The organism is Bacillus sp. AFS037270, assembly GCF_002585305.1.
Map to the genome: position 1 here is coordinate 115,344 of NZ_NUNF01000014.1, position 115,343 is coordinate 230,686.

Below are 115,343 nucleotides of genomic sequence, written 5' to 3' on the forward strand. Positions count from 1 at the left end.
GACGAAGGTGACTTTATACTTAGTTGAGATATTTAAATGTCCCAAGGTTCCTGAAACGGCTTGCCCATAACCAACATTAATCATCGTGTCGCTGGTAATTCGGTCTTGAATATAGTGGGCGGCGGCTTTTGTCAGACTATTTAACGGATTTTCGTTAGAGGCAGGAACGATATAAATATCTTGTAATTGATATTGTTGCTTGATTTGATTCTGCAAATCGATGTTAACCAATTTTTCCAGATTAATTTTAAATTGGATAATGTTATTGGCTTTCGCGATATCTAGGTATTTAATCACTTTCATTCTAGATAGATTTAAAGACTCTGCTATCTCATTTTGCGTCATTCCTTCAATGTAATATTTCCATGCGATTTTTATGATCAGGCTATTTTCATATGACATGTTCTTCACTCTCTACAGTTTATTTTTGATACAAAAGTTTTATGTTAAAACAATTGTGATACTTTTGCATGACGGTAAAACAAAAGTAAAAGCCAAATCCCACGATCACCCTTCTATATTGTAATAAGCATGTAATGAATATTTTGCCTGGTTCATATAATCTACGAGGGAATCATTCATTAGGTGTTTTGGCTTATTTTTAAAATTTGCCAACATCAGAGATATATAGAAGGTTTACTAGCTAATATATGTTTAATCGTTAATAAAATGTATGAATCCGTAATAGGCTTATTAGTAAGCGGTTACAAAAATAGTGCTAAGGTAGGGGGTTATGATGAAAGCGCCGAGGAACTTAGTGAGATTGGAGAATATCCGGAAGGCCTTTAACCGAAACATAGTTTTGGAGGGGGTTTCATTAGAACTTAATGAGTCAGAAGTAATAGCTATTATCGGCGGTAATGGAGCAGGGAAGAGTACCTTAATGAAAATCCTCACAGGGATCTACAACTCGGATGAAGGGGTTATTGAGATTGCTGGTGAAAAAGCGGATCATCTAAATCCTTCTTCGGCACATGAAAGAGGCATTTATTTAGTGCCGCAGGAACCATTGCTATTCCCAAATATGACGGTTGAACAAAACCTCACGATTGGATTTCGAAAAGATAAAAATGAAGTGAGAGAAGAATCTGCAAAGCTAATTAAAGAGTTAGGCTGGAATCTTGATTTGAATCGGTTAGCTGTTACATTGAGTATCGCTGAACAACAACAGCTTGAGATCATAAAGGGGCTTTTAAGAAAGTCAAAAGTGTTAATTCTGGATGAACCAACCTCTACGTTAACGTTTTCAGAAACAGAGTCATTATTCAAAGTGATTAAACAGTTGAAAAATGCTGGGGTTGGAATCATCTATATTACCCACCGTCTTGACGAAGTTTTTCAGATTTCCACCCATGCCGTCATATTACGGGACGGAAAAGTAACACTTAAAGGGAAAATAGAGGAGTTCACGAAAGACATGTTGATTCAAGGGCTGCTTCCAGTTGGAAATGAAAATCACTACGAAAATCAGTTTAAAAGACGAGGGTCCACTCACGAGGGAGAAGAACCAATCCTAAAAGTTGAAAACATAGTTGGCGATGGTTTTAAGAATATTAGTTTTGAAGTTTACAAGGGAGAGGTTGTGGGTCTTGCCGGGCTTGTCGGTGCCGGAAGAACAGAGATTGCGGAAGCGATTTACGGAATTAATCCGATTGAGAGCGGAAAGGTCTATCTTGATGGAAAGGACATTACAAAGTTATCCATAAATGAAACGCTTGACAGCGGGTTGGCTTATATTCCGGAAGATCGCTTTTTAAACGGTATTTTTTCGATCACTTCTGTGAGAAATAATATCACATCGCAAATTATTAAACGACACGGTTTTTTTACCAAGAAAAAATTAGAAGAACAAGTGGCCGATCAGTATATTGATCGATTAAGGATAAAGGTGAATTCCCGGGAGGATGAAATCAAATCACTTTCAGGCGGGAATCAACAGAAGGCTGTGATTGCAAGGGCGTTATCCATGAACCCTAAATTAATCATCATGGATGAACCAACAAGGGGAATTGATGCGGCTGCAAGGGGTGACATTTATTCCATCCTGACAGAATTAAAAAGCCAGGGATTTTCCATTCTGCTCATTTCCTCTGATCTAGAAGAAATCGAAAGAATTAGTGACCGCATCTATGCTGTCTATCAGGGGACCTGCGATGTTTGCCTAAACGTAGACCAAATAAATGCGGTCAATGTGATGAAGGCAGCTTTTGGAACATTTAAAGGAAGTGATAAGACACATGCCTAGGGTTAGAAAAATATTCAAACAACGGGAATTTAGAACTCTCCTATTTTTAGTCCTTCTATTTATTGTTGTGGGTTTTATCAACTCAGACTATTTATCTTTACAAAATATCGATCGATCTTTGAAAAGCAGCTTGCTTTATATTGTTCTTGCCGTCGGGATGACCTTTGTCCTGTTAACCGGGAATTTAGATATTTCAGTAGGCGGAACAATGGGTTTAAGTGCTGCTGTTTGTGGAACGATTCTTCGCGATGGAGGAAATATCCTTCTAGCTGTGATCACTGCCATACTTATTGGGGCTATCATTGGACTCATTAATGGATTTGGAGTGATCAAGTTAAAAATTTCTTCGTTTATCATGACTATAGCGATCCTTTCCATTACAAGAGTGGTTCAAGTTATTTATACGGACGGGAAATGGGTAGAGAATATACCTGCAAACTTCAAAGAGCTTTCGAATGTAGACATCTTTGGAATTAATTTATTATCTTTCATCGTTATTGTGGGGGTCATCTTCGTTCAGTTATATCTATCTAGGAGTAATAAGGGAAGGTATTACAATGCTATTGGTGATAACGCAGACGGTGCCATTTCATTAGGAATTCCTGTGAATAGATATATTGCCTATTCCTTTGTCATTTCTGGTATCTGTGCTTCTTTAGCTGGATTAATCTTTGTTAGTCAAATTGGCTTTGTCTCAACCAACGCTGGAGCAGGAATAGAGTTGACGGTGATCGCAGCCTGCGTTCTTGGGGGTGTGTCATTGATAGGCGGGATTGGAACGGTTGTTGGGGCAGCGTTGGGAGCGATTATTTTAACGTCCATCAACTCTGCTCTGGTTTATATGAAAGTACCAGCCTTTTGGAATGATACGATTTCGGGTTCTCTATTAATCATTATTGTAGTGATTGATGCCTTGCTTGCGTTTCATTCGAATAAAAAGGCAAAGAAACTAAGATTAAATGCAAGGGTTTTGTAAAAGGAGGCGTAGAACTTTTTATGTTAAATAAAATCCCTAAATGGAACCTTACTTTATTCGTCTTGATCATTGCTGAAATGATCGTTTTTGGGATAATTAATCCAAGATTTTGGAATGTCACGATCTTGTTAAATAGCTTTAACGATTTTATTGCGATTGCCATTATTGGCTTTTTTGTCACACTGGTCGTTATTACAGGAGGAATAGACATTTCAGGCGTTTCGATTATTGGGTTAACCTCCGTTGTCACAGGTCTTTTGTCGCAAGTGGTTGGAATTAATATCTGGGGCTCCGTCATTTTTGCCATTTTAATTGGTGGGTTATGCGGCCTTCTTAATGGAGTTCTTATTGCTTATGGAAGAGTTCAAGCGATGGTCATCACCCTTGGCGGCATGCTTTTATATAGCGGGATTGCTATTGTGCTGGTGGGATTTTCTGGTGTAAGTACCTATGAAGGGATTTCGGGCTTTCCTGATAGTTTTAGCAACATTGCAAATGGAGAGGTCATGGGAATCCCTCATGCTGTTATCTTATTTGTTATTATGTTTCTCATTGCTTATATTCTCCTGCACCGCACAAGGTATGGCAGATATATATACTTGACAGGAATTAATCAAAACACAGCTGATTACTCCGGAATCAATACGAAAAGAATCATTGCTAGTTCATACGTCTTGTCAGGGTTAAGTGCTGGTATTGCAGGGGTTGTATTAACTTCCTATTTAGGCAGTGCAAGAGCCGATTATGGTGCTGAGTATCTAATGCCCATTCTAACTGTTGTTGTGTTAGGAGGGACATTAATCACAGGAGGTAAAGGGGGTGTTGTAGGGACAGCGTTAGCCAGCATAATATTAGGATTTATGCAGATAGGATTACAAATGGCTGGGGTCTCTACCCAGTATATAGGATTAGCTACTGGGGTTCTACTTATCGTATCTGTCGCATTCCTGGGCATAAATCCAGAGTTCAGATTTAACATGAAAAGGATCTTAACACAAAAACAACATATTGGGGGTTAGGGACAGTGAGAAAAATAAAGTCTATTAGAATAGTAAGTATTATGGCGATTCTGACATTATTATTAGCTGCCTGCGGATCCAATGAAAGCTCTTCCGGAGACGGGGGTAAAAAGAAAGATCCTAAAGATATTCAGGTGGTTTTCATTCCAAAAATGACAGGGAATGCCTTCTTTGAGTCTGGAAATGATGGGGCACAAGAAATGGCCAAGAAGGTTGGTTTTAAAGTAAAGTACGATGGTGCCCCTGAAGGTACGGTAGCTAATCAAGTACAAATTATTAATAGTGCCGTCAATAGCGGTGCTGATGCGATTGCTATTTCTTCAGTCTCTTCTGACGGTTTGAATCAAGCATTGAAAAAGGCATTAGATGCCGGCGTTAAAGTTGTCACATGGGACTCAGATGTTGATCCTAAATATCGTTCTGTTTATGTAGACCAAGGTACACCAGATATCCTAGGAAAAATGCTTGTTGACATGGCTGCCCAGCAAATGGATAAACCTGATGAGGCTAAGAAAATTGCCTGGTTCTATTCCAGCCCGACAGTTCCAGACCAAAACTCATGGGTTAAAGCTGCAAACCAATATATTAAAGAAAAATATCCAAAATGGGAAGTTGTTACGACTCAATACGGTGATGCAAATGAACAAAAATCATTACAAGTGGGAGAAAGTATTTTAAGTTCTTATCCTGATATTGATGCGGTTATTTGCCCAGACTCAACCGCTCTTCCGGCAATGGCACAAGCGGCTGAAAATAAAGGATTAAAAGCGGATGATGTCATTATTACAGGATTTGCTTCTCCCAATTCAATGAGACAGTTTATTGAAAACGGTACTATTAACAACCATGGTTTATGGGATGTAAAAGATCAAGGTGCCCTTGCCGTATACGTCGCTTATTGGTTAGCACAAGGAAAGGAACTAAAAGTTGGAGACTCTTTGGATGTTCCTGATATGGGTTCCGTTAAAGTAGAGCCGAACACCATCCAAGGCTACGATTATACAGCAGATGATTCAGGAATTATTGTGTTGCCGGAACGGATTGTATTTACGAAAGACAATACGAAAGACTACGATTTTTAAGAGTTAAATAGAGTACTTGTTATAAAGGAGTGAGAGAAATGGCTGATACACAGGGCAACAAAAATGCAAAGGATTTTTCTGAGAGTATCCCGTTCGCGAACAATGGGAATTACCATGTAAAAGGTGCAAACAATTATGATTGGGGAATGAAGGATCGGTTATCGAGAATTTTTAACCCGGACACTGGCAAAACCGTCATGTTAGCGTTTGATCATGGTTATTTCATGGGACCGACTTCAGGGCTAGAAAGATTAGATCTGCTTATTCCTAGATTAGCAAATTTTGCCGATTGTTTAATGGGTACTAGAGGGGCTATTCGAAGCAGTGTCCCGCCGACTTTTAATAAAGCGATAGCCTTACGAGCTTCCTCTGGTTCCAGTGTTCTCCAAGATGACCTGAGTCATGAATCCATGGTCGTTGATATGGAGGATGCTATTAAGATGAATGCAAGTGCGATTGCGATTCAAACCTTTATTGGCTCTAATGGACAGAAGGAAACCATTGAAGAGTTAAACCGAGCTGTTAACCTTGGCTCAAGATATTCCATTCCCACACTAGGTGTCGTAGCCGTTGGTAAACAAATGGAGCGCACCACTAACTTCTTCTTGTTAGCCACAAGAATGCTGGCCGAATTTGGTGCACAAATTGTAAAAACCTATTATTGTGAGGACTTTGAAAAAGTTGCCTCAGCTTGCCCAGTTCCATTGGTCGTTGCAGGCGGGAAGAAACTACCAGAAAAAGATGCCCTCACACTAGCCTACAACTCTATTCAAGGTGGAGCAGCTGGAGTGGATATGGGAAGGAATATATTCCAATCTGAATACCCCGAAGAAATGATTCAAGCAGTTCGTAAGGTTGTTCATGAAGGGTTTACTGATAAAGAGGCTTTTGAGTTTTACCAACATCTCATAAACTAGAATCATAGGGACGGTTCTGGTGCTTTTTTTAGGTAGTATCAACTAACTAATCTTATAATAAAAGTATGTTATTATGTAAAGCTTCTACTTTTGAGTAGGAGCTTTTCCTTTATATATGGTGCCTGTCACCGCTTCCTGATTCTATTAATGAAGTAGCAGTAAATGGTTATGACCCATCATTCTCCAAAAACAACAAAAAAAAAGACGACAAAATATTGTCGCCCCCTAACATTGTCTTTCGATATCTTTTAATTCTTGAAGAAAGTCTTCTCGTACCCAGTAATATGTTTTGGTTTGTTTAAATGCTTTAATACATTCTTTTAACTGTTTATTCTCTTCCATTGAGGTTGCCAATGTTTCTGACGACAAGTTATTAGGAACTCTGTTCAGTAATCTTTTTAAATTTTCATGTGTTACCGGATCCAGTTTAGAAAAAGTAACTTCTAAAGCAATTTCCATGAATGTCTTAAACCTACAGGGGCTTGGAATGACTATACATGTCTGCATGAAATCTCCTCCTTCTAATGCTTTGTTCTAGCATAACAGGAAGTGGACAAGAAGTTTGTTCTTTTATGGTAAAAAACATAAATGATTTTGTCGTATTAGAGCAGTCTCTCTTTGAATCATTCTGAAATTTTTCCAATAAATTAGAATCGGAAACAACATTAGTTTATGCGGCAGCAATACTTTCTGTCATATTAGAGGATGGGTGCCCACCTCTTGAATTAACAGGAATCTGGTTTTTAAAGTAGTTTTCTTCAAACACAATCAAAATATGGCCAATTTTAGGCAGTTAAAGACTACATATTTTTTATGAGAAACAACTGTCCTATTATTTTCAAAGTTTCGACCTGAAGTATTTTCGAGGATTTCAACTACGACCGAGTTCTCTCCTTTAAGAATAATACCTAGAGGGAATGAAATAATAAAAGTAATAAGCAGTAAAAGAGGTTGATTACTTTGTTAAATAAAATAGTATTATGGACTATATTAATTGCTCCATGGTTCACATTATTTTTAGTTGAGAAGGAAAATATAAAACGCTTTATGCCTGCAGCGATGTGTGCATCCTATTTAATGATCATTTATAACGTGGTCGCCAATAATCAAAAACATTGGGTAATTAATGAGACGCTTATTCCGTGGTTAAAACCCTTATTTGTTTCTGGTGTATTTGGTGCTTTTCCAGTAATAACTTTATGGGTTTTTCATTATACTTACGGAAAGTTTTGGAAATATCTTGTTACTAACATTATCATAGATTTCTTATTTGCTGTTTTTCCTATACATTATTTGTTTCAAGAAGTATTAGGAATCTATGAGCTAGTTAACATTACTATATGGGGGCGTTTTATCCTATTTGTCTTTTTTTCTATAGTTATTTATGGTTATTATAAGTGGCAAGAGGATATGTTCCATTCAAAACCTAAAAGAACGTAATACATATTCCGATTTGGGTGACGTTAGTGAAGTAACAGTTATATTTAAGTACCTTGGTTTAATCTATAAAAAAGTACATATCATAATCTTTAAAGGTGATATAATGAAAAACTCATTAATTATTTTATATAGCTTTGCTAATTGTACCTAGTATTTTCAAAAGAAGTCCCTAAACCATCGGACTAAACGTTATTTGGCACCTTTTTAGGTGCCTTTATTATTTGCCCTTAAAATTAGAATAAGTTAGTTTAATGGATAAAGATTTGGCTAAACAGTATTAATATTTAGCCTAATTTTTGGGGCTACTAGAAACAACATGAATATGATGAAATTGGACAATTCTTGTAGAATATTAGGTTTTAAAAACGTGATTTCCTCGGCATTTTTCTTCCATTCATTTTGAGGAAAATCCTTAGATAGCAGTCACTTTACTGGATTTAATTAAACGTTTGATTACTTTTAACATATAGGAAAATTAGTCGAAAAAATGTCGCATCATAGAGATTGATTGTGTTAGCGATATTTGACAATTTATTTAGGATCTATTTCAACAATTTTTTTAAGATTGCATTTGCAAAGAAGCAAAAGGGACGCTTAGGAAGACAGGAAGCAAGAATATTCAATTATTTAAAGTTGGCCGGAAAGGTACGAACCAACTTTCCCTTCTGTCGGTTGCCTTTTACAAAGCCCTTCCCCGTAGAGAAGGGCTAAGGTATTATTTTAAATTTTTTCGTCCTTGTTCATATTTCTTTTCATGCAAATGATCTACATAATCATCTGAAATTTCACCTAAATGAAGTAAATCCTCTCCGTTGTCCACAACATCCAATGATTTAAAATACTGTTGAGGGATCGTAAAGTCAATCAGAAGTTCCCCTGATGTACTATAGATACTGCCGGATAAATTGCCTTTTGGAGGTTCCTCCATTTTTAATAAATCGTTTAACGTTACAGCTTGTCCGTTCACCTTAAAGTTCATTTTAATTTCATACAAGGCAATGGTTTGCTCCAAAATTTGAACCATTTCATTTAGGTCTTCGTCGCTTAATTGACTAGGATCTTCTACATTGAGGAATTTTTCCCAAAGGGTATCGTTTGTTGCAATTTGGTCAAGTTGATCTTTATTTTTTTCTTCTACATCAGCTAAATAGTTGAATAATTTTTCCGCTTCCGCTTCCGTAATGCCAAATTCCCCTAATGCATTTTCGACCTCTGCCATATACTCATCGTTATTTACATAAAATTCAAGGGATGCATCCAAATCCTCTATAAATTTATAGTCATTCACGTTATCACCAAAATGGTCCATCAAATCATCAAATTCTTTCTCGGTCAGGCCATATTTAGTTAATAACTCCTGAAAATTTTGCGAGGTAATGGGAGTTCCCATGACATCTTTAAGTTCTTCCACAGTGTTAAAATCATCTAATGGAATTTCATAGTAGGAAAGGTAGTGGAGTAACTCTTGTTTCGTCCATCCGATCTCCGCTAAATATTGGTTCAATTCGGTTTCTGGTGGAGCAGCATTCGCTGAAGGAACATTTAATAGGAATGGCAGCGTGAGCATGAGCACTAATAAAACCCTAATACGGACCATTGGTACCCTCCTTTAATTTGGTGCATTTATAATTTACCCTGATGAGGAGTACTTAGAAATAGAAACATACGTAATTCTTTTGGAAGCCTCTCCAAGATTACACAGAAATGAGGCAGATGAAAGGAAAGTATCCATTGGACGATATTCTTCCCAAAGTTCATTTTCATAAAAACGAAGGTAATGTGAAATCCTATTCACACTGGAACAAAATGGGGGAGGATTCAATGAGGGACATTCAAGAAAAAGGTCTATTTTGGCGTTGGGGAATAAGGATGTATAGATTACGCTGGGTAGTAACCATTTTTTGGGTATTGTTATTTGTAGTTTCCGCATTCTTTGTTCCAAAACTACCTGATCGACTGAAGGATAGTGGATTAACTGCAAAGGGGAGCGAATCGGACCACGGATTTTCATTAATGAAAAAGGAACTTGGGACATCTCTGTCTACCATTACTGTGGTTTATACAAGTCGTGATATAGACCTAACTAGCGTACAAGCGAAGAAGGACATACTGAAATCATTAGATCAATTGAAAAAACAAAATTATGTTGAAAACATTCATTTCAATGTCACACCTCGTTTAAAAGAGGATAAGGGAATCCAGTCTATTGTTGTTGAACTAAAATTAAAGAATCAAGAGGCGCTCAACCATTTTCGAGAGATAAAGGGTCTGATGGGGAAACCCAAAGGCATGAAGACCTTTGTAGATGGAGAAATTGCTACCATTCATGAAGTACAGCAGGCGACAAAACAAGACATGGCCCATTCAGAAAAGATTGGCCTTCCGATTGCCTTACTTGTTCTATTATTTATTTTTGGGACTGTTTGGGCAGCAATTCTACCTCTGTTAGTTGGTATAATGAGTGTTTCTCTAACACTTGGAATTACTTATCATCTTACTGAATTTTACTCGCTTTCGAATTTTCTCCCAAATATAGTGATGATGCTAGGTCTTGCGATCGGAGTTGATTATGCCCTTTTTCTTGTCAGTCGTTTTCGAGAGGAATTAAAAAGACAGCAATCAGTAGAGGAAGCCGTAGCTATGGCTACACAAACAGCCGGACAATCTGTTTTCTTTTCTGGATTTGCTGTGTTAATAGGTATGTTTGGCATGCTTTTTATAAAACTCCCTATTATTTACTCGCTATGTTTGGGTGGGGTGCTTGTGGTCTTTTCAGCCATGATCCTATCAAGCACGCTTTTGCCTTCTTTATTAGGCATTCTTGGCCATCGTATCAACTCTCTTAAGGTATTTGCACGTACTCAAAAGAGAATGGAAAACTCCATCATATGGGAGAGAATCGCACTTTCTGTCATGAAACGGCCAGCCGTCCTAGCCATCGTGATCAGTACCTTGTTAATATCACTTATGCTCCCTATTGTTCGTATGAAGGTCGGGGTTCCAACGGCGGAAGTATTGCCCCCATCATATGAATCAAGGAGAGGGGCGGAATTGTTAAAAGAAAATTATGACGTACGGAAATCAAACCCGATTTTTATTATTGTGAAGACAAAAGAAAATGTCACAGAAGTATCATCCATTCGAAGTATTAAGAAATATGAGGATAAGATTCACCGATTACCTGGTGTGCTTTCGGTTCAAAGTTTTATCGATGTCCTTGGAAATCGTACACCAGAAGAAACCTTTCAACTTCTTAAGTTAAAGGGAACACATGACCGAATGATAAATGAAAGTTTATTGAGCGGGAATTTTGCATTGCTTACAGTTGTACCACTGTCAAAACCAAATTCGGCAGAAGCTGCCAATCTTGTTCACCAGGTAAGAAATGTATCAGCCGATAACTTGGGAACGTATGTTACTGGGCAAACCGCTTTGCTTGTGGATATGATGGACCGAATAAATTCAGGGTTACCGTTGTTGATGATGTTTATTATCTCCGTGACTTATGTAATATTGTTGTATGCCTTCAGATCGGTGCTAATCCCGCTTAAGGCTGTTATGATGAACGTCTTAAGCCTTGGAGCAAGTCTAGGAATCGTTGTCATTGTGTTTCAGTATGGATGGCTAACGGGTTTTCTAAATATAACCTCCACTGGCTATGTTAGTATCATTATGCCTGTAACGATCTTTTGCATTGTGTTTGGGATTTCGATGGATTATGAAGTTTTTTTAATATCAAGAATTAAGGAAGAATACGATAGGTCAGGTGATAATGAAAAAAGTACCGCTACTGGGCTTCAGAAAACGGGTCGTCTTATCAGTAGTGCTGCATTAATTTTACTAGTTGTTGTGGGTTCGTTCATTTTTACCAATATTGAAATTACAAAAGCACTAGGTGTTGGTTTATTTTGCGCCATATTCATTGATGCTACCTTAATCAGAATTATCGTAGTCCCCGCATTAATGAAACTGCTCGGCCCTGCCAACTGGTGGGCCCCCAGATGGATTGTAGGAAAGTAGGAGCATGGGGACGGTTCTTATGCTTCTTTTTACTGATTACTATTCTCCAGTTTCATTACTGCTTCATTTGGTCGGGCAGATTTGCATCGATTGGACTACCAGATCTAACTTCGACTACTAGTGCCTACCTGCCGTTATCCGCTACAGCAGTCAAAAGAGAGATTTACGAAGCATACGTGGGAAGTGAAGATTATGACCGCTTCGTCATGTTAATACTTTTGGTGGTAATCCAGCTTACAGAGGATTATTTTTACTTTATTGTGAAGTGTTTAAAGGAAAGTATTCTAAACTTGAATTAACTCAATGTTTAATTTCGCTTTACTTTTTGCAATATTTTGATAAGATAGCAAAAAGGTGGTGATATGTATGTCTATAAATGTAATTGAACTCCTTGGTGCACCGTATGAAAGCTTGGTTGATGCACAGGTTGATAAGAGTCCAAGTGAAGTGGTGGTAACCGAAACCGGGGAGACGTTTTATATCGTAGAACGTGAGGTTTATGATACCCAGTTAGTGTCACACGGATATAAAATCGTAGTAGAAGAAGGAGAGTAAACCTCTCCTTTTTTTATGGGTAGCCGTTAATGAAAGCCTTTGAAGATAATAGAAAGTTAAGGGGAGATGCTCGCAGGGAGTCCCCTGATCGAGCAATACTATGCCCAGTAAGAACCCCAGTATTTCATCTCTTTTATTATGGTATGTAGGGATTGTCCTTTTTCAGTAAGTGAATATTCAACTGTTACCGGTACTGTGGCGTGAACAGTCCGAATTAAAACGCCATTGGATTCTAAATGTCTTAGTGTATCGGTTAAGGCCTTTGGACTTACTTTTGAAATAGCTTTTTGTAATTCTCCAAACCGTTTTGTCCCTTCGAATAACTCTCTTAATACGAGAAAAGACCACTTTCCCCCAATCACACTAAGTGCTTTTTCAATGGAACATTCAATCTCTAAGGGTGTCGTTTCCTTTACTTCGCTCATAGACTACCTCTTTCTAATTTATAGAAACTATAAATTTTATAGTAATTACTATAGAGGTTAGTATATCAAAAAAATTTCAGTGGTTGTTGTTTAAATAAAGAAAACGTATACTTTTTTTGTAAACGTTTTTATCGTACATATTGGAAGAGAGGGAGATGAACCAAATGAAATACCGTAAGCTTGGAAAAACAGATTTAAATGTTTCTGTTGTAGGAATCGGTACTTGGCAATATGGCGGCGAGTGGGGAAAAGATTTCACACAAAAAGAAGTCGATGAAATCTTAGACAAGGCAAAGGAAATGGGAATTAATTTGATTGATACAGCCGAATGTTACGGTAATCACCTTTCTGAAAAATTTATCGGCAGTTACTTGAAAAATCAAAAAAGGGAGGATTGGATCGTCGCAACAAAATTCGGCCATCATTTCCACGAATCCTTTACCCGTACAAATCATTGGTCTGCTGGGGAAGTTGTTAAGCAGTTAGACGATTCTTTAAGAGCTCTTCAAACAGACTATGTAGACATATATCAATTTCATTCCGGCGGTGATGACGTATTTCGTAATGAAGAATTATGGACCGTTTTGGACAAGCAGATTGAGGCAGGGAAAATCCGTCATCTAGGAATTTCAATCGGTTCAAACGAGAATATCTACCAAACGGACTTAGCAACAGAAGTAAATTCCAGTGTGATTCAGGTTGTGTATAACCGGTTAGACCGTAAACCAGAGGAACAAGTTTTTCCTTCATGTGAACGGCAAAATCTTGGGGTCCTGGCACGGGTTCCATTAGCAAGCGGTTATTTAAGCGGCAAATATAAGCCAGGTGTAGTATTTGATAAAAATGATGTTCGGAATAACCATTTACAAAGTGAAGTTTTAAAACAGCTTAAACTAGTTGAAGAAATTCAACGAAATGAAGTCCCAGAAGGAGTTAATATGGCTCAATGGGCACTTGCATGGTGTTTAAAGCATCCAGCTGTTACGAGTGTAATCCCAGGATGTAAAAATGTAGAACAAGTTGAATTAAATGCACTGGCTGCAGACTTGGAATTGGTATCAGATAAGCATCCGCAAGCTGTGGAAGTTTAATAGGAAAAAAGCTATTAAATTGGAAGCCTGTTCATCAGTGGAGAAATTATGTAGAGTTATAATTTTTTATAAATGATAAAGGAGGAGAGAGGTATGACAAAAAATTTATTAAGTACTACTACGTTAAATAATGGTGTAAAAATGCCTTGGCTGGGATTCGGTGTTTTCAAAGTACAAGAAGGAGAGGAAGTAGTTAATTCAGTAAAGACTGCCCTTCGAGTCGGGTATAGAAGCATTGATACTGCTGCTATTTATCAAAATGAAGAGGGAGTAGGTAAAGCTATAGCTGAATCGAACGTACCTCGTGAAGAGTTATTTGTTACAACTAAGGTCTGGAACGGCGATCAAGGCTATGAATCTACCTTGGCGGCTTTTGAAACAAGTTTGAACAAATTAGGTTTAGACTATTTAGACCTTTATTTAATTCACTGGCCAGTACCTACTAAGGGATTATATGTTGAGACATGGAAAGCACTTGAGAAGCTTTATAAGGATGGGCGCGTCCGTGCCATTGGAGTAAGTAATTTTAATGTTAACCATCTCGAAGAACTTCTTGCAAACTGTGAAATTAAACCGATGGTCAACCAAGTGGAATACCATCCAGTCTTTAATCAAAAGGAATTACATGATTTTTGTAAAAAGAATGAAATCCAGCTTGAAGCATGGTCCCCTCTTATGCAAGGCAGTCTTCTTAGCGACCCAGTTTTAGTTGAGATTGCAAACAAGTACAATAAGTCTACTGCCCAAGTGATACTACGCTGGGATATCCAAACAGGAGTAGTGACTATTCCAAAATCAATCAAACCGCATCGTATTGCTGAAAATGCGGATATCTTTGATTTTGAACTTACACAAGAAGATTTAAATCAAATAAGCACTCTTAATCAGAATAAGCGTCAATTCGGTGACCCTGAAGTGGTGGGAAGAGATTAATAGGAGGGAACTCTAAGTGGAACAGAAAGTAGTCGTCATAACAGGTGCAACAAGAGGAATCGGCCGTAACACTGCTTTATTTTTTGCTGAAAAGGGATTTTCCGTGGTTGGAACTGGCAGGGATTCCGAAAAATTAAAAGAAGTTCGAACAGAGCTTGAGAAATTTTCTCCAGATCATTCGATGTTCTCTATGGATGTCACAAAGCAAGCGGAGGTTCAACAAGTAGTAGAAAATGTATTGGGAAAATATGGACGAATTGATGTTTGGATTAATAATGCCGGTGCGTTCATGGCTATAGGTCCTACTTGGGAAGTGAAACAAGAAGATTGGATTAATGATGTCTCTACGAACCTTTTTGGAACTTTTCACTGTGTCCAAGCGGTAGTTCCTGTCATGTTAAACCAAGGTTTTGGAAGTATTATTAATCTAGTTGGCGGCGGAACGACTGGTACATTTAAATATGGTAATGGCTATGGGACCTCCAAAACAGCGATTGCCAGATTAACAGAAAACCTAGTGGAAGAATTAGCGGAAACTCCGGTCAAAGTATTTGCATTAGATCCAGGCTTAAACGATACAGACATGACACGTTACCAGCGATATACAGGAGTAGGACAAAAGTATTTAACTGGAATCGAGTCACTATTCGAGCAAAACATAGATGTACCGCCGCATCAGGCACCACAGTTTGCCTTTTTATTGGCGGCAGGGGAACTAGATGAGTATGTCGGTCGAGTCGTGTCCGTTTATGATGATTTAGAGCAATTAAAAACAGTTGCTGCTAACGCAAGTGATTCCGACTTCTATAAACTGCGGTTAAAGAAATAAGTTCAAGTATTATATGAAAGAATACGCAGATCAATCTTTGATACAGAAGATATGGTCTGCGTTTTTCCGTAAAATGGGTGCCTGTCATGCCCCGAATGCAAAGACAGTTGTGCGAAAGCAAAAGAATTTTCCGGGAAATTGTCTTTTTTTCTGTAAAATGTCTAAATGTGCTCGACAATTACTTTTACTAAATAGAAGGACAATTGGAGAAACAGGAAGTTTAATAAATTAGTTTAGTGATGTTCGATAATTATTGATTGATTAGAACATTAAAGGACTACATATTTTTTATGAGAAACAACTGTCTTATTATTTTCAAAGTTTCGACCTGAAGTATTTTCGAGGATTTCAACTATGACCGAGTTCTCTCCGACCTTCTCCACCTTACCTTTAATTCCATTCATTGATACAATATTGTCTCCAACCATTGCTTTTTTCAAATACATGTAAACCACTCCTTACACCCATTAATTGGTGGATTTATAAAGAAATATTGATTAATAGGCATTTTACATAGAAAAAGGCGATGTGTCATAGAAATTGTAAGAGTATCTTCCAAAGATATGGAGCCTTTCTCATTTTTTTTAGTAAGTAGAAGAGGAATGTCAATGAGCATTTTTTAAAGGTATACTAGGTGTCTATGTACATATGTCATCTAAGTTGGGGAGACAACCATTGACATATTTTTTAGAGGATAGAAGTAAGTAATTCAGGATTAGAGCGTAGTGAAGGCGTTTTTAATTAAACGTTTGTGTAATGTAGAAAAAGTGGGAATTTAATTGGATTGTGTAAGTTAAAGAGAAGACAATCCGAATTTGTGGAAAGATGAGTTTTCGTATACGGGTTTCTCTTTTCGAACTCGACAATCTTTTTTATACTTTGCAGTGGAAAACTGAATAGACAAACACTTGAAGCCATTTTAATCAAACGATTGAATAGTATAGCACATAGGGAATCTAGTCGTAGGGATGTCGTTTCTTGTAAATTAGGTTTAGAACGCAAGCAATCTGCCAATTTTCAAGCATGATTCAACAAGTTTTTTTTATTGGGCAGGATTTCGCTTATTAAAATACTCTAAAAAGAAAACCAATACAGCATGTTAAGATTTTATTAAGAATAAAAGGCTATTATTAAGACAAGCTTTTTCAACCCCCTTTTTTTATAATATTATTGGATGCCCTCAAGGATTGTTTTCGAACAGTCTTGAGGGCTATTTTTTTGAGTGAACATTATTCCCGTGCTACCATCTGGAGAAATTCGCTTCTAAACTCATGCTTCTTCTTCTAATGCTATGGCCTCGTGCAGCCTTACCTGCTGCCCGAGCTCTCGCTAATTTAGCCATATTTTTTCTCCTTCCTAATGCCTTGTTTGTTTTAGCAGGGATTTATTTTATTGCTGTCTAATAAAATAATAGGGTCGATTTTTTTATTCTTTTTAACTGGAATGTTTGATGCTGGAATCAATACCTGATCTCCAACGACACATTTCACAGCAAAACAAATGATTTATCAAGGGAGGTTTTTATATATGGAGATAACAAATCCGAAGCAAAGGATAAAGATTGATGAGTCATATATTAGCTATCAAAGATGTTCTGAGGTGAAAGATGATTTTATCTATAAAGCTTTTCAAGATGGTTTTTCAGACTATATCATAAAGTTTGAGTTTGCAAAAGAGGATTTTATTCATCGCTTTTTTGGACCAGAGGGAAATGAAAAAGAGATTTCCTTCATTGCCTTTTATGAAGAAGAACCTGTAGGTCTAATTCTTGGCGGTATTAAAGACTATGAAAGTATTAAAACCATGCGGTGTGGAGCGTTAGCGATCAACCCTGGCTTTAGAGGAACTGGCATCAGTCAAAAGCTTTTTGAGATACACAAAGAAGAAGCCATTAAGCAAGGATGCAAGCAGCTTTTCCTTGAGGTCATTGTTGGGAATGACCGGGCGATCAATTTTTATAAAAGTCTGGGTTATGAAAAGATCTACGATATCGTTTATTATACAAATAGTGATTTAGCCCAACTGAAAAATGCTTCAAGGAACGTGGAGAATGAGATCAACGAGATCGATTTTTCTGCATTCAAAAAGTGTATTCAGAGATGGACATACCATATTAATTGGCAGAATGATATCGACTTTTTAGCCAAGAGCTCCAATAACACCTATTATGCTGCCTATCAAAACAGTGATTTAATTGGTTGTCTTTCAATTAATCAAAATGGAAATATTAGCTTTTTAATGGTGGATAAGCAAGAGCGGGGAAAAGGGCTTGGAACATTGTTATTACAAACAGCCTGTAATAATCTTCATTTATCAAAAATGTCTACCGGTTTTCCAAATAATAGTTTACTCGAAGGATTTTTCAAAAAGCAAGGATTTAAAAAAGGGCAACTTGCCCAGTATGAAATGTATTTGCCTATTTGAGGAAAGCATGGGGACGGTTCTTTCTTAATTATTTTTGTATTGCCATAATATAATAGCTGTCATATGAAAAAGTATTTCTTTCTATGGATTGTTTGGTTTGGCGATTAAACAATTCCACATAAGAAATACTTTTTCATTTTTTTTTACCTTTTTGGTCGGAGGGAGATCTTAATGAGCCAGCTCGTTAGCGATTTCATTCTTGTCATGCTCCCTTTAACATGATTGAGCATTTCCTAATTCAATAAGGTTTCATTCGGTCGTGCAGATTTTGGATCGATTGGACCACCAGATCTAACTTCGACTCAATCCGGTAAGCAGATAGTGGGTGACCACAATGGAGGATCCTACTTCGCTAATAAGTGGTATGGATTTGTCCAAGAGTGTTCACTCCTTTCACCTAAAGGCATGGTTGCGAAGCAGAAGAACCGTCCCCGTGCTTCCACAGTGTTCTTTTATTGACTTGGATAAATATGGACACTAAAATGTAACAGATAACACACTTATAGGAGTGTGAAAATAGATATCAGAGGGAAGTGGAATCCGAAATGAAGCAATATAATACCCGTGCCATCATGTCATCGCTGCTTATCTGCGGTTTCGTTGGCATGTTCAGTGAGACGGCTCTCAACATTGCGATTAGTAATTTAATGGTCGTGTTTCAAATATCGGCAGCTACCGCACAGTGGTTGACCACCGGGTTCCTTCTTACTCTCGGCATTTTGATGCCGATGACTGGGTTGCTCCTGCAATGGTTTACGACGAGGCAATTGTTTATCGGTTCGCTGGCGAGCTCGATTGCAGGCACATTGGTTGCGGCGCTTGCGGTCAATTTCGAAATGCTTATGGTCGCTCGTGTTCTTCAGGCGGCCGGCATGGGCCTATTGATTCCGCTCATGTTCAATACGATCCTCGTTGTATATCCACCGGAGAAGCGCGGGGCGGCGATGGGATTCGTCGGACTTGTGATTATGTTCGCACCAGCGATTGGTCCGACCGTTGCAGGTCTTCTAATTGAATATTTAACATGGCACTACATCTTCTGGCTCTCTCTGCCGTTTTTAGTGATAGGGCTGTTGGTAGGGATGAAGTATTTGGAAAATGTTACTGAAGTCACGAAACCTCGAATCGATCTACTTTCGGTCGTATTATCAACGATCGGCTTCGGAGGTGTGGTCTTTGGCTTTAGCAAGGCGGGCGAAGGGGTTGATGGCTGGTCCAACCCAGCTGTTATCTATCCCATCGTCATCGGGCTGGCGGCACTTGTACTGTTCACTCTCCGGCAGGTGTTTATGCATGAGCCGATGATGGATCTTGGTGTCTTTAGGTATCCAATGTATATCGTGGGACTGCTTATGGTACTTTCTTGTATGATGATTATCTTGTCAAGCATGATTATTCTGCCCATGTTCCTTCAAAACGGAATGAAACTTTCGGCATTTACGGCTGGACTGATGCTGTTGCCGGGCAGTGCGCTAAACGGCATTCTATCGCCGCGTATGGGGAGTTTGTTCGACAAATATGGGCCGAAGTGGCTTGTTATTTCCGGCCTCGTCGTCGTCGCGATCATGTTATGGCTTCTCTCCAGTATATCGCCTTCATCTTCGATTGCATTTATCGTCGCTTTGCATATCGGACTAATGGTCGGGATTTCTATGGTCTGGATGCCGGCTCAGACGAACGGCCTGAACCAGCTGCCGCCGGAGCTTTACCCACACGGTACGGCAGTCATGAACACGCTGCAACAGGTTGCGGGTGCGATCGGAACAACGATTGCGATCATCATTCTAACGAGCGGTATGGAGAAGTATATGCACGCATCCCCTGCTCCAACCAAACCGGCCGAGATGGCTAACGCCATGACGTTCGGCTCACAGAACGTGTTCTTGTTTGCATTGATTGTAACGCTGATCAGTCTGGTCATTGCGTTTTTTATCCGCCGGGTCATCGTCCATCATGCGGCGATGAATTCTCTGCATTAATAGTGGCACGGGGACGGTTCTCATGCTTCGGAAGCGTGAGAACCGTCCCTGTGCTTCCTTTTTACTTTGATTGGAAATAATCAAGTAATCCTAGGTAGATTCCTTCGGCAACGTTATTACGGAAATGAGGACTTTCAACGATGGAGTCATCTTGTTGATTGGATAGGAAGCCGAGTTCTATTAGAGTAGCTGGTTGTTTGTTGTTTCGGAGAACACCCAGGTTGTTGAATCTTGTTCCAAGGTTAGTTAATTTTGTTTCTTTGGCCACCTGATTTATGATAGCTGTGGCTAATTGGTTACTGGATTTTTGATAGAAAAAATCAGTTATGCCATTAACCAATGGGTCGTTGGACCAATTGTAATGAAAACTTATAAACGCATCTGCGTGGTTTTGGTTGGAGACATTCGCGCGTTGCTCTAAGGGGATATACATATCGTTAGTTCGCGTCAAAATGACTTGGGCCCCTGCAGCTTCAAGTTTTTGTTTAACCACTTCCACTGTTGGCAAGTTCAATGATTTTTCAGGTGTGCCTGCAATACTTGTTGTTCCCTTATCCTTCCCTCCATGTCCTGGATCGAGCACAATGGTTTTTCCTTTCAAGGATTCCTGACTATTTGGCATAATCCCGGTTTGATTGGATGGGGTATTCATGGGAGCATCTGAAGCCTTGGCTATATTTGCTTCTGTTGTATTACCTGTATTCTTTTTCGCTGTTTGGGCTGCGGATTGTGTGTGATGGTTGCTAGGTGTATCTTTAGCGATGTAATGTTCGTTCACCCACCCGCTCAAACCAGAAGGAGAGACAATTTTGGCCCATCCAGCTTGTTCCGAGTGGATGGTTATTTTTGTGCCCGCTTTTAAATAACCTACGACACTACTAGAGACACTTGGACGTTCCCGGACGTTTAACGAAAAGGTTTCTATGGTCCCGCTGATTTCTTCAGTCGAAGTTATGTAGGCGTCATACACCCAGCCAGTTTGGTTGTTTATTAGTTTAATTTGATCCCAATCATTCCGTTTTTGTAGGATTTCAAATGTATCTCCTTGATGAATGCGGCTAATTATCTTACTTGAAATATCGGCAGATTCCCGGACATTAAGCGTAGGTACAGTGACCGTGACCCGAGAAGTAGCATTATCTGCATTAGCTGTCTGCTGATTATTCAAGAAGGGGACTGTAATGACACTAAGGATCGTCAGAAATTTAATTAGGCCATTGTTCCGTAATTTAGATGATAGCATTTTAGCAACCTCCCTGTTTTTTAAACTCTAAAACTAGCATTGACAGATTTTGATAAAATAATAATCCAATTTTTAAGAAAATTAGGAAAGCAGAGGGACGGTTCTCATNNATGAGAACCGTCCCTCTGCTCCCCCGAGCTTTCTCTGAAAAATAAAAAATTTCTATATTCTAGGAAACCGGAAACTTACTATAAATATATGTGATGGATATTATAGGGAGTGAGAGGATGAAACTGAAGTGGACAATGGCAATTGCGCTGATTATTTTAATTGCAGCAGGATGCAGCGGTGTACAGGAAAAAAAGCCTGTTTCAGAACAACCAAAAGCAACCGCAGACAATGAACCGGAAAAAAACGGAGGCGAACCGGAGAAGCCTGCCGATGAAACAGAAAAACCTAACTCTCAACCGGGGAAAACTACTGGTCACCAAGTAAAACCTAACAATCAACCGGAAACCACCGATCAAGCGATTAAAATTCATGATGAGTCCATTGTGAAGGACGACCCCATTATCAATATTATTTACCCGCAACTTGATGGCATGAAAGACAAAATAGCACAAGCGAAAATTAATGATCTTTTGAAGAAAAAAGCGAACGCAGTTGACGAGAGTCAAATGACGAATGAAGATCCAAGTGCGCCGTCATCGTTCCATTCCAAATACAAAATCAGCTTTCAGAATGACCACCTTATCAGTTTTGTATATGATCAATATTTTTATCATAGCGGGGCTGCACATGGCATGCCGTCGCGGGTTCCAATCCTGGTTGACTTGGATAATGGCAGGATGGTTGAGCCTAATGAATTGTTTACTGGTTCACCGCAAACACAACAAATCATTAGCGAACTTGTCCTAAAACAAGACGTTTTGCATACGCTTGAAGCGATGGGGGAGTTTAAACAAATTAGTTCTGATGATTTAAAACAGGTTTATTTAACGAAGGATGGCTTAATGATATATTTTCCACCTTATGAATATGCCTCTTTCGCTGAAGGTACGCTTCAGTATCATCTTTCTTTTTCGGATATTCAAAGTGTATTAAACGCAGCATTTTTCAAAAGTCATGGGATTAATATTTTACAACCCAATAATTCCACAACCATTTATATTTCTGAAGGCTATTATTTTGCTGTCCCAAAAGAATGGATGAATCGTCTGAGATTTGAAAGAGCCGAATACTCGGAGAAGAATAACTGGTTATCTGAAATCAATGTATATTTTAATTCTGCTGATTACCCCTTATTGTTTAGCTTCCATATGTATGAAAAACAAACTTGGACCTCATTAAACTCTGGAGCGGAAGTTAAACTTGCTGAAGACAGTGATATTATTTATTCGTATTCCGTTGCACAAACCCCGCAGAATAATTTACAAGCTAATGATTTCATAAAGAATGTTGCTCCCGAAATTATGAAAACATTTCAAATTGATTATTAAAATCAGAAGCGTGGGGACGGTTCTCGTGCTTCCTTTTTACTGATTGCACATCTGCTAATTCATTACGGCTTCATTCGGTCGGGCAGATTTTGTATCGATTGGACCACTAGATCTAACTTTGATTCAATACGGTAAAGCAGATAAAGGGTCACCACGATGGGGAATCCTACTTCACTAATGAGTGGTATGATTTGTTCCACAATTCTTCACTCCTTTCTCCTAAAGGTATGGTTCCGGAGCAGAAGAACCGTCCCCGCGCTTCCCGTGCTTCCAAAAAGGCCGGGTTCAAAAGAATCCGGCCTCGCTGTTGTTATGCTAGTTCATAGTCGGTTACATTTCGGTCGATGATTCTTGCGCCTTTTGCAGAGGCAAGTTTGCCGCTGCCTGTAGTAAATATGTTAGCTGCAATAATCTGTGCCATGGAGAGTTTTACTACTTCTTCATTCACTGGCTCCTTTGGGTTGTCGACTGTTATTTTAGCAGTTTTCCCAAACTCGGTGTCAAATTGCAATTCTAATGTTTTGGCCATTTATTTTCACCTCCCATCATTGGATTTTTGTAGAACATTAACCGATAATTTCAGAGCTGTCATTACGTTCCACTTTGTTTAAGTCGCCGTTGCATAATACTGAAATCGCTTGAGCTGCTTGGAACAGCTGATCGGCCGTTGCCGCTTTCGTTACATTGCTAAACGTTTTAGACTTCAAAATTGGATTTCCTTCGTTATCGATGCCCGCTTGAAATACCAACCGAAGCTTTGTCGTTTCTAGTAATCCTTGTGCCATTTTCGATCACCTCCTTTCGACTTTTATATATAGTTTGAGAGTCTAAAAGGACAGGTAGGTCGAAAATGTTTTTTACTCGTTTGTTAATAGGGGGCTTGTTTGCTTGAGGAAGAACTACGTAAAAAAGGCTGTGCTAAGGTTAGCACAGCCTAGGATTTTTCTTCTCCAAGCCTTCTAAAGTTGTATGAATTTTTGTTGATAAAATAAATTAATTGCTGGGCCATAAGAAAAGACTCCTTAACGGAGCCTTTCCCAGTGCAAACCCATTGATTAATAGAAGGATGCACCAACAATAATAAGAAGAATGAACAATACAACGATTAATACGAAAGTGCTGCCGCCGTATCCATAACCGCCGTAACCAAAACCTCCATAGCCCCAGCCCATAATTTTCACCACCGATCCATTCAGATATTCAGTTTACACTTTAGTATATTTTTTATCGCTGTTATGGTTTGGACCATTATCATTAGTTAGGACAAAATCAGGGATTTACCTAAATATAAAAACGTCTGTTTAGCAGACGTTTTCGGAGGAAGAAACAAAGTGTGCTCGTGATTTGGTTTTGGTATAGTAATAGCATGTTGAAGAATGATAACTGAATGGATAATTGCTGAGTTAAATAAAAAAAATAAGGCTTAACCTTCTGGGTTATTTAGATAAACAGCTCATACTCTAGAGTGTAGCCAGCCGGAACCATATTCAAGTCCATAGACTTACACCTTAAATTGGAAAAGTCTGCATCAAAAAAGCCCTTTTTAGAGGGCCTTTTTAGTTTCTTCTTAGAAACAGACTACTGCTCCTACGATAATCAGCAAGATGAATAATACAACGATTAAAGCAAAACCGCCATATCCAAAGCCGCCGTATCCATAGCCGCCACAACCACCAAAGCCACCATATCCAAACATAGATAAAACCTCCCTTATAGACTTATTCCCTATACTGTATGATATAAGAATAAGAATGGAAGGGCTCTTTCACTAATTTTAATTAGGACATTCCATTAGCCTAATATTAACGGTATTTTTTCTATAAACAAAAAAACATCCAACGTCGTCTTGGTAAAAGGGAGGGCTCCATAAAGCTCATTATAAATTGTATGCCAACCTAAACTTACTAAATAAACGAAAACCAATATAGGTTCCTAAAGTATTTAGAATAACATCGTTACTATCCGTCCATCGATTAGGCATTGTTAATTGGATGCACTCAATCATGATCGATAAAGATAATCCAAGCAAAGTGACAATCTGCATACTATCAATTTTATAAAACTTCAATGGTAAAACAAGACCAAAAGGAAGAAATAATAGAATATTCCCCCCAACATTAATAAAAAAGCCGGGAGATAATGGATTTCCTAAAGATTTGAACGGTATTAAGTTGAAACCTCCTTTACCCATCCCTATGCCTAAGGATGAGTTTGGTAACATAGTATAGCGGAATATAAAAATTAGTGAAAAAATAAATAGTAGATTAATTAGGGTCTTTTTTTTATCGGAACTCCTGCTGAATCTTTTATAGGACTATCCTGACATGTTAGAAGTATTTGTCTTCCTTAGTGCACTAAAAAATGGTTTGATAGGGGGGATGATAAGGATATATGTAAAGGTAGAAAACATTTTTTGATTATTTATGTAAAATATGACGAAATATGAAATAGGCGATCATCCATAGAGGGATGGATAAAATGATACCCCATAAGCATCCAACACCAAATTTCCTTCCATCATCATTCTCTTTCATAGTGTTCACTCCATTGTGTGCAAGCTAATTAGTTAAACATTAAAGAATACGAAGAATTATTTTTACCCAGCCAAATAATGCAAGCCATAATGGGACACTAAGAGATGCTCCCCAGATTAAACCTACGAATAGATTCCCTTGCTTTTCCATAAAGTTCACCTCGATAGACAGTAATCAATCTCCTATTTGTTTATTCAAATAATGTATATGAACATGAGGATGCTAATATTTTTGAAATTAAAAAAGTGATTTTAGGAGAGTGGTTGCTTAACCACAGACATAATATTTATTATTCCCTTAATGGAAGGAAATTAATCTAATGTATGGTGGTAATTTGGAGATTGAAACTGTTGTTAAGGGCAGTATGTTTTTTAATATAAAAGATTGATAATCTGTAGCCGAGAGGGATAGATTGGGAAGTAAAACTAGAGAAGGGAGACCGCTTTGGTATTACAATTGATCAAGTCATTCTTCTCGAACAGAGACGGAAATAGAGGGGCCTCGGTTTAGAGGATTAATACAAAAAACTCCTTTCACTTAAATGAAGGGAGTTTTTAATGTTATTCGTGGTTTGTGAATAATATTACTATTTTTTATATGTTAAGAATTATTATTTAAACAGCTGTTACCTTTATTTCTTCATCAATATCCTTTTGAATAGTCTGGTTATCCCCAATTAAGGTAATTTCACTAAACGGTTGCTCTTCCCCCACTTTAACATTAGCTTCAATTACCGTTCCCATACCAATAATGGCTCGGTTAATCACCGCATTTTCACCGATAATGGCATTGGGCAAAATAACGGAATCTTTAATAACAGCTCCGTTGCCTACGGTAACTCCATTAAAAAGAACTGAGTTTTCTACCTTTCCAAACACCTTACAGCCTTCACTTACCAAAGATTGGTGTGCACTAGCTTTTCCGTCCAAATAGGTTGGCGGCTGGGAAGTTTCATGAGTATAAATAGACCAGTCTTCATTTTGTAAGATGGGATTGCTTTTAAAGGAAAGTAAATCCATATTCGCTTCCCAAAGACTTTGAATGGTTCCGACGTCCTTCCAATAGCCTTTGAAACAATAGGCCTGTAATTTTCGATTATCATTTATCATCGCAGGGATAATGTCCTTACCAAAATCCTTAGACGAGAGTGGATTTTTTTCTTCATTTTCTAAATATTTTTTTAACAGTTCCCATTTAAAAATGTAAATCCCCATAGAGGCCAGGTTTGATTTAGGACTTTCTGGTTTTTCTTCAAAATCTAATATTTCTTTTGATTCGGGATTAATATTCATAATGCCAAATCTACTCGCTTCATTCCATGGTACGTTTATGACAGAAATGGTGGCGTCTGCTGATGTTTTTATATGCTGCTCTAGCATTTTACTGTAATCCATCTTATAAATGTGATCTCCAGAAATAATGAGAACGTGCTCTGGATTGTAATGTTCAATATATCTTAGGTTTTGATAAATAGCGTGTGCGGTGCCTTCATACCATCTTTCACCTGACTCACATTGATAAGGCGGAAGAATGGTAACGCCCCCACTTTTTCGATTTAAGTCCCAGTGCTTTCCATCACCGATGTAATTTTGAAGAGTGTGAGGTTGATACTGTGTTAAAACACCAACAGTATCAATACCAGAATTACTACAATTGCTTAAAGTAAAATCAATGATTCGATATTTTCCACCAAATGGAACAGCAGGCTTTGCTATATATTTGGTCAATTCTTTTAATCGAGAACCTCTTCCCCCAGCTAATAGCATAGCAATACATTGTTTTTTAGTCATAGTTGCCTCCATGTTAAAGGATATATGTATTTAACTTAGTTATAATCGATCATCTTCCCATAACTTGTAATATAACTCTTCAGCTTCTTGCTCATCTTCTTCATTTATGGTAAAAGTGTCTTTCAACTTTATTGTATCTAATAGACTCTGCATCAAATTTAAGCCCCTTCCATGTTGTAAGTTTGTTGCAATCTGTTTTTCATTGTAGCAAACGAGGTAATAAGACAAAATCAAATAATTCCGACTTTTACAAACATAAATCGACATAATTTAAGTAATCTGATGTGTAACCTATAAATTATTTAAAATTAATAATAGAACCTTCACTTTTTCTGTCGAATTATAAGGGAAAAAATCTGAAAATTATAAAAACCATGTATACACGGTTTTTATAGAAAATTTATTTACTATATTTTTACAATCGAAGCTATTCGCGCAGGGAGTCTGGGACACTTATTTTAGCAAAAGGTAAAAAGGAAATTGATTCTATCCTTTACGAAAGAATTATAGTATCCTAATATCTGGGCATGATTTTAGGTGAATTTTAATATAAAAGAGTTGATAATTGGAGGTGAACAGAATGGATTGGAAAATAAAACATTCTACTAAGCAAAGGGTAGACCGGTTTGGAATTACGGTTGATGAGGTTATTCTTCCTAACGGGGACGAAAAGACTTTTTCTTATTTAGACTTTGCAAAGGGAGTTTGCATTCTTCCTATAACCAATGATCATAAAGTAATTTGTCTAAGACAATATCGTCATGCGATTAATATTTGGCAATGGGAACTGCCTGCCGGAATGATTGATAAAGAAGATGAATTACCAATTGAAGTAGCCAAAAGGGAACTAGAGGAAGAGACAGGTCATGTTGCCGAGCATTGGCTTGAATTAGGCAGCTTTTATCCTTCTCCTGGCTCAACGACAGAGGAAATATTCTTGTTTGCGGCAGCGGGCTTAACACCGACAGAGCAAAAGCTAGAGAATAGCGAGACACTTGAATTGCATTATCTAACAATGGAAGAGTTGAAAGATTTGGTCCTTCAAGATGAGTTTAAGCATGGAGCAGGTCTTGCCGCTATTTTAAGATATAAGTTTACGACGGATGAACAGTAATGAGGAGGACTATTTTTGGAACCATTATTTTTAAAACCCGTTTTTAAGGAAAGAATTTGGGGCGGGACAGCTTTACAGAAAGAATTCGGCTATGAGATCCCTAGCGAAAACACAGGGGAGTGCTGGGCAATTTCAGCTCACCCTAATGGACCTTCTATGATCGAAAATGGTCCCTATAAGGGGATGACTCTAGACAAGTTGTGGAGTGAGCATTCTGAGCTCTTTGGAAATCCACAGGAAAAGGTATTTCCTTTATTAACAAAGATTTTGGATGCCAACATGGATTTATCCGTCCAAGTGCATCCCGATGACTCTTATGCGATGGTTCATGAAAATGGTGAATTAGGTAAGACGGAATGCTGGTATATCATTGACTGTAAAGAAGATGCCGATATGATTTTCGGTCATAATGCGCAAACGAAAGAAGAATTACAGGAGCAAATTCAACAGGGCGAGTGGAATGACTTGCTTCGTCGCGTGAAAATTAAACCAGGGGACTTTTTCTATGTTCCAAGTGGGACCATTCATGCCTTATGTGAAGGAACTCTTGTATTAGAAACGCAGCAGAGCTCGGATACAACCTACCGGGTGTACGACTATGATCGCCGGGATGCAGAAGGAAACTTAAGGGATCTTCATCTAGAGAAAGCAATGGAGGTTACTACTGTTCCGCATCAAGATGCTGTAAGGACGAAAATGGTTCAGGAGAAAGGTAATACTAGGATTACTACATATGTGGAATCTGAGTTCTTCTCCGTTTATAAATGGGAAGTTGGCGGCAAGTCTAGTTTTTCATTTAATGATCGATATTTGCTTTTTAGTGTGATTAATGGAGACGGAACCCTTTCTCATAATAGAATAAGTTATGGATTGAAGAAGGGCACCCATTTTATTATTCCTGTTGGATTTGGAGATTTTGATGTAGTCGGTAATTGTGAGATGATTGTGTCACATACTTAATCTGATGAAAATGTAAAAGAGTAAGGATCCATCATTTGGGTCCTTACTCATTTTTAGATAATATGTATTTAACACAAATTTCGACTAATTAACAAAGTGAATAAGAAGTTTCATCCAACCGAAAAACGCCATCCATAACGGTATACTTAAAGACGTGCCCCAAAATAATCCCACTAATAGATTCCCTTGTTTTTCCATGTAAATCCACTCCTAGTAATAGTTGTAGATAACCATTATGTTTTTAAAATTGTGTTTTATTAAATATAAATGAAAACGTTTACAATATCAATAGGAGAAATTACAGAATTTTAAAGATGTTTTTGTGGGATTAATGGGCTATATGTTGGATTTTATCGAATTGAATAGAAGATTAAATAAAGGTAAAATCTTAGATAGATTGATTTAAAGTAGGTGTATTAAATGAATAATAGGCAGAAAGAACTACTTAGAATCCTACTAGTACACAAAGATGAGGTATGGCACATAAAGGATCTGTCAGAAAGGCTCGATTGTGCGGAAAAAACGGTACGTAACGATTTAGATCGGTTGGAGGAGTTTTTGCTAGATTATCCAAGTGCAAGGTTAATTCGTAAGCCTGGTTTTGGGATATCCATTGAGAGTGATGAAGGAGTGCGCTCCACTATACTGCGTAGTTTACTTTCTACCGAACCTAAAACAAATGAGGAACGGCTGTTTGAAATTGCGTTTCAGCTTTTATCGAGTAGCCATGCCATTACCTTACAGTATTTTGCGGATCGTTACTATGTCCCAAAGGCGGCGATAAAAAAGGATATAGAAATGATAACCCAATGGCTTAAGCGTTATGGACTTGAACTCGTCTCAAAGCCGCGGGTTGGAAATATGATTGAAGGGCTAGAGTTACATAAACGAAATGCCTTAGCGCATTTATCTGAGCTTATTTCCCCTTTTGCCCAAGACAAAAATGTGGTGTTGGATTTATTTTTACCTTATGAGATATCGATTGTAAGAAAAGCACTTGAGGATATGCAGGAAAGGTTTTCTATTGCTATCACAGATGGATCGTTAGACAGCTTGTTGGTTCACGCCCTGATTATGGTCAAAAGGACCCGGCAGCGTTCGCCTGTATTTGTACAGGATTCGGAAAAGAAAATCGCCGGTGAACGCCTAGAATATCAATATACCGGTTGGTTTTTTGATATTTTAGAATCTGCCTTTGGGATCACCTTTCCGGAAGAGGAGCGGGTTTATTTTACTTGGCACCTAATTAGCAGCAAGCGAACGGAAGAAGGAATGGATCAACTGTTAAAAGTGGATGAAGCTCTAACCAATCTTGTAATTGCTCTCATCCGGAAAATGGGGAAACTGACCCTCGTTCCATACGAGGCGGATCCTATTTTACTCAATGGTCTTACGGTCCATATGCATTCTGTCATTAATCGAATAAAATTTGGCTTTCCCATCACCAACCCGCTGCTTTCGAATATTAAAAAAATGTACCCCTATATGTTCCATATGGTGATGATTACTCTTGAGGATATGAAGAAAATTTTTCAAATCGAGATCCCTGAGGATGAGGCAGCCTATATTGTTCTTCATTTTCAGGCCTCGGTGGAAAGGATAGAGAAGAAACGGGACATAAAGAAAAAAGCACTAATCGTTTGTCATATGGGAATTGGCATGTCTCATTTGTTGGAGGCAAAAATTGAACAGCAGTACCAAGATATTGATATTTTAGCCTGTATCGGAAAAAACGAAGTGAATAATTATGTAAAGGATGACCAAGTAGATTTTATTATTTCTACGGTCCCGCTTGAAAAAATAAACACGGCGCATATCGTGCTCTCACCGCTTTTCGGCCATGAGGATAAGAAAAAATTAAGCCAATTTGTGGAGGGTCTGAAGGAGAAGAAGGACAAACTTCTTGAGCCAAACATTTTCGCAACCTTTTTGGAAGAAGAGCTTATATTTTTTGATGTGGAGAAAGAACACCGATATCTGGTAGTTGAAATGCTTGCTGCTGCTCTTTTTCAAAAAGGTTATGTCAGTAATGAATATATTCATAGTGCGGTCAATCGAGAGAGGAACTCTGCGACTGCCATCGGCGGGGGTATTGCCATTCCGCACGGGAATCCGTCATGGGTATATAAGTCTGCTATAGCTTCAGCCATCCTGAAGGAACGGCTTGAGTGGGGAAATGAACGGGTGTCACTCGTCTTTATGCTAGCTATCGCGAAGGAAAATCAAAGTGAGATTCGAGGGATTATTGGAAAGATTGCCTCTTTAAGTGAGACGCCTCTGGTTGTTCATGCGTTAACGGCAGCAAGAGATTATCAGGAAATTTTAACTATTATTGGGAATAATGAATGAGCGGATGGAAGGTCCACTCATTTTTCTATGGCTTTATTAATTTTATTTTACCGGAGCCTGTGGTAAAAAGTTAAAAAATTAACTGGACAAGAAGGGTTTAATATATAGGTAAGCGATTACTTGCTATCTGAATAGTGGGAGGAATTAGGATGGGGAAAATATTAGCTATTACTGCTTGTCCAGTTGGTATTGCTCATACGTATATGGCCGCTGAGAATTTACAAAAAGCCGGCCTCGCGTTGGGTGTAGATATAAAGGTCGAAACACAAGGTTCCATTGGTATCGAAAATGCGTTAACGGACCAAGAGATTGCCGAAGCAGATGGGATTATTATTGCAGCAGATAAAGAGGTTCCAAAGGACCGTTTTGTTGGGAAAAAACTGATTGTTACCGGTGTTCAGGATGGTATCCGTAAACCGGAAGAATTAATTAAGCGGATTCAAAACGGTGATGCTCCGGTTTATAAGGCGGAAGCAGGAGCTGTTAGTGGGGCTGAAAAGAGTAGCTCAAAGGAAAATCCGATTTATAAGCATTTAATGAATGGCGTTTCGTATATGGTTCCATTCATTGTGGTCGGGGGATTATTGATTGCTATTGCGTTAACACTTGGCGGTGAGCAAACACCAGGTGGAATTAAAATTCCGGATGGATCCTTTTGGAAACACATTGAGAGCCTGGGTGCTACTTCCTTTATGTTCATGGTGCCAATCTTGGCTGGTTTTATTGCCGTAAGTATTGCCGACCGGCCAGGACTCGTACCAGGTATGATTGGCGGTTATATTGCAGCCAATGGTAGTTTTTATGGAAGTACGGCAGGTGCTGGATTTATCGGGGGGATTATTGCCGGTTTCTTAGCTGGTTATGTGGCTCTTGCGATTAAGAAAATTAAAGTCCCAAAAGCCGTTCAGCCAGTAATGCCGATTATCTTTATACCAATTCTATCAAGTGTGATTGTAGGATTATTATTTATTTTTGTTATTGGTCATCCAGTGGCAAGTGTGTTTACCGCTTTAACTAGCTGGCTTGCTGGAATGCAGGGCGGAAGCTCTATTCTTTTAGCGATGATTCTTGGTGCGATGATTGCTGTTGATATGGGTGGTCCATTTAATAAAGTAGCTTTCCTATTTGGTTCAGCCATGATAGGGGAAGGAAACTATGAAATTATGGGTCCAATTGCGGCAGCGATTTGTATTCCGCCAATTGGCCTTGGACTTGCTACTTTCATTAACAAGCGTAAATTTAGTCAAACGGAAAGAGATGCGGGTAAGGCATCGTTCACGATGGGATTATTCGGGATAACGGAAGGGGCGATTCCATTTGCTGCCCAAGATCCATTGCGTGTGATTCCGAGTATTGTTGTTGGTTCAATGGTTGGTTCTGTGATTGCGATGCTTGCTGGTGTGGGTGATAGAGTTGCACATGGTGGTCCGATTGTGGCGGTATTAGGTGCGGTTGATAATGTAGTTATGTTCTTTGTGGCGGTTATTATTGGTATTATTGTTACGGCATTTATGGTTATTGCTTTGAAGAAGAATGTGGAAGGTCCTGTACCGGTTGCAGCAGGTGTTGGCCCGGTTTCTGTGGCAAGTGCGACTGCGACTCATACAAAGGTAGAAACTGCTGTTAATACGGATATTAATAAATTAACGGATATAACCGATCTAGAACTAATTGATATCGATTTAGAAGGAACGACACGTGATGAAGTGATTGATGAACTGGTTGCTAAGTTTGATACTGAAGGTATTTTAAGTTCGAAACTGTCATTTAAACAAGCGATTTTAAATCGTGAAGGGGAGAGCTCTACTGGGCTTGGCATGAATATTGCGATTCCTCATGGAAAATCAAGTGCAGTGAAGCGTCCAGCAGTTGCATTTGGGATTAAGCGTGACGGGGTTGATTGGAAGAGCTTAGATGGTACGGATGCGAAGCTAATCTTTATGATCGCTGTACCAGAGAAAGCAGCAGGGGATGCCCATCTAAAGATATTGCAAATGTTATCACGGAAGTTAATGGATGACAGTTTCAGAGAGCAATTATTAGCGGTTACTTCTAAAGAAGAGGCATATAAGTTATTAGAAACTATTAAGTAATAGAAGGAAAATAGCTAATACTAAGGACTCTTATGGCCTTGGTATTAGCTATTTTTATTTTGAAATCTAAACCGCCATGGAGTTTTCTCTAATAAGAGGAATCCTAAGTAAGTTCCATATATATGGAGTATTACATCGTCAATATCCGTCCATCTATCTGGCTATAATAGATGCAATGAGCTCATGGTTTGAACTATTTCCCGACAAATATTTCATGATAAATAAAGATAAATCCAGTGTTGGTGCATGTTAGGTTCACTTTTAAACAAACGTTTATGTAATGTTGAAAAAGAAGAGAAATCATAGATTCATGTTGTATATAGAGAAACAAAGCAAATCTTGATGCAAAGTCAGTTAATAATCTATTGCTTTCTTATGTCGTTACCGACAATTTTCTTTCATACTAACTCAAAAAATCCATACAGAACATTGATTTCAGCGGTTTTAAACAAACGTTTAGTTAGTATCTCTTATATGGAATGATGTCGAAACCTTGCTGAATGATGGAGAATCTCTGTGCTTCTCCCGCCATGAAGATTGTCGAGTAAAAGACGCCCATGATTATCCAGTAGATTATTTTTCCAATAAAAAACACCAATTCTTTGATCGAATTGGTGTTTTTGCCGTAATCGAATGAATCTTATTTCTGCATAACAAATTAAACTGAATTTTTAAAAATAAAAAAATATTCAAAAAAATAACTTGATTTTTAAATCAGCCAGAATTATAGTGAGTGTAAGAAACAAAGTTTCACCAAAACGAAATTCAAGAAACTTAGTTTCTCGAGTGAAATCCCTTTGCACTTTTAATCTAATTCGTTAAAAGTCTAAAAAACCCTTTTAAAACAATTAAATTTCATCGGCTAGGAAATTCCGTTACCGATTAAAGAAGGAGGAGAGCAAATCATCTATCAATGATGTGTATGAATCCCAGGCAACGTAATCAGTAAAAGGTAAGCGTATACAGGTAAGGTCAACTTTATTTTATAAAAGGAGATGTTTTTCTAAATGTTGATAACCATGAAAGAATTACTTACAGTTGCAAAGGAAAATAAATTTGCCGTAGGAGCTTTCAATGTCGCCGATAGTTCCTTTTTACGAGCAGTGGTCGAAGAGGCCGAAAGTTTAAATTCTCCTGCTATCATTGCCATTCATCCATCAGAATTAGAGTTCTTAACAGATGAGTTCTTCTCTTATGTCAGACATCGCATTTATGCAAGTCCTGTTCCATTCGTCATTCATCTGGACCATGGCGGTTCGATTGAAGAAATTCTGAGAGCGATCCGCTGCGGTTTTACATCGGTCATGATTGACGGATCCTTGCTTCCATATGAGGAAAACGTGGCCTTAACGAAGAAAGCAACCGAAATAGCCCATGCAGTTGGGATCTCGATCGAAGGGGAATTAGGAACAATCGGCAGCACGGGGAACTCCGTGGAAGGCGGCGTGACTAAGGTTACCTATACAGATCCTGCGGAAGCAAAAGATTTCGTTGAACGTACAGGGGTTGATACACTTGCTGTCGCGATTGGAACAGCACATGGTATTTATCCCAAAAATATTAAGCCGGAATTGCAAATGGATATTTTGAAAGAAATCAATGAGCTTGTAGACATTCCACTCGTTCTACATGGCGGATCTTCTAACCCAGACAGCGAAATTGCTCAATCCGTCCAGTTAGGCGTAAGTAAAATAAACATTTCTAGTGATATGAAATACGCTTATTTTACAAAGGCTCGCGAGATTTTAAGCACAACTGAATACTGGGATCCAAATGTGATTTACCCAGACTGCATTAAAGAAGCACGTAAAGTGATTAATTATAAAATGCACCTCTTTAACTCAGTAGGAAAAGCCAATCTATATGAACAAAAAACCACACCCAAACAAGAAGAAAAAGTCTTAACTGGTGGTTTATATAAATAAAAGCGCATTTCCTTTTACCTACAACACGACCTACTCCTTCTAAACTATTCTTCTAAGATTCTTCACCTACTAGACTACCATCAAAAATCTATTGTAAAGGAAAGGGATTCTTGATATGTCTTTTCCACAATTAAAAGATTACAAAGCTATTGTCACCAACATGCTAGCGGAGGCCGGGATTGTTTTGACGGAAGCAGAGCAAAGGGCGATTGAAGTTGCTGACTTTGGTCTAAACGATCTTGAGGTATCAGGGTTACAGTTAATTACCTATATCAATAATGACCGCTATTGTGCAAAGGAATTGGTGCTGTTTCCTCATCAGACCTGCCCAGAGCATCGGCATCCGCCTCGTGCAGACGGAGATCCGGGGAAACTCGAAACCTTCCGCTGCAGAAAAGGGACCGTTTATCTATATGTGGAAGGAGAGGCCACCGCTAATCCGATAGCCGAACCTCCAGCTCAGGACCGACAATACTATACTGTCCTTCATGAAGTTGTTTTACAGGAAGGCGAGCAGTACACGATTCCTGAAAACACGAAACATTGGTTTCAGGCAGGGGAGCAAGGAGCTATTGTTTCTGAGTTTTCCTCCAATAGTGATGATCCATCAGATATTTTTACAGATCCGCGAATCGTTCGCGTACAAGATTAACTATGTGTGAGGGAGAAGGTAACCTTCTCCTTCTCATTAAATGTAATTTTTTTAAAAATGATTTCATTGTTATGAAAGCGTATTCATCTAATCTTTCAAACTTTCTTTTAAAAATAGAATCAATACTTTAAATGGGGGAAAAGTCATGAAACTGAAAAAGTTTTACATTCTTTTGTTGGTATGTATGATGATTGCGTTGTCTGCATGTTCATCCGATCAGTCATCCACAAAGACGGATGGAAAAGATAGTAATAGTAATGTTACCACGATTAACTTTGCTGCTATTAAAACATTTGGTGTGGATTCTTGGAAAGAACTGATTAACAAATTTGAACAGCAGAACCCTACTATTAAAGTAAAGCTAACACAGATGCCTGCTCCAGCGAAAAGCACTGAAATTCATCAGTATCTTGTAACTTCCTTACAGTCCGGTCAAAGCGATATTGATGTTTTTACTGGAGACGTTGTCTGGGTTCCAGAGTTTGCAGCTGCTGGATGGACAGAGCCAATGGATCAATATGTGAACAAAGACGAGTATTATCCAGGGGTTATTGATGCTCTAACCTATAACGGAAAATTATCCGCCATGCCATGGTATGTGGATGGAGGAATGCTTTATTATCGTAAGGATTTATTAGAGAAATATAATAAGCCAGTGCCGAAAACGTGGGATGAAATGCTTGCGACGGCAAAGGAAATTCAAAGCAAAGAAAATAATCCAAAACTTCAACAGTTTGTATGGCAAGGAAAACAGGCTGAAGTACTTGTTTGTGACTTTGTAGAATTCCTAGGCAGCGCCGGTGGTTCAATCTTAAACACTCAAGGAAAATCCAATGCTGATTCACCAGAATTCTTAAAAACGCTTAAATTTATGAAAAAGTTAACGGATGATAAAATTTCTCCAAAATCAGTGTTAACGTTTGACGAAGAACCAAGCAGAACGGTGTTTACGGATGGGAATGCGATTTTCCACCGTAACTGGTCCTATGTTTGGAGCGTTGCGCAAGATCCAAAACAATCTAAAGTGGTCGATAAAGTGGGTGTAGCTCCGCTACCATCCTTCGATGGCAATAACAGTTCCTCTACAATGGGTGGTTATCAGTTCATGGTGGCAAAGAATTCTAAGAAGAAAGATGCAGCGATTAAATTTGCGCAATTCTTATCCAGCAAAGAAAGCCAGTTATACTTTGCAAGCGAGCTTGCCTTCAGCCCAACAAGACCTAGCGTGTTAGAGGACAAAGGTTTACAACAGAAAAATCCATTCTTAACTGGTTTGGATAAAGTGTTCCAAGGTACAACGGCTCGTCCTGTAAGTCCGGACTATCCTAAATTGTCATTAGTCCTTCAATCCAATATCTCAGGTGTCCTCTCTAATAGTATCAAGGCAGATGATGCTGCTAAACAAATAGATACTGAATTGAAAAAAATTACGAAACAATAAATACCTTGGAGGCACAAACTAAGTCATTCGTTTGTGCCTTCAAGTATATGAGGTGAGTGAACCATGGAAAAACAAGTCATCAGCAGCACCCCTGCCAATCTATTAGTTGTGGAGAAACCGAAGACGAAGAGGAAGTTCAATAAGCCCATGATGATTGGGTATCTGTTCTTACTGCCATCGCTATTGATTCTGTGTGTGGTAGGGATTTATCCATTGATACAAACCCTTTATTTAAGCTTTTTTGATGTTTCCTTAACGAAACAGGGATCACATTTTATTGGATTAGAAAATTATAAGAATCTATTTAGTGATATTTGGTTTAAAGTGGCTTATAAAAATACGTGGATTTTTACTGCAATTTCGGTTTTGATGGAAACCCTCCTAGGTCTCGTTATTGCCTTAGTCCTGAATAAGAAATTTAAAGGAAGGGGCTGGGTTAGAGCGTGTGTGTTAATTCCATGGGCGATTCCAACGGTCGTTTCTGCTAGGATGTGGGAGTGGATCTTCAATGCCGAATATGGAATTTTAAATTTTTTATTAGTAAAAACAGGAATCATTGATAGCAATGTCAATTGGCTTGGTGAAACGTCTACTGCGATGTTTGCTGCTATTTTCTCTGATGTGTGGAAAACGACGCCATTCATGGCGCTAATTATATTAGCTGGATTACAAGGGATTTCTTCGAGTCTTTATGAAGCAGCGGATATTGATGGAGCCAATAAGTGGAGACAGTTCTCTTATATCACGTTCCCATTGCTGATTCCTTCTATTATGATTGCCGTGCTATTGAGAGCACTAGATGCCTTCCGTGTCTTTGACTTGATCTTTGTTTTAACAGGAGGCGGTCCGGCTAATTCAACCGAGGTTCTTTCTTCTTATGCCTATAAGACCACATTCTCGGCAGGAGAAGTTAGCTCTGGTGCGGCGATGTCATCCCTAATGGCTGTCTCTGTGTTTGTTTTAGCGATCGTCTTGCTGTTCTTGATGAATAAAGCTTCTGAAAAAATAGAGGGAGGAAAGTAAAATGACTAATACAATTAAACGTTCTCCCGTTTATATCCTTGCCCTTGGAATCATCGTGTTTCAACTGGCACCATTTTTATGGCAGGTGATTACATCATTAAAATTAGATAAAGATCTATCATCTCTGCCGCCAATCTTTCCGAATAAAATAACTTGGCTGCACTATCAAAATATATTTCAAAATACACATTTCTATAAATATATTTTCAATAGTGCGGTGGTCGCAGTCAGTGTGACATTACTTTGCTTATTCCTTGGCAGTCTGGCGGCTTATTCATTAGCTAGGCTGCCGATTAAAGGGAAAGGCCTTATTTTACTATTATTTCTGTCCACTTCGATGTTTCCGCAAATTGCGGTCATTACGCCTCTTTACAATTTAATTAAAGGAATTGGGTTGTATAACACCTATTTTGGGTTGATTTTATCGTATATGCTGTTTGGTCTTCCGTTGAGTGTATTGCTTTTGTACGGTTTCTTTCGGAATATTCCTTATGAAATTGAAGAGGCCGCATATATGGATGGGTGTGGTTACTTCCGTACGTATTGGCAGGTTTGTTTACCGTTAATGGCCCCGGGCCTTGTGACAGCGGGATTATTAGTGTTTATCGCATCGTGGAATGAGTTCCTTTTTGCAATTACCTTTACGAATAGCATTGAAGCCCAGACCATTCCGGTCGGGATTGCGATGATGCCGCAAATGTTCTTCGTCCCATGGGGAGATACAGCTGCCACTTCCATCCTTGTCACGCTGCCATTAATTTTACTGGTCTTAATTTTTGAGAAAAAACTTACACAAGGAATTATGGGGGGAGCGGTAAAAGGATGAAAACAATCGCATGCGGGTTTACAGCCAATATTGATTTATTAGGAAAAATTACGCCAGAGTTTTATGAAGAGATAAAGTGTGGTGCATCGGGGACACCCAAAGCCTTTATTGACTCGTGGCAGGATTTTTGTACGGCTCTTGATTGGAATATTAGGAGAGGAAGCGGTGGGGAGTACATCGTTGCCGACAATTCTATTCTGAAAAAGTTAGAGGCTAAACTGAATTGGCACAGGGCGATCGGTGGGACGGGCTTGCAGGCGGGGTGTGCCGCCAGTCGTGCCGGTTATCGTTCATTGGTGAATATTCCGATTCAGTCAGAGGAACTGGAAAGTATCATTTCAGGCGTGGAGGAGTTGGTCCTGTTGTCGGACCAGGAGGGGGATGTGCCGAAGCACTATATTTTAGAATATGAGATTGGCGGCTGCTTCAACCGGATTATCTTCCGGAGACAAGATGAATTTACGGCCAATTTGATTGCCAATAAGTTTTTGAGAGAGCTTTCTCAGAATGATGTTCGTTGGCTGTTGTTATCGGGATATAATTCTTTTGATAGCAGTGCGGAGATTGATTTGTTTTTAAAGAATAACCTGAGAGTTTTAGAATCTCTTGGGAGTAAGAGGCCGAGGGTTCACCTGGAGCTGGCAGCAATCTGGTCTTTAGATGAACAGTGGAGGATTATTAATACGCTGGGGCAGCATGTGGATAGTCTTGGTGTGAATGAGGATGAATACCAAGAGTTATTAGGAATGAAGGATTCACTATTGAGTTTGGACAATGAGGAACTCTTGGATGTAATGGAAATGGCATGTAACCATCTGGGTGTGTCCAATTTTATCTTGCATACGAAGCAATTTTCGCTAGTGCAATCGGAAAAATATGATACTAGTATTTGGGGGAAAGCATTAGCAAATGGTAATAAGTTTGCTTTTTCACGGGCAGTGAAGGGGACGATTTGTGACCAAGCGACCATCGATCATTTAACGGCCGGTTGTGAATTCCATCCAAGAGGGGAAGAGCTGCGGAAGTTGACTCAAAATCGAAGGGATATAACCGTTATTCCTGCGTATGTTGGCGAGATTACCAGTACCATTGGGTTAGGGGATACTTTTACCGCTGGATTATTAGTAGAAGCTCCTGTGGAATTCGTTCCCAACAGGAAAATTTCGTTAGGCTAAACGTTGGAAAAATGGCATAATTAATATAAAAAGGATGGTTGGGATTATGACTTCCGTAAAGGAAAATAATTTATTAAATACAGTGAATAGCTTATATCCAACCTTACATGATGCCGAGAAAAAAGTGGCGGAATATGTCATCAAAGAGTATTTTAATGTGATAGATATGAGTGTAGCTGAGTTGTCTGAACAATGTAATGTAAGCGAAGCCACCATCGTAAGATTCTGTAAACGGATTGGTTTGAAGGGCTTCCACCATTTTAAAATAACTCTAGCTAGAGAAATTAATAATCCTGAGAAGACTACCCATTCACCGACGATTCACTTGGATAATCTAGCGGAATCTATAAACAATATTTTTGCGTATAAGATAGATGAGCTGAAACAAACGGCGTCCTTTTTGGATCCGAAGGAATTGCAAAAGTGTCTTGATGTAATCAGTGCGAGCAGTCTCGTTCACTTTGTGGCAGCAGGAAATTCGATTCCCGCAGCGCTAGATGGGGCATATAAATTTAATCAAATTGGGATTCGCTCGATTGTGAATAACACCCCCGAGATGCAGGTTTCAGTTGCTCATTCCTTGACAGAAAATGATGTGGTGATTGGTATTTCGAATTCTGGAAACTCTAAATTATTGCTTGAAATCTTTGAGATAGCGAAGAAGAGAAAGGCCACCACCATTTGTATTACAAACCATATGAAATCTCCGCTTTCGCAGATGGCAGACATCATATTAACCAATATTTCAAATGAGAAATTATTTTTTAAAGAATTTAGTTTTACGATTTTGCCAGCGATTGCTGTCATTGATACGTTGTTTCTATTATTAACGAAAAAGAATTTTGATCGTTCGATTCAATCGATTAGTGATCGGGAGCAGGCATTGTCAGATTATAAGTATTAATAGAAGGGAATTGGATATTATGCGATTACAAGGAAAGAAAGTTATTAGCTTAGTACATCATGAGTTTGAAGATTTAGAGCTTTGGTATCCGATTTTACGTCTACGAGAAGAGGGCGCAGTGGTCCATCTTGCAGGGGAGAAGGCCCATGAAAAATATATAGGGAAATATGGTGTGCCGGCGGAATCGGATTTCTCCTATAACGATGTGAAAGCAGCGGATTATGATGCGATCTTAGTGCCAGGAGGATGGGCGCCAGATAAGATTCGGCGCTTTCCTGAAGTTCTTTCGCTCATTCAGGAGATGGATGCGAGCGAGAAGCCAATCGGACAGATTTGTCATGCAGGCTGGGTGCTAGTTTCTGCTAAGATCTTGAAGGGGAAAAAGGTTACGAGTACACCTGGTATCAGGGATGATATGGAGAATGCCGGTGCGACTTGGTATGATGAGCCTGTTGTTACTGATGGACACTTGGTTTCAAGTCGGCGTCCACCAGATCTGCCTGATTATTTACGGGAATTCATTCATGTATTAGAACGAAAATAATTATTTTGGAAGCGCGGAAGCGCGGGGACGTTTCTCGTGCTTCTTTTTTGTATGAATGGAGCTTATTGAGTGTTAGGCTCCTCTAGTTATTTTTTACATAATGGGGGAATGGCGATGTTAGGTGCAATTGAAGCTGGGGGAACCAAGTTTGTTTGTGCTGTGGGGGAGAAGGATGGTTCTATTAGAGAACGTGTGGAAATCCCGACCACGGTTCCGTCGGAAACTATTGTAAAAGTGGTTGAGTTTTTTAAGAGGTTTGAGTTAGATGCGATTGGGATTGGATCGTTCGGTCCGATTGATGTGAATCCTCAGAGTTCAACATACGGTTATATCACTTCGACTCCCAAAGAAGGGTGGAGAGATTTTCCGTTTGTGCAGAATATGAAGGAATCCTTCGACGTCCCTATTGGCTTTAATACGGATGTGAATGCTGCTGCATTGGCAGAGGTAAAGTTAGGAGCCGCAAAGGGGCTGGAAAGTTGTTTATATATTACGGTTGGAACCGGAATTGGGGCTGGGGCGGTGGTTCAGGGGACGCTCTTACAAGGGCTTTCTCATCCGGAGATGGGGCATATTCTTGTGAATCGTCATGCTAGTGATTCCTATCAGGGGAAATGTCCTTACCATCAAGCTTGTTTAGAGGGCCTTGCGGCGGGACCGGCGATTGAAGAACGCTGGGGTGAGAAAGGCATCGACCTCGTAGGGCGTGCGGAGGTGTGGGAATTAGAGGGATACTACTTAGCGCAGGCTCTCATGTCCTATATCTTAATTCTTTCACCGCAAAGGATTGTGATGGGCGGTGGGGTGATGCACCAACAGCAAGTATTTTCTTCTATTTATAAATACCTTCCGGAATTGATGAATAACTATGTTTCATTACCTGATTTGAAGGATTATATCGTAACCCCAGGATTGGGGGCTAACGCAGGGATCACCGGAGCGATCTTGCTTGGTGAGATGGTATTGGGGTGAAGGGAGTTTGGGGACAGTTTGGAATCATTGAAGAAGTCTACTTTTTTTGTATTTGTTTTGTCCTCAATTATTTTACACGCAAAAAGGCACAACTGGCGTTAAGGAGCTGGTTGTGCCTTTGATGTTTTCATTAATGTTAATATTATTAGATAGAGTTTGTACTTCAATTGAAATGAGGAGTTGTTTATTAATGAAACTGATTTCATGGAACTGCCAAACTACTGTCGAAATTTGAATAAAAGTAATCATTGAAATTGTAAGCGCTTACTATTAAAATTAATATGGGGTGATGACGTGAGTGGTCATCGTTGTATTAAGGCGTAGGCGGGGCCAGTACAATGACAAGCTAAAATAGAGTGACAATTATGCGGTGATTTTATATAGAGATAAAAATAAAGGGGAGAGGGAATTTGAATAATAGTAAGATCTGTTTTAGTGATTTTATTGAGGAAGATCGATTTGGACTGAATGAATATTTAACGTGTTTATTTGATCAAATACGAGAATTCTGCCCGAAAAGAAATATAACCGAATTGCAAGTTGAAAACCTAAATACTTATTAGATTTTCTAAAATCAGACGGGCGTAATCAATATAGGAAGATTACGCCTTTTATCTTGTCTATTTATGTTAGCAATATACTATGTTGCTAATCGAAAAAAGCTACTCTAGGCTATCACAAATCTGTGAGCTCCTAGGGTAGCTTATTAAAATTTATATGATTACTGGAAATTAACAGCGATATCTTTTACTTGGTCTTGACTAATAACGATTTGGTAATTGTTTGCTTTTAGAATATCATCGTAAAGTTTCTTACCTTCACCACGAATTTGTTGATAAACTAACTGTGTCTTTGGATCAAAGTTTTTTGCAGAAAGTCCAAGGCTCAACATATCTGAGGTTGACATATTAGTTGCTAGAATAAATTGAGGGATGGTTTTAACTAGGTCTGGCAACTTTGTAATATTGCTTGGGCTTAGGGCTGTTTTGGCAATACCTTTTAAAGCTTCTTCTTGTAATTGTTGACGGCCGTATTCCCCATTTTTAAGTGAGTAACGCTCATGTACAACCTCGGTTACCATTTTTCCATCGAAAGAATAGGTACCCGCACTGATTAATTTGTTCTTATTTTCTGCATACCAAGGGTGTGTTAATTTCACATCAAATGGTACATCCATCTCAATACCGCCTAAGGCATTAACCATCGATTGGAAGCCTGAGTAGTTAGTTTCCACATAATAATTAATTGGAACACCCATAAATTGACTAACAGCTGTTACAGCAGCTTCCACCCCTTTTTGGGGACCTTGTGTTGCTTGCTTGATATATTGAACACTTGTTAGCTTTGTATAACCATACCCATCTAAATGTACACGGGTATCTCGGGGAATACTTACTGCTTGGTATTTATTCTTATTTAAATCGACATGGATGAGTATCATAGAATCAGTATGACCTATTTTTTGACCTTTTCTTTGATCGGAACCAATCAAAAGTACGTTAAATACAGGTGTTTTAACCTCGACCTTTTCCTCTGCGGTAGACGAATTAGATGAACTAGAAGCCTTTTTAGCACCAACAACTGGCACTGTAGAAAAATGATTTTTGGGTTGTAATTGATAGTATTCATAACCTAATGCAGCAATCCCCAATACAAAAATGCTTAGGACGCTAAAGCCTACGATTTTCCACTTTCTTTTACTGTTATTCTTCATATCTTCCTCCAGAAAAATTAGGGTCAATCTATTATAACTGGTAAAACTCACTATTTGTTGAATTCAACAGTATTTTGTAAAAAATTTGTAGATTCTAATTTTTAAAAGAGTCATTGTGTACCGATTTCGTTCTTCTCATGCCTTCGAAGCACAAATGTAAACTAAAACCATTAATCATTTATCATCCCATATTATTAGAGTAGGACAGGGATTAAAAGTGCCAGGCAATCCGTTACTCCACCCCAGCACCAGCTCCTGAAATTTAAATCGACATATTCTAATGAAAGGTAAATTTTAACTAATTTTGGTAAGCTCATTACCTTTATTGATTGGAACTAATTGTAGTTGTATAAGCAAACAAGGGTTCTGGAATGAGCTGCCAAGTGGTGGGTAGGCAGTTTCTTGCGTATGGGAGCAGGTTAATGAACGAAGAACTTTTAAAAAATTTCATAACCAGAATTATTTTTACTAAAATTTGGAATATAATTGATACTTTTTTACTTAATTAGCTTAAATATAGTGCTTTTTATTTAATAGCAATACAATTTTTGGTATATTTAATGGTAAATTAAACCTAATGAGAGGGGTCACCATGAAATTAAAATCTATTATTTGTTTCTTTCGTAAAAGACATAAGTATAACTATTACACCGGCACCTGTATTAGGTGTGGGAAAAGAAGCAAAAGAGCAATAACCCAATAATTTGTATTAAAACAAGTTAGGAGAGTGGATTTCCCCCTCCTTTTTTGTTTACCAAAGGTCCCACTCAAACAGAAACATGGGAACGGTTCTCTTGCGTGGAAAACATGAGAGCCCACCCAATGCTTCTTCTGGATGGGCTTTCTTTTTATATTCTTAATAAAAAACAATAATGTTTCTTATATAGTTTGATATATTGTATAATGAGTAATATTACCTATTTTAAAAAGGGGGGGTTATCAAGCAACGGGTTCATTCAGATTGAATCAAAAGTCACATGTCTAGTGAATTTTAGGGAGGTCAAAGGGGAGAGACACAATTTTTTTGGGGTGAAAAAGAAAGGTTTACACTTTCTTTTTAAATTAAGAGTGATTTTTACATTAAATTTAAAATAACATGTTGGTATAACGGATGGGAAGAAATCGATTGTTTTTCTTTTTTTATAGAAAAAAGGGGTGTTAGCCACAATGGGAAAGATAACCGAAAAGGAGAAAAAAGATAAGGGTATGGGGAAAATGAAAAACCGTAAAAAAATATGGAAGAAGTTAGCGGTTAGTGTCATTGTCACATTTTCCTTTTCATGCTTGCTTCATACAAGCAAGTCTTATGCAGAAGGGAATTACTCACTTACAATCATGCATGTAAATGATTCACATCATAACATTGCACAGTTTCCAAAGTTAACCACTGCTGTAACCCAGACGAGGGCTCAATATCCAAATGCCCTGCTCCTTCATGCGGGCGATGTCTTTTCTGATAACATCTACCCTGACCCATATGAGGGAAAAGAGGATTTGTGGTTTATGGATTACCTCAACTTCGATGCCATGACGATAGGAAATTGGGATTTTGACCAGGGCACTGGGATTCTCGCTGATTTTATAAAAGGGACGAATTTTCCCGTGCTCAACGCGAATCTCGATATGTCACAGGACACAAGCCTATTCCCATTGTATAATGATAGCTTTATCACCAGTGGGACAGCAGGTCAGATTACCCCGGGAATCGTCAAAACTGTGAATGGGGAAAAAATCGGAATCTTTGGCCTGCTTGCTAATCCAGCAAATACATCCAAACCTTATCCTACTTCCCTTGTATACCAGCCTTACCTCCCGATCGCACAAGCTGCAGTAGATGGGTTTAAACAGCAGGGAATCAATAAAATAATCTGCCTTTCCCACCTTGGTTACTCATCAGACCAATACCTAGCGGTCAAAGTAAAAGGAATTGACATCATTGTGGGAGGACATTCGCATACAGTATTAAGCACTCCCACTGTAATTACGAATACAGATCCGACGGTTATTGTCCAAACAGGAGCATTTCTAAAGTACATGGGTCTAGTAAATATCACGTTCGATTCAAATGGTGTGGTACAGTCTGAGAACGGACAGTTGTTGACGCTTAATAATTATTCGCCTGACCCAACCGCCCAGGCAGCACTAGACCAAATGAACAAAGGAATAATACTTGCTCCAGGAACAATACCTACACCAACACCTGTAAAAACTGGTTGGATTGTTGAAGATGGTTATAGTTACTATTATGATGCGAATGGCGTAATGTTAAAAGGTTGGCAAACGATTGATGGAAACAAATATTACTTTGGGTCTGATTCTGGAATCATGAAAACTGGCTGGTACACGATTTCTGGATCACGCTATTATTTCGGTATTGATGGCATCATGAGAACAGGATGGCAAACCATTAACAGTAAACAGTATTACCTTGGAACGGACGGTGTCATGCGGACTGGCGCAGTAACCATTGATGGTGTTACGTATACATTTGATTCCAACGGTGTCCTGTTGTATTCCTCAAGCCAAAACGGATGGGTTAAAGTGAATGGACAAACCTTCTATTTCGTGAATGGTGCAAAACAGACTGGATGGCAAACCATTTCAGGCAGCAAATATTACTTCGGCACAGACGGTGTGATGAGAACAGGATGGCAGACCATTGATGGGAATACTTACTACTTTGGTTCTACTACTGGAATTATGAAAACCGGCACCTACACGATAGATGGGGTAACCTACCACTTTAATGCTGATGGTGTTCTGATATCATAAAAAGTAAAATAACTATTAAGTGAAATAAATGGTATATAGATATGAATACCATGGAATTTATAATAGTAAAACAATCTGGTTAAATAGACGTCACCTAATCGGTTGGCGTTTTTTTGGGATTTAAACATTCAAGTATTCGCTAGATTACAAGTATTATTTTGTGACTATGCTTTAGGGCAAGCCAAACACCCTAATTGTATCCGATGTTTACGACCTGATAAGGAATTAATAAACGACCAAGGGGAAATTATTAGACCACCTGGGGCTCCGAACCAATTTAAGCTCGGCATTGGGAATGATTCTAGAGGTAATGTTACCGCCCAATTTAGCTATACAACAATGTTTATGTAACCGCTTTTCAACTTAAACAGCTAGGCTGGGTATTGCTCTCTATTAAAATCCTGAAGGGGAATAAGGTTACGAGCACACCTGGTATCAGGGATGATATGGAGAATGCCGGGGGTGTTTGGTATGATGAGCCTGTTAACCGATGGACACCTTGTTTCGAGCCGGCGTCCACCTGATCTGCCTGACTATCTAAGGGAATTTATTCATGTATTAGAACGCAAGTAGTTATATTGGGAGCCTAACCAAGGTTAGGCTCCTCTTGACATTAATGGGTGTTAAAATAAAAAGACTCCAGAGGAGCTGGAGCCTTTTCCTGTATAAGCGATCTTAATTAATAGAAGGATGCACCAACAATAATAAGAAGAATGAACAATACAACAATTAATACGAAAGTGCTGCCGCCATAACCATAACCACCGTAGCCATATCCGCCGCAAAACCAGCCCATTATTTTCACCACCAATCAAAACAGATTCTTTAGAGTACACTTTAGTATATTTTTTTAAGACGTAATGGTTTGGACAATTATCATTAACTAGGACAAAATCAGGGATTTGCCTAAATGTAAGAAACGCCTGCTAAGCAGGCGTTCTTGAAAGGAGGAAACAAAATGTTTGGATGATTTGGTGTTTGGTGTAGTAATAGCATATGTAGAGGAATTAAAATGGAATGGACAAGTGCTGAGTTAAATTAAAAATAAAAAAGGCTTAACCTCGTTGGTTATTTATATTTACGCTGCATACTCTAGAGTGTAGCCAGCCAAAACCATATTCAAGTCCGTAGACATTTACCTCAAAATGCGAATAGCATGCACTAAAAAAAGCCCTTGCATATAGGGCTTTTTAGGTTCTTATTAGAAACAGATTACTGCTCCTACGATAATTAGTAAGATAAATAATACGACGATTAAAGCAAAACAACCATATCCAAAACCGCCGTAGCCATAGCCGCCACAACCACCATAACCACCATAACCAAACATTTATAAAACCTCCCTTATAGACTTATTCCCTATACTGTATGTTATAAGAATAAGAATGGAAGGGCGCTTTCCCTAATTATTTAAAGGACAGTTCATTAGCCTAATGGGAGGCGTATTAGAAAATAAGAAAACCACCCGACTCTGTCACAAGTTAAAGGTGGTTCTTAAAAAATCTACACCAACAACCATCACCCTGAGGTGGAGGTTAGGGTAGATATTCATTCTATACAAAGATATTCAGCTTTAAAGTGTAGTTTTTGGATACCCAATGGCTATATGCTGTCACCCAAACAAGTGTATTTTTTAACCCCTTATAAAAAGAGATGTTGAAATCCTAATCATACGTTTTAACTGTTGGAGCAATATAATGGTAAAAGCGATCAAGTAGTTGATCTGGATTTTCTTCTATCAAAACCATCGAACGGAATTTTTCTTGTAGGAATTTTTGTTCAATCATGTGATCAAACAAGCTAATCAATGGGTCATAATAGTGCTGAATATTGAGCAGACCGCATGGTTTTTGATGCAATCCAATCTGACCCCATGTGAATACCTCAAAAAATTCCTCTAATGTTCCGGTCCCTCCTGGCAAAACCACAAATCCATCCGATAACTCAGCCATTTTTGCTTTTCGTTCATGCATCGTATCAACAGTAAACAGTTCCGTTAACCCTTTATGAGAGATTTCCCGCTCGACCAGCACTTTAGGGATAACTCCGATGACTTGCCCGCCTTCCTGTAAGACCGTATCTGCGACTGCCCCCATCAAGCCATTGCTAGAACCACCGTAAACTAACGTAATGCTGTGTTTCGCTAGTTCTTTTCCTAATTGAATCGCGCCTAATTTATAGGATTCCGAAGCACCGAGGCTTGACCCGCAATAAACCGCTAATCGTTTCATGAACCTGCCTCCTTTTGTTTTTAGTCTATGTATGTTTCTTGGAAACTAGAATGATACAAATATTGGGAAATAGAGTGTTCAATCGGACTATTCAAGCTGAATCAACCTTATTGGCTCATAACAACTTGATGATATGCAAACAACGTCTATTAAGTGAAAAATTAGGGAGCATGAGAACCGTCCCGGTGCTTCTCCCATTAACTTCTCTGAAAGAAGTAATAGGTGGGCGCTTAGTAACTCATGCGTAAGTCCCCCTCTTTATACTTTTTTCCACAGTTAAAATATAATTGGTTTAAATTAAAAACACTGTCGATATCAGGGATATTAGCAAAAATATTTTTGGAAGCATGGGGACGGTTCTCCTGCTTCATCAAGTAGGTGCAAAACACGAACATTAACTAGTAATTTTGCATTAATGTTCATATTTTTGTTGAATATCTATTGATGGTTTGTTATGCTAGTAAAGTAATAATCGGAAAATTTCATTACTCGTATATACTCGGAAATATGGTCTGAGTGTCTCTACCTGGTTCCCAATGAAAGAACTAGACTACGAGTTAAAGTATTGGCAATTCATCGGCTTTTTAGCTGCTGCCATCTTATTTTTAGCAAAGGGTTATTTTTGCTAAATCTTTATACTTTGACTTTGTAGGTCTAGAAGGTAGGAGGGTTCTACTATTCTAGGCCTTTTTCTATGGGGGAAATCTACGAGTATGTCAAACAACTAGAGAAAAGGGGATTATTTATGAAAAAGGGATTTCTAAACAAGAACATCTTATTTGGAGCGATTGTCGTCTTGTTATTAACAATGCTTGCAGGCCGCAATTCTTCATTATTTAAAGAAACAAAGGTAGAAGGTGCGGGGAGACCTATTCTTATTGAAGGTCCAATGCCAATTGAAGCCGAGAAATTTGCGCAGAGACTAGAAAAAGTAAAAGTAGAAAAGTCGGGAACTTTCGTGTTCTATAAAGGGAAATTAGACGGTTATCCTGTAATTGTGGCAAAAACAGGCAAAGGAATGGAAAACACTGCAGCTGCTACAACGCTGGCAATTGAAAAATATAACCCAATTGCCATTATCAATCAAGGAACATCCGGAGGACATGATCCGTCTTTAAACGTATTTGATATTGTGTTAGGAAAAAGAGTCACCAACATCGGTTCATTAAAAACGGAAACGAAAAATGCAGGCGAGGGAATGGACCCTAGTCAATGGATTCCGATGGATTTAATGGCTTCTGAAGGAAGCGGGAATGATGCCAATGCCAATAAGGTCCGTTACTATGAGGGAGATAAAGATCTGCTTGCAGCAGCTGAGGCGGTAAAGGGTCAGTACACGAAAGGTAAGGTTGTCGAAGGTACGATTGGGTCAGCAGACTTCTGGAACAATGAAGTGGATCGAATTAACTGGATCCATACGAATTACGGTACATCAGTAGAAGAAATGGAAGGTGCTGCGGCCGCACAAATTGCAGATGCCTATAATGTAGCATTTTTAGGTATTAGAATTCTGTCCAATAATAAAACAAATGGCGGAGCATATAACCCTAATACAGCGGCAGCAAACCAGGAGTATGTTTATGAAGTCGTGAAACAATATATCACAACTATAAAGAAATAAGGGGGGCTTGGCCCCATGCCCATCAAGGTAAGAAATTTCTTGTTCTCCAAAATGTAAAAAATGAGCTGAATTCTCATAAATTACTGTAGAGATATAAATTTTCATTTTGTGATTACTTCAAAATATCAGCTTGATGGGTAGGGAATTCAGCCAACATTATGTTAAAACAGGTCACTTGATGGTAATAAAATACCACTAAGTGGCCTGTTTATTTTTTTCCTACTCATATTCCCCCAGGGATTAAATGGATGCCCTCGATTTCAACTTGAACTTCCACACCCAGCCGAGTCATTAAATTCGTCTGCTGGAATTAACTATCCATAGCTGATTCGATTGTCCTCCATAAATCAAAGCATTTCTGATATGGATCATAATTAACTCACCCAAATTTAAAGAATGATCTATATTTGATCTTTTATAAATTTAATCCAAATCTCTTTAATTCAATGAAAATACTTTCCAATCGTTTTCCTTTTTCCGTTAACGTATATTCCACACGAGGGGGAACCTCTGGAAATACCTTTCTTGTCAATATCTCATGATCTTCTAGTTCCTTAAGACGGAGTGAAAGTGTTTTTGGGCTAATTCCATTCATTGATTTCAATAGGTCGCTGAATCGCATCGTTCCTTCAATAAGCAGATCACGAATAATTAAAAAGGTCCATTTAGTCCCAATCACGTCAAGCGTTTTAGCAATGGGGCAAGGCTCACCTGGTGTGCCTTTGGTCAGCACGACCGGCTCAATAACACTCATCTGAAAGATCCTCCCTAAAATTTTTTGGCTAATTTACCTTATCATATCACAATAGTATATTTTCGGAAACTTTATGAATTAAATATCACTACTTCCATAAATGAATTTACTACATATATAATATCGATGAACCTATTATTCCATCCCTATATTGTGGAGGTGATCAAAATTAGTGCGAGAAATCAACGAAACAAACTGCCGTTAGCGCTCATTGCTCTCTTAAGCTGTTCCTGATTTACAGTGTACTATTGAGGATTTAGTGGTAACCGCTGACAAGGTAACAGCTCGTCTCTCATTCAACGGGACATACAAAGGTGAGTTTATGGGAAAAACGCCAACAGGAAAGCCTGTTCATTTCTTTGCCATTGATATTTGGCATATCAGGAATGGAATAGTCGTTGAGGATTGGCACTTAGAGGATAATCTTACATTAATGCAACAGCTGGGAGTAGTATCTGAAAATTGAACACCTAAGGGTTTTTAAAGAGACTACAGAATTAAAGGAGCTAGAAAAAAGATGAAAAATATACTTATTATTAACGGTCATCAGAAATATAGTTCAGCAGAGGGGAATTTGAACCAAACATTGATGGACAAGATGGTCAGTTTGTTAAGTGAAAAGAACAATATAAAAACAACAATTATTCAAAACGGATATAAAATCGAAGAAGAACAACAAAAATTTTTATGGGCTGATATTGTTATTTATCAAACACCTATCTATTGGTTTAGTGTTCCAGGCTTACTGAAGACGTATATGGATGAAGTTTATGCTTATGGTTTATTTTTTAAGGGTGCTGATCAGTATGGAAGAGGCGGTTTATTGATCGAAAAGAAATATATGTTTTCGACTACCTGGAATGCTCCTGAAAAAGCATTTAACGATCCAAGTCAATTTTTTGAAGGGAGCAGCCTAGAAGATGCATTAAGCCATTTACATCGTATACAGAAATTCCTCGGAATGAAACCTTTAAAGAGTTTCACTTGCTATGATGTAATCAAAAATCCGAAGGTTGAAAAGTTTGTATCCGAACTTGATATACATCTGAAAGAGGTATTGAATCTTTAATCTATTAAGTAAAATCATGTGGAGGTAAAAACATGTTAAAAGATAAAAAAGTTGTAATTATCGGTGGAAGCTCTGGGATTGGTTTGGAATCAGCTAAACAGGTTATAGCCCAAGGTGCAGAAGTAATCATTGCCAGCCGTTCCGAAGATAAATTACGGAATGCAAAAGAGCAGCTAGGAGATAGTGCTACGGCTTTTACGCTAGATACAACACAAGAACAGCAAGTTCAGACTTTCTTTGAAAAAGTCGGCCAGTTCGATCATCTTGTGGTGAGCGCGGCAGAAACATCCGGCGGGTCATTCCTCCAAACGGATACAGCCCAAGCCCGACAACTGTTTGAAAACAAATTTTGGGGACAATATTATGCAGCGAAATACGGTGCTCCGAAAATTTTACCAAACGGCTCAATTATTTTTTTCTCTGGGGTTGTAGCCTACAAATCGATGGTTGGTTCGTCAATTCTAGGTGCAGTCAATGCAGCCGTTTCGAATCTAGGAAAGACCTTGGCATTAGAACTTGCTCCGATCCGAGTGAACATCGTTTCACCCGGTATAATTGATACACCTTCCCGCAGTAAAATGCCAGAAGAAACTCGTAATCATTTCTATGCAACGGTTGAAAACATACTGCCTGTGAAACGAATAGGAAGAGCTGAAGATGTTGCACAAAGTGTGCTATACTTGCTTCAAAATAGTTTCGTGACTGGAACCGTTCTTCATGTAGAAGGCGGTCACATTTTAGCTTAAGCCAGCAGCTGAGGAAAAATCATATCCCATAAACAAGAAAAACGCTATTCTTTTTGTAGAACTATACGAAAGGATGGTGTTTTTTTATGAATCTATTCGCTGAGTTCCTGTTTTTTCTTGGTAAGTAATAGCTGCCTCATTTGAAACATGGTGGAAGAACAAAGTAGGATGGCATTTAGTTGACCATAGAGATGACATTCTAATCGTTCTTTTTTTTTTCTTTACAATGATCGATTTCAAAGAAGGATTTCCATGTTTTAAAAAGTAATTCGATTTGCCATCGTAATGAGTAAAGATCGTGAACGTGTTCCGTTGGAGTTTTCTCTAGGTCATTTTTTAACTGTCAAAGTGAATCATTGGGGAAGCATGGGGACGGTTCTTTTGCTTCGGAAGCGTCAGAAACGTCCCCACGCTTCCACTAAAAATATTGTTGCAAGCGTTTTATCATTGTGCTACCATGAATTTAATTTATGAAATAGGAATGTTACCTAACGGGCATAACCTAGACCAATACATTTCATGTATTGGTTTAGGTTATTTTTTTTTCTATTTTTATAAAATAACAAATAGGAAGGATGCGAAGGATGAAAAAAAGGTCGTTGATATTTTGTACTTTGTTATTATGTAGTGTGTTTTTTGAAACTGGATTTTCTAATCAAAATCAGGATAGGGAAAGTAAGGAAAAGAATAAAAGTGAAAGTACTGAAGAAAACCAAAAGAATCAAGCTTCTAAAGCCAGAACCGTCATTACTACCGACGGCGAAGTGGATGATATGAACTCCATGATTCGAGCACTTTTATATTCAAATGAGATGGACATCAAGGGAATTGTACTTACGAGCTCAGTGTATCATTATGCGGGAGATGGAGAAAGCGGTATCAACCCTTATAGATGGACAGGGACCGGCTGGTTAACGAATATGTTGAATGCCTATGGTGAAGCCTATCCTAATTTGACCAAGCAGGCGAAGGGGTTTCCAACACCTGATTATCTTCGCAGTGTGACGAAGATTGGGAATATTTCCGCTCCGGGTGAGATGGAAAAAGTAACGGAAGGGTCCGAATTTTTAAAGAATCTATTTCTAGATAAAGATGATTCAGATTTATATGTTCAGACATGGGGAGGCACAAATACGACAGCTAGGGCATTAAAATCGATCCAAGAAGAATACGAACATACCGCTCAATGGGCGGATATTAAGAAAAGGGTCAGTGATAAATTGGTTCTCTATATTATCCTGGATCAGGATGACAGTTATAAATCGTATATCGCGAAGAACTGGCCGGATATAAGAATTATCAATGACCAATCGAATTTTTGGCATTTCGCTTATGCGTGGAAGTACCATACGGACCAAGTGAACAGTAAGTTGCAGGGTGCTTGGAATTATGAAAATATCCAACACGGACATGGAACCTTGATGGATTTATATGCCTTAATGGGAGACGGTAAAATGATCCCAGGTGAATTAGCGGAGGAACAACGAGGAAGTGAAGAATATTTGAAAAACAATCCTCAATACAGCCGATATGACTTTATATCGGAAGGCGATTCGCCATCGTTCTTTTATCTAATCGACAATGGATTAAGGAGTTTGGAAAATCCATCTTATGGAGGATGGGGCGGCCGGTTTGGCGCGGTAAATAATAAACTATACCGTAATACCGTTCTAGATTTTGATGTCTATACAAACCGGTATGAAGCGGAATATTCCTTAATGCGCTGGTTTGACGATATCCAAAATGATTTTGCTGCTCGAGCGGATTGGGTAACAGCATCGAAATATAAAGACGCAAACCATAACCCTAGCCTTAAAGTAAAAGAAGGCTTAGACTTAAAGGTTAAAAGGGGAGAAAAAATAACCCTTCATGCAAAAGGCAAAGATCCGGATGGAGACCAATTGACCTATAGATGGTGGAGATACTTTGAAGCCGATACCTACCAAGATTCAAAGGTTCCTCAGGAGGAAACAAAGCAGGAATTGGCAGGAGACCTTCAGCTTGGACTTCACCGAGATTTGGCAGAGGGTGAAGTAACAGACAGTATTCCTTTGAAAGGCAGTAATACAGATACCGTTACCTTTACGGTTCCAAAAGATGCGAAATCCGGGGATACGATTCATATTATTGCAGAAGTACAGGATGACGGAGCGCATGAACTAAAACATTACCAACGTGTTATTTTAACAGTTGAATAAAAATCCTTTATTGTAAAAGTAGTGATGTTCTTTCCTAAGTCTATAAAGATTGAAAAATCCCTACTATTTATTAATTCGTAAATCCAAAAAGTAACTCACGCACTAGCTTTGGTTTGGCTGGCTGGGTTACTTTTTATTATTTATATGATGTAGTTTGCAAGTCTGTTTACGTAGTGATAGTGTCTTTAAGGGCATTTCCTAGTAATTAAGCTAGCCCGCATTCTTCTCCTGCTTTTTTTTAGATAGATCGCTAATGGGTGCCAGAGTGATTGTCAGCAAGATAAAGTGATTAAAGGATGTCCTAAAATATATTGATAAGAGCCCTTCGTTTCGAGAAGGGCTCTTATCTTAGTTATGCTATATTCTTATGTTCCAACAGTTTAAATCTTGTTGAAACCGAGTAAATCTAAACAGTAATCGGATTTTCTGCTACTACATAGTCTAATAAATCTGTCACCGATTGTCTAAGGCCATGGTTGAATTTAGTTTTAAGTGAAGAAATACTAATTTTTCATGGGACAGGATTGATAAAATTTTTCAGGTAATTAAAGGACAGCTCTCGACATTTCTTTCATACAGCTGGAGAGAGGAATTCAGATTTGGCGGGAATTATCTCATTTTTAAACAAATGTTTGATTAATGGCGAATCATTGGGGAAACCCGAGAATGAAGTAAGTTTAATCGAAAACAATAGAATTTTCCGGGAAATTAAGTTTTTGTCTGTGATATACGCTAACTTTTATCGACAATCTTTTTTCCTGTTTTATAAGCGAAGACCATGCGCGACGAACCTTTCGGCTGTTTTAATTAAACGTTTGAGTAGTTTAGTATATAGGGGGAAATGGTCGAAACATTGTCGTTCGTGAAAAGCAGGAGGCGTTATTCGTTGTAAGTATCTGATTGCAGCCTAATGATACATTTGTTTTTCAACTATCTAATAATGCCAAAAGGTTCCCATATCTAATCCTTTAGCGGTGAATTCTACCACTCGTATATGAACCGTTTTCTATGGAAATATCGATACGATGATATCACTTTAATAAAATGGTAAAATGGTGAAAATATCATTTGGGAGGTTATATATGAGCGTCGAGGAGATTATGGAGAAGCTGGCTGAGATGGGTTCAGAGCAAACAAAAAAAACGTTTTTGAATCACGGGGCGAGTGGCAGTTTTTTTGGAGTTAAGGTTGGAGATTTAAAAAAGCTCGTCAAGCATGTCAAAAAGAACCAGGAACTGGCTTTGGCTTTATATGAAACAGGAAACTCTGACGCTATGTATTTAGCAGGACTGTCTGTTAACCCGAAATTGATGACAAAGGAAATTCTTCAGAATTGGGTTAAAAAAGCAAACTGGTATTTGCTTGCTGAATATACAGTTGCAGGTGTTGCCGCAGAAAGTCCGCATGCTATGGAACTTGTGAGTGAATGGATAGAGTCAGATGAAGAAATGATTGCCGTTGCTGGATGGAGCACTTATTCAAACTATCTATCGATTACTCCTGATGAAAAGCTGGATTTAGAGGAAATCCGAGCTTTGCTCTTAAGGGCTGAGGCAACGATTCATCAAGAAAAAAACCGGGTTCGTTATGTGATGAACGGATTTGTGATTAGTGTAGGGGCCTATGTGACCGCATTACATGATGAAGCGATAAGAGTTGCTGAAACCATTGGCAAGGTTCATGTCAACATGGGCAAAACTGCGTGTAAAGTTCCTCTCGCTGTTCCCTATATTAAAAAAATAGAAGAACGTAATAAAATTGGTGTGAAACGGAAGACTTGTATCTGTTAAGGTGGGAGCAAGGGGACGGTTCTCATGCTTCCGAAGCATGAGAACCGTCCCCTTGCTTACCCCTGCTCATTTTTCAACTTTATTGTGTTGATAGCCGTTATGGGTGGCATAGACTTCATACCACTGGTAATTGGGGGATTTGAACCAAGCGTAATGTGGTAAATAAACCAAATAACTAATATTACCTTCTGCGTCATGGATGGATTTGAAAACTTTCGCCATTTCGAATCCAAACGTTTGATCCATGTAACCGATTATCCCCTCTCTGACAGTATTTTTTGCCTCTTCTTTTTCTTTCTTATAAAGCCCCATCAGTCCATCGATGAAAAGACTCAACAAGATCAAAGTAATAGCGATTAAAACAAAAATCAGCAATTTGAACAAAATAACCCCTCCTTTATTGTCATGAATTCATTCTGATTGTAAATCCATTCATTTAAGAGAGGTGTGATAAAACTAACAAGAATTTCCCTAAAATGTTAGAAGTTTGTGACAATATTGGAAGCATGGGGACGTTTCTCTTGCTTCTTTTTGCTACTAGATAGAAAGGACCAGAATATTTCTCGACAATTTTTTGACCCATGATGATGTGTCAATCCAGGATTTGTACTGTTTGAGATTTGTTTTAAACAAACGTTTGAGTAATGTTGAAAAGATGCGAAATTCTTAGATTCTTGTCAGAATGATATAAATTTGGTGAAAGTAGGTTGTAATCAGCTTCATATTTGAAAGAGTGTCGACGATCTTCTATGTATTCACTTTAAGAGAATGCTTGTAGGACAATAATTAGAGCAGTTTTAACCAATCGTTTGATTAGTTTAACATATATGGAATTTAGGTCGAGGGTTGTCGTTTCGTTGAGATTTTTTTTCAAAAATAGGTTATTAGATTTAAAGATAAACTGTTATTATGGGATATAAAGGAAATTGCAAGATGGTTTTTTGGGGGGGTTCTATGAAGTTTGTTTTGATATTTGGACCGCAAGCAGTTGGTAAAATGACAGTGGGGCATGAATTAGAAAAAAGAACCGATTTGAAACTATTTCATAATCACATGACCATTGAATTAGTTACTCCCTTTTTTGAATACGGCACGAAAGAGGGAAACCGGTTAGTAAGCTTATTTCGTCAAGAAATTTTTGAGGCAGTGGCTAAAAGTGATTTGTACGGATTAATATTTACTTTTGTTTGGGCGTTTGATCTTCAAGCCGATTGGGATTATGTCGATCATATTTCCGAAATATTTGAATCTAGTGGTGGAACAGTGTACTTTGTTGAACTTGAGGCAGATTTGAAAGAACGAATTGAGCGGAATAAAAGCCCGCACCGGCTTGAACATAAGCCGACAAAGAGAAATTTGGAGTGGTCTGAGGCAAATTTGAAGAAATCAATGAAAAAGTATCGGTTAAATTCGTTAGATGGAGAAATCAAGAAGAAGAATTACTTGAAAATAAATAATACTAATTTGAGTGCAGAAGAAGTGGCGAAGATGATTAAAGATAGATTTCAATTATAATGACAAAGGGACGGGACTACTGAAAAAGTCTACTTTTTTTATCCTGCTCGTATACTAAATTCAATTATTCTTGGATAATCTATAGATTTTTTTCAATGATATGCTAATTTGGTACGATCAGTTGCAGATTTAAAGAGGATAGTATGCTTGCTATCCTCTTTAAATTTGCCGCTAATACATTAATTTTGCTTGCGTGGACATGCACGGTTCTCATGCTTCCTATGAGTAATTTAGTCCCAATCGGTTGAATGAATACGCTTTATTAAAGGTTTACAACATTCTGACCTGCATTCTTGTTTACTAATGCACGTCGCCGTTCGAGTTCTACATCCATTGCCGCTCGTTTATCATCAAGTTTATAGAAAAACATCGTCATTCCAATCAGTATACAAATGGCCATTGGGACCCAGATAAAGCTGATTTCAATATAGTTTAAAGCGGTTGCAGTTTGTTTTGCATTTGGAACATAACCGCCTAATTTCAGGATAACCCCTACAAGTGCACTTCCAAGGCCCAAGCTTACTTTTACAAAAAATCCTTGGAAAGCGGCAATCATCCCAGCAATACTTCGATTGTTTTTGTACTCTGAATAATCAATAACATCTGGCTGAATCGCAAAGGTGGTCCCGAAGATGCCATAAATCCCAAGCCCGGTAATCGCCAAACCGGTAATCAGTAAGACAGGTGAGGTCTTTCCAAAATAAATCACAAAATCTCCAACCATATATATGACCGTACTTAAAAGTAATACATTTTTCTTCGGCATTTTCTTTTGAAGCCAAGGTAAAAGCAGCAGCATGGGCAGACCAGAGAGAATACCGAATAGTCCTACAAACGTCAGCCAATCCGTACGGCCAAGATTATACGTGAAATAGTAAATCACGGTTGTATTTCTAATGACAAAAAGACCAAAATAGAGAAAGTTCAAGATAAAGAAAATAACGGCAGGGCCAGTCAGCCCTTTAAAATCCTGTTTAAAAGAGGATTTCCCAGGTTGGACGGTCGGCGGAACCACCTCTTTTGTATTCATGAAGGTAAATACAAATACGAATATCGCGGCGATACCATAAACGGTCATTGTAATGAAATAACCTTTTTGGTTATCTCCTTGACCGAAGAAATTAACCATCGGCGTGGTGATTGACATAACTAAAGCGGTTCCAATTAACGCGCAAATCATTCGAGTAGATACTAACCAGTTTCGTTCGTGGTTATCTGAGGTTAACCTTGGTACAATCGTATTTAATGGGATATTGACCACCGTATAAGCGATGTTCAACAAACAATATGTGATATACGCCCATAGAATTTTTCCTGCCAAACTGAAATCAGGAACAATAAAGGTCATGATGGTAAAGACAGCAAACGGTATCGCTCCGATTATGAAATAGGGTCTTCCTTGCCCCCATTTAGTACGAGTCCGGTCAACTAATAATCCCATACCGGTATCGGCAAATGCATCAATGATTTTGGTTACTAGCATTAAAGTACCGGCAACGGTTGCGGTGATTCCAAAGACATCTGTATAAAAAAACAGCAGGTAAGACGCCATTGTACTAAATACGAGGTTGCAGGCGAAGTCGCCCGCCCCGTATCCAATTCTTTTTTTCCATATATTCATTTCTATCACATATCCTTTTTTTTAAATTGGTAAAGCATATGCTCAAATCATGTTGTAGAAAGACTTGTCAATGTTTTCATATCAGACTTTAAATTTTGATAGATAGATTTATAAACCTGGTAATAGTCATTATATTTCCGATGATTCTCTTTAATAGGCATAATCTTCTGATCTAGAACCTGCCATTTCTTCACATCCTCATAGGAGAGAAGACCAGTACCAATTCCCGCTAGCATGACATCTCCCATATTCGCTTCTACATCATGAAGGGGACAAACTACTGGATAGCCTGTGACATCGGCAAAGATTTGTCTCCATAATTTTGACTTGGTGACCCCACCGGCCAGCAGGATATATTCACCGGGATTTTCTCCGGTAGCTTCCATCGCATCTCGTAGAGAAAAGGCAACCGCTTCCAGAAAGGCGCGATAAATATGGGCTTTTGTATGTGCCAGTGAAAGTCCCACGATGGTACCTTTTGCATCGGAATCCCAAATAGGACTTCTTTCTCCCATAAAGTAAGGAAGGACAATCAAACCTTCGCTTCCGACCGGAATGTTAGCGGCCTGTTCATTTAACACATCATAGGCATTTTTCCCGCCGGCTTTTTCTATCTCCAATTCATATTGACACATCGTTTGACGGAACCATTTCACAATCGCTCCAGCTGTAGCACCGCCAGCAAAATAATAGGATAGTCTTTTAGCATCATATAAATACGGCCAAACAATCAGATTTTTTCCTTTCACTGGTTGATCGGAAATTAAGGCTGCGCACATCGAAGTGCCAATTGCCGCTGCATAAATTCCAGATTCAAATACACCGAGGCCGATATTGGCCGCACCGCAGTCAATACCACTTGCGATTACAGGCATTCCTTCAGAAAGTCCCAACTCCGCTGCAGTTTCTTTAGTCAAACCACCCACAATATCGGTTGATTCCACGATTTTTTCTGGCATCATCGAGAGAGGAATTCCCATCGCATCCATCATTTCTTTTGACCAGGTTCGGTTATTCATATCAAAAATTCCGCCGATATTTCCTGCAGAGGAATAGTCAATCGCAATTTCTCCGGTTAGTTTATAAATGACATAATCATTTGGCGGTAAAAAGAGCTTCGTTTTCATCCAATTTTCTGGTTCATGATTTTTCATCCATAACATTTTGGTATAGCCATAATAGGGGTCGGCTCCATTATGGGTAACTTCGAGAAGTTTTTCTTCGCCAACATGATCTAGGACCCACTTTGTTTCCGCTTCTGCTCTTCGGTCCATCCAAATCATACACGGTCTAATGGGTTCCATTTTTGCATCCAATGGAATACCGGAGCCCCCATAAAGCCCGCTAATAGCGATACCACGTATCTTCTCCGCGGGAACTCCTGACTTATGTACCGCGTTTTTAATCGATGTTTTCGTTGCATCAAGCCATACATCTGGCCATTGCTCTGCCCATAAAGGCCTTGGAGTCAATACATCGTATTCCTGTAAATCTTGAGCAAACAGATTGCCATCTGTGTCCATTAGGATGGTTTTGGTACCGGATGTTCCGATATCTGTACCGAGTAAGTAATTCATAGATAGTCCTCCTAAAGAATCTATTAATCTTTTTAAATGCAAGTGAAAGCTCCATCGATGACAAAGTCAGATCCTGTCGTAAAGCTGCTAGTGTCTCCTGCTAGATAAACACAAATGGACTGAAGTTCTTCTGGTGTGCCCATACGGTGAAGCGGTGCCATTTCATTCCACTGTTCGATCAATGGCTGTAAGTTTGGCGAATTTAAGGTGAGTTCTGTTCCAATATATCCTGGACTGATACAATTGACGCGCACATTTCTTGTTGCCCATTCCACTGCGAGCGATTTGGTCAACTGGATGACTCCTGCTTTAGAGGCATTGTACGAGCACTGTGGCTGCGGCACATTCACAATATGTCCTGACATCGAAGCGGTATTTATAATGGAACCGCCGCCTTGTTTTAACATGACTTTTCCAGCTGCTTGGGCCGTTAGAAATACACCGGTAAGATTAATATCAATGACTTTTTTCCACTGTTCAAAGGTCATTTCCTCTGCTGGTACGTTCATGCAGATTCCTGCATTACAGAAGGCAACATCTAAACGTCCAAATACTTCTAGAATGGTTTCAATCATAGCATCAACATCTGATGGGTTAGTGACATCTGCTTTGATTGCAATTGACTTAATTCTATTATTTTCCTCAAGTTCCTTCGCTGTCTTTGTGGCTTCCTCGATATCCAAGTCCACAATTGCTATATCTGCTCCTGCTTCAGCGAAAGCAGTTGCAACGCTTTTACCAATACCCCTTGCACCACCTGTTACAAAAATTTTCTTTCCGTCCAGTCTCATTTTTTCAATAATCCCCATTTTTCCCATTCCCTTTTAGTTAATTTATTTTGTAAAACACTTTTATAAAATACATTTACATAATAAAACTATTTTCCACGATAGTCAATAATTATAAAATTTAAAATTGGCAGACACCTTTTGACAAAGCTGTGATTGTATCCGCTCTTATGATATATTTATAAGAGTTAAAGTAAATGTTTTTATAAAATTAGTTTATAAAATGGGGTATTTTCCATGGATAATAGCATCACGTTTAAGGATATAAAAAAAGGCAATTACTCATCGATCTACCATCTCATTTATCAAAATGAGAAGCTTTCAAAACAAGAAATTGCCAATCAGCTTCATTTGAGTTTACCGACGGTCACCCAGAACCTCGTTCGTTTGGAAAAAGAAAATTTGATTGAGAAGAGCGGGCAGTTTGAATCTTCGGTGGGAAGGCGTGCAGCTGCTTATTCCATTTGCCCTCGGGCTATGATTAGCATTGGGGTAGAGATTCAGAAGAGGACCGTACAGATTCTGGCCATTGATTTGCGTGGGCATGCCTTTCAGCAAGAGAGACTGGCGATGGAGTATTCTAATGAAGATCGTTATTACAAAGAGTTAAGCCAAGCTGTACAGTCTTTCATCTCGTCTCTCGATGTGAGAGAAGAGCAGGTTCTTGGGATTGGTTTTGCTGTCCAAGGATTAACGTCGAATGACGGAAAGAAAATCACTTATGGAAAAATATTGATCTCTACAGGATTAGATATTGAGGTTTTTTCACAGTATCTCCCTTATCCTTGTATGTTTTTACATGATGCCAAGTGTGCCGCTACAACAGAGCTGTGGGTAAGAAATGATATTGGAGATGCTGTCTATCTCTCGATTGGGCCGCACCTTGGGGGTGCTATTATCATAGATGGTCAAATTTATATGGGAAAAGAAGGACATAGTGGAACGGTCGAACATATGACGATTCATCCTGATGGTCCTGCTTGTTACTGTGGGAAGAAGGGATGTATGGAAACGTATAGCTCTGTTAATGCGCTTCTAGAAGAAGATGAATCATTAGATTTTTTCTTCGAGCAGGTACGATCAAGAATTCCTTCTTATGTGAAGAGGTGGAATTCCTTTTTAGAATATTTAGCTCGTTCCATCAACAATATCCATCTTGTTCTTAACAGAGAATTTATTCTAGGAGGACATATTTCTTCATACTTAAAGGAAGAAGATATTGAAATTCTTCATGAAAAAGTAAATGAAAAAACGGCATTTCCAAGTAATGAACCCTTTATTCATATTAGCCGTTCACCGGCAAATGGAGTACCGATGGGGGCTGCCATTCCATTTATTCAATCATTTTTGAATAACATTTAATTGGAAGCAAGGGGACGGGAGTGCATAAGTAAAAAAAATATATAAAATGACACTAAAAAAGGAGGGTTAAATTTATAACCTTCCTTTTCGATTTTTTGTCGTATTAACACATAAAGTGGTAGAAGTTTAAACATTCTCTTGTACGCTCTGATACCCTTTTAGTTTGATTTTGTCGTATAATTGCGGCTTTGGAAGTAATAAATCCTAATACGATTCTCCTTTTGAAATAACATTTATATAGGCACTCATTTTGGTAAAGGTAATATACTCTTCATAAATTATTTCCAAATCAAAAACTCAAATCATAGTCCTGCCAGTATCGAAGAGATTTTACAAAAAGTCCTTTTAAAACCAAGAAAAAAGGCGTTTCGAACTGTTTACAGTTCAAACACCTTTTCGTGTAACTTTTGTGATTTTGCACCTTTTAACCGCCCGTTAAGGCGGTTCTCATGCTTCTTTTTTGATGATAAATTTGAAAATCCCTTTTATTTCAGGTTTGTCGGAACTGTCACACTCATCCGGTATTATCGAGATTTATAAATAGTAGGTTTGAATAAAGACATTAGAATGTGACAGTCCGGACAATTTAAGAGTCAATTAAGACAAAAATCTAAGCTAATTCAGACTCTAAAAGAACCAGATATCCCATACCAAAGGGAAGGATGAACTACATGAAAAAAGTGATAATAGATATAATTCGAACGAAAAACAGTTCACAGTATGCTTTAGAAGGCGGGACGTCCTTTTTTAATCGTAAAATTATCGGCCAGCAATGCCCAGTTGGATGGGTATGGATAGCCTAATGCCCAGTAACTAATTCCACGGAGGTTAAATTCTTTTGCCAAGTCGAACTTCGCTTGTGCACTCCGGGCATCCTCAAACCAAACCTCATGGCTACGGCCTTGTTCATCCGTGTATCGGAAAAATGGTGATTGTGTGGTGGTATCATATTGAATCGCTGCTCCGTATTTGACGGCACGAGCAATCGCTTCTTGGGTACTAAACGTTTCGGCTTCTTGTCCTTGTACATGAGGGAGAAGCCAATCACGAGCGTAAATTTGGAAGCCTAAAAATATTTTTTCTGCCGGCATTACGGACCTTGCGTATTCCACGACGCGTCTCATTTGGTTAATAGGTGAAATCGCCTGTGGCGGCCCGAGGCGGTATCCCCATTCATACGTCATCAACACTACAAAGTCAGCAATTCTACCATGTGCTTCATAGTCATGGGCTTCGTACAATAAACCTGCTTGTGTAGCGCTGGCTTTTGGAGCCAAGGCTGTAGATACAAAATATCCCTTAGGATGCAGGCGATCCACTGCCAGTTGGAGGAAAGTGTTGTAATTCTCACGATCCGCTGGTAATACATTTTCAAAATCGATGTTTGCGCCCTTATATCCCTTTTGGTCCATAATTTGAAGCATATTTGTCAGGACTTTTTCGCGTAAATTTGGGGTGGATAACAGAGTATGTGCAACATTGGAGCCGGCAGCTGATGAGGTGAAATTCGTAATCGACATCATCGGCACCACATTTTTTGCTAAGGCTGCTTGAATGGTTAACTCATCATGGGCTGGATTAAGATCACCATTTTCATTGATCAAGTAAGCAAACGGACTTATATAGGTTAGATAGGGGGCCAGCTCATTTACTGTGTCGGCGGCCGCTTGGTCAGGTTGATACGTATAGGCATTTACTTCAATCGTCGGTTTGTGTGTGGGAATTCTTAACGGAGTTCCCTGATAAATGAGGTTTGGATTTTGAATCTGATTTTCATTAATTAATTGTTGAACGGTTACCCCATAACGATTCGCTATTTGCCAAAGGGTTTCGCCGGCTTGAGTGACGTGAATCCTTGGAGGGATGATTAACTTTGTGCCTGGATATAAGAGAGAGGGATTGGTGAGTTGATTGGCTTGGATGATGGAGTTAATCGATACTCCATACTGCTGTGAAATGGACCATAACGTTTCTCCGTATTTAACTATGTGTGAAGTACCAGGGACAGGGATGACTAACGACTGGCCAATAACCAGCTGATTTGGGTTTTGTAGTCCATTTATTTGAACAATTCCATTCATATTGACATTGTACCGATTCGCAATTTGCCAAAGTGTTTCCCCGCTGCTGACAACATGGATGACCACGGGCCTCTCCTCCTGCTTTTTATCAATAATGTAGTATATGCAGGGGAGCAAGGGGACGGTTCTCATGCTTCCGAAGCATGAGAACTGTCCCTGTGCTTCCCACTCTATGGTAGTGACATGCTTGACGGGGTGTGCCGGGCCGCTCCATTATTTGGTCCGCTTACATCAATATTCTTAATAACAATGATTTGTTTCTGATCATTTTCGTGTGTTGCAACTACTTTTAGTTTGCCATTAAACTCTCTGTCCTCCCCCTTTAATACTGACAGAATTCTTTCCTACGACTCTAATCGAGAAACAATAAATATTCACTTTTTAATTTACGGGTCGATGCTTCTAATATGAGGGATCGCTTTGTTTTCTTCAATTAATGGACATCGTAGTGGAAGAATATTGAAATGGGAATAATGGAACTATAATTGTATTGGGCACGAGGAGCACCACATAGGTCGATTAATGCTCTATGCAAGCATGAAAGGTATTGAGCCGCCATTTTATTTTATAAAGATTTGAGTGTCTAAATAGGTAAAACTGAAGCGATGCTTGAATTGGCATCGCATTTTTTTCGAAAGAAAGTGGGGGGAAAGCTTTTATGGATTCATTGGAAAGAAAAAAGAAAATAGACCGTGAAAAATTCACAGTTAAAAATATAGTTAGAAGAGCTTTATTTATTACAATAGGTTCAACCATTATGGCTTACGGGTTAGAAGCCATATTAATTCCCAATCATATGATAGACGGGGGAGTAACAGGCTTGTCCATGATATTGAGTCATGTGACAACAATCAACCTTAGCATATTTCTAATCATTTTAAACTTACCTTTCTTTTTCTTAGGGTATAAGCAAATTGGCGGCACCTTTGCTCTTAGTATGTTGTATGGAATTATCGCTCTTTCTGTGGCTACTTCTTTCATGCATCATGTAAGTCCGATTGTCCATGATAGGCTGCTAGCGGTTGTTTTTGGAGGGGTGGCATTAGGATTCGGGGTAGGTTTAACCTTAAGGAATGGTGGAGTTTTAGATGGTACAGAAACATTAGCGATTTTAATTGAGAAGAGGGCACCATTTTCTGTTGGTGAAATCATTATGTTTATTAATGTGATTATCTTCTCCGTTGCCGCCTTGGTGTTCGGATTAGAAAATGCTTTATTTTCGATGCTTACTTATTATATTGCCTTTAAAACCATTGATATTGTAGAAAAAGGTTTGGAGGAAATGAAATCGGTGTATATCATAAGTGATCATAATACTGAGATTGCGGAGGCTATTACAGAGCGTTTGGGTCGGGGCATAACTTATTTACATGGAGAAGGTTCTTATTGTGGTATAGATAGACGTGTTATTTTATGTGTTTTTACAAGGTTAGAGGAAACAAAGTTGAAAGATATTATTAGAGCGTTAGATCCTCAAGCATTTATCATTACTACGGATGTATCTTCCGTTCATGGTGGTCGATTTAAGAAAAAAGACATTCATTAATACAATGTCTGTGATGTCACGCGTGCGTTTCTACTAAAAGTGGAGACGTTTTTTCTTTGACCGTGTAAGTTTAAATATCCTATCTCATAGTATGGTGGAGGTTTTTTGTTATTGAGGGTATGAATCGGGTTAGTTTAACAAATTAAGGGCAAGGTAATGGTGAATTTAGGTTATATTAGATATAATATATTGCTCAAAAATAGATAGAAATGGTGAAACATGAACATTATAAAACAACAAAAAAAGAACGCACTAAAGCCAGCCCAAATGATTGTCATTTATTATCTGATAGCTGTGGTTGTTTCAACCATCTTATTAATGCTGCCGATCACACAACAGCCGAATGCTAAATTGTCGTTTATTGATGCCTTATTTACGGCTGTAAGTGCCGTTAGTGTTACAGGGTTATCGACCATTGCGATTAATGAGGTTCTTAGTGTTCCGGGAACATTTATTTTTGCTCTCATTTTGCAATTTGGCGGCATCGGAATTATGTTTCTTGGAACCACTATTTGGCTTTTAATTGGAAGACGGATAGGAATCAGAGAAAGAATGCTCATTATGACGGATCAGAATCTCCCGACCTTTTCTGGAATCGTTAAACTTGTTCGAAATATTCTTATGCTATTTATTATCATTGAACTTGTAGCGGCTATTATTTTTGGAACCTACTTTTTAAAATACTTTCCTACTTGGCAAGAAGCTTTTTTACAAGGTTTCTTTGCCTCTGTTAGTGCGGCAACGAATGCTGGATTTGATATTACGGGAGAATCGTTAATACCCTTTGCCAACGATTATTTTGTGTTAGTAATGACAATGGTGTTGTTAATCATAGGAGCGATTGGTTTCCCTGTGCTTATGGAGGTTATCCAGTTCTTTAAACATAAAGAGAAAATACCCTATAGGTTTTCCTTATTTACGAAAATAACCACGCTAACCTTTTTGGTTTTAATCGTGATAGGTACTATTTTGATCTATCTATGTGAATATAATCATTTTTTTGCCGATAAAACCTGGCATGAATCTTTTTTCTATTCGCTTTTTTATTCGGTGTCTTCTAGGAATGGCGGGCTTAATACGATGGATATTAATGAGTATTCCACTCCTACTCTTCTGATTTTAAGCATTCTTATGTTTATCGGGACCTCTCCAAGTAGTGCTGGAGGAGGAATAAGAACGACATCTTTTGCGATAATGTTATTAAGTATCTATTATTTTGCTAACGGAAATACGACCATAAAAGTTTTTAAGAGAGAGCTTGTCATGGAGGATGTAATCAAGTCCTATATCGTCATTGCAACTGCGATGATGCTCTGTTGTGTTAGTACGATTATTCTTACGATCTTGGAACCGACTTTTTCTTTAATGGAAATTATATTTGAAGTGTCTTCTGCTTTCGGGACGGTCGGATTTTCCATGGGAATCACTGCGGAATTAAGTACGATGGGTAAAATTATTATAATGATTTTAATGTTCATTGGGAGAATTGGTATTTTTGCATTTTTATTAATAATAGGGGGTAAACCCATTAAAACTAATTATCAATACCCAAAAGAGCGAATCATTATTGGCTAATTTAAATAAGTTTTTTCAGAGTTTGTTGCAGTTCAACATTAATAAAAGCCTATCCATTAATGAGTGGATAGGCTATTTATATCTTGTCTGCAAACTTCTCCGGTAGGTAATTCTTTTTAATTATCCCTTAAATGTAGGATATTCATCTGACTCTCGAATTTTTGAAGCCGTTTTTTCAGCAAAATCCTCCAAAATGGAACCTTGCATAAATATGATTAAGGTATATATTGTTGCGTGATTTTCGTTATCACTCCATTTTTTATTTCGATATGATAAGGAATCTGATGGTGCTTATCTTGCTGTTTCAAAAAGGTTATAAACTGACTTCTAGTTACTTTTTCATTCCATTTGATAGAGTATAAATTTCGTGTCTGTAGAACATATTGGGCATTTTCTGAAATTGTAAAGGTGCGTATCCTCGGATTCACATTCCGAATCCAGTATCCATCCGGTGCATGATCCATTTCTTTACTGCAATTACAGTCCTTTAAAAATTCTCTATCAGCAGCCTTGCCGAAATACCATTGTATATAATCAAATTTCCCCACCCATTTACCATGTTCGTAATTAAAGGAAGTAATATAGGTGGGTGCTTTTTCTGTTACTGACTGTTTTGAAACCTTAGTTGTTGCGGATGCTTTTGAAATCGTTGAGGGCAATAATATCAAAGTAAAAATCATTAGTACAGAAAAGAATAGTTTAATTGATCTTTGTATTTTCATGCGTAATTCCCCCTCTTTAATACTTGTCTACACTTAAAATATAATTGGTCTGCCTTAAAAACGGTGTCGATATAGGAGATACTAGTAAAATATTTTTTGCTTTAGATAATAGTTACCCACTTTGAAGAGAAATCAATCCTAAGATTCAAGGGGACGGTTCTCATGCTTCGAAAGAAGCATGAGAACCGTCCCCTTGCTCATATATTTATTGAGGAGGGGGGAAGCATCATGAAGAATAGCAAACTCATTATAAGCGGCTTGATTTTGGTTGTGGTTATTGTGCTTTTTATTTTTTCGGGTACTACGGTGGCATCTGGTCATAGAGGGGTTCTTTTACAATTAGGGGCAGTTAAGCCAACAATCTTAACGGAGGGCTTTCATTTTAAGATTCCGTTCATTCAAAATGTGGAACAGGTTGAGGTACGAGTCCAAAAGGAAGAAAGTTCTCAGACTGCTGCTTCAAAGGACTTACAAATGGTCACAGCAAATGTGGCGGTAAACTTTTCGGTTGATCCTGGTGCCGTAAATAAGCTATACCAAGAAATCGGTCCTGATTATCGTGCTCGCATCGTGGATCCTGCGATTGCTGAATCATTAAAAGCGGTTACAGCTCAATATACCGCTGAAGAGTTAATATCAAAACGCCCGGAAGTATCTGCTAAAGTGAAAGATATGCTGGCCAAGAAATTAACCAAGTATTATATGATCCTTGAGGATATTAATATTAAAGAATTTGCCTTCAGTGAGGAGTTTAATAAAGCGATTGAATTGAAACAAACGGCCGAACAAAATGCGTTGAAGGCACAAAGGGATTTGGAAAGAATCAAGATTGAAGCGCAGCAGCAAATAACCCAAGCGGGTGCTGAAGCAGAGGCATTAAGATTGAAAAAGCAGGAAGTCACACCGGAGCTAATTCAATTAAAACAAATTGAGGTGCAAGAAAAGGCGTTGGAAAAGTGGGATGGACGTCTTCCAAGTGTCACTGGAGGAGCTACCCCGTTTATAGATTTGAGCGGGACTGCTGCTGAGAAGAAATAAAATGAAAAGGGAAGGTCTCATGATTATGCAGCGTGAGACCTTCCCTTTGATTTTCTTTTAACTGGTGATATTCATTTATAGTCAATAAAAAAAGATTAGTAAACTTATGTTTTAGTTAGTATAAGCCCCGCCTACGCTTTATACCATGATGTCCACATTTCCCATCCAACCCAGTATAATTATACAAAAAAATGTTTATATATTCAATATTTATATATAATCCAATTTATTCCTTTTTAAGGTTATAGGGATAGTAAATCCCCAAAGTACAGATTGTTACAAGTCCGCCTAAGATAGACCATCCTATGTACTAAAATAAGCCACCATCGAACTAAAACAGGATAATTGTATCGTGAAATTACAGGAACGAGGGGACGGTTCTCGTGCTTCCGAAGCATGAGAACCGTCCCTTTGCACCCCTTTGCACCCCTTTCTCCCCAATTTCCACACGTCCATACGACTATCCGAATATACTGTCTAACGAGATTTTCGTATGGAGGGAAAAGATGATATGATGAAACGCCAATGGGTTAGGAGTGTTGTTTTAACCGCCATTTTTCTTTTTCCTTTACTTCTTATATTTTTCAACCAGAAAACGAATCAAGTGCAGCTCCATTCGCCGCAAATGGTCTCAGATGTTTCTACCACACAAGTTGTAAAATCCCAAGAGGATTCAACCGAAAAAAGCGAACAAGCCAAAGATGAATCCAAGCAAGGAGAGCGGCCTTCAAATAAACCAACCGATAAAGGTAATAAAGCCCAAGAAAAACCAGCGCAAAAAGAAAAGCATACTATTGTTTGGGGAGTAGATACCGCTTCTAATGTTAACCAAGCATTTCTTCAGTGTATAAAGGATAATTATGGAGAACCAAGTGTGTTTGGACGATACTTGGAGACCAAGGGAGATGTATCGATGGGGTTGACCAAAGAAGAAGTCGATTTACTCCATCAGCAGGGCATCAAGATCTTACCGATTTTTAATAATTTTACAGAAGCTGTCGGTTATGACAAGGGGATAGCCGAGGCCAAAGAGGCAATTGCCAACGCACAAAAACTAGGAATACCTAAGGGAGTCGCAATCTTTGCTGATATAGAACCCACTTATCCAGTTGATGAAGCGTTTATTAAGGGGTGGGTGGACACGTTAGCTAATTCACCTTATAAGCCAGGGATATATGGTGTTTTCACCCCAGATAGTAAGCTGTCTGCTGCTTATCAATCTGCTGCTTCAAATCATAAAAATGTTCAAGACCAAACCGTCCTTTGGAGTAGTAACCCAGATCCTGGTGTCACAGCGAAGAACAAGGCACCTGCCTTTCAGCCTGGTGCTCCAAAGAATATGAATATCTCAATCTGGCAGTACGGAATTGATGGGGAGGCTTGTAATATAGACACGAACCTCATTCAGTCTACTGTACTGAATAAATTATGGTAGGATAAGATATTAAAAAAATGATGATATACGCTGCTCCTGTATATCATCATTTTTTTATTTGTGGGTATACTAAAAAATAGTGTCCTAGGTATTTGTTTTAAAAAAAAGTAAAGCTTGAGGCGCATCAAATTTACCTCAAGCGTTTTTTGTACATTTATTACTATCTTATGCTGGAACTCTTAGGGGACTGTGGGAAATAGCGAACCATTATAAAATCTATTAAACTATAAACTTACCCACTCCACCTTATATTTCTTACGGTAGTTTCCAAGCTACATTATAGTCATCGTATCCACCATAGTACTGCCAAATTTCTGCCTTTTCGTTTGTTCCAGGGAAAGTGAGCCAATCTGAATTGCTCGTTGTGAAATCGGAAGGGATGTCACTAGGGTAATAAGCAACCCAATAAGCGCCCGGAGTGCTTGGTGAAAAGTTTCCCATCGTGAGTTCCCAGTTCCATGGAGACGAATAGGTACCTGGTTTTACACCTTGTCCATATTGATTTAGATAATTAACAAATGCGTTATAAATCGATTGATTATTTGCATAGTCATAGTCATTCATACCGGTTAAAGCCGATTCTACATCAATAAAGATAACAGGTCTAACTTTCGAACCATATACAATCTTCATAGCTTCGTAGGCTTCTAGTGCTAGTTTTGCCTGCTGCTCTCCCCACTCACTTGCAGACATTCCTATTGGCGCCATTTGTATACCAGATAAAAACCAATAACCGTAAACATAGCTAGCATTCTGTGCCCTTGCACTACTAAAATAAATTGCACTGCCTGTACTTGCATCAAATTGCACAGTGCTTCCATAACCTAACTTCCCTAGATAAAAATCTTCCCCTTCAGGATTTGCTGATGAAGCGGAATCCGATCCGAACAAATATCCCGTTGTAGTATCAGTTTCAGTTTCAGTTTCAGTTTTAGTTTCAGTTTCAGTTTTAGTTTCAGTCATTTCTGCCGATGGGGTATTCGAAAAGATGGCTGAGTTTTGGGAAGCATTCATTTTTGCGGTTTCACTAGCATGTATACTTGCTTGTGATTTCACAATTTTGCCCGCTTCCTTCTGTGGAATCTCAGCTTTTACTTCTGCTTTAGGCTGAACAGGGACCTCCGGCTTTGCAGGAGCGGCCTTTTCGCTGGAAACTATATTTTGGGAACTGTTTGCTTGAATAGCCTTAACAGGTTCCACTTTTGTGTTATTTTGGGAACTATTTGCCTGATCGACTTTAACAGGTTCCACCATTCCTTTATTTTGGGAACTATTTGCCTGATCAGCTTTAACAGGTTTCACATTTTCCTTATTTTGGGAACTGTTTGCCTGAACAACTTTAACAGGTTCCACTTTTGCTTTATCAAGTCCAGCCGCTGCTGTAAAATGGCCTCCTGAAAAAAGCCCAAAAGATAATACTGTCGTTGCTACGAAAGATTTTACAAGTTTCTTTGTGTTAAGGTAATTTTTCATTCCAATTTTGCTCCTTTTAATTATCGTTACATGTGGCTAAATAAGCAGTGAACGTTAAGAAAAAAGGAGCTGCTTTTGGTGGTGGTGAAGGTGGAGCATTGATCCATTGATTACGGTACTTAGCCTGTTGAGAAGTATAGATGTGGCTAATGTTCAAACCAAAATTTTCATCCCAGTCAAACTGATTGGTAATAAAGCTTATCGTGCCTGCCCCCGGGCTGAACTGCTCATTTGATTGCCCTCCAGAGGATTGCATTCTTTGTGGAGGGTTATTCATGATTTCAACTTCTCCTGGATTCTTCCTATTATTAGATGGAGTCTTGTTTTCTTCATCCATTAATGGTTTATGCACCAAGGTTAGGGAATGACTCGTCTTTATTAATATTGAGGATTCAGCCTCTTCTGTATAATTTTCTGACTTAGCATTTAAACCTGGAGTCTGGAGGTTGGTTTCCACCTCAGAATTTCTTTCATTTGAGGAGAGTGACTTAGGAGCCGCCGGAATCTTGTTCGTGACAGCATTTAGCTTTGCTCGTCCTGATTGTCCTGTTTTTCCTGCAACTTCTACCTTTGCAACAGGGTTTGCTGTTTTTTCTGCAACTTCCACCTTTGCAACGGGGTTTGCAGTTTGTCCTGTATCTTTCACTTTTGCAGCAACTACTGCCGGCTTACCAACATTTATATTCTTTTCTGAAGAAGGCACTGCCCTTTCAATACTCCTGTTGGTCTTGTTTGGTGACTTTTGAACAGGTTTTGTTGGTACGGTTTGATGGGTTCTAGGATTCGTCTCTGGTTTTTGAACCACTCCGCCTTGACTTTTATGTACGTTTTCAGGTGTAACGGAAACTGCTTTATCCGAAGCCATTGGAGTTTCAATTTTCTCCAAAACGAGAGTATGTACTTCAGAGTTTTGAGGTACCGGTTGACCGGCGGCTTCGTTTTTCTCTGCAAATACGTTATTTGGCAAGAAAGCGGCCGCCCCTAAAAATACACCCATTAAAATAAAATGCCGGATGTGCATTATTTCACCTCCTTTCAAAAACAGAGAATCATCACTTCCATGGACAGCATTCGACATTGTTTTTAAATTTTTGTCGGTTGTGCATTCCTTTAACAAATAAAGAGTTCTTTTAACCTAAGGTGGATCTATAATGCCTGAGTCGAATTTCCTTGAACAAGGGGGACTCATAGGCTATGAAACTTTTTATTTATCAAAATATAAAAAGCCGAATTTCAGATTTGAGAATCGACTCTAAAAAATTTAAGTTAATTCACCTATTTAATTTTTCACTCTTGAGGTAAAAGAGGACAAGCAGCTGTTTTAAGTCGGAGGGAAAACTCGTCATGTCAGAAATTTGGCGAAGATTGATAGGTTTCTAGTGTAATAAAAAGTGATAGAATGGAGTTGCAACTGAATATCGTGAGGGTGACTGGTTTGTGATCTTCTTTTCCAATAAGGAAAGGAGGTGATATCCTGGAGTATTTTCTTGAAATTCTAAAAGAGATTCTCAAAGGAATTTTGCGAGAAGTAATCGCATATTTCTTTCGGAAAAACGTTCTAGAAAACAAGAAAACCACCCTGCGCCGTCGGAAGCAAAAGGGTGGTCTTCATAAATAATGTACACAAACAACCATCACCCTGACGGTAGAGGTTGCAGTGAGAAGTGTTAGCCGCACTTCTCTTTTTTATTATATATTCATTATATACAATTATATTCTGCATTAAAAGTGGAAGATAAGATGCTCAGGCACCTACAGTGAATTTCTAATTTTTTTAATGCAGAGGAATTGGCCAAACACAAGTTCAGAACTAGGTTATCATGTCCGAATAAGGTGTGCCTTAGGACAAGCCAAGTGAAGAACGAGCGAGCCATGTCTGAATGGGACGTATCTTCGGACAAGCCAGGTGAAGAACGATCGAGAGCTGTCTGAATCAAGGGTGCCTTCGGACAAGCCAAGTGAAGAAACAGTGAACGTTGTCCGAATCAAGGTCGTCTTCGGACAAGCCAAGTGAAGAAACAGCGAATACTGTCTGAATCAAGGTCGTCTTCGGACAAGCCAAGGGAAGAAACAGCGAATACTGTCCGAATCAAGGTCGTCTTCGGACAAGCCAAGTGAAGAAACAGCGAACGTTGTCCGAATCAAGGTCGTCTTCGGACAAGCCAAGTGAAGAAACAGCGAATGCTGTCTGAATCAAGGTCTCCTTCAGACAACCCAAGTCTAGAACCTGCAACTCCTGTCCGAGCCAGGCCCCCATTCGGACAATCCAAGGAAAAAACTAGCAAGTTCAGTCCGAAATAGCCTATCCCTGCTCCCTGCTTACACAACAAAAACCACACATTCCACGTGAATACCTTCAAGCGTTGTCTGAATAGAAATCCCGGAAAAATTTTTAAGCGAATAAAGTCTCAAAAAATTTCCCTCTTTATTCTCAAACTATCATTCATCTCCTTGTCCTCTTAAGCAGGAAGGTTGTACTATAGTATTTGTTGTTACAGAGGGGAGATTCATAAATGAGCAAAAGAAAATGGTGGATTCTTGCGGCCATTCTTTGGATGGCCGTCATATTTACTTTTACACAGGTCCCGTATTCTACTGGAAGTAGTACTTCAAGTGCGCTCGAGAAGCTATTTGCAGCGTTGCATATAAACTTGGATCAATCTGCTATAGATTTCCTAAATTTTATTGCGAGAAAAGCTACACACATTACGGTATTTGGCATCCTGGCATTCTTATTTTTTAAGTCGCTTGAAATCTACCGATTCGCTTATGTCCTATCATGGATTTTAACGGTTATTTATGCGATGAGCGATGAATATCATCAATCCTTTATGCCAGGGAGGACCGCGTCTATAAAGGATGTCTTTTTGTTTGATTCTGTCGGTGCCTTTCTTGTCCTACTGCTGACGTTTCTAATTGTTAGGAATAGTAAGCAGAAAAACACAAAAGTTGGATAATTTTCTGCCGGGAAATCCAACTAATTTCAAATAGTTAAAAGTATTAACCAAACGTTCCTTTAGAAATCATTATCTGAAGAAATGTTAAGCGGGGAGTTCAAAAGGCTCCCTGCTTTATTCTGGCCTTGTTGTGAGTTCCTCCGTCAGATTATTCAATGTTTAAAAAGTGCTATTGGTAATAATTGATAAAATGGATAGTGAATAACTTATTGTCGGCAATAGACTTTTATAGTAAGTTTTTTATAGTATCATATAAATAAGTTTTTGAAATCGATTGCAACTCGGTTAAACTCAAATTCATATGGAAAATAAGGGGGTTCTATGAAGTCTCTTTTTCGTCTTATCTGTTTTATCATCGTTATTTTACTAACTGCGTGTGATGGTCATCAGTTAGATTCAGTACCAGCTGAGAAAGAAAAGGTTCAACTTGAGTTTTTATCACCAAAATTTGAAACAGAGAGAGTTTTTAACGAACTCATTCAGGAATTTGAACAACAACACCCTTCCATTGAAATTAATCAGTTAGTGGTACCTGGGGGAATGACGGTATTAAAAACGAGAATCGCGAGAGGGGATAGTCCGGATATTTTTATAACCTATCCCATTGAACAAGATTACCTGATTAGAGCAGAAAAGGGTTATTTATTAGATTTGACCCAAGAAGACTTCATTCAAAATATTGATCCCAATATACAAAATCGCTATCTAGTAAATGGAAAAATGTATGGAGCAGCCTTAACTCAGAATGCGGTAGGAGTAATATACAATAAGGATCAATTTAACGAATATCACCTGTCTATCCCTAAAACATGGGACGAATTTATTGCGGTAATGGAAAAATTAAAGGCCGCAGGTAAAACCCCCTTGTTGATGCCCAATAAAGATGCCAACAAAACGAGTGTTTTCAATTTAAATCTCGTAGCTAACGAAATTAACAACAACTATTGGAGACAAGATTCTTTTTCTTTATCGAAGGATCAGGCATGGCGGGAAATTTCAGAAAAGACTGTCAAAGTGCTTTCCTATATACAACCAAATTCCTTTCAAGATGATTATTTTGCTGTGAATCAAAGATTTGCCAATGGAGAGGGAACGATGTATGTGATGGGGACATGGGCTTTACCAGAAATAGAAAAGTACAATCCTCCCTTTCATTATGGAATTTTCCCGTTTCCCGCAACCAACCAACCGGAACAAAATAAAGTATTAGGCGGGGTCGATATCGGACTTGCTATCTCATCTGATACCAAACATCCAAAGGAAGCAAAGGAATTTTTAGCATTTTTAACAAAAAAAGAGGTGGCTCAAAGACTCTCGGATTATGAGGGATCCATTAGCACCGTTAAGGGCGTAAGGGTCAATAAAGAGCAATTAAAATTGCTGAATCAAAAAATCTTGGAGGGTAAGACAGTGAATTGGCCGAACCATTATTGGTCCGGAGGTACGGCAGCAGAATCGGACTTTCGAAAATATTCATCCCAATTCTACTATGATAAGGACATCGATACCTTTCTTATCAATCTCGAAAACATGTTTAATCATTATAAGCATTCAAAATAGAAGAAAGGTGTCTGCATGCTAAGATTTCAACAAAAAATGATACTCGCCTTTTTACTTTTTATCTTATTGCCTATTATTATATTGGGATTTGTCTCTTACAAAATATCATCGACCACACTTCAGCAAAAAATCAGCAGTCAGACGGTTCAAACATTGAAGGCTGTTGACCGAAATGTAATGGCTTCGGTTTCTGAGGTAGATGCATTCTCAGATTATGTCATTTCATCAGGTGAGATTCAGTCATATTTAAGTACAAACGATCAAACTTCTATGATTGATTTTTATAATAAGCAGCAGGCGGTCGCAGGAATGATGCTGGGAAACTCTCAAATTGCTGATTTTATTTTATATAGAGAAAGCGGGGGAGCTACCCATTTGAGAGATACCCAGATTCCTTCCTTTGAAAAATTTCGATCAAGCCCTTTTTACCAGCAAGTCCTTAAAGAAAAGGGTAGACCCGTGTGGTTATCCCCTTCAGAAGATCAGGCATTTACACAGGACAACCGATTTTCCTTTACTTTAGGAAGAGTGGTAAAGGATATCGATACGCTTAATAACTTGGGATATGTCATCTTAGACGTCAACATGAACTTGTTTGACTCGATTTTCAAGGATGTACAAGAAGGTACAGCCTATGGGATGTTAGTCAATCAAAATGGCAGAATCGTCTATTCATTAAATCGAGAGCTGATTGGCAAACCCTTTACTATTAATCATTTTTCCGACATTCAATCAAAGAAAAGCGGATATTTGATTGATAAGTGGAATGGGGAGAAAAGTTTAATTACGTATATGCCTTCGAGCTTCCACACGGGTTCGAGCTCTTCTTCCCTCATGATGATTTCGATTAAACCATGGAAGGAAATTTCTAACGACATTACTCATATTAGAAATATGACCCTATTAATTGTCGGCTTAGCTTTAATCATTGCAGGTCTTTTTAACCTGTTTTATTTAAAACGTATTTCTCTTTTCATTCAAGAGCTATTAAAAGACATGAAGCTAGCCGAAAAAGGAACGCTAAGCATTCGGATGAGGCGTTATAAAATAAAGGAATTAGAGAACATTGCGATTGGGTTCAATAACATGATTGCACGTATCCAAAGGTTATTAAAAGAAGTGGAAACGGAACAGGAGCGAAAGCGGGAGGCGCAATTCAAGGTATTGCAGCAGCAAATTAATCCTCACTTCTTATACAATACGCTCGAATCGATTAATGCCCTTGCATCCTTAAATGGTCAAAAGGATATAAGTAAAATGACGATTAACCTTGGTAAATTATTGCGTATCAGTATCAATGGCGGGTACGAAGTGAAGGTTAAAGATGAGATTCGGCATGTGATGAGCTACTTAGAAATTCAAAAGGTCAGATATGATAACCGTTTTTCATATGAAGTGGAGATTGAAAAAGCACTGGAATACCAGCCTGTCTTAAAACTGATTCTTCAACCGTTAGTGGAGAATATCTTAATCCATGCATTTGATCAGGATCACACAGGTCTAATCAAAATTAGCGGGAAAATTAGGAATGGACATGGCCAATTTTTCATCGAGGATAATGGCAAGGGGATGGAACATAACGTATTGCTAAAATTAAATCGGTTAGAAGAAGAGCGTCCTAAACATGGGGGACATGGTATTCGCAATGTTCAGGAACGATTAGATCTTTATTACGGTAAAAAATATGGATTAATGATTTGTTCAAGTGAAAATAAAGGTACAACGATTAGAATCTCATTCCCAATTCAAGGTGATAAACATGTATAAAGTATTAATAGCTGATGATGAGCCCTTGATTTTAAAAAACCTGACACAAATTATCGATTGGCCGGCACTGAATTGTACCGTTGCCGGTACTGCCCAAAATGGCCATGAGGCAATACAAGTTTTAGAAAAAGAACGGTTCGATCTCGTCTTAACAGATATCTCGATGCCTGGAATGACAGGAATTGATTTATTAAGGCAAATCCAAAAGATACCCTATAAGCCCATCACCCTATTAATTAGTGGATATGATGATTTTGAGTATGCTAGAGAAGGACTCAAAAATAACGCCTTCGACTATATCCTAAAACCTATCGACTATGATGAATTACAAGAATGCATTGAGCGTGCCATTGCCGAATTAAATCAACAAAAACTTAATGAACATGAATATGAAAAGTTCTTCATCTATGAATGGATTACAACAGAAAAAACAGACTTAGAAGTGCCGAATAAATACCAGCCTTATATCGCACTAGCTGTGAAATCCTATGAAAAAAACGTAGAGGCCGTCGTTCAACAAATACATGAGAACCTTTATGTGTACAGGATGTCGGATGAAGAGATCATTATTGTATTAACAGGGCCTGATGATCCGATAAAAGAATTTGCTGCTGATTTAGCCCAGCAAATCATCAATAAGGCTTCACAAAAGTGTGTTGTTTCCATTGGTGAACACGTTAATTGTTTATATGATGTAAAAAAGTCTGTTACCCATGCGAGGGAACTGCTTAAGTTTGATGCCTTTACAAAAAGTGCCATCATTACAGACGAATTGATTAAACAGGAGCACAAACCGAAACAATCGGCAGCGGACTTAATGGATGACGCCATCTCGTATATAAAGAATCATTTTGAGCAAGATTTAGGAATTGAGCAGGTGGCAGAACAGGTTGGCCTGAGTGTCAGCTATTTTAGCCATCTTTTTAAACAAAGAACAGGGGTTACCTTTCTCGAATACTTGACCAATGTAAGAGTTGATTATGCCTGCCTGCTATTGGAGAATCTAGAATTAAAGACATATGAAATTGCTCTAAAAGTGGGCTATACCGATCAACGGTATTTCAGTCAGGTTTTTAAAAAGAAAATGAAGAAAACACCAAGTGAATATCGAAAAATGGTCAAATAACCTCTCATATTTTGAGAGGCTTTTTTTTGGATATAGTAAGAATTTAAACATTGATAAGAGGAATACCACGTTTTGAAAGCGGTTCATTTCCATTATTCTTAATACATGAAAACGCTTTATAGCAAAAAAACAAGACAGAGGGGGAAATTTAGGTGAAAAAGTTTTTAGCACTTAGTATGGCTGTTGTTTTGTTACTTGGAATCTTAAGCGCTTGCGGAAGTAAGGAAAGTTCTTCGTCAGAGAGCGACGGTGGAGTCGTCAAATTAACCTTATGGCATCCAAAGGGAGACACATCTGATGCCTACAAAGAAATTATTAAGGAATTCAATCAGAAATATAAAGGGAAAATTGAAGCAGAAATGACCTTTATCCCAAGGGGTAATAAATATGCCTATGAAGATAAGGTTTCTGCTGCAGCAACAAGTAATACACTGCCTGATTTAGTGGCAATGGATGGTCCGAATGTCGCGAACTACGCTGATTCCGGAATTATCCAACCAATTGACGGTCTTGTTGAAAATCAAGATGATTTTGTCAAGTCGATCATTACACAAGGAACTTATAATGGAAAGTTATATACGGTTGGAGCTACTGAATCAACGGTTGCCCTGTTTTATAACAAAAAAATGTTAGCCGATGCGGGCATTCAACCTCCAACCAAGCTGGAAGATGCCTGGACATGGGATCAATTCTATGAAGCTGCTAAAAAGTTAACGAACAAAAAGAAGGGGATTTATGGAGTAAACTGGACACTCGATTACGGTGAATGGATTATTTACTTCTCTGGCCCAACGGTTTGGAGTAATGGCGGCAGCTTTATCGCTAAAGATGGTTCAAAAGCAGAAGGTTATGTAAATGGTCCAAAAGCAGTGGAGGCATTGAAATATCTCCAAAAGTTTACGAAAGAGGGTCTAGTGAACTTACAGCCTAAACCAACTGAATTTGAAGAAGGAAAGGCTGCGATGATGTTAATGGGTTCTTGGGAATGGAGAAAGTTACAAGATTATCCTAATACAGAATGGGGAATCACCTACTATCCAAAGAGTAACAGTGGCGAGCAAGTATCACCATCAGGCGACTGGAACTGGGGAATCTCCAAGGATACAAAGCATAAGAAAGAAGCTGCAACACTTCTAAACTTCATTTTGAATAAAGACAATGTGATTAAACTAGCTAAGGCTGATAATAAACCGGCGGCACGTATGTCTTCATTTGAAGCAATGACCGAATGGAATGAAGCACCGCTTAACATTCTAAAAGATCAAGTGTTAAAGACAGCTCATCCTAGACCTGTAACTACGGCTTACCCTGTATTGTCAACCAAGTACGGTCAGGCTGTCCAAAACATCTTCCTAGGCGGAAATGTTAAGGAAGAATTAGATAAGGTAGCGAAAGAAGTCGATAAGGAAATTGGACGAAAAAAATAAAAACTAGATAAAGGGCAATCAATTGATTGCCTTTTTTCTGAGATAAGAATAAACGATTTGACTTTGAGAATTGTCTAGCTCCAGCGCCTAGCCCCTCGATGGTCTACAGCCAATCCGTCCAAAAGGTTAAAAAGCAACCTTTCGGCCGGCTCGTCTTATGCTTGTCGGGGCTGACCAAGGCGCTTGCGCTTTTCTTACTACAACAAGGTGGTGTGAAAAATGGAAACAATCGTTAGAAAAGGTGAAAGTCAGGTCAAGTACAAACGTAAAAGTCACATGACGTACGAGCGTCAGCAAAAAGTGCTAGGAGTGTTGTTTTCTCTTCCCGCTTTAGTATTGTTGTTTACATTTTTGATCTTGCCAGTCGCTCTAGCATTTGTTTATAGCTTTATGAATTACAATATGTTAAACCCCGATGAAAAGGTGTTTACTGGTTTAGATAACTATGTAAGACTCTTCAAAGATGCCATCTTTTTCACGGCATTAAAAAATACGTTATATTTTACGGCTCTTGTTGTCCCGCTTCAATGTGGGGTTGCCCTTTTTCTAGCCATTCTCGTTAATAAAAAGGTAAAGGTGGCTTCCTTAGGACGGGTATTCTTCTTCAGTCCGGTTGTCACCTCCATGGTGGTCGTCGCGATTTTATGGACCTTTTTATACAACGTGGATAATGGACTCATCAATCATACCTTGAACTTTTTTGGAATCAAAAACCAGCCGTTTTTGTTAAGTCCTAACCAGGCGATGAACAGCATTATCTTTATGTCGATCTGGCAGGCTGCCGGATTTCAAATGATGATTTTCCTCGCGGGGTTAAAGGATGTGCCTGAGGAATTATATGAAGCAGCAGAAATCGACGGGGCCAATGTATGGCAGAAATTTAGAAATGTTACCTTGCCGTCTATCCAACATGTCACCGGCTTTGTCTTGATCATCACAACGATTCAAGCGTTTCGCTTATTCATCCAGCCATATGTTATGACTAACGGCGGACCTAGCGATTCAACTAAAACACTTGTCTTTATGCTTTATGAAAACGGGTTCCAGTTCCGGGATGTTGGTTATTCATCTGCGATTGCCGTTGTCTTTTTCCTAGTGGTTCTTATTACATCTATGGTTCTTAAAAAACTATTAAAACAATAAAGGGGTGGACTACTGATGACAAACCTTACGAAAAAAAGAATGGGGAAAATAGGGATTACGATAAGCATCCTTGTACTTGGGTTTTTGTTTATCTCGCCGCTCCTTTGGATGATTATCGCATCGATCAAACCTGAAACCTTAATTTTTAAAGATATGGGCTTTGAAGCGTTTATTCCTAAACAAATGACGTTTGATAACTATGCAAAAATTCTTTTCTCCGATAATATTAATTTCTTTCATTACATGGGTAATAGTTTATTTACAGTTGGTATGATTGTGCTATTTGGTACCATTGTCAATTCAATTTGTGCCTATGCTCTCGTGAAATTGAAGTTCCCTGGCAGTGACTATGTATTACTTATCATCATTGCTTTGTATGTCGTTCCGTTTGAGAGTGTCTTAATTCCCCTCTATATTGTCGTCAATAAATTTGGGTGGATTAATCAATATCCGGCACTGATTGTTCCGTTTATCGCCAGCGCCTTTAATATCTTTTTGTTCAGGCAGTTTTTCATGGGCTTTCCAAAAGAATTGGAAGAAGCGGCCCAAATTGATGGGGCTTCCCCATGGCAGACTTTTATTAAGATTGTTGTTCCTAACTCGAAACCCGTCTTTGCGACAGCTGCTATTTTAACCTTTGTCACCCATTGGAGTGACTTTATGTGGCCGCTGATTGTGGCAACTGACCAGTCGATTCAGACAGTACAAATAGGGATTCAATATTTGTTCACCGATAACAACATTCAATATGGTCAGATCATGGCTGCCCTTACGTTAACAACCATTCCGGTCATTTTGATTTTCTTATTTTTCCAACGTTATTATGTCCAAGGAATTACGTCTAGTGGGGTGAAAGGTTAATGAAAGAGGAAAATGGCAAGTGCGAAGTTGTATCCTTAGGGGAATTACTGATTGATTTAATTCCCCATCATGATTATACCGCCGATGCCCCCTCCTATGAAGCAAAGGTCGGCGGTGCGCCGATTAATGTATTGTCAGGATTAGCCAAGTGGGGACATACGACCGCTTATATTTCAAAGGTAGGGAACGATGCTTTTGGCGGCTATCTGAGGAAACAAGTAAAAGGCGCAAATATCAATGTTGATTATGTGCTGACTGAAAGATCAGCCCCAACAACAGTAGCGATTGTATCTTTGGATGAAGAAAAGAATCGGACCTTCGATTTTATCCGTAATCCCGGGGCAGACCAGCTTTTAACAAAGGATGAGATTCATTTGGGTCTAATTCGAGAGGCTGAGGTCTTTCATTTTGGTTCTTTGTCCTTAACCCATCATCCGTCGAGAGAAGCGACATTGGCAGCATTGAAATATGCCAAAGAGAACCATAAAACCATTAGCTATGATCCAAACTATCGACCGTTATTATGGGAGAATCAAGATGAGGCAAAACGGTGGATGGTCGAAGGATTAAAGTGGGCGGATATCGTCAAGATTTCGGATGAGGAAGTACAATTTATTACGAATGAAGAAGATGCCTTGATGGCTTCTCAAGTACTGGCAGAAACCCACAATATTCCGTTGTTGGTTATGACAAAAGGGAAAGAAGGTGCGTTGGTCGTTTGTAACGGACACGTCCTTGAAGAAGATGGACATACGGTACATCCTGTGGATACGACAGGGGCTGGGGATTGCTTTATGGCATCGGTGCTGCATCAGTTTTTAGTTAAAAATAAATCAATTCATGAATTAACGGAACAGGATTTAGCGGATATGCTGCAATTTGCAAATCGTGCAGCCGCTTATTCGACTACGGTAAAGGGCGGGTTCAGTGTTGTACCTCCTTTGGATGAATTAGAAAAAATAATTAGAGGTGTTCAACATGTATGATGAGCAATATCGGCCCCAGCTTCACTTCAGCCCAAAAGAAAATTGGATGAATGATCCGAATGGATTGGTGTATTACAAGGGAGAGTACCATCTCTTTTATCAATATCATCCGCACAGTATGGTATGGGGGCCCATGCATTGGGGGCATGCCGTAAGTAAAGATTTGCTGCATTGGGAGGAGCTGCCGATTGCACTCTATCCAGATGAGTTAGGGCAGATTTTTTCAGGCAGTGCGGTCGTTGACACGCAGAACACAAGCGGCTTAAAGACGTCGGATGAGGATGTGATGGTCGCGATTTTCACCCATCATGGTGAGGATAATGAAAAGCAAAGTATTGCCTATTCCAATGATAGGGGGATAACTTGGGTTAAGTATGCAGGGAACCCGGTTATTCCAAATCCGGGACAAAAGGATTTCCGTGATCCGAAAGTATTTTGGCATGAAGAGTCAGAAAAATGGGTGATGTCGCTTGCGAGCGGTGATTGTATTCGATTTTATGGCTCACCCAATCTGATTGATTGGGAGCTTCTATCGGCGTTCGGAAGTGAATACGGAGCGCATGGTGGAGTTTGGGAGTGCCCGGATTTAATTCAATTGCCGGTTGAAGGGGAAGACCAAAAGAAATGGGTATTGATTGTCAGTATTAATCCAGGCGGGCCGAATGGTGGTTCTGTTGTCCAGTATTTTGTTGGGGAATTTGATGGTGTGGAGTTTATTTGTGATGATCGTCCGGAAGTTGTGAAATGGGCGGATTATGGACGTGATTTTTATGCTGCCGTAACATGGAGTAATTTTCCTAATCCGATCTGGATTGGCTGGATGAGTAACAGGCAATATGCCAATCAAGTTCCATCTAAGCCGTTTAGGAGTGCGATGTCGATACCAAGGAAGTTGGGACTGCGCCGGGTTGATGGGGAGTTCACCTTGGTTCAATCCCCTATTGATCTTTCTTCATTATTTAAGAAAGTGGTACTGTCAAATGAAACGATCACTTTAAGGTCTAGTGAGACATATCAAGTTGAATTGGATAACCGTCAATTATTTGTGAAAGCAAATGTGATGAAGAGTACGGCTTCCGAGTTTTTGATCACTTTTAGAGGAGAGCAGGAACGGCTGGAGATTGTCTTTGATCAAAAGAGAAAAGAAGTGCGGATCGACCGTAGGGATAGTGGTCAGGTATCCTTTACTGAGCTTTTTGCCAGCATTGACCGGATGCCATTGGCAAGATTGAATGATTTTACCTTGATACTCGATAAAACCTCCATTGAGCTGTTTGTCAATCAGGGTAATCGTGTAATGACAGAGTTATTCTTTCCATTAGAGTCCGAATTTACCTTAGACTTCAGGGCTTTGGATGGGGAAGTTATTTTAGAAAATGTTGAGTTACGTCATCTTGAATCTACTTGGAAATAAGAAAGGGTGTTAACCATGAATCCTTGGGAAGGAAAGACCTCTATATTCTTGAAAACTGTTACGAACATCGTCATCCTAAATTTCTTATGGGTGATTTGTTCGATGCCCGTATTGACAATTGGACCTTCCACTGCCGCGATGTATGGAGTAATTAGAAAGTGGCATTTGTATAAGGATGAAAGCGTCATTCGGAGCTTTATCCATGAATATCGGTTATTTTTTAAACAAGGATTTCTGGTGGGCACTCTATGGCTATTCCTTGGGATGCTGCTTTTAGTAGATGTTTACTTTTTCTTGCAGGTGCCTGGCACCGTAAAAGTGGTACTGATTGTGGTAACAGTGACAACGTTTATTCTTTATATGTTGACTAGTGCTATGTTGTTTCCGATTATGGTTCATTATCAGACAAAAGGACTTGAACTGATTAAACAGGCGTTTACGTTTTCTATTATTGATGGGAAGACAACTTTTGCCATTATCCTGATGTGGATTGGGGCAGGTATGGTACTTTTTTATGCGCCATTAATGGTTCTTGTTATTGTTGTTCCTGTTTCGATGATCTCATTCCGGTTTTCGATGATGGCGTTTGATAAAGTTGGGAAGCTGCCAATGATACAATCGAGGTATATTCCTTTCACTACGGGATCTGATCCACGTTCTAGTTAATATTAGAGTGGCGGGGAGATTTGGTTGAAGACATTCTTTGCTAAACAAAAAGAACCCATTCTAATTAACATTTAGAATGGGTTCCACTATTTAATCAGTAAGGGTTCTGTGAACTCTTTAAATCATATTAATTGTTTAATTTGCCCATTGTTTCAACACTTGCTCTTTTCCAATCCTGTGAATTTCTTCTTGTGTCAGGTTTTTATCAGCTATAACATTAGTTTGATATAATTTTCCCTTGAAGGGTACATAGATGGTATACATGCACATGATGTTTGTTCTCCTTTTAGATAGTTAATATTTTTTCATAGATTGTTTACCCATATATTCATTTCCTAATCCTCTTAATAAGGATTATATTAACGCGATTCGATTAAACCATATCGTCCGTCTCTACGTTTATAGACGACATTGGTGCGATTTGTATCAGCATCGGTGAATACATAGAAGCTATGACCAATCAGATCCATTTGAAGAATCGCTTCTTCACTGTCCATAGGTTTAAGGTCAAATTGCTTCGTTCGAACCACTTCCAACTGGTCTTCTGTATCCTCTTCATTTATATTGGTTGCGAAGGCGGCGCCAATTCCAGTCTTCTCACGATATTTACGATTGACTTTTGTTTTATATTTACGGATTTGACGTTCCAGCTTATCCAGGATTAAATCAATGGCAGCGTACATATCCATATGGGTTTCCTCTGCCCGTAGGACAAGGTGCGGCTGTGATATCGTCACTTCTACCTTCGATGTTTTATCAGGATTAATCTTTAGATTTACATTTACGGTTGCAGCTTCCTTCTTGATTAAGTGGCGTTCTAGCTTTGATACTTTCTTTTCAACATATTCCCTTATTGCAAAAGTTACCTCAATGTTCTCTCCACGGATGTTAAATTTCATTTGTGAATTCCTCCTAATTATTTATCAATTAATCGTTAGATGAAATATAAGACATTAATGTTTCTTTAACCATGTCTGTATTGTGCACGACTAACCTGAATGTTTCCTTAACTTTTAATAGGAATAGGATGCAATTTTAAAAAACACGAGGACTACTTGTAATGCAAGGAATGGAGAAGCAATGTGTGGAAATCAAACAATAGTTTTGTGCTAACATAAATATAATTAAGAAGGTAAAACATAGCAGATAGATTGATTAATTTAAAGTAGGTCACGGCAGAATCGGAAATCGAAAATACTCTTAAAATTGGAGGGAATTCATATGAGGGAATTAAACGGAGTGGACTGCGCAACAAAGCTTAATAATAGATTACTAGCTGGCCTCAAATCCAATGGTATTCAGTATGTAGCACGCTACCTCGGAAACAGTTGGAAATCAATGGACAAACCAGAGGCAGACGCCATTTTAGATGCCGGGTTAAAGATCGTAAGTATATGGGAAACCAATCCGACGAACGCAGCTTATTTTACAAAGGACAAAGGGATCTCTGATGCAAAAGAAGCATCTTCTTATGCAAACACAATTGAACAAACAGAAGGAAGCGCCATTTACTTGGCTGTTGATTATGATGCTCAACCATCTGACATGGCCTCCATTTTAAACTATTTTTCGGGTGTGCGAGACGGAATGGACAAAAGTTATAAAGTGGGAGTATATGGTTCCTATTCTGTGCTCCAAACGCTTTTTCGTTACCATGCCGTGGATTTTTATTGGCAGACAACTTCATGGTCTCGTGGCAATGTAGCTGATTTTATCCATATTCTTCAATATCAGCATAATACAACACTAGCAGGTATCCAAGTTGATTATAATGAATTTTCGAATAGTGCTGGATCGTGGAGCAGAATTGTCTCGCCTGCAGGTCCGCCCCAGCCTGCTATAACCACCTATACTGTTCAACCAGGTGATACATTAAGCGGAATTGCTGCGAGATTTAATACAACGGTTGATGAGTTGGTAAAATTAAATAAAATCGAAAATCCTAACATCATTTATGCAGGTCAGATTTTGCGCCTTTCTATTGAAAAATCACCAGGTCCTGCTTTTTACATCATAAAAGCGGGAGATACTTTGTCTCAAATAGCATTGGTTTTCGAAACAACAATGGCCCAGCTGCAAACTTGGAATGGTATTCGTGTCCCGAATGTTATCCGGGCTGGTCAAAAAATACGTGTGAAATAATCCCGCGATTCTCGACATTTCTTTTAAACGTTGGAAAGTGAAATACACTATTGATGCGGCTCATCTCATTTTTAAACAATCGTTTGGTTAGTGGTGAATAATCGGAAAAAGAAGAGAACCATGTCAGTCCAAACGAATAAAGGAGAATTTTCCGGGAAATTAAGTTTTTCCCTGTGAAATATTCGACAAAATTTTTTAATAGTTTATAAGAGGAATTCTTGAAGAACGACCATTTTGGCTTTTTTAACCAAACGTTTGATTAGTAAAGCCTATAGGGATTATGGTCGAATATATGTCGTTTTAAAGCAAAAAATGGGCTAATTCTTTATTTGATTATCACGTTCCTATCAGAGTCTGTGACAGTTGTTTTTAAATGGCACCAACGCGGAATACTAGATTTCTAATCTTTGGGCTTCAGGGGTTAGCCCTATGTAGAATTTCTAAGAAAAACACTGAAAACATGAGAAAACAACATAAGATACACGCTTACACTAGAAATGTTCCCGTTTTCCATGCCTTTGTCAAATTAAACCATTATGTACGATAATAAATATATAAATTATTGAAGGTGGTAATAAAATGATAAAAGCAATGGAAAACTTTATAAATACTTACGGAAAGTACCTGTCAGCATCGGCATTTGCTTTAAAACCATGTACTAAAAGTGAACTACAATATGTGGTTGAATTGTTTAGAAACGACTCTCAAAGATAAAGATGAGAATCGTTTTTTTTTGCATTAAATATGGAAGTATGGGGAGGGTTCTTTTTATTCATAGTGGAAGCACGAGAACCGTCCCCATGCTCCCCTTTACTCATTCTTTATGAGTTAAGTGTCACCTTATCAAAAATCGTCTATCGAAAACGGCTGCTGAATGAAAATATTTCTGTTGTATAGAGACAAAGGATACCGAGCTATTTCGGTATCCTTTGTTTCATTCAAAGAACTGCTTGGGTTTACATATATTTACTTTTATAATGAAATTAAGGAGTAATAAAAATTAAAAAATGTTCAAATCTCTTACCGTCATATGTAAAAACAGACGACCTTACAAAGACGAAAGCCTATCGACATTTGCTTCTGATGATGAACTTTATCATATTTAAATGCTAAACTGAAGAATTAACAACAAATGGTGTCATTATGATTATTAATAAGATCGAGTAGGTGGAAAAATGATTAGAGATTTATATTCATTTTTAGATGAGTATTTTGAAGGGCTGACATTAGCACCTCCACTATTTTATTCGTGGAGCAATAGTATTAGGTTTGAAATCTCCAATCCCTTGTTCCCCAACGATTCAAAGGAAAGTTGGGATCAAACTTTTCAACGTTCGATTTCGCTATTCAGAAAGGTATTTGAAGAGAGAGATGTTAATCTTTTAGTTACTGACGTTCTTACTACGAGTGATAACCACTTTTTGCGAAGGAAACCTCTAAATGTTTATAAAAAGTATATTAAAGATAAAAATAAATTGAACCAATTACAATATCAGTATTTTTTCAAGGATGAAGAAGACCGGACGGTAATTCATCGATTTGTCCTTCCTTGTAAAAGGGACGAGATAAGATATGTCCAGCTTTTAAAAGGCATCTGTTATGAAGACTTTGCTCACCCATCCACTATCTTAAAAAATAATCAGGAGAGTGGTTATGAAATATATTTTATTAATCTCACTAAAAAGATCATTTTTCACTTGTATGACGATCGAGGATGCGATGTTTTAGCTTCTAATAAAGAGATGATACGTTACCTGTATGAAGAATTAAACTCTTGGATATTAGATTATGACAGAAAAAAAATAGATACTTTGTTTAAATAAAAAATTACATTCTACGGGGATTTCCGTAAAATTTAATTTCTTTGGCAGCTTTCTGTTGTTTTATCGGATTAGAATAGGCTATATCATTACATTTTTTGGGGTGAATGCACTTTTGGAGGAGAATTTTTTAAAAAATAATATGGGTATTAATAATTGGTGGAATTATATCATTTCTTTTTTTCTACTGCTGACCATTTTAATATTAAGTGATCATTTAGCTACGAAAGTATACAAGTGGTATGTAGAGCGCGACGGGAGTGCCGCTAGTTTTTATAGTCCTGATTTAAACCAAGCTTTTTCAATGAATCCCTATATTAACTATTCTTTTCTTCAACTTTACAATGTTCTTTGTTTGATTGGTATTGCGTTGGTTATGCTGCTGATTCATAGGAGAAGTGTGCTTACCTTGATTACACCAAATAAAAAGGTGAATTGGAGGAAAATTGGTTGGGGCTTTTTAATACTATTGTTACCAATGTGTGTAACAACATTTTTTGACTATTTACTTTTCCCAAGTGATTACGAGTTAAACAGACTCAACACGGAAGTCTTTTTAAAGGTATTAGGATTATTAATTATCTTTTTACCTATTCAAACATTGATGGAAGAGTTCTTTTTAAGAAGTTACCTGATGCAGTTGATTGGTACAAAGGTTAGTAACAAAATTGTACTCTCTATTATTGTCGGTCTTATTAATGGAGGATTGCTTATTTATGTCGATCCTTACCTCATGGATTTGGAACCTGTCTATACAGGATTAAGTTATATCGTTATAGGAATCCTTTTATCGTACATAACGGCTAAAACCAATAGTTTGGAGATAGCAATAGGTGCTAAATTTGTCTATTACTTATATATTAGTGTTCTCTCAATGCTGGGTTTTACCCGTTATCAGTTCTTCCCTAATTACTACTCTTTATCGAGTCTTTATACAAAGATGTATCTTGTTTGGATCATTTTTTCGTATGGCATACTAACATTTGTAACTCTAAAACTGTTCCAGGATAAAAAGCAGTCACTCTATTAAAAATCGTCTATATAGATTAGATTTTACAAATATACACACTGGAACTATCCGAACAAAGACTTTTGCTGATGCGTTTAAAAAAGCATAGGTTATCTCACCAAATGAATGAAAATAATTAATTAGCCACAATACTTTTAAAAAACCAAACAAAGTAGAAGTCAAGTAGGTAAAAGATAAGTGTTCTTAAACTGCCAATTTGGGTGCAAGAATTATCCGACTCAATTAAAGCTTCTGCTTCTCTTGTAGCAACAAAGAGCGGACAATTGAGTTGGGGGATCGATTTAGCAATGCCAACATTCGCTTTAATTTTGTTAATTGGTGTTGCTGGATTAGGGGTATTTTTGATAGTTAGAAAGAAATAATTAACCTGATATTATAAATCTATTCAACTAGAGGGTGATATGGTGAAATTGCATCTAATAGGTATGGATACAAGAATAGAGATAGAAGTGATTTGTAGAAGCCATCCTGACTATACCGATTATTGGGATGGTAATTGGATTACTTCAAAAATAAACATAGATATACCAGGATATAAAGCTCAATTCAACGCAGATTTAAGAACAGATGAGTTAAGTGATTTTGCTAATGAGCTGACATTAATGGATAAAAAGTTGAAAGGGAAGGCTATTCTTTTCAATTTAGATGGTTATTTGGAACTTGAATGTAAGATCAACAAACAGGGTGTAATATTTTGGACAGTTGAAACATGCTATCCAGCAGGAATTGGGGCAGTCTTAAAATTTGATTTCTGTTCAGATCAATCCTACTTAAAAGGAATAGTTAGGGAAATAGAAACAATCCTTTCTGTCTTTCCTGTACTCGGAAACCCTAATTCGTAATAAAATGGCTAAAGTTTTTAGTGAATTGGATTTGTTAGATATAACAAATATCATCATTAGGTAAATGTAAGAGCAAAAGAATATAAAAGGAGGGCGGCAGAAATAGGAAAGATACCTGATAAAACTTTAAAAAAGATAGAAGAGGACATTAAAAATGGGGATTTAGGAAAAGCGAGAGATAGGCTACATGGATTAATTTCCACTTATCCGGATGAATTAGAGCTTCGTAGAAAATTAGGAGATATTTATTCTGCTTTAAAATATCCTACAATGGCCGGTCGGTATTGGTACCTAGAAGAGGATAAGACACCGGAAATGGAAAAAGCGTGTGCGGTGTTCGAAAAATCTGAGGGAAATAATCCATATAGAATATCAAGGGCTTTAAAATTTAAAGGAAATCCTGAAATTATACAAAAATTGCAATTAGATCCAGGATACTCTCCTATTAAGGAAAAAGTAAAAGAAAGATTACTTGAAGAGCCTGCTGATACATTTGGTGATAGGTTAGTCACCATCGGATGCTTCTCTATTTTTATACTAATCGTTTGCTTTATATTAATTGGTATTTACGCAGTTTTTAGATGGATATTTTAATAAACTTCCAAATCCTCTTAGGCGTTGTACTTCAAATATCAAGGATCTGTGCCAATTTATATAATCAGTGAATGGAGCGAAAGGAATGCAGACTACAATTGAGGGTATTGACGACCGAGATTGGAAAAATAAAGCAGTTAGGGTAGACAATCGAGGCTATTGACGACTGTGATTGGAAAAATAGAGCAGTTAGAGTAGACAATTGAGGCTATTGACGACCGTGATTGGATAAACAGAACAGTTTGGGTAGTCAATGGGGTATTGGCTACCCATATATGATTAAATCGACAACATCAAAAATTAGGGATTAACTAGTTTCGAAATGCTCTATAATTCACAAATTATTTTTTTCCTTCAACTCTAAATAAACAGCAGCCATATCTAGCTTTGCTTTACCATTTTCTTTGGCTGAGCGATAAGTAGCATTTGCGACTTCAGCTAGAGGCAATTCGGTTTCCAAACGATCGGCCTCCGCTTTAATTAAGCCTAAATCTTTGGACATTAGCTCCAACATAAAGGCAGAAGGGAATTCCTCTTTGCGGTACATCTCTTTTTTTCCTTGGAATAGAGGGGTGTTCATACCTGATTGAGAAATCATTTCCATTACTTTCTCTTTATCTAGTCCTGATTTCTCCGCAAATAATATTGTTTCTCCGATCCCTTGTCCGATTATACCAAGTAATAAGTTAATCGCTAATTTTGCAGAACTGCCTTTTTTATTAGAGCCAAAATGAATCGTTTCTTTCCCTAATATTTTAAAATAAGGCTGGCATGTTTCAATCGCCTTTTCATCGCCGCCAACAAGAATTACTAATTGCCCTGTTTTAGCTGCTCCTACTGAACCAGATACTGGGGCATCTATGTATATGCCGCCTCTTTCTGCTACCAAATTCGCAAATGAATAGGAATCTTCAGGTGAAATTGTACTCATGTCGACGACTATTTTACCTGGTTTTGCAGCTTCTAAGATTCCGTTTTCTTGAGTTAATACCGCTTTTACAGCACTAGCGTCTGATAACATGATAAAGATAATATCGGATTGTTCCACTATTTCTTGAGGTGAATGTAGTTTAGTGGCTCCAGATTCTACTAAAGTGGCTGCCTTTTCTGGGGAGCGATTATATACATTCACCTTGTATCCTGCGTTTAAGAGATTCTTTGCCATCGGTTCGCCCATATGACCTAATCCAATCCATCCTAATGTGTGCATTTTTCTATTCCTCCTGTCTCATTGATTAAGATGATAGACCGCCATCTTCGAGAGAGTGCGGTTCGTCTGAGTCTCTGTTAGATATAAATGTTTAGGGACGTTTATGTTGTGCTGCTGCCTGAGCTAGTCCGTCAATCCAGTCTTGGTGGCCGTTAATCATTGGGTTTGGCTTCGCTGCGGCCATCTCTTTTGCTGCTTTTCCATTTTGTGTTTCCTGAGTGAGATGTGTAGTGAACGTGAATGCACTTCCTTTCTTTTTATACGAAATTAGTTTGTTATATACTACAAAAGTTATTACAACACCGTCAACCATTGCCCGCTTTGTTCAGAATCATGGGGACGGTTCTCCTGCTTCCGAAGCAAGAAAACCGTCCCTGTGATTCCAAATGAAAAACGAAGAAAAACAGCGAAATAGTGAGAAAACATTATGAAATGTACGCTTACATTGGAAATGTACCCGTTTTTATGAGGAATGTTTCCGTTTTCCGGAGCTTTTCCAAAATACACCATTCTGTATGATAATCAATATATAAATTATGGAAGGTGGTAATAAAATGAAAAGAGCAATGGAAAACTTTATGAATGTTTATGGAAAATACATGGCAGCATCCGCTTTCGCTTTAAAACCATGCAGTAAAAGTGAACTACAATATGTGGTTGAATTATTTAAAAACGACTCTCAAAGATAAAGATGAGAATCGTTTTTTTTTTTTGCACTAATATGGAAGTATGGGGAGAGTTCTCGCTATTCAAAATGGAAGCACGAGAACCGTCCCCATGCTCCCATCTATCCAATAAAGTACGCCAACTCTCGATTGAGTTTATCTCGTTCATCCCAGAATAGTCCGTGTCCGCTGTTTTGAAATGGCACTAGTTTGGAATTTCTGATTCCTTGTTTTTGTGCTTCAGCTAACGGGAAGAGGCAAACTTGGTCATGGACACCATGGAGAATGAGTGTCGGAACGTGAATCTGTGCTAAATCATAAAATAGTTTTTCTTCGTTTAACCACGTGTTTGCAATAGCCGCAGTCGACCAGCTTGCAGCCTGCAGTCCTAATTGAAAAAACCAATCTGAGAATGCTTGGGTGGCATGCTGGAAGAAAAATGTGTCTCCAAATCCTCGCAGCATGTTGGGCCGATCATTATAGGTTCCCTTAATGATATTGAGTACATCTTCTCTTTTTAGGCCATGTGGAAAGTAGGGACGTTGGATCAAACTTGGTGCTGCCGCGGCCATTAGGGCGAGCTTGGAAACCCCATAACCGCCGTGACGGGCCATATATCTGATGGCAATCGCTCCACCGGTGGAGTGTCCTGCCAGCGTGATATTTTGTAAATGTAGTGCTTCGATAACAGCCCTCAAATCATCCGCAAGTCTGTCGTAATCATATCCTCCCCAAGGTCTATCTGATTTCCCGAATCCTCTTTGATCCCAGCCAATACAACGATAGCCCATTTTTGGCAGTTGGTTAAACTGATATTCAAACAACTGATAGTTTCCCGGCCAGCCATGAAGGAACAAAATGGCCTTGTCGCTCCCAGGATTAACGTCTTCTACATAAATGGACACGTTTGCTTCCACTTGAATATAGTAGCCCATACAGCTTCCTCCATAAGTTGAGTATTCTTTTAGACTATATTCTTGGTCATCAAGGAAATGAACAAAAACGTTTCAAGTATTTTACAAGCTTAATGAAAGACGCATTATGTCACGTATGAATAGTAAAGCATATAAGTAAAATTGTTGAAAAACTTTTGTTATTTTAGAAAAAGAAGTATCTAACATCTAAGGAAATAATATGGTAAAATAAGCCTATTAAATAAGGGCCCAATAAAAAAATTGGTATCTAGAAATAATGGGGGATAATATAGTTGAATATGATAAAGGAAGAGTGGAGACATATTTTCAGTCATCCCAAAACTGGATTAACATTGTTAGCCATTCTTTTTGTACCGTTGATTTATAGCAGCATTTTTTTATCCGCTTTTAGAAATCCTTACTCAAAAACAGGGGACCTGCCAATTGCTGTAGTCAATCAAGATGTAGGATCAACATTTGCTGGACAGGATTTGCAGCTGGGAAAAGACTTGGTTCATGATTTAAAGCAGAACCACTCGTTTAAATGGACATTTACCAATCATAAAGAAGCGTTAAAGGGATTAAGAAGTGAAGATTTTTACATGGTAGTCGAAATCCCCAAAGATTTCTCTCAAAAAGGATCTACATTGTTAGATCAACATCCTAGCAAAATGGGGTTGGAATATTATACGAACCCGGGAAAAAACTATACTGCATCAAAGATTGTTACCTCTGGAATTAGTAAAATTAATGAGAAGATATCCAATTCCATCACCAAACAATACGCCATCACATTATTTCACCGTTTAAATCAAGTCGCTAATAATGTACAAGAAGCAACAGACGGAGCGAATAAACTTGACCAGGCGGCTAATAAAATGACAAATGCCACTGAAACGCTACAAGACTATTCGCAGCGTTTAGCGGCTGGTGCTGCCCTTTTTAAAGGCGGAACACAAAGGGTATACAATGAGACCCAACAATTTCAAACAGAAATAAATCAACTTTCTAACGGGATGCAAAAACTAAATGGCGGCATGGATCAATTAGAAAATGGCTTGGGTGTCTTAAACCAGACCGGTGAAAAGCTTGCTAATGGTTCTAAAGAACTGGAACAAGGAACGAATGAACTCAAAGTTAGTTTACAGCAGTCCTATCAGGAGACAATTGGGTTTCAAGATAAAATGGCCCCACTATGGAGCGCGTTGGCTAATTTGAAGGAAAGACGGTCCGAATTGATGAGCCAATTGAACTCCTTAAAACAAATTCTTGAGGGCCAAAACGAATTAATTAGTGAACAAAAAGAGCTAATTACGAAAAGTAAAACTCTTTCAGAACAAGAAAAACAACAATTACTTTCAAACCTAGATCAAATCTTGTCTCCTTCCACAGTGGATTTAGAGCAAAAAATCACGGATTTCGAGTCTATGATTCTAGTTGTTTTGCAAGGCTCTCAGAATGTGCAGAGTCAACTTGATCAATTTGCAAAGGGACAACAATCCATGTATGAAGGCGCTCAACAATTAGCAGATGGGCAGCAGACCTTTCGAACAAGTCTAGTGACTTTTAACAAAATGATAGCGGGAGTACAAAGTGGTGCTGACCAATTAACCGATGGAACAAGCACCGCCTCTGATAGCATTTTAAAAATAGGCAATGCAAGTAATCTATATGTACAGGGGATTAAGAAACTTAACGATAGCGCCAATCAGTTAAGTGACGGCTCTCAAAAACTAGCAGATGGATCCGCATCTGTGTATAAGGGGGCTTCCACTTTATCTGATGGAACGGGTCAATTACTTTCTTCGTTACATCTAGGTGCAGACCAAACGAATGAACTGAATTTGAATGATAAAAACTTCGATATGTTTTCGAATCCAACAAGGTTGGAATCTCACACAATCAGTGAAGTCAATGACTATGGAGCTGGGATAATTCCTTATATATTAGCAATCGGCTTGATGGCGAGTGCCTTATTTTTCGCTTCCACCTATCAACTTAAGAAAACAACACTAGAACCATTATCAGGGGTTTCTTGGTTTGTCAGTAAGCATAGTGTCGTGATAATAGTTGGGCTGGTTCAATCTATTCTAGCTGTAACTATACTTATCCAGGGGATGGGCTTAGAAGTTAAACATGTGTTGGGGTTATATCTATTTACCATTCTAGCGAGTCTTACTTTCCTATCTTTAGGGCAAATGCTCTGTACCCTTTTAGGAAAAATAGGACAGATACTTGGATTCATTTTACTTCTATTGCAGATTGTCGGCAGCTCAGGGACATTTCCAATAGCTCTGGTGCCCCCATTTTATCAACATATTAATCCATACCTCCCCATGACGTATGCTATAAGGGGATTTAGGGATCTTATCTCAATCGGAAATGATCTCCATGATATATGGTACCAAGCACTAATGTTAGCTATTTTTGGATTAATCTTTAATGCGGGCACTTTATTATTTTTTCTCTTTCAATTTAAACTTAAGAAAAGCATACCAGTTGTTTAAGCGAATCTATGAAAAAACCCAATGTCTCTTTATACAGAGATACTGGGTTTTTTTATATTCTATTGAAAGTCATGGCTAGTTGCATCAGTTAAAGAAACCCTTGATATTTATGCCTTTTTCCGAAAGATGTCCCATTATACTGGTTTTTAATCCAATCAAACAGCACTACTTGGCATATGTATAAAAGGCGGGTTTTTAAGAAGAAAGACTTAAAACTTATTTTGGGACAGGAGGTTAAAAATGAAAAATAACCAAATGGATAACACAAAATCATCAAGTGGGAAAACGACAATAAAGTCCTCCAATCTTTTCTTCGATTCAAGGAAAAGTGTGTTTTTTAAGCGGGATGCAGATAATATTATCTTTCAAGTTACCTCATCACAGTTACCAGTGTTGAGGAATATTGGGTTGGATAACATTTTTCTAAGCAGGGGTCACATTTTAGAACCACATTGGCATCCAAATGCGGCTGAGCTGGATTATGTCGTTAGTGGGGAAGCGATTATCTCTGTTCTTGATCCTTTCACACCACAATTGCTTACTTATCGTGTGAAACCGGGAGACGTTGTTTTTATCCCAATCAACTGGTGGCATTGGATCATATCCATTACGGAAGAAGCCCATATTGTTGCGATATATGACAATGAAAAACGTGAAAATATCTTTGGCTCCGACATCCTTCGAAAAACTCCTCCAGAGGTCTTCCAGTTGGCTTATGGTGTAAATGCGGAAAAGTTAGCAAAAGTATTGGCGCCAATTAAAGAGACAGTCGTAATCGGGCCGAAAAATGATGCACCGTTAGATGACTTGATTAGGGAAATGTTTACACCAATGAATAGAAGAAGGCAAGGAATGCGGTGGGGCTCTCCGACTTCACCAGAACTATTTTTTGATGTGAGTGATAATGTGGGCTTTCGAAGGGATCCTCAGAATGTTCTTTACGAAGTTACCTCGGCTCAAATCCCGGAGATGCAGGATTTAGCTTTAGGGGACCTCTTTCTAAGCCGGGCTCATATTCGCGAGCCACACTGGCATCCAAATTCGGATGAACTTGATTTCATTATTTCAGGAGAAGTAATCATTTCGATTCTTAATCCGTCGACCTTAGAGTTGCAAACTTATCATGTTAAGCCTGGTCAGGTTACATTCCTGCCAAAGGGATGGTGGCATTGGATTACTTGTGTTACCGAGGAAGCACATCTTTTAGTAGCCTTTAATGATGGTCAAATCCAATCGATTGAGGGTTCAGACGTATTAAGATTAACACCGCCAGATGTTTTTGAACTCGCCTATGATGTTAATGCAAGAAAATTAGACAGAGTATTATCCCCGATAGATGAAACAGTTGTCATTGGACCTCCTGAGTCTGACGATTCTAACTGAAATCGAAACATGGGGACGGTTCTCTTGCTTCCGAAGCAGAGGAACCGTCCCTATGCTCATGAATTCTTATATAACTTAATCGCAATTAAGCCACTAAACCCACATTTTTTGCGAGTTTATTTTTGTTTGATGAATTCTAGTTAGATAGAACTGTTAATTTGAAATTTTTTCAAAATAATTAAAGACTTTTTTCCTATTTATTAGTAAAATAGGAGGAAAAAGGAGATGAAAAAGTGTGAAAGCTTTAAAAACGTTATTTAGCAGTTTAGTAGTTTTTTGTTTGTTTATCATTGTCCCATCTATTGCATTCGGTCAAACTAATAGTGAGCCGGCCAAGTCAGTAGGTAAAACAAATAGTCAACCTGCCAAGTCAATAGGTAAAACTATCATTAAAACTACTCCACCAAGTTCGCTTATAAAATCAAAAATAAAAGGTCAATCCTATACGGACGCGGGTGATTACCAATTTGTGACCGATGGGCAATACGTAGATCTTTTGTCTGACAGTTACTACACCTACCATGATATTTACTTTGGAACTGTATCAAACTATTCAAGTGATAAGATGGATATTCAAGTCGTTGATTCTAGTGATTATGCCTATTACAAAGATACTATTACCACTATTGAATTTTATAAAAACATTGGCAGTACCTTGTCATTTGCCGGATATACCCAGTTTGACACAAGTGGATATTATAATACTAATCTACATTCATATGTTGCAAAAGCGGATTATAGCAATCAACAGTATATCTATATAAGACTGGGTCTTTCTGACTCTATATATGATACATATTATTCTGATACAACACTTTTTAAAGTGAAAAACCCTTACTATGTTGCGCCGGTAGTTGATACGACTCCGCCTGCCAAGCCATACGTCCGTGCAATTAGTGATAAGGATACAACGGTGTCTGGGACAGCAGAAGCAAATTCAACAGTATATGGGAAATTAGGAACAACCACGATTGGCTCGGGTAAGGCTGATTCATCAGGAAACTATAGTTTTACTATTTCAACCCAAAGAGCAGGAACGACCCTGACATTTTATGCCCAGGATGCCGCTGGAAACAATAGCGGAACCGTGTCTGTAAAAGTGTCGGATAAAACAGCGCCAGCAAAACCTACTGTTTATTCAGTCGGGGATAACCAGACCATTGTCAATGGCAAGACGGAAGCAAATGCAAAAGTTACTATCAAACTCGGCAGTACTGTCCTAGGGCAGGGAACAGCAAGCAGTACAGGAGATTTTATTATTAAACTCTCTGCAGCACAAAGAGCGGATACAACCATAACCATCTATGCGACCGACTTAGCAGGTAACCAGAGCTTAGGAACCAGTTTGAAGGTGTTGGACAAAACTCCACCTGCCACTCCGACTGTTAATAAAGTGACCTATCTATCAAAAAATGTAACAGGTACAGGTGAGAAAGGTTCAACGATTTATATTTATAAAGGGACTACATTGATTGGAAAAGCGACTGTAGATAGCTATGGAAAATATTCTGCGACAATCAGTCTTCAGTTAAAAGGGTCTAAGTTAGAGGTTATTTCTATGGATAAGGCCTATAATCAAAGCAAGTCCGTATATGTAACTGTCTATTAAAATGTGTATGCAAATTCCTATCACGTTGCCATGGTGTGGAGATTTGAGAAGTGATCGTTTAAAAGGAAATGTTCTGTAAGCAAAGAACCTGAAGCACACAGCTGCTTCAGGTTTTTATCATTTTGGACAGCTTTACAGTCAAAACAAGATGTCCAAACAATTATAGTTTAACCGTTAAAAAGCCAACTTCCTCGCTAACAGGAATTGGCTTTTTTCAATATAAACACATATTTTATCTTTTTAACTTCTGTTAAGACTTAATTAAGGTTGGAGTATCATAATGCAGACATGGACTTAAAGAAAGCATCTAAAAATTGAAAGGAGTCCTTCAAATGCAAAAAAAGAAATTTACCTCTTGGGGCGTTAGCTTTGCGAGTCTTGCTCTCGTCGCAGGAATGATGTCATATATGGGAATTAAAAAAGATACAACAACCAATACAACTGCAGTCGCGACAACACAAAATTCAACACAATCATCTCAAAGTGGCAGTACCGAAGATTCATCGATCACCTACGAGGTCCCAAGTCAATCTACTGATACCACTGGATCTACAAATACCAGCGGGACTACAGACACAAGTGGAACTGGGCAGTCAGATAATCAATCTGTTTCACAAGACAATTCGTTTCCAAGTCAACATGGAGGCTTTGATACTACAACCGGGGGAACCTGATGAAGTATAAGTATCATTTCAATGATTACGATAGTGCATTTGATACTACTACAGGAGGAGCCTTAACATGTATAAGTATAACTTCAATTCAATGAGTACAATGGTACAAATATTGATAAGTAAAGAATTGTTTGCAAATGATCTCATGCCCGTTTATAAATTATTCGCATCTGTCGAAGACACCTGCAGCCGGTTCAAAAAAGATAGTGAATTATCCAGATTAAATCAGCAGCTAGAAAAAGAAGTCGAGGTATCGGATCAATTTTTTAGCATTTTAAAAGAAGCACTTAGATTTTACGAAGAAACAAATGGGGTGTTCAACCCAGGTATATTGTCAGCGATTGAAAACAGCGGCTATACAAAATCAATTGAGTTTATCAAAGGGCGGGAGTTAGCGGCTCCCTCCCCTACAGCTCCAGTGTTTACGAAATTCAGACCTTATCAATTAGATGAGGATAGACAAACGGTGGTTTTGCACACTGGTATTGATTTAGGTGGAATCGCAAAGGGCTGGGTGGTTGATCGTGCAGCTGATATCTTATCGCGTTATGGATTTGGTTTTGTTAATGTGGGCGGAGATATTCGGATTTTTGGAAGTCTGCTACGGCCCTTAAATATTGGTATTGAAGATCCCTTTGACCCATCAAAAATGCTCTCTTCCATTCAGGTATCCGATGGGGCTGTAGCTACTTCTACTTCGATGAAAAGAAGGTGGAAGGTGAGCGGAAAAAGTAAGCATCACCTTATTGATGCCACAACAGGCGAGCCATCTGCGAGCACCATTATTTCTTCTACTGTAACGGCGCCAACGGCTGTAGAAGCGGATGTATTAGCAAAAGTGGTACTTTTATTAGGAGAAGAGCGCGGGAAGGCCTTGCTTTCTGTCAAAAAAAATCCAGCGGTTATCATAAATGAAGCTAAAGAAATTTGGAGAGGTGGCGAATAACATGGAGTCTTTAGAATGGTACGCAATCCGGGCGACTGGGGTTGTGGCTTATCTATTATTATATTTGGCGGCATTAACAGGACTATATTCTGCGGTACAGAAGAAACGGAAAAAGAAAGTGAATAATCTCCTGCATTTTCATGAGGTAGTGTCAGATTGGTCATTGATTATGACTGTCGGTCACTTAGGAATTTTATTGATTGATGCTTACATGAAATTTAGTTGGTCTGATATACTGATTCCATTTAGCGGCAGCTATGAAACCATTTCTATGGGATTAGGATCTATCGGCTTTTATTTCTTAATTTTAACGATTGTCACTTCGAAGTTCCGTAAGAAAATTGGTTATCAGAGATGGAAAAAGCTGCATGCTCTTAACCCTATTCTGTATATTTTAGTAACAGCACACGGGTTAATGAGTGGTACGGACTTCCAAGGGACAGTTTTGGCTGTTGTTAATATTGTGCCAGTTGTTCTTATGCTCGGAATGTTTCCTTCTGATAAGAAGAAGCTAACCGAAGGAAATGGGGCAATTTAGAAATGGGTTGGAGGTTTCTCCAAGCCATTTTTTTATGCTGTTTTTGGGTTGAGTGATTATTTTTAAGAAGACATGCTTCGCTTCGTACTTTTGCTAAAAATAACGATTATATTTCTAATCGTTTAAACGCTCTCAATATGAATAATACTAATAGGTAGAGAGACTAGTTTGGAAGGAGGGAGACGTCATGTTGCATACAACGGTATCATATTTAAGAATGGTGCTTCCCTTTATCTATATAATTTGCACTTGGCGGTTTGCTGATTGGAGAAATTGGAGGAAATACTATCCCACCATCCTTTTCATTATAAGTGTTGATTTTTTTATTTCCGTCCTTATGTACGAATACCCATTATGGACTTTTCGTGGTTCGTTAATAGTACCTAACCATACTATTGCGGAATTTATCTTAACATTTATCACCTTCCCCAGCCTGACCTTACTGTATTTATCCTTATACCCGTATCATTCCCATTGGCCTAAGCAAGTTTTATATATTGGCATCTGGTTTATTTTTGAGGTGATGATGGAGTACCTGTTTAGGAGTGCAAATCTTATCTCCTATACTCATGGTTGGAATTATGGCTGGTCTTGCGTGGTTTGGCTATTTCTGTTTATTGGACTGCGCCTCCACTATACGAGGCCGCTTTGGGCATGGGTCCTTTGCTTTGTATGTTCTGCGTTTTTAATCCTATACTTTCAGATTCCAGTTACGAAGTTTAGATGATTTAAGTAAGTCAATACTACAACAAATATGTAAGTATCGGAGAAGATGTAGACTCTCGAAGATTCGCTCCTCTCATGGTCGAGCAGGGAAGAGGAAAAATCATTAACATTTCGATGAATTACGAAACAATGAAACGAAAAGGATTCGTCCCATATGGTCCATCACGTGCTGCTACCGAGTCTCTGTCCTATATTATGGCGGAAGACCTAATAGAGTTTGGTGGTTCGGTAAATATGCTCCTTCCTGGAGGTGCCACGGTACTGGTATGATACCTGATGAAGTGAAAAAGCAACTAGAAGGGATTTTCCAACTTCTGAAACCAGAAATCATGGGAAAGCCTATAGTTTCTTGCCTCTGAGCAATCTGATGGAATAACAGGATCACTCCTGCTTGCCCATCAAGCAATAAAAGAGAAATACAAGCATTAGAATGTACAGCTGGAGGTAATCAGATGCTGCCATTATTTTTAAAACCTGTTTTAAAAGAAAGAATTTGGGGCGGAACAGCCTTGCAAAAAGAATTCGGATATGCAATCCCATCGGAAAATACTGGAGAGTGCTGGGCAATCTCTGCTCATCCAAATGGTCCATCTGTAATTGAAAATGGGCCGTATGTTGGTAAGACCTTGGACGCTCTTTGGCGCGAACAGCCTGAGCTTTTTGGAAATCCAAGAGAAGAGGTGTTTCCGCTTTTGACGAAAATTTTGGATGCAAACATGGATTTATCCGTGCAGGTTCATCCAGATGATTCCTATGCGAAAGTACATGAAAACGGTGATCTGGGCAAAACTGAGTGCTGGTATATCATCGACTGTAAAGAAGACTCCGATATGATTTTCGGTCACAACGCTAAAACAAAGGAAGAATTAATCGAGCAAATTAACGAAGGAAAATGGAGCGAGCTCCTGCGCAGGGTTAAAATCAAGCCGGGCGACTTTTTCTATGTGCCAAGCGGAACCATCCACGCTTTGTGTGAGGGCACCCTTGTCCTAGAAACGCAGCAAAGCTCTGACACAACCTACCGGGTCTATGATTATGACCGCAGAGATGATGAGGGGAATTTGCGAGAGCTTCATTTAGAAAAAGCGATTGATGTAACAACTGTGCCGCATCAAGATGCCGGGGTTGCTCCTTGTGTTGAGGAACAAGAACATGCACGGGTTACAACATTTGTAAAATCAGATTTTTTCTCGGTGTATAAATGGGAGGTTAGCGGAAAAACGTCATTTGCATTCCCTGATCAATATTTGCTCTTTAGTGTGATTAAGGGGAATGGCGCCCTTAAATGCAACGGAGAGCGGTATCCATTGGAAAGAGGGATGCATTTCATTCTTCCATTCGGATTAGGCGATTTTGCCATCGACGGGAATTGTGAATTGATCGTTTCGCATACTTGATAAATGGGACATTGGAAAATAATAAAGCGTAAAGATTCTCGTGAGAAGGGTCTTTACGCTTTTTTTACTTAATTAAAGAGGTTTGTAACCGTTTCCTAAACGATAAGGAAATTTATTAATTTTTATTTTGGCTTTAAACTAGTTAAAATTCAAAGTGTAGAAGATAACGTTATCTGGTGAAAGGGTTTCCACAGTGAAACCGCTTGATTAGAAAAAATTAAATTTGATGGAAGGTGAAGTGTTGGAAATCAAATCATTGATTGATGAAGACTTGATTGAGTTAAACTTGGTTGCTGCAACCCAGAAAGAAGTGATTTCTCAATTAACTTCATTGTTAGCAAAACAAGGAAGAATTGATTCAGAGTCTGTATTTTTCCAAGGTGTACTTGAAAGAGAAGAAGAATTTACGACTGGTTTTGGCAATGGATTTGCTATCCCGCATTGTAAAAGCGATACCGTTAAAACAGCAAGTATCATTATCGGGAAAACTGCAAATGAAATTGACTGGAATTCCTTAGATGATAAACCTGTAACTTTTATTATCATGCTGGCTATACCAGCAACAGAAGGCGGCACGACTCATCTGCAAATTTTAGCAGCATTGTCAGGCAAATTAATGGACGATGAGTTCCGCGATCAGCTGATGAATGCAACGCAGCCAAAACAAATTTTAGAATTAATAGATGAATTAGTTACTCAAAAAACAAACTAAGAAAAGGTGGATATAATCATGAAAATTATCGCAATTACAGCTTGCCCAGCAGGAGTAGCACATACAAATATGGCCGCAGCGGCTTTAGAAATGACAGCAAAAAAGATGGGGCATCAAATTAAAGTTGAAAAACAAGGTGCAATGGGAATTGAAAATTCGATTTCAGCGAAAGAAGTTGCAGATGCGAATGTACTTATTTTAGCTGTTGATACAGCGATTGCAAAAGTAGATCGTTTTAATGAAATTCCAACACTAAAGGTTCCGGTTGCGGAAGCAGTTAAAAACCCGCAGGGACTTATTAATAAAGCTCTTGAGCTAGTAAAATAAAAAGGGGGAGAATTCGACAATGAAAAAGTTCCTTGAAGAAGCTAAAACACATTTAATGACTGGTGTTTCCTATATGCTGCCGTTTGTTGTTGCGGGAGGTCTGCTTCTAACAATTGGTTTACTTTTAGGCGGCGGCGAACAAGAAGCAGGTTTTGCTAAACAAACCGTTAAAGCTGGGGTATTGATTTTCTCCTTAATGGTTCCCGTAATGGCAGGCTATATGGCTTATTCTATCGCAGACCGTCCGGGTATTGCTCCAGGTATGGTTGGTGGATTGATTGCTCATGAAATCGGCGCAGGATTTTTGGGTGGTATTGTTGCAGGTTTCCTTGCAGGTTATATTGTTAATTTTATTAAAAAGCTTCCTATGCACTCATATATTGCTGCACTAAAACCAATTATTGTTATTCCGTTATTAGGTGTTGGAGCTGTTTCCTTATTAATGTATATCATTGGTCAGCCAATCGCGTTAGCGTCTAAAGGTTTAGAAGGCTGGTTATCATCGATGAGCGGTGGAAATCTAGCGTTACTTGGATTGATTATTGGCGCGATGATGGCGTTTGATATGGGAGGCCCTATTAATAAAGTAGCGTTTGCCTTCTGTGTTGGTATGTTAAATCAAGGAGTTTACGGTCCAATGGCAGCATGCTGGATTGGAATTATGACACCACCAATTGGACTTGCTCTTGCTACAAGACTTGCTCCCAAGAAATTTACAGCCGGTGAAAGACAAAGTGCTCTTCCTTCAACCATCATGGGAGCGACAGGGATTACAGAAGGTGCAATTCCATTTGCCGTAAGTGACCCACTTCGCGTTATTCCATCCATTGTTGTTGGTTCAGCAGTAGGCGGCGCCTTAGCTATGGCACTTGGTGCAGCAGCTCCAGTACCATCTGGCGGTGTACTAGTCATTCCGTTCTTTGTTAAACCATTTATGTTCGTCCTTGCTTTTGCAGCAGGAATCGTTACAACGGCATTAATGACAGTTCTTTTAAAAAAGAAAGTCGAAGAAGAAGTAGCCTATACTCAAGAAGTGGCTTAAAAAGAATAGCTTGAATTTCATTGAGGGGACTTTTAAAGGACCCTCATCTTCTTTATCGCTAAAAAAATTATGGTTCTGGAGGCTTTTACTATGAATTTTCATGTCATCTCCCATACACATTGGGACAGAGAGTGGCACCAAACCTACCAACAATATCGTGTAAACTTAATCCGTTTTATGGATGAATTAATTGAGCTTTTAGAAACAAGTCCTGCCTACTCTTCCTTTTTATTAGATGGACAAACGATCGTATTAGAGGATTATTTAGAAATTAAACCGAAGAATCGGGACAGAATTAGGAAGCTTGTTGAGGAAGGGCGGATCATTATCGGACCTTGGTACATCCAGCCTGACGAGTTTATGCCAAGCGGAGAATCGCTTGTCCGGAATTTATTAATCGGCCAGCAGGTTGGAAATGAATTTGGTCCATCGATGCAGATTGGGTATTTACCGGATTCATTTGGACAGGCTGCTCAGATTCCCCAAGTGTTAAAGGGATTTGGGATTGATCATGCCTTGTTTTGGCGCGGGATTACAAATGAAGAAACAGAAAAAACGGATTTCTGGTGGGTGGGTCCCGATGGATCAAAAGTACTAACAACCCATCTTCCATTAGGCTATGGAAATGGCCGCATGCTTTCAACAGATTTAGAGCAGAATGTTAAAATCATCGAAGAAAATCACTCAAGCTTAAAAGATATGACGACCACACCTAATATGTTATTGATGTGTGGTTTCGATCAAAGAAGTGCCAATAAAGATCTGCCTGAAATTATGGATGAGCTAAATAAATATTATGCTGAACACGGAAGTGAGTTCCAGGTTAGACTAAGCCGCCTGCAGGACTATTTTGAAGGGATTTCGCAAGAATCAGAAAAACTCGAGCACCTTTCTGGTGAGTTTCGAAAGGGCAAAAATATGCGCGTCCATGTAAGTATCGCCTCAACGCGCTTAGATTTGAAAAAGAAAAACTTCGAAGTCCAAAATTTATATGAAAAATATGTGGAGCCTGTGAACTCCCTTTCCTTCCTAGCGGGGCACCATTATGACAATGATGTTATCAATAAAGGCTGGAAATACATGATGCAAAATCATGCCCATGATTCCATTTGTAATGTTTGTACAGATGACACTCATCATGAAATGAATATGAGATATGAATTCGCCAAGCAAATTGGCGAGTCTGTACAGAAAACAGCCACCTCTGAATTGCTTGGCAACATAAAGTTCGATGAGAACAAGGGAATGCCTATAGTGGTCGTGAATACACTTGGCCAAAAAAGAAAAAATATCGCAGAAGCAACATTACATGTAACTTTTAAAGAATTTATCCTAGTTGACTCAAATGGAAATGAGGTCCATTATCAAGTTGTTGAAACGAAAGAAGAAAATTTAAATGATAAACAAATTGAAATAGGTGTAAAAAATGCCGATCAGTTTGTTTTTACTACTAAAATTAAATTTGCCGCTGAAGTAGATGGCTTTGGATTCAGCACGTATTACGTAAAAGAACAAGCTCCAATGGCTCATACATTTGCCGATGTGTATCAGAATGGAGCCTTCGAAAATGAGTTTATCGCAGTGAACATCGAAAAAAATGGTTCATTAACAATAAAAGAACAAAAAACCGGTGCGATTTTTAAAGGGCTAAATGTGTTTGAAGAAGGCGGAAATGCCGGTGATGAATATGATTTCTCACCACCTCGGGAAGACGTCATTATTACGACAAGAGACGCGGCTCCAGAAATATCGGTTGTTCATAACGGACCTATTTTTGCAACGGTTAAGATCGCGTATCAAATGGAATTTCCTGTCGATACAGATGTAAACAGCCGTTCAAAAGAAAAGAAAGCTTCAACGATCGAGACTTATGTGATGGTGAATCGTTATGAAGATCGGGTCGATGTGAAAACAGTGATTGATAATACGGTTAAAAACCACCGAATTCGCGCCTTATTTGATACAGGAATGACAACGAAAACCCATATCGCTGACCAACCATTTGGCACGATTCGCCGTGATAACTATCTAGAGCAGGTTGAATACTGGGAGCAGGAAAATTGGGAGGAAAAATATTACCCAATTTATCCGCAGCAGAAATTTGTGGATGTTTCTGATGATCAAAAAGGTATTTCTATTCTTAATAAAGGCTTGCCGCAATACGAGATCCTGAATGGTGAAAAACCAACAATTGCTCTTACGCTGCTTGCTGGAACCGATTATATGGGGAAACAGGATTTAGTGGATCGTCCTGGAAGACGTTCAGGTTTACATGTAGCCACTCCGGATAGTCTTTTATTAGGTAAGCATGAAATGGAATATTCCATTATTGCGCACCAAGGTAATGAAATTAAGGCAGGTACTGGGGTTAAAGCCAGCGAATTTACTACACCGTTTATGACGGTCCCTCTTTCTGTTAAGAGGGAAAGAGGTTCTCTAAGCGACAACTGTACGTTTATTCGTGTTGAAGGTACTGAAGTGGCTATTAGTGCTGTGAAAAAATGTGAAAATGATAATAGTCTTTTAGTAAGAATTTATAATACAACTAACCAGCCAATTGATTCTGCAAAGCTAGAAATCAATCAAGAGCTTTTCAAAACTATTAAACTAGTTAATTTGAATGAAGTTCCGATCACTGAGCAGGATGAGCGTATCCTTTTCACTGCTAATGAAATTCACTTAAAGGATATTCGTCCGAACGAAGTCTTAAGCTTTACATTATCTTAGAATGAAAGGAGATACCCAAGAATTAGAGTGATAAGGTCAACTCTTTTTGAGGGTATCTCTTTTTAATAACGGAGGGATTTTAAAATGTGTGATAATTTAGTTGTCCTGCCAGATTCCACAAGTCAAACTCGGATGCTTGTAGCGAAAAATAGCGATCGACCAGCTTATGAAAGTCAGCCGCTCGTGTATAATAAAAAGCAAACCTATGAACATGGGGAGAATGTAAATTTAGCTTACTTGAATATACCCCAAATTAAAGAAACCTATTTAACAATTGGTTCTTCTCCGTTTTGGTGCTGGGGCTATGAGCAGGGCATCAATGAACACGGCGTCGCCATCGGAAACGAGGCTATTTTTACAAAGGATTTGAAAGACAGTGCGGCAAATCCTGAAAAACAAAAAGGGATTTTAGGGATGGAGCTTGTCCGGCTTGGCCTTGAGAGAGGGAAAACAGCGAAAGAAGCTTTAGAAGTTATTGCAAAGTTAATTGAAGAGTATGGTCAATGGGGCAGTGCCGTTGTAGGCGAAGAGAAGCCTTACAATAATTCGTTTATCATCGCTGATTCAAAGGAAGCATGGGTTCTTGAAACAGTGGACCATCATTGGGCGGCAAAGAAAATTCAAAAAAAATACCATTCGATCTCGAACGAAATAAGTATTCGCAATGACTGGGATTTAAATAGTGAGGGCTTTATGGAAAAGGCGATTCGATCTGGCTGGGCTGACCGAGCAGAGGATTTTGATGCTGCCCATGCTTATATGGACTTTACAAATGCGCTGCAGGTCTCGCATATTCGTGTACAGCGTACGAAGCAATTGCTTCATGAGAAAGCGGGGGAGATTGATGTCCCTTGGCTGAAACGAATCTTACGGGATCATTATGAAGATACATTTTTAGAAGCCCCATTTTTTAATGCGGCACTGCCGGATTTTCAAACCATTTGTATGCACTCCTCCCCTGCGAATTTTACTTGGGGAATTACCGCTTCTTCGACGGTTTTTGAACTTCCAGCGGATGAATGGCATTTTCCGGTGATTTGGTGGTCGCCTGCAACCCCGTGTACAGGTCTTTATCTGCCGATTTTCATGTGTGAACAGGAGTTTCCAGTGGTTCTTTCTCAGGCGGGAACGGTGAGGGTGAAAACAGCTGATCCGACCAAATCAGAGCAGGATCAATCGGCAAAAGATTCATATTGGTGGATGTTCCGGGATTTGCTTGATGAATTAAAAGGCGATGAAAATGGAAAATTATTTACTAAGAATAAGGAAATTGTTAGAAAAACTTTTGACCTTTTAGAGCAAAAATGGTTGAAGTTAATTCGTGATACTGAAGAAGAGGCGGCTGTCCTGAATAAGGCTGGTAAACAAAAGGAAGCCATTGCCCTCGTTACGTCCTTTTCATATGAATGTTTAAAAGAAGCTTTAGAAGCTATTGGAAAAATTCGAACGCAAATAAAAACAGCCGTTTTGTCATAAAAAGTTCTTACTTGGTTAGCAGGGGTGTAAGATATGATTGTTTTAAACAGCCGTCTTAAGTCATTGATCAAAGAAATTCTATCACAGAAGGAGCCTGTGACAAGTGAATACCTAGCAAAAGTACTAGGTGTCACTTCCCGGACAATTAGAAATGATGTGAAAACATTAAATCTTGAACTCAAAAAAATTGGTGTCCAAATCGAAGCGAATAGAGGTGTTGGCTATTTTATTGATCAGACCCTTGGACAGCCGGTTACTGAAATAATCGAAGAGCTTTTTATGCTTCAGGAAGAGGAACAAGGCAACGCCCCTGTACTGCCAGAGGAACGAGTACTGTATATTTTAAAAAGCATTATTACGGCGGAGGATTTCATTGCAACGGAACAGCTTGCCAATGATTTATTTGTGAGTAAATCCACCGTTGATAACGACTTAAAGCAAGTAGAGAAACTTTTAGAAAAATATGACTTAACCTTGTATAAAAAGCAAAACTATGGAATCAAATTGATCGGAAACGAAATGAATATTCGCTTTTGCTTGTCTGAAAGCTTGGTGAATTTGAGAAATGAACAAGCCCAGCTTGAAAATGAGATTATCTCAGATGTAAATGTGGAAGTCATTAAGACGATTACCATGAAACATATTGAAGAGTTGCCCTTTCGTATGGCTGAACTTCCGCTCAATAATTTAGTGATGCACATTGCGATTGCCATCCAGAGAATTAAAAAGGGTAAAAATATTGAGGTCGGTACGATTGAGCTCGATCAAATTGAAACGCAAGCGGAATCCGTGGTAGCCAATAGAATGGTCACGTCCCTTGAAGAAACATTTTCAATAAAAATCCCTGCAGGTGAAGTGGCGTATATCGCGATTCATTTGCTTGGAGCCAAACATTTTGAAGATAAGAATTTACAAGAGGTCGATTTTGCTGAGATGGTAGGGGAGAGCCACTATCAATTAGTGGTTGATATTCTTTCGGAAATTAATAGGGTTTACCACATCGATTTGCGGGAGGATCGAGAGCTCATTTATGGCTTAGGGCTTCATTTGCGGTCTGCCATGAACCGTTTAAAATATCGAATGAACCTAAGGAATCCCATGTTAAAGGAAATCAAAAATCATTATCCGTTTTCTTTTGAGTTAGGGATTCTTGCCTCTGAAATCATCCAGAAAAACAGCCATCTTATTGTAAATGAGGACGAAATCGGTTATATCGCGATTCATCTGGAAGCTGCTGTTGAGCGGATGAAGAATAAAAAACGGCGTGAAGTGAGACGAGTAGCCATCGTCTGTGCTTCCGGATTAGGCACGGCTAAGTTATTAGCAGCTAGTATCGAGAGTAAGTTTCCTGGGATTGATATTGTGGGGACCTATCCGTCCTATTCTATTAAGAATATCAAAAAAGAGGCCGCCGATTTAATCTTAAGTACCATCCCTGTTAAAGAAGAAGGCCCGATTCCGATCCTTCATATCAACACGATGTTAACGGAACAAGATGTTGAAAGGGTTAAAGAACACATTTCAAGCAAGTATCTAAATGAAGATAAGAATAAATCATTAAAAAAGCTGCAAAATCTCTTTAATGAGGATTTGTTTTTCACCGAGATT

102 protein-coding genes, 5 pseudogenes and 1 riboswitch (2 of these 108 cut by a window edge) are annotated in these 115,343 nt (G+C 38.6%); of the genes and pseudogenes, 74 read left to right on the plus strand and 33 right to left on the minus strand.

All coding sequences use genetic code 11. The annotated features are described in order from the left end of the window. Positions 1–402, minus strand: partial view of a sugar-binding transcriptional regulator gene (locus COD92_RS07225; RefSeq protein ID WP_098996049.1) — the beginning only. The gene continues 519 nt to the left of window position 1, outside the view; the window shows 402 of its 921 coding nt (coding positions 1–402); it begins with the start codon at positions 400–402; its stop codon lies off the left edge, out of view. Positions 403–736: 334 nt separating this feature from the next. Between COD92_RS07225 and COD92_RS07230 the strand changes: the two genes are divergently transcribed. The 5 genes from COD92_RS07230 to lsrF are packed head-to-tail and all read left to right on the plus strand — an operon-like array spanning position 737 to position 6,239. Continuing rightward, positions 737–2,245 carry a sugar ABC transporter ATP-binding protein gene (locus tag COD92_RS07230; protein ID WP_218014458.1) on the plus strand — a complete coding sequence of 503 codons (1,509 nt, stop codon included), beginning with the start codon at positions 737–739 and terminating at the stop codon, positions 2,243–2,245. After that, complete coding sequence (locus COD92_RS07235; protein WP_098996051.1) at positions 2,238–3,221, plus strand: ABC transporter permease; 984 nt, start codon at positions 2,238–2,240, stop codon at positions 3,219–3,221. Before COD92_RS07230 ends, COD92_RS07235 begins: the two co-directional genes overlap by 8 nt. A gap of 20 nt (positions 3,222–3,241) precedes the next feature. Then, the gene (locus COD92_RS07240; RefSeq protein WP_098996052.1) at positions 3,242–4,240 is read left to right on the plus strand and encodes an ABC transporter permease; all 999 of its coding nucleotides are present in this window, start codon (positions 3,242–3,244) and stop codon (positions 4,238–4,240) included. A gap of 14 nt (positions 4,241–4,254) precedes the next feature. Further along, on the plus strand, positions 4,255–5,322 hold the full coding sequence (lsrB, locus tag COD92_RS07245; protein WP_141561086.1) for an autoinducer 2 ABC transporter substrate-binding protein LsrB: 1,068 nt from the start codon (positions 4,255–4,257) through the stop codon (positions 5,320–5,322). Between the two features lie 38 nt (positions 5,323–5,360). Further along, positions 5,361–6,239 carry a 3-hydroxy-5-phosphonooxypentane-2,4-dione thiolase gene (gene lsrF, locus COD92_RS07250; RefSeq protein ID WP_098996053.1) on the plus strand — a complete coding sequence of 293 codons (879 nt, stop codon included), beginning with the start codon at positions 5,361–5,363 and terminating at the stop codon, positions 6,237–6,239. A gap of 225 nt (positions 6,240–6,464) precedes the next feature. Here the strand turns inward: lsrF and COD92_RS07255 are convergent, their stop codons facing one another. Both COD92_RS07255 and COD92_RS07260 read right to left on the minus strand, forming a co-directional pair. Beyond that, positions 6,465–6,746, minus strand: a complete 282-nt coding sequence (locus COD92_RS07255) for a hypothetical protein (RefSeq protein ID WP_098996054.1) — start codon at positions 6,744–6,746, stop codon at positions 6,465–6,467. 261 nt (positions 6,747–7,007) lie between these two features. Then, positions 7,008–7,181 (minus strand): DUF2187 family protein, encoded by a 174-nt coding sequence (locus tag COD92_RS07260; protein ID WP_098996178.1) that lies wholly within the window; start codon positions 7,179–7,181, stop codon positions 7,008–7,010. 18 nt (positions 7,182–7,199) lie between these two features. On the opposite strand from COD92_RS07260, the gene COD92_RS07265 reads away from it, so the two are divergent. Next, positions 7,200–7,679 (plus strand): hypothetical protein, encoded by a 480-nt coding sequence (locus COD92_RS07265; RefSeq protein ID WP_098996055.1) that lies wholly within the window; start codon positions 7,200–7,202, stop codon positions 7,677–7,679. A gap of 715 nt (positions 7,680–8,394) precedes the next feature. Here the strand turns inward: COD92_RS07265 and COD92_RS07270 are convergent. Beyond that, entirely contained in the window at positions 8,395–9,276 is an 882-nt protein-coding gene (locus COD92_RS07270) for a processed acidic surface protein (protein ID WP_098996056.1), read from the minus strand. A 224-nt stretch (positions 9,277–9,500) separates the two neighbouring features. Here COD92_RS07270 and COD92_RS07275 point away from each other — a divergent pair, with 224 nt between their 5' ends. The 3 genes and pseudogenes from COD92_RS07275 to COD92_RS07280 all read left to right on the plus strand — a co-directional run bounded on the left by COD92_RS07275 (position 9,501) and on the right by COD92_RS07280 (position 12,254). Then, complete coding sequence (locus COD92_RS07275; RefSeq protein ID WP_176550403.1) at positions 9,501–11,699, plus strand: MMPL family transporter; 2,199 nt, start codon at positions 9,501–9,503, stop codon at positions 11,697–11,699. Between the two features lie 116 nt (positions 11,700–11,815). Then, positions 11,816–11,979, plus strand: a pseudogene (locus COD92_RS32695) (aspartate aminotransferase family protein); the annotation flags it as partial. Between the two features lie 86 nt (positions 11,980–12,065). Then, positions 12,066–12,254: a hypothetical protein gene (locus tag COD92_RS07280; RefSeq protein ID WP_098996058.1), complete on the plus strand. Its 189-nt coding sequence runs from the start codon at positions 12,066–12,068 to the stop codon at positions 12,252–12,254. A gap of 98 nt (positions 12,255–12,352) precedes the next feature. Here the strand turns inward: COD92_RS07280 and COD92_RS07285 are convergent, their stop codons facing one another. Then, a complete protein-coding gene (locus COD92_RS07285; RefSeq protein WP_098532587.1) occupies positions 12,353–12,679 on the minus strand; it encodes a winged helix-turn-helix transcriptional regulator in 327 nt (108 codons plus the stop codon). Between the two features lie 164 nt (positions 12,680–12,843). On the opposite strand from COD92_RS07285, the gene COD92_RS07290 reads away from it, so the two are divergent. The 3 genes from COD92_RS07290 to COD92_RS07300 all read left to right on the plus strand — a co-directional run bounded on the left by COD92_RS07290 (position 12,844) and on the right by COD92_RS07300 (position 15,532). After that, a complete protein-coding gene (locus COD92_RS07290) occupies positions 12,844–13,770 on the plus strand; it encodes an aldo/keto reductase (RefSeq protein ID WP_098996059.1) in 927 nt (308 codons plus the stop codon). Positions 13,771–13,863: 93 nt separating this feature from the next. Beyond that, positions 13,864–14,703, plus strand: a complete 840-nt coding sequence (locus COD92_RS07295) for an aldo/keto reductase (RefSeq protein WP_098996060.1) — start codon at positions 13,864–13,866, stop codon at positions 14,701–14,703. Between the two features lie 16 nt (positions 14,704–14,719). Then, on the plus strand, positions 14,720–15,532 hold the full coding sequence (locus tag COD92_RS07300; RefSeq protein WP_098996061.1) for an SDR family oxidoreductase: 813 nt from the start codon (positions 14,720–14,722) through the stop codon (positions 15,530–15,532). A gap of 269 nt (positions 15,533–15,801) precedes the next feature. On the opposite strand, the gene COD92_RS07305 is transcribed toward COD92_RS07300, so the two are convergent. Next, entirely contained in the window at positions 15,802–15,978 is a 177-nt protein-coding gene (locus COD92_RS07305) for a DUF2187 family protein (RefSeq protein WP_098532591.1), read from the minus strand. Positions 15,979–17,059: 1,081 nt separating this feature from the next. On the opposite strand from COD92_RS07305, the gene COD92_RS07310 reads away from it, so the two are divergent. Both COD92_RS07310 and COD92_RS07315 read left to right on the plus strand, forming a co-directional pair. Then, positions 17,060–17,956, plus strand: coding sequence for a GNAT family N-acetyltransferase (locus COD92_RS07310; protein WP_098996062.1), 897 nt, complete (start codon positions 17,060–17,062; stop codon positions 17,954–17,956). Between the two features lie 545 nt (positions 17,957–18,501). Continuing rightward, positions 18,502–19,935, plus strand: a complete 1,434-nt coding sequence (locus tag COD92_RS07315) for an MDR family MFS transporter (protein ID WP_098996063.1) — start codon at positions 18,502–18,504, stop codon at positions 19,933–19,935. Positions 19,936–19,996: 61 nt separating this feature from the next. Here COD92_RS07315 and COD92_RS07320 read toward each other — a convergent pair whose 3' ends face one another. Further along, entirely contained in the window at positions 19,997–21,178 is a 1,182-nt protein-coding gene (locus COD92_RS07320; RefSeq protein ID WP_098996064.1) for an N-acetylmuramoyl-L-alanine amidase family protein, read from the minus strand. A gap of 227 nt (positions 21,179–21,405) precedes the next feature. Here COD92_RS07320 and COD92_RS07325 point away from each other — a divergent pair, with 227 nt between their 5' ends. Next, complete coding sequence (locus COD92_RS07325) at positions 21,406–22,617, plus strand: DUF3298 and DUF4163 domain-containing protein (protein ID WP_176550404.1); 1,212 nt, start codon at positions 21,406–21,408, stop codon at positions 22,615–22,617. 62 nt (positions 22,618–22,679) lie between these two features. Here COD92_RS07325 and COD92_RS07330 read toward each other — a convergent pair whose 3' ends face one another. The 7 genes from COD92_RS07330 to COD92_RS07360 all read right to left on the minus strand — a co-directional run bounded on the left by COD92_RS07330 (position 22,680) and on the right by COD92_RS07360 (position 26,941). Then, positions 22,680–22,817, minus strand: coding sequence for a YvrJ family protein (locus COD92_RS07330; protein ID WP_098532603.1), 138 nt, complete (start codon positions 22,815–22,817; stop codon positions 22,680–22,682). Positions 22,818–22,927: 110 nt separating this feature from the next. Then, positions 22,928–23,146: a DUF2922 domain-containing protein gene (locus COD92_RS07335; RefSeq protein WP_098996066.1), complete on the minus strand. Its 219-nt coding sequence runs from the start codon at positions 23,144–23,146 to the stop codon at positions 22,928–22,930. A 37-nt stretch (positions 23,147–23,183) separates the two neighbouring features. Continuing rightward, the gene (locus COD92_RS07340) at positions 23,184–23,402 is read right to left on the minus strand and encodes a DUF1659 domain-containing protein (protein ID WP_098996041.1); all 219 of its coding nucleotides are present in this window, start codon (positions 23,400–23,402) and stop codon (positions 23,184–23,186) included. Between the two features lie 270 nt (positions 23,403–23,672). After that, entirely contained in the window at positions 23,673–23,789 is a 117-nt protein-coding gene (locus tag COD92_RS07345) for a YjcZ family sporulation protein (protein ID WP_098532606.1), read from the minus strand. Between the two features lie 395 nt (positions 23,790–24,184). After that, positions 24,185–24,313, minus strand: a complete 129-nt coding sequence (locus COD92_RS07350; RefSeq protein WP_098532607.1) for a YjcZ family sporulation protein — start codon at positions 24,311–24,313, stop codon at positions 24,185–24,187. A gap of 180 nt (positions 24,314–24,493) precedes the next feature. After that, complete coding sequence (locus COD92_RS33285) at positions 24,494–24,886, minus strand: VanZ family protein (protein WP_369689348.1); 393 nt, start codon at positions 24,884–24,886, stop codon at positions 24,494–24,496. Between the two features lie 879 nt (positions 24,887–25,765). Continuing rightward, positions 25,766–26,941: a glucose-1-phosphate adenylyltransferase gene (locus COD92_RS07360; RefSeq protein WP_098996068.1), complete on the minus strand. Its 1,176-nt coding sequence runs from the start codon at positions 26,939–26,941 to the stop codon at positions 25,766–25,768. A gap of 580 nt (positions 26,942–27,521) precedes the next feature. Here COD92_RS07360 and COD92_RS07365 point away from each other — a divergent pair. The 13 genes from COD92_RS07365 to COD92_RS07425 all read left to right on the plus strand — a co-directional run bounded on the left by COD92_RS07365 (position 27,522) and on the right by COD92_RS07425 (position 42,919). After that, a complete protein-coding gene (locus tag COD92_RS07365; protein WP_098996069.1) occupies positions 27,522–28,055 on the plus strand; it encodes an NUDIX hydrolase in 534 nt (177 codons plus the stop codon). 15 nt (positions 28,056–28,070) lie between these two features. Then, positions 28,071–29,015, plus strand: coding sequence for a mannose-6-phosphate isomerase, class I (manA, locus tag COD92_RS07370; protein ID WP_098996070.1), 945 nt, complete (start codon positions 28,071–28,073; stop codon positions 29,013–29,015). 420 nt (positions 29,016–29,435) lie between these two features. Continuing rightward, entirely contained in the window at positions 29,436–31,364 is a 1,929-nt protein-coding gene (locus COD92_RS07375) for a BglG family transcription antiterminator (RefSeq protein WP_098996071.1), read from the plus strand. A gap of 149 nt (positions 31,365–31,513) precedes the next feature. Then, a complete protein-coding gene (locus tag COD92_RS07380) occupies positions 31,514–33,457 on the plus strand; it encodes a PTS fructose transporter subunit IIABC (RefSeq protein WP_098996072.1) in 1,944 nt (647 codons plus the stop codon). A 1,007-nt stretch (positions 33,458–34,464) separates the two neighbouring features. After that, positions 34,465–35,382 carry a ketose-bisphosphate aldolase gene (locus COD92_RS07385; protein WP_098996073.1) on the plus strand — a complete coding sequence of 306 codons (918 nt, stop codon included), beginning with the start codon at positions 34,465–34,467 and terminating at the stop codon, positions 35,380–35,382. 115 nt (positions 35,383–35,497) lie between these two features. After that, positions 35,498–36,034, plus strand: coding sequence for a cupin domain-containing protein (locus tag COD92_RS07390; protein WP_098996074.1), 537 nt, complete (start codon positions 35,498–35,500; stop codon positions 36,032–36,034). Between the two features lie 145 nt (positions 36,035–36,179). After that, complete coding sequence (locus COD92_RS07395; protein WP_098996075.1) at positions 36,180–37,475, plus strand: ABC transporter substrate-binding protein; 1,296 nt, start codon at positions 36,180–36,182, stop codon at positions 37,473–37,475. Positions 37,476–37,844: 369 nt separating this feature from the next. Continuing rightward, entirely contained in the window at positions 37,845–38,498 is a 654-nt protein-coding gene (locus COD92_RS07400) for a carbohydrate ABC transporter permease (RefSeq protein WP_483295671.1), read from the plus strand. Position 38,499: 1 nt separating this feature from the next. Continuing rightward, the gene (locus COD92_RS07405; protein ID WP_098996076.1) at positions 38,500–39,324 is read left to right on the plus strand and encodes a carbohydrate ABC transporter permease; all 825 of its coding nucleotides are present in this window, start codon (positions 38,500–38,502) and stop codon (positions 39,322–39,324) included. Next, a complete protein-coding gene (locus COD92_RS07410; RefSeq protein ID WP_098996077.1) occupies positions 39,321–40,499 on the plus strand; it encodes an ADP-dependent glucokinase/phosphofructokinase in 1,179 nt (392 codons plus the stop codon). The genes COD92_RS07405 and COD92_RS07410 overlap by 4 nt, the downstream gene beginning before the upstream one ends. A 46-nt stretch (positions 40,500–40,545) precedes the next feature. Then, entirely contained in the window at positions 40,546–41,403 is an 858-nt protein-coding gene (locus COD92_RS07415) for a MurR/RpiR family transcriptional regulator (protein WP_176550405.1), read from the plus strand. Positions 41,404–41,422: 19 nt separating this feature from the next. Further along, positions 41,423–41,947 (plus strand): type 1 glutamine amidotransferase domain-containing protein, encoded by a 525-nt coding sequence (locus COD92_RS07420; protein ID WP_098996079.1) that lies wholly within the window; start codon positions 41,423–41,425, stop codon positions 41,945–41,947. Between the two features lie 114 nt (positions 41,948–42,061). After that, the gene (locus COD92_RS07425) at positions 42,062–42,919 is read left to right on the plus strand and encodes an ROK family protein (protein WP_098996080.1); all 858 of its coding nucleotides are present in this window, start codon (positions 42,062–42,064) and stop codon (positions 42,917–42,919) included. 721 nt (positions 42,920–43,640) lie between these two features. Here COD92_RS07425 and COD92_RS07430 read toward each other — a convergent pair. Then, on the minus strand, positions 43,641–44,633 hold the full coding sequence (locus COD92_RS07430) for an LCP family protein (RefSeq protein WP_098996081.1): 993 nt from the start codon (positions 44,631–44,633) through the stop codon (positions 43,641–43,643). Between the two features lie 1,167 nt (positions 44,634–45,800). Between COD92_RS07430 and COD92_RS07435 the strand changes: the two genes are divergently transcribed. After that, on the plus strand, positions 45,801–47,405 hold the full coding sequence (locus COD92_RS07435; RefSeq protein WP_098996082.1) for a metallophosphoesterase: 1,605 nt from the start codon (positions 45,801–45,803) through the stop codon (positions 47,403–47,405). 359 nt (positions 47,406–47,764) lie between these two features. Further along, positions 47,765–47,978: pseudogene (locus tag COD92_RS07440) on the plus strand (DJ-1/PfpI family protein); the annotation flags it as partial. A gap of 106 nt (positions 47,979–48,084) precedes the next feature. Here the strand turns inward: COD92_RS07440 and COD92_RS07445 are convergent. The 3 genes from COD92_RS07445 to COD92_RS07455 all read right to left on the minus strand — a co-directional run bounded on the left by COD92_RS07445 (position 48,085) and on the right by COD92_RS07455 (position 49,636). Beyond that, positions 48,085–48,201: a YjcZ family sporulation protein gene (locus COD92_RS07445; protein WP_098996083.1), complete on the minus strand. Its 117-nt coding sequence runs from the start codon at positions 48,199–48,201 to the stop codon at positions 48,085–48,087. A 405-nt stretch (positions 48,202–48,606) separates the two neighbouring features. Continuing rightward, positions 48,607–48,735, minus strand: coding sequence for a YjcZ family sporulation protein (locus COD92_RS07450; RefSeq protein WP_098532615.1), 129 nt, complete (start codon positions 48,733–48,735; stop codon positions 48,607–48,609). 334 nt (positions 48,736–49,069) lie between these two features. Further along, on the minus strand, positions 49,070–49,636 hold the full coding sequence (locus COD92_RS07455) for an LOG family protein (protein ID WP_098532616.1): 567 nt from the start codon (positions 49,634–49,636) through the stop codon (positions 49,070–49,072). 469 nt (positions 49,637–50,105) lie between these two features. After that, positions 50,106–50,209, plus strand: a riboswitch (purine riboswitch). A 172-nt stretch (positions 50,210–50,381) separates the two neighbouring features. Here COD92_RS07455 and COD92_RS07460 point away from each other — a divergent pair. After that, on the plus strand, positions 50,382–51,257 hold the full coding sequence (locus tag COD92_RS07460) for a 5'-methylthioadenosine/S-adenosylhomocysteine nucleosidase (RefSeq protein WP_218014459.1): 876 nt from the start codon (positions 50,382–50,384) through the stop codon (positions 51,255–51,257). Between the two features lie 415 nt (positions 51,258–51,672). Here COD92_RS07460 and COD92_RS07465 read toward each other — a convergent pair whose 3' ends face one another. Beyond that, positions 51,673–52,011: a winged helix-turn-helix transcriptional regulator gene (locus COD92_RS07465; protein ID WP_098996085.1), complete on the minus strand. Its 339-nt coding sequence runs from the start codon at positions 52,009–52,011 to the stop codon at positions 51,673–51,675. A gap of 226 nt (positions 52,012–52,237) precedes the next feature. On the opposite strand from COD92_RS07465, the pseudogene COD92_RS07475 reads away from it, so the two are divergent. The 3 genes and pseudogenes from COD92_RS07475 to COD92_RS07485 all read left to right on the plus strand — a co-directional run. Next, positions 52,238–52,477: pseudogene (locus COD92_RS07475) on the plus strand (ester cyclase); the annotation flags it as partial. 51 nt (positions 52,478–52,528) lie between these two features. After that, positions 52,529–53,080: an NAD(P)H-dependent oxidoreductase gene (locus COD92_RS07480; RefSeq protein ID WP_098996087.1), complete on the plus strand. Its 552-nt coding sequence runs from the start codon at positions 52,529–52,531 to the stop codon at positions 53,078–53,080. Positions 53,081–53,112: 32 nt separating this feature from the next. Then, entirely contained in the window at positions 53,113–53,826 is a 714-nt protein-coding gene (locus COD92_RS07485) for an SDR family oxidoreductase (protein ID WP_098996088.1), read from the plus strand. Between the two features lie 95 nt (positions 53,827–53,921). Here COD92_RS07485 and COD92_RS07490 read toward each other — a convergent pair. Then, positions 53,922–54,151 (minus strand): annotated as a pseudogene (locus COD92_RS07490) (transposase); the annotation flags it as partial. A gap of 259 nt (positions 54,152–54,410) precedes the next feature. On the opposite strand from COD92_RS07490, the gene COD92_RS07495 reads away from it, so the two are divergent. Further along, positions 54,411–56,024 carry a DUF1593 domain-containing protein gene (locus COD92_RS07495; RefSeq protein WP_255295254.1) on the plus strand — a complete coding sequence of 538 codons (1,614 nt, stop codon included), beginning with the start codon at positions 54,411–54,413 and terminating at the stop codon, positions 56,022–56,024. 1,082 nt (positions 56,025–57,106) lie between these two features. Then, the gene (locus COD92_RS07500) at positions 57,107–57,814 is read left to right on the plus strand and encodes a DNA alkylation repair protein (RefSeq protein WP_098532622.1); all 708 of its coding nucleotides are present in this window, start codon (positions 57,107–57,109) and stop codon (positions 57,812–57,814) included. A gap of 66 nt (positions 57,815–57,880) precedes the next feature. Here COD92_RS07500 and COD92_RS07505 read toward each other — a convergent pair whose 3' ends face one another. Further along, positions 57,881–58,198 (minus strand): hypothetical protein, encoded by a 318-nt coding sequence (locus COD92_RS07505; RefSeq protein WP_098996090.1) that lies wholly within the window; start codon positions 58,196–58,198, stop codon positions 57,881–57,883. Between the two features lie 570 nt (positions 58,199–58,768). On the opposite strand from COD92_RS07505, the gene COD92_RS07510 reads away from it, so the two are divergent. Beyond that, a complete protein-coding gene (locus COD92_RS07510; RefSeq protein ID WP_098996091.1) occupies positions 58,769–59,329 on the plus strand; it encodes an AAA family ATPase in 561 nt (186 codons plus the stop codon). A 262-nt stretch (positions 59,330–59,591) separates the two neighbouring features. Here COD92_RS07510 and COD92_RS07515 read toward each other — a convergent pair whose 3' ends face one another. From COD92_RS07515 to COD92_RS07525, 3 genes are read right to left on the minus strand one after another with little or no spacing between them, the layout of a single operon-like run. Continuing rightward, positions 59,592–60,950, minus strand: coding sequence for an MFS transporter (locus tag COD92_RS07515; RefSeq protein ID WP_098996092.1), 1,359 nt, complete (start codon positions 60,948–60,950; stop codon positions 59,592–59,594). 47 nt (positions 60,951–60,997) lie between these two features. Then, a complete protein-coding gene (locus COD92_RS07520) occupies positions 60,998–62,527 on the minus strand; it encodes an FGGY-family carbohydrate kinase (RefSeq protein WP_098996093.1) in 1,530 nt (509 codons plus the stop codon). Between the two features lie 32 nt (positions 62,528–62,559). Further along, complete coding sequence (locus tag COD92_RS07525) at positions 62,560–63,336, minus strand: SDR family oxidoreductase (protein ID WP_098996094.1); 777 nt, start codon at positions 63,334–63,336, stop codon at positions 62,560–62,562. A 216-nt stretch (positions 63,337–63,552) separates the two neighbouring features. Here COD92_RS07525 and COD92_RS07530 point away from each other — a divergent pair, with 216 nt between their 5' ends. After that, positions 63,553–64,677 (plus strand): ROK family transcriptional regulator, encoded by a 1,125-nt coding sequence (locus tag COD92_RS07530; RefSeq protein ID WP_098532628.1) that lies wholly within the window; start codon positions 63,553–63,555, stop codon positions 64,675–64,677. Positions 64,678–65,402: 725 nt separating this feature from the next. Here COD92_RS07530 and COD92_RS07535 read toward each other — a convergent pair. Then, positions 65,403–66,824, minus strand: a complete 1,422-nt coding sequence (locus tag COD92_RS07535; protein ID WP_098996095.1) for a glycoside hydrolase family 18 protein — start codon at positions 66,822–66,824, stop codon at positions 65,403–65,405. 592 nt (positions 66,825–67,416) lie between these two features. On the opposite strand from COD92_RS07535, the gene COD92_RS07540 reads away from it, so the two are divergent. Both COD92_RS07540 and COD92_RS07545 read left to right on the plus strand, forming a co-directional pair. Continuing rightward, positions 67,417–68,304, plus strand: a complete 888-nt coding sequence (locus COD92_RS07540) for a YitT family protein (protein WP_098532630.1) — start codon at positions 67,417–67,419, stop codon at positions 68,302–68,304. Between the two features lie 219 nt (positions 68,305–68,523). After that, positions 68,524–69,879 (plus strand): TrkH family potassium uptake protein, encoded by a 1,356-nt coding sequence (locus COD92_RS07545; RefSeq protein WP_176550406.1) that lies wholly within the window; start codon positions 68,524–68,526, stop codon positions 69,877–69,879. Positions 69,880–70,094: 215 nt separating this feature from the next. On the opposite strand, the gene COD92_RS07550 is transcribed toward COD92_RS07545, so the two are convergent. Continuing rightward, complete coding sequence (locus COD92_RS07550) at positions 70,095–70,601, minus strand: hypothetical protein (RefSeq protein ID WP_098996096.1); 507 nt, start codon at positions 70,599–70,601, stop codon at positions 70,095–70,097. Positions 70,602–70,829: 228 nt separating this feature from the next. Here COD92_RS07550 and COD92_RS07555 point away from each other — a divergent pair, with 228 nt between their 5' ends. Further along, the gene (locus COD92_RS07555) at positions 70,830–71,639 is read left to right on the plus strand and encodes a prohibitin family protein (protein ID WP_098532657.1); all 810 of its coding nucleotides are present in this window, start codon (positions 70,830–70,832) and stop codon (positions 71,637–71,639) included. Between the two features lie 514 nt (positions 71,640–72,153). Beyond that, on the plus strand, positions 72,154–73,074 hold the full coding sequence (locus COD92_RS07560) for a glycoside hydrolase domain-containing protein (protein ID WP_218014461.1): 921 nt from the start codon (positions 72,154–72,156) through the stop codon (positions 73,072–73,074). Between the two features lie 255 nt (positions 73,075–73,329). Here COD92_RS07560 and COD92_RS07565 read toward each other — a convergent pair whose 3' ends face one another. Next, a complete protein-coding gene (locus COD92_RS07565; protein ID WP_098996098.1) occupies positions 73,330–74,547 on the minus strand; it encodes a glycoside hydrolase family 25 domain-containing protein in 1,218 nt (405 codons plus the stop codon). A 16-nt stretch (positions 74,548–74,563) separates the two neighbouring features. After that, on the minus strand, positions 74,564–75,568 hold the full coding sequence (locus COD92_RS07570) for a hypothetical protein (RefSeq protein ID WP_098996099.1): 1,005 nt from the start codon (positions 75,566–75,568) through the stop codon (positions 74,564–74,566). Between the two features lie 1,492 nt (positions 75,569–77,060). On the opposite strand from COD92_RS07570, the gene COD92_RS07580 reads away from it, so the two are divergent. The 10 genes from COD92_RS07580 (at position 77,061) to COD92_RS07625 (ending at position 88,454) form a co-directional block, all read left to right on the plus strand. Continuing rightward, positions 77,061–77,504: a VanZ family protein gene (locus COD92_RS07580; RefSeq protein ID WP_098531307.1), complete on the plus strand. Its 444-nt coding sequence runs from the start codon at positions 77,061–77,063 to the stop codon at positions 77,502–77,504. 321 nt (positions 77,505–77,825) lie between these two features. After that, on the plus strand, positions 77,826–79,064 hold the full coding sequence (locus COD92_RS07585) for an ABC transporter substrate-binding protein (RefSeq protein WP_098531306.1): 1,239 nt from the start codon (positions 77,826–77,828) through the stop codon (positions 79,062–79,064). Positions 79,065–79,079: 15 nt separating this feature from the next. Next, positions 79,080–80,831, plus strand: coding sequence for a cache domain-containing sensor histidine kinase (locus tag COD92_RS07590; RefSeq protein WP_098531305.1), 1,752 nt, complete (start codon positions 79,080–79,082; stop codon positions 80,829–80,831). Next, positions 80,824–81,957 (plus strand): response regulator transcription factor, encoded by a 1,134-nt coding sequence (locus COD92_RS07595; protein ID WP_098531304.1) that lies wholly within the window; start codon positions 80,824–80,826, stop codon positions 81,955–81,957. Before COD92_RS07590 ends, COD92_RS07595 begins: the two co-directional genes overlap by 8 nt. A gap of 152 nt (positions 81,958–82,109) precedes the next feature. Further along, a complete protein-coding gene (locus COD92_RS07600) occupies positions 82,110–83,384 on the plus strand; it encodes an ABC transporter substrate-binding protein (RefSeq protein WP_098531303.1) in 1,275 nt (424 codons plus the stop codon). Between the two features lie 219 nt (positions 83,385–83,603). Then, a complete protein-coding gene (locus COD92_RS07605; RefSeq protein WP_098531302.1) occupies positions 83,604–84,527 on the plus strand; it encodes a carbohydrate ABC transporter permease in 924 nt (307 codons plus the stop codon). A gap of 15 nt (positions 84,528–84,542) precedes the next feature. Then, positions 84,543–85,388 carry a carbohydrate ABC transporter permease gene (locus tag COD92_RS07610; protein WP_098531301.1) on the plus strand — a complete coding sequence of 282 codons (846 nt, stop codon included), beginning with the start codon at positions 84,543–84,545 and terminating at the stop codon, positions 85,386–85,388. Next, positions 85,388–86,374 carry a carbohydrate kinase family protein gene (locus COD92_RS07615; protein WP_098531300.1) on the plus strand — a complete coding sequence of 329 codons (987 nt, stop codon included), beginning with the start codon at positions 85,388–85,390 and terminating at the stop codon, positions 86,372–86,374. Before COD92_RS07610 ends, COD92_RS07615 begins: the two co-directional genes overlap by 1 nt. Then, positions 86,367–87,788 (plus strand): glycoside hydrolase family 32 protein, encoded by a 1,422-nt coding sequence (locus tag COD92_RS07620; RefSeq protein ID WP_176550407.1) that lies wholly within the window; start codon positions 86,367–86,369, stop codon positions 87,786–87,788. Before COD92_RS07615 ends, COD92_RS07620 begins: the two co-directional genes overlap by 8 nt. A gap of 15 nt (positions 87,789–87,803) precedes the next feature. Then, entirely contained in the window at positions 87,804–88,454 is a 651-nt protein-coding gene (locus COD92_RS07625) for a YesL family protein (RefSeq protein ID WP_098531298.1), read from the plus strand. 135 nt (positions 88,455–88,589) lie between these two features. On the opposite strand, the gene COD92_RS07630 is transcribed toward COD92_RS07625, so the two are convergent. Continuing rightward, positions 88,590–88,724, minus strand: a complete 135-nt coding sequence (locus COD92_RS07630) for a BA3454 family stress response protein (RefSeq protein ID WP_098531297.1) — start codon at positions 88,722–88,724, stop codon at positions 88,590–88,592. Positions 88,725–88,813: 89 nt separating this feature from the next. Next, positions 88,814–89,353 (minus strand): ribosome hibernation-promoting factor, HPF/YfiA family, encoded by a 540-nt coding sequence (gene hpf / locus COD92_RS07635; RefSeq protein ID WP_098531296.1) that lies wholly within the window; start codon positions 89,351–89,353, stop codon positions 88,814–88,816. A gap of 322 nt (positions 89,354–89,675) precedes the next feature. On the opposite strand from hpf, the gene COD92_RS07640 reads away from it, so the two are divergent. The 5 genes from COD92_RS07640 to COD92_RS07660 all read left to right on the plus strand — a co-directional run bounded on the left by COD92_RS07640 (position 89,676) and on the right by COD92_RS07660 (position 94,882). Further along, the gene (locus tag COD92_RS07640) at positions 89,676–90,596 is read left to right on the plus strand and encodes a LysM peptidoglycan-binding domain-containing protein (protein ID WP_098531295.1); all 921 of its coding nucleotides are present in this window, start codon (positions 89,676–89,678) and stop codon (positions 90,594–90,596) included. A gap of 1,175 nt (positions 90,597–91,771) precedes the next feature. Further along, positions 91,772–92,419, plus strand: a complete 648-nt coding sequence (locus tag COD92_RS07645; protein ID WP_098996100.1) for a DUF3885 domain-containing protein — start codon at positions 91,772–91,774, stop codon at positions 92,417–92,419. Between the two features lie 112 nt (positions 92,420–92,531). Beyond that, entirely contained in the window at positions 92,532–93,446 is a 915-nt protein-coding gene (locus tag COD92_RS07650; protein ID WP_098996101.1) for a CPBP family glutamic-type intramembrane protease, read from the plus strand. A gap of 404 nt (positions 93,447–93,850) precedes the next feature. Next, positions 93,851–94,288, plus strand: a complete 438-nt coding sequence (locus COD92_RS07655; RefSeq protein WP_141561083.1) for a WapI family immunity protein — start codon at positions 93,851–93,853, stop codon at positions 94,286–94,288. Positions 94,289–94,390: 102 nt separating this feature from the next. Next, positions 94,391–94,882 carry a DUF6584 family protein gene (locus tag COD92_RS07660; protein WP_176550411.1) on the plus strand — a complete coding sequence of 164 codons (492 nt, stop codon included), beginning with the start codon at positions 94,391–94,393 and terminating at the stop codon, positions 94,880–94,882. Positions 94,883–95,216: 334 nt separating this feature from the next. Here COD92_RS07660 and COD92_RS07665 read toward each other — a convergent pair whose 3' ends face one another. Both COD92_RS07665 and COD92_RS32490 read right to left on the minus strand, forming a co-directional pair. Continuing rightward, positions 95,217–96,092 (minus strand): NAD(P)-dependent oxidoreductase, encoded by an 876-nt coding sequence (locus tag COD92_RS07665; RefSeq protein ID WP_098996104.1) that lies wholly within the window; start codon positions 96,090–96,092, stop codon positions 95,217–95,219. Positions 96,093–96,183: 91 nt separating this feature from the next. Continuing rightward, positions 96,184–96,405: a hypothetical protein gene (locus COD92_RS32490; protein ID WP_218011294.1), complete on the minus strand. Its 222-nt coding sequence runs from the start codon at positions 96,403–96,405 to the stop codon at positions 96,184–96,186. Between the two features lie 241 nt (positions 96,406–96,646). Here COD92_RS32490 and COD92_RS32710 point away from each other — a divergent pair, with 241 nt between their 5' ends. Next, positions 96,647–96,781 carry a hypothetical protein gene (locus COD92_RS32710; RefSeq protein WP_255286691.1) on the plus strand — a complete coding sequence of 45 codons (135 nt, stop codon included), beginning with the start codon at positions 96,647–96,649 and terminating at the stop codon, positions 96,779–96,781. Between the two features lie 98 nt (positions 96,782–96,879). Here the strand turns inward: COD92_RS32710 and COD92_RS07675 are convergent, their stop codons facing one another. Beyond that, positions 96,880–97,692: an alpha/beta fold hydrolase gene (locus tag COD92_RS07675; RefSeq protein WP_098996105.1), complete on the minus strand. Its 813-nt coding sequence runs from the start codon at positions 97,690–97,692 to the stop codon at positions 96,880–96,882. Positions 97,693–97,970: 278 nt separating this feature from the next. On the opposite strand from COD92_RS07675, the gene COD92_RS07680 reads away from it, so the two are divergent. The 16 genes and pseudogenes from COD92_RS07680 to COD92_RS07755 form a co-directional block, all read left to right on the plus strand. Beyond that, positions 97,971–100,178 carry a YhgE/Pip domain-containing protein gene (locus tag COD92_RS07680; RefSeq protein WP_255295264.1) on the plus strand — a complete coding sequence of 736 codons (2,208 nt, stop codon included), beginning with the start codon at positions 97,971–97,973 and terminating at the stop codon, positions 100,176–100,178. A gap of 240 nt (positions 100,179–100,418) precedes the next feature. Continuing rightward, a pseudogene (locus COD92_RS07685) lies at positions 100,419–100,967 on the plus strand (cupin domain-containing protein); the annotation flags it as partial. A gap of 30 nt (positions 100,968–100,997) precedes the next feature. Further along, positions 100,998–101,561: a cupin domain-containing protein gene (locus COD92_RS07690; protein ID WP_098996181.1), complete on the plus strand. Its 564-nt coding sequence runs from the start codon at positions 100,998–101,000 to the stop codon at positions 101,559–101,561. Positions 101,562–101,796: 235 nt separating this feature from the next. Further along, on the plus strand, positions 101,797–103,170 hold the full coding sequence (locus COD92_RS07695) for an Ig-like domain-containing protein (RefSeq protein WP_098531287.1): 1,374 nt from the start codon (positions 101,797–101,799) through the stop codon (positions 103,168–103,170). Between the two features lie 332 nt (positions 103,171–103,502). Then, on the plus strand, positions 103,503–103,844 hold the full coding sequence (locus COD92_RS07700; RefSeq protein WP_098531286.1) for a hypothetical protein: 342 nt from the start codon (positions 103,503–103,505) through the stop codon (positions 103,842–103,844). A gap of 67 nt (positions 103,845–103,911) precedes the next feature. Continuing rightward, positions 103,912–104,790 carry an FAD:protein FMN transferase gene (locus tag COD92_RS07705; RefSeq protein WP_098531285.1) on the plus strand — a complete coding sequence of 293 codons (879 nt, stop codon included), beginning with the start codon at positions 103,912–103,914 and terminating at the stop codon, positions 104,788–104,790. 1 nt (position 104,791) lies between these two features. After that, the gene (locus COD92_RS07710) at positions 104,792–105,328 is read left to right on the plus strand and encodes a ferric reductase-like transmembrane domain-containing protein (RefSeq protein WP_176541255.1); all 537 of its coding nucleotides are present in this window, start codon (positions 104,792–104,794) and stop codon (positions 105,326–105,328) included. A 217-nt stretch (positions 105,329–105,545) separates the two neighbouring features. Next, positions 105,546–106,055 (plus strand): CBO0543 family protein, encoded by a 510-nt coding sequence (locus COD92_RS33290; RefSeq protein WP_369689349.1) that lies wholly within the window; start codon positions 105,546–105,548, stop codon positions 106,053–106,055. 35 nt (positions 106,056–106,090) lie between these two features. Beyond that, positions 106,091–106,324, plus strand: a complete 234-nt coding sequence (locus COD92_RS32715) for an SDR family NAD(P)-dependent oxidoreductase (protein WP_483295672.1) — start codon at positions 106,091–106,093, stop codon at positions 106,322–106,324. 182 nt (positions 106,325–106,506) lie between these two features. Beyond that, positions 106,507–107,451, plus strand: coding sequence for a mannose-6-phosphate isomerase, class I (manA, locus tag COD92_RS07725; protein WP_098996108.1), 945 nt, complete (start codon positions 106,507–106,509; stop codon positions 107,449–107,451). 238 nt (positions 107,452–107,689) lie between these two features. Continuing rightward, positions 107,690–108,163: a PTS sugar transporter subunit IIA gene (locus COD92_RS07730; protein WP_255295256.1), complete on the plus strand. Its 474-nt coding sequence runs from the start codon at positions 107,690–107,692 to the stop codon at positions 108,161–108,163. A gap of 18 nt (positions 108,164–108,181) precedes the next feature. After that, the gene (locus tag COD92_RS07735) at positions 108,182–108,490 is read left to right on the plus strand and encodes a PTS fructose transporter subunit IIB (RefSeq protein WP_098996110.1); all 309 of its coding nucleotides are present in this window, start codon (positions 108,182–108,184) and stop codon (positions 108,488–108,490) included. A gap of 19 nt (positions 108,491–108,509) precedes the next feature. Next, entirely contained in the window at positions 108,510–109,532 is a 1,023-nt protein-coding gene (locus COD92_RS07740; RefSeq protein WP_098996111.1) for a PTS fructose transporter subunit IIC, read from the plus strand. Between the two features lie 90 nt (positions 109,533–109,622). Continuing rightward, positions 109,623–112,259 carry a glycoside hydrolase family 38 N-terminal domain-containing protein gene (locus tag COD92_RS07745; protein ID WP_098996112.1) on the plus strand — a complete coding sequence of 879 codons (2,637 nt, stop codon included), beginning with the start codon at positions 109,623–109,625 and terminating at the stop codon, positions 112,257–112,259. Positions 112,260–112,343: 84 nt separating this feature from the next. After that, positions 112,344–113,735 carry a C69 family dipeptidase gene (locus COD92_RS07750; protein WP_098996113.1) on the plus strand — a complete coding sequence of 464 codons (1,392 nt, stop codon included), beginning with the start codon at positions 112,344–112,346 and terminating at the stop codon, positions 113,733–113,735. A gap of 33 nt (positions 113,736–113,768) precedes the next feature. Further along, a protein-coding gene (locus COD92_RS07755) for a BglG family transcription antiterminator (protein WP_098996114.1) crosses the window boundary here: on the plus strand, positions 113,769–115,343 show its 5' portion. The gene runs 390 nt beyond the window's last position; only the first 1,575 of its 1,965 coding nucleotides appear in the window; it begins with the start codon at positions 113,769–113,771; its stop codon lies beyond the right edge, outside the window.

Bases quoted from the DNA above. Each gene is read 5' to 3' on its own strand.
- COD92_RS07675 (WP_098996105.1), bottom strand. From the start codon at position 97,692: ATGGGCTACTATATTCAAGTGGAAGCAAACGTGTCCATTTATGTAGAA.
- COD92_RS07280 (WP_098996058.1), top strand. From the start codon at position 12,066: ATGTCTATAAATGTAATTGAACTCCTTGGTGCACCGTATGAAAGCTTG.
- COD92_RS07405 (WP_098996076.1), top strand. From the start codon at position 38,500: ATGACTAATACAATTAAACGTTCTCCCGTTTATATCCTTGCCCTTGGA.
- COD92_RS07565 (WP_098996098.1), bottom strand. From the start codon at position 74,547: ATGAAAAATTACCTTAACACAAAGAAACTTGTAAAATCTTTCGTAGCA.
- COD92_RS07235 (WP_098996051.1), top strand. From the start codon at position 2,238: ATGCCTAGGGTTAGAAAAATATTCAAACAACGGGAATTTAGAACTCTC.
- COD92_RS07645 (WP_098996100.1), top strand. From the start codon at position 91,772: ATGATTAGAGATTTATATTCATTTTTAGATGAGTATTTTGAAGGGCTG.
- COD92_RS07315 (WP_098996063.1), top strand. From the start codon at position 18,502: ATGAAGCAATATAATACCCGTGCCATCATGTCATCGCTGCTTATCTGC.
- COD92_RS07390 (WP_098996074.1), top strand. From the start codon at position 35,498: ATGTCTTTTCCACAATTAAAAGATTACAAAGCTATTGTCACCAACATG.
- COD92_RS07445 (WP_098996083.1), bottom strand. From the start codon at position 48,201: ATGGGCTGGTTTTGCGGCGGATATGGCTACGGTGGTTATGGTTATGGC.
- COD92_RS07310 (WP_098996062.1), top strand. From the start codon at position 17,060: ATGGAGATAACAAATCCGAAGCAAAGGATAAAGATTGATGAGTCATAT.
- COD92_RS07240 (WP_098996052.1), top strand. From the start codon at position 3,242: ATGTTAAATAAAATCCCTAAATGGAACCTTACTTTATTCGTCTTGATC.
- COD92_RS07710 (WP_176541255.1), top strand. From the start codon at position 104,792: ATGGAGTCTTTAGAATGGTACGCAATCCGGGCGACTGGGGTTGTGGCT.
- COD92_RS07385 (WP_098996073.1), top strand. From the start codon at position 34,465: ATGTTGATAACCATGAAAGAATTACTTACAGTTGCAAAGGAAAATAAA.
- COD92_RS07665 (WP_098996104.1), bottom strand. From the start codon at position 96,092: ATGCACACATTAGGATGGATTGGATTAGGTCATATGGGCGAACCGATG.
- COD92_RS07345 (WP_098532606.1), bottom strand. From the start codon at position 23,789: ATGGGCTGGGGCTATGGAGGTTTTGGTTACGGCGGTTATGGATACGGC.
- COD92_RS32490 (WP_218011294.1), bottom strand. From the start codon at position 96,405: ATGGTTGACGGTGTTGTAATAACTTTTGTAGTATATAACAAACTAATT.
- COD92_RS07485 (WP_098996088.1), top strand. From the start codon at position 53,113: ATGTTAAAAGATAAAAAAGTTGTAATTATCGGTGGAAGCTCTGGGATT.
- COD92_RS32710 (WP_255286691.1), top strand. From the start codon at position 96,647: ATGAAAAGAGCAATGGAAAACTTTATGAATGTTTATGGAAAATACATG.
- lsrF (WP_098996053.1), top strand. From the start codon at position 5,361: ATGGCTGATACACAGGGCAACAAAAATGCAAAGGATTTTTCTGAGAGT.
- COD92_RS07320 (WP_098996064.1), bottom strand. From the start codon at position 21,178: ATGCTATCATCTAAATTACGGAACAATGGCCTAATTAAATTTCTGACG.
- COD92_RS07350 (WP_098532607.1), bottom strand. From the start codon at position 24,313: ATGTTTGGATATGGTGGCTTTGGTGGTTGTGGCGGCTATGGATACGGC.
- COD92_RS07295 (WP_098996060.1), top strand. From the start codon at position 13,864: ATGACAAAAAATTTATTAAGTACTACTACGTTAAATAATGGTGTAAAA.
- COD92_RS07615 (WP_098531300.1), top strand. From the start codon at position 85,388: ATGAAAGAGGAAAATGGCAAGTGCGAAGTTGTATCCTTAGGGGAATTA.
- COD92_RS07625 (WP_098531298.1), top strand. From the start codon at position 87,804: ATGAATCCTTGGGAAGGAAAGACCTCTATATTCTTGAAAACTGTTACG.
- COD92_RS07610 (WP_098531301.1), top strand. From the start codon at position 84,543: ATGACAAACCTTACGAAAAAAAGAATGGGGAAAATAGGGATTACGATA.
- COD92_RS07400 (WP_483295671.1), top strand. From the start codon at position 37,845: ATGGAAACCCTCCTAGGTCTCGTTATTGCCTTAGTCCTGAATAAGAAA.
- COD92_RS07530 (WP_098532628.1), top strand. From the start codon at position 63,553: ATGGATAATAGCATCACGTTTAAGGATATAAAAAAAGGCAATTACTCA.
- COD92_RS07595 (WP_098531304.1), top strand. From the start codon at position 80,824: ATGTATAAAGTATTAATAGCTGATGATGAGCCCTTGATTTTAAAAAAC.
- COD92_RS07365 (WP_098996069.1), top strand. From the start codon at position 27,522: ATGGATTGGAAAATAAAACATTCTACTAAGCAAAGGGTAGACCGGTTT.
- COD92_RS07305 (WP_098532591.1), bottom strand. From the start codon at position 15,978: ATGTATTTGAAAAAAGCAATGGTTGGAGACAATATTGTATCAATGAAT.
- COD92_RS07630 (WP_098531297.1), bottom strand. From the start codon at position 88,724: ATGTGCATGTATACCATCTATGTACCCTTCAAGGGAAAATTATATCAA.
- COD92_RS07425 (WP_098996080.1), top strand. From the start codon at position 42,062: ATGTTAGGTGCAATTGAAGCTGGGGGAACCAAGTTTGTTTGTGCTGTG.
- COD92_RS07640 (WP_098531295.1), top strand. From the start codon at position 89,676: ATGAGGGAATTAAACGGAGTGGACTGCGCAACAAAGCTTAATAATAGA.
- COD92_RS07705 (WP_098531285.1), top strand. From the start codon at position 103,912: ATGTATAAGTATAACTTCAATTCAATGAGTACAATGGTACAAATATTG.
- COD92_RS07270 (WP_098996056.1), bottom strand. From the start codon at position 9,276: ATGGTCCGTATTAGGGTTTTATTAGTGCTCATGCTCACGCTGCCATTC.
- COD92_RS07460 (WP_218014459.1), top strand. From the start codon at position 50,382: ATGAAAAAGGGATTTCTAAACAAGAACATCTTATTTGGAGCGATTGTC.
- COD92_RS07700 (WP_098531286.1), top strand. From the start codon at position 103,503: ATGCAAAAAAAGAAATTTACCTCTTGGGGCGTTAGCTTTGCGAGTCTT.
- COD92_RS07395 (WP_098996075.1), top strand. From the start codon at position 36,180: ATGAAACTGAAAAAGTTTTACATTCTTTTGTTGGTATGTATGATGATT.
- COD92_RS07585 (WP_098531306.1), top strand. From the start codon at position 77,826: ATGAAGTCTCTTTTTCGTCTTATCTGTTTTATCATCGTTATTTTACTA.
- COD92_RS07415 (WP_176550405.1), top strand. From the start codon at position 40,546: ATGACTTCCGTAAAGGAAAATAATTTATTAAATACAGTGAATAGCTTA.
- COD92_RS07375 (WP_098996071.1), top strand. From the start codon at position 29,436: ATGAATAATAGGCAGAAAGAACTACTTAGAATCCTACTAGTACACAAA.
- COD92_RS07230 (WP_218014458.1), top strand. From the start codon at position 737: ATGAAAGCGCCGAGGAACTTAGTGAGATTGGAGAATATCCGGAAGGCC.
- COD92_RS33290 (WP_369689349.1), top strand. From the start codon at position 105,546: ATGGTGCTTCCCTTTATCTATATAATTTGCACTTGGCGGTTTGCTGAT.
- COD92_RS07590 (WP_098531305.1), top strand. From the start codon at position 79,080: ATGCTAAGATTTCAACAAAAAATGATACTCGCCTTTTTACTTTTTATC.
- COD92_RS07550 (WP_098996096.1), bottom strand. From the start codon at position 70,601: ATGAAAATACAAAGATCAATTAAACTATTCTTTTCTGTACTAATGATT.
- COD92_RS07560 (WP_218014461.1), top strand. From the start codon at position 72,154: ATGAAACGCCAATGGGTTAGGAGTGTTGTTTTAACCGCCATTTTTCTT.
- COD92_RS07750 (WP_098996113.1), top strand. From the start codon at position 112,344: ATGTGTGATAATTTAGTTGTCCTGCCAGATTCCACAAGTCAAACTCGG.
- COD92_RS07580 (WP_098531307.1), top strand. From the start codon at position 77,061: ATGAGCAAAAGAAAATGGTGGATTCTTGCGGCCATTCTTTGGATGGCC.
- COD92_RS07740 (WP_098996111.1), top strand. From the start codon at position 108,510: ATGAAAAAGTTCCTTGAAGAAGCTAAAACACATTTAATGACTGGTGTT.
- COD92_RS07435 (WP_098996082.1), top strand. From the start codon at position 45,801: ATGGGAAAGATAACCGAAAAGGAGAAAAAAGATAAGGGTATGGGGAAA.
- COD92_RS07620 (WP_176550407.1), top strand. From the start codon at position 86,367: ATGTATGATGAGCAATATCGGCCCCAGCTTCACTTCAGCCCAAAAGAA.
- COD92_RS07285 (WP_098532587.1), bottom strand. From the start codon at position 12,679: ATGAGCGAAGTAAAGGAAACGACACCCTTAGAGATTGAATGTTCCATT.
- COD92_RS07450 (WP_098532615.1), bottom strand. From the start codon at position 48,735: ATGTTTGGTTATGGTGGTTATGGTGGTTGTGGCGGCTATGGCTACGGC.
- COD92_RS07735 (WP_098996110.1), top strand. From the start codon at position 108,182: ATGAAAATTATCGCAATTACAGCTTGCCCAGCAGGAGTAGCACATACA.
- COD92_RS07555 (WP_098532657.1), top strand. From the start codon at position 70,830: ATGAAGAATAGCAAACTCATTATAAGCGGCTTGATTTTGGTTGTGGTT.
- COD92_RS07545 (WP_176550406.1), top strand. From the start codon at position 68,524: ATGAACATTATAAAACAACAAAAAAAGAACGCACTAAAGCCAGCCCAA.
- COD92_RS07520 (WP_098996093.1), bottom strand. From the start codon at position 62,527: ATGAATTACTTACTCGGTACAGATATCGGAACATCCGGTACCAAAACC.
- COD92_RS07680 (WP_255295264.1), top strand. From the start codon at position 97,971: ATGATAAAGGAAGAGTGGAGACATATTTTCAGTCATCCCAAAACTGGA.
- COD92_RS07275 (WP_176550403.1), top strand. From the start codon at position 9,501: ATGAGGGACATTCAAGAAAAAGGTCTATTTTGGCGTTGGGGAATAAGG.
- COD92_RS07290 (WP_098996059.1), top strand. From the start codon at position 12,844: ATGAAATACCGTAAGCTTGGAAAAACAGATTTAAATGTTTCTGTTGTA.
- COD92_RS07420 (WP_098996079.1), top strand. From the start codon at position 41,423: ATGCGATTACAAGGAAAGAAAGTTATTAGCTTAGTACATCATGAGTTT.
- COD92_RS07605 (WP_098531302.1), top strand. From the start codon at position 83,604: ATGGAAACAATCGTTAGAAAAGGTGAAAGTCAGGTCAAGTACAAACGT.
- COD92_RS07255 (WP_098996054.1), bottom strand. From the start codon at position 6,746: ATGCAGACATGTATAGTCATTCCAAGCCCCTGTAGGTTTAAGACATTC.
- COD92_RS07430 (WP_098996081.1), bottom strand. From the start codon at position 44,633: ATGAAGAATAACAGTAAAAGAAAGTGGAAAATCGTAGGCTTTAGCGTC.
- COD92_RS07340 (WP_098996041.1), bottom strand. From the start codon at position 23,402: ATGGCACAAGGATTACTAGAAACGACAAAGCTTCGGTTGGTATTTCAA.
- COD92_RS07510 (WP_098996091.1), top strand. From the start codon at position 58,769: ATGAAGTTTGTTTTGATATTTGGACCGCAAGCAGTTGGTAAAATGACA.
- COD92_RS07380 (WP_098996072.1), top strand. From the start codon at position 31,514: ATGGGGAAAATATTAGCTATTACTGCTTGTCCAGTTGGTATTGCTCAT.
- COD92_RS07495 (WP_255295254.1), top strand. From the start codon at position 54,411: ATGAAAAAAAGGTCGTTGATATTTTGTACTTTGTTATTATGTAGTGTG.
- COD92_RS07540 (WP_098532630.1), top strand. From the start codon at position 67,417: ATGGATTCATTGGAAAGAAAAAAGAAAATAGACCGTGAAAAATTCACA.
- COD92_RS07515 (WP_098996092.1), bottom strand. From the start codon at position 60,950: ATGAATATATGGAAAAAAAGAATTGGATACGGGGCGGGCGACTTCGCC.
- COD92_RS07360 (WP_098996068.1), bottom strand. From the start codon at position 26,941: ATGACTAAAAAACAATGTATTGCTATGCTATTAGCTGGGGGAAGAGGT.
- COD92_RS07335 (WP_098996066.1), bottom strand. From the start codon at position 23,146: ATGGCCAAAACATTAGAATTGCAATTTGACACCGAGTTTGGGAAAACT.
- manA (WP_098996108.1), top strand. From the start codon at position 106,507: ATGCTGCCATTATTTTTAAAACCTGTTTTAAAAGAAAGAATTTGGGGC.
- COD92_RS07525 (WP_098996094.1), bottom strand. From the start codon at position 63,336: ATGGGGATTATTGAAAAAATGAGACTGGACGGAAAGAAAATTTTTGTA.
- hpf (WP_098531296.1), bottom strand. From the start codon at position 89,353: ATGAAATTTAACATCCGTGGAGAGAACATTGAGGTAACTTTTGCAATA.
- COD92_RS07410 (WP_098996077.1), top strand. From the start codon at position 39,321: ATGAAAACAATCGCATGCGGGTTTACAGCCAATATTGATTTATTAGGA.
- COD92_RS07455 (WP_098532616.1), bottom strand. From the start codon at position 49,636: ATGAAACGATTAGCGGTTTATTGCGGGTCAAGCCTCGGTGCTTCGGAA.
- COD92_RS07480 (WP_098996087.1), top strand. From the start codon at position 52,529: ATGAAAAATATACTTATTATTAACGGTCATCAGAAATATAGTTCAGCA.
- COD92_RS07570 (WP_098996099.1), bottom strand. From the start codon at position 75,568: ATGCACATCCGGCATTTTATTTTAATGGGTGTATTTTTAGGGGCGGCC.
- COD92_RS07745 (WP_098996112.1), top strand. From the start codon at position 109,623: ATGAATTTTCATGTCATCTCCCATACACATTGGGACAGAGAGTGGCAC.
- COD92_RS07500 (WP_098532622.1), top strand. From the start codon at position 57,107: ATGAGCGTCGAGGAGATTATGGAGAAGCTGGCTGAGATGGGTTCAGAG.
- COD92_RS07325 (WP_176550404.1), top strand. From the start codon at position 21,406: ATGAAACTGAAGTGGACAATGGCAATTGCGCTGATTATTTTAATTGCA.
- COD92_RS07465 (WP_098996085.1), bottom strand. From the start codon at position 52,011: ATGAGTGTTATTGAGCCGGTCGTGCTGACCAAAGGCACACCAGGTGAG.
- COD92_RS07690 (WP_098996181.1), top strand. From the start codon at position 100,998: ATGTTTACACCAATGAATAGAAGAAGGCAAGGAATGCGGTGGGGCTCT.